Raw genomic sequence first — 115,343 nt, 5'->3', positions numbered from 1 at the left:
CATTCACATGGCCGGTCCAGCCGCGTTCCATATCTTCGGCAATCATATCAAGGCGAGCGGCCACACGATCAGCCGTTTCCTGCGCTTTTTCCTTTGTCGACAGAGCTTCCGGATTGAGAGCACCGGCAATTGCCGCCTGCTCGACAACGGTACGATTATATCTGGTATTTAAACCATGAAGCATATTTCTTATCACACGTGCATCTTCAACCAATTGGTGCAAATCCGCACCGGCGCGCATTTCACCATTGGCAAGTTCAAGCACACTGCCTTCAAGCCCTGCTTCGATCAACGATTCCTCAAACGCCGTTTCGTTCTTGATATATTGGGAAGATTTGCCACGCGTTACTTTGTAAAGCGGTGGCTGCGCGATATAGACATAACCGCGTTCAATCAATTCCGGCATTTGACGGAAAAAGAAAGTCAGTAACAGAGTACGAATATGCGCTCCATCGACATCCGCATCTGTCATAATAATGATTTTGTGGTAACGCAATTTATCGGGATTGAATTCATCCTTGCCGATTGACGTGCCAAGTGCGGTAATCAACGTACCGATCATATCCGAAGACAACATCCGGTCAAAACGGGCACGTTCAACATTCAAAATCTTGCCGCGTAAAGGCAAAATAGCCTGATTTTGGCGCGCTCTTCCGCTTTTGGCCGAACCACCGGCGGAATCACCTTCCACGATAAAAATCTCCGACTTTGCCGGATCGCGTTCCTGACAATCGGCGAGTTTACCCGGAAGTGACGAAATATCCAGAGCACCTTTACGGCGGGTCAATTCACGTGCTTTACGTGCAGCTTCACGTGCAGCAGCAGCTTCAACAACTTTGCCGATCAGAATTTTTGCTTCAGCGGGATGTTCTTCAAGCCAGTTGGAAAGCCCTTCATTAACAAGATTTTCAACCACCGGCCGCACTTCGGACGAAACAAGTTTGTCCTTGGTTTGTGATGAAAATTTCGGATCTGGCACTTTTACCGACAAAATTGCCGTTAAACCCTCACGACAATCATCCCCTGTCAAAGTGACTTTTTCTTTTTTGGCAATTCCGGATGTTTCCGCATAACCGTTGACCTGACGTGTCAATGCACCACGGAAACCGGCCAAATGCGTGCCGCCATCGCGTTGAGGTATGTTATTGGTAAAGCACAAAACTTTTTCATGGTAGGAATCATTCCACCACATTGCCACTTCGACATTCATGCCGTCTTTTTCGCCGTTAATATAGATAGGTTCGGCAATGAGCGGCTTTTTTGACTGGTCGATATATTTGACAAATTCGACAAGCCCGCCTTCATAATGCAATGTCTCTTCACGCACATCGGCATGTCTGCGATCTGTCAAACGGATGCGCACACCCGAATTCAGAAAAGCGAGTTCCCGAAGACGCCGCTCCAATGTATCAAAATCGAACTCGACCATCGTAAAGGTTTCGGTACTTGGAAGAAATGTAACTTCAGTACCGGTTTCATCACCACATTCGCCAACAACCTTAAGCGGCGCATCTGCTTCACCATGGGTGAAGCTCATTTCGTGGATTTTACCTTTACGTTTGATACGTAATTTCAACCAGACCGACAGCGCGTTGACAACCGAAACGCCAACCCCGTGAAGACCACCGGAAACTTTATAAGAATTCTGGTCGAACTTACCGCCGGCATGAAGCTGTGTCATGATGACTTCTGCGGCCGACACCCCTTCTGTCGGGTGAATTTCTGTCGGAATGCCGCGTCCATTATCAGTGACAGTGCAGGAGCCGTCGGCATTCAGTGTGACTGTGATAAGGGTTGCATAACCGGCCAGCGCTTCATCAATCGCATTGTCGACGACCTCATAGACCATATGGTGCAAACCTGAACCGTCATCGGTATCACCAATATACATACCCGGACGTTTGCGCACGGCATCAAGGCCTTTAAGAACCTTAATGGATTCGGCATCATAATCGCCTTCGTGATGCTGCGTTGTTTGGTCACTCATAAGTCAGTCCATTTCTGCTTTAAAAACATCGTGTTAAACCGCCTTACGAATCAAGGCGGACAAGCTCGTTATTTATACGCCATGAGCCTTTATTTACCAAGTTTTTTCAGTATCTTTCCCGTGGATAGTGGGCGGTCAAACCCTTTACCGAAGCGGTTTTTAAAGCCCGTTCGGCAGTATCCCGAAATATGAACGTTTTTGAAAAAATGAAAAATTAACCGGTTATCCAACTTCAAAAACTGAACAAACGACTTGTTCACTCTTCAAATTATGCCACTCTACGTAAAACGATATGAATGTCACAATCGAAATTAAACAAAATCATCCCTTTGACCTGCTACTGCGCGTTTATACGCGCAGCCCATTTGTTGAAACGGGATCATCCCGTTTCAATATTTTCAGGCGGTTTTTTCCAGTTTTCTTTAACGAAATGATGAAACCGCCGGTTATCAAATTTCGGGAGCCGACACATTAGAGAGCGGCTGTTACAATGATTTCTACCCGATAAAGAGGAGAGGCGAGCTGCGCTTCACAAGTTGCACGTGCGGGAGCTGAATCTTTTTCAAGCCACGCTTCCCAAACCTCGTTCATAACGTCAAAATCAACCATATCGGCAAGCCAGATTGTTGCTGATAAAATGCGCGATTTATCGGTTCCTGCCTGTTTCAAGAGGTGATCGATTGCAGCAAGTGCTTCTACTGTTTGTTCTTTGGTGGTTTTTCCGGGGCTGCCAACTTGCCCTGAAAGAAAAACCATACCATTATAAATAACGGCTTCACTCATCCGTTTATTGGCATCAATACGTTTTATTGTCATATTATTTTCCCTTGATTAATCCTGCATTGCCAGGCTGTTTATTTATTGGCATTTGACGGGCGAAAGTCTATTTCTTTTGCGTGCCATAAAGATGTTCCAATAGTTATTCACAAAGCCTGTATGAACCAAGACCAACAAAATCTTCCTGTTAACGAAGCACTTCCTGCGCTCGATCAAGCGCTTCAAAACAATAATAAAGCCATTCTTGTTGCCCCTCCGGGTGCCGGAAAAACCACGCTTGTGCCGCTCCATTTGCTAAAACAGGATTGGTGCAGGGATAAAAAAATCATTCTGCTCGAACCGAGGCGCCTTGCGGCTCGTGCGGCTGCCCGCCAAATGGCAACGCGACTTGGAGAAAAAGTCGGCGAGACTGTCGGCTATATCATGCGCTTTGATAAAAAAATTTCCAAAAGCACGCGCATTGTTGTGGTGACCGAGGGGGTTTATTCGCGCATGGTTCTTGACGATCCCGAATTATCGGAGGTAGCAGCAGTTTTATTCGACGAATTTCATGAACGCAGTCTTGATGCCGATTTCGGCTTGGCACTGACGCTTGATATTCAGGATGGTTTAAGGCCCGATTTGAGAATTCTTGTGATGTCGGCAACACTAGACGGGGCGAGAATTTCCAAAATTCTTCAATCGGCTCCTTTGATAGAATCCAAGGGGCGGAGCTTTCCTGTCGACATCGTCTACCAACCCCGAAAGGTCGGGGACAATCTCGAAGAATCTATGGCAAAAACCATCTATCACTGGTTGTCGTCACAACCGGAAAATATTCTGGCCTTTTTGCCCGGACAAAGGGAAATAAACAAAACTGCACGTTTGCTTGCCGATATGGTTGATAAAAATACCATTATTGCTCCTCTTTACGGTGCAATGGATAGTAAAGAACAGGATTTGGCAATCAAACCGGCGGAACGGGGCAAACGTAAAATTGTTCTTGCAACCTCCATTGCCGAAAGCTCGCTGACAATCGAGGGCGTCGGCGTTGTTATTGATAGCGGGCTTTCACGGGTTCCGCTTTTTGAGCCTGCAACCGGAATAACAAGGCTGGAAACGGTTCGGGCTTCGCGTGCGTCCGTTGACCAGCGCGCCGGCCGCGCCGGAAGAACTTCGCATGGCATTGCCGTGCGTCTTTGGCATGAGGGGCAAACATCTTCACTTCCCGATTATCAAACTCCTGAAATATTAACCGCCGATCTTTCCGGCCTTTTGCTTGATAGCGCAGCCTTTGGCATCACCGATATATCGCAACTTGTTTTTCTTGACCCGCCGTCAAAACCGCAATTGAATGAAGCACGCGAACTGTTAAAAAAACTCGATGCCATTGATGAAAATGGACGCATCACCGCCATAGGCGAAAAAATGCGCAAAACCGCCTTGCCGGTACGTTTATCCGCCATGCTTATCAAAACAAAAACCATTGAAGAAATGCATTTGGCAAGCGAAATTGCAGTTATATTGACAGAGCGCGGACTTGGCGGCAACGACGATGATATTGAACGCAGAATTGAAAAATTCCGTATAGACAAATCGGACAGAGCAAAAAAAGCACGTTTGCTGGTCAAGCGTCTTGTCAAACAACAATATCCTGATAGCAGCGATGATATTGATAATTTACCCCTCCTTTCCGCCGACCAGGCGGGGCGGCTTCTGCTTTTTGCTTGGCCTGACCGTGTTGCCAAAGCAAGAGGCAATAACGGGCGTTTTTTAACAGCCAATGGAAGAGGCGTTGTCGCCGATGAATTATCGCCGTTTTTCAAAACAGATTATCTCGTGGTTGCCGATATGATGGGAAAAGCCGAAGAGGCGCGTATCATTACAGCCGCAAAAATCGACGAAGAAACAATCCGCACTGTTTTGAACGCCAAGATAGAAGGCCGCACAGAAATTTCTTTTGACGCGCAATCGCATTCCTTGCGTGCGCGAGAAATTCAAAAAATCGGGGCGGTTGTTCTTGGTGAAAAAACACTTCCGCTGCCAAAAGGTGAAAAAGCCGATCAGGCTGTTATGATGGCTATCCGGCGTTATGGACTGAACATTCTCCCGTGGACAAAAAAGACCATTGCTTTAAGACAACGGCTTCAGTGGTTGCATCAAGGGCTTGGAGAACCGTGGCCCGATATGTCGGATAAAGAACTTTTAGAGAAGCTCGATGACTGGCTTTTACCCTTCCTGACAGGTGAACCGCAGCTTGATAGAATAAGAGAGAATAGCATTTATAACGGTCTTGTTTCGCTTGTGCCTTATCAACTGCAAAATGAAATAGATAAAAAAGCGCCAACGCATTTTACAGTACCGACCGGCTCAGATATTGCGATCAATTATGAAGGAGAGGCTCCCCTTCTTTCGGTACGTGTTCAGGAACTGTTCGGACTCGACCGGCATCCCGCCATTGCCGACGGGCATATACCGCTTGTTCTGGAACTTCTTTCCCCCTCGCACCGGCCAATACAGATCACGCGTGATTTGCCGGGCTTCTGGCGCGGTTCATGGGCTGATGTAAGAGCCGACATGCGCGGGCGCTACCCCAAACACCCCTGGCCGGAAGACCCGCTTTCCGCACTCCCGACGCGACGGGCAAAACCTCGAACCGGTTGAAATCCGGACAATAATCGGCTTTAAACACATCATACGGGATTAGCCCGTCGAACTTCCCTTGAATAAAAAGCGGGTAACGTCGCAAAGGTAAAATGATGGAAAAGGAATTTTTTCAACGCACCTCCACCTATTCGCGTCGTTTGCGTTCGACGACACTTGTGCGTATCCGTTGGCTTGCGATTTTCAGCCAGACAATTACAATTGCTTTTGTTTCTGTTTATCTCGGATTTAAGTTTCCCATCATTCCATGCACAATATTGATTGCCGCATCCATCTGGCTCAATATTTTTCTGACCTTTTTTTATTCCATCAATGACCGCTTGTCATCCAATGTTGCAACTACAATACTGGGCGTCGATATTCTGCAATATGCGGCTTTGCTTTATTTGACAGGCGGTTTACAAAATCCGTTTTCGGTTTTGTTAATTGCACCCGCCGTAATATCTGCAACGTCTCTTCCGCGCAAACATATCATTTTTCTCAATCTTCTGGTTATCATTTTTGCCAGCATTCTTTCAACCTATTCGGAACCTTTGCCCTGGTATCCGGGGCGGACAATCGAGACACCACGGCTTCTTGTCGACGGTATATGGACGGCAATTGTTTCGTTCCTCATCTTCACGACAGCCTATGGTTACAGAGTGGCGGAAGAAACCAGAAGTCTGGCCGATGCGCTCAGTGCCACAGAACTCATCATGCAGCATGAAAAACACCTGTCCGAACTCGATGGTCTTGCTGCCGCCGCAGCGCATGAACTTGGAACACCGCTTGCAACAATCCAGCTTGTTGTCAAAGAAATGTACAACGGATTGAAGGATGATCCTGCAATCGGCGACGATTTAAGCCTTCTTTTAAGCCAGACAGAACGTTGCAGAAACATATTGAAACGTTTGACGACACTTTCAAGCCAGGGTGAAGACCATCTTTCACATTTGAGCCTTCTGGAGCTTCTTCAGGAAGTTTCCGAACCGTTACGTGAATTCGGTATCGACATTATTATCGAAAAGGGCGAAACGGTCGGTGACGAACCGGTTTTTCCGCGCAATCCCGGTATTTTGTATGGTCTCGGCAATCTTTTGGAAAATGCAGTCGATTTTGCGCGCAGCAAAATCATTATCCAGTATAAATGGAATGAAAAATATGTTGCCTTGACTATTATTGATGATGGCCATGGTTATGACCCGTCAATTCTTGATCGCATCGGCGAGCCTTATACGACAAGCCGCCATGCCGACAGTCAGGGCGGGGGATTGGGACTTGGATTGTTTATTGCCAAAACACTTCTCGAAAGATCCGGTGCGCTTTTGCGTTTCAGGAATAGTCCGAAAAAAGAATATGGTGCAGAAGTTTATCTGGCATGGAGTCGAAAGAGCCTGACCAAGACCAAGACGATTTGACATTTTGTCGCAGTCAAGGCTAATGTTGACAGCCAAACGATACATTTGGACCTACCGGATAAAGGACAATGCATGACTGATACTGCACATAATCAGGACGCGATTGGAGCCGATACTTCATTGCTTCTGGTTGACGATGACAAGCCGTTTCTCCACCGTCTCGCACGTGCCATGGAAGCACGTGGCTTCAGTGTGACCATGGCCGAATCAGTGCAGGACGGAATCGCCAATGTGCGTCATAATCCACCCGCTTATGCGGTGGTAGATCTCAAATTGGGTGATGGCAACGGACTTGATGTCATCGAGGAAATTCGTAAATGCCGTTCCGATACCCATATGATTGTATTGACCGGTTATGGCAATATTGCTTCGGCGGTTAATGCTGTAAAGCTCGGTGCAATCGATTATCTCTCGAAACCTGCCGATGCCGACGATATATTCGGTGCTCTTACCCGCCACGCTGGCGAAAAAGCTCCGGTTCCGGAAAACCCCATGTCGGCTGATCGTGTACGCTGGGAACACATCCAGCGCGTTTATGAAATGTGTGATCGTAACGTTTCAGAAACTGCCCGCAGATTGAACATGCACCGGCGCACCTTGCAACGCATTCTGGCAAAACGCGCGCCAAGGTGAAATGATATTCTTCCGGCCGGAATAAAAGCGACGCGAACGAAAGTGACAAGAGCAACAATCCGGACATAGCAAGCCGTTAAATAATAACATATTCTGAAGTAGCGCTCGCTCGAAATTGCTCATTGGCAGCCAAAAGTAAAACGCGAAAAGCTTGCCCTTTCCGGTTTATTGTCAAATGCGCAATCAATCGGATTTTTCATCGCTATCAACAGCAAGATCAAATCCATCAAGCTCGGCTTTTGTCAGTCTTCTTGCTGCAACCCTTGAAAAACGCAACATGACCGATTTACGGGTTGCTGCCGACATACGGTGTTCGGGGGCGTCGCGCATGATATAGCCGTCAAACCCGTCAGCCAGAATAAACCCGCAACTTTCCGGAAACAGTTCCATTGGGACTTCGGCGTGGCTTGCGAAATAAAGTCTGTCACAATGGGCGCGATAATCCTGCCATTTATGATCTGCCTTCAAATCTCCGATTGATGATTTGATCTCGACAATAATCACTTCACCCTTGCGCCCTATTCCAACGAGATCGGCGCGCCTTCCGTCGGCAAGTGGCAACTCGCTTAAAACCGGAATGCCAAGCCGCAAAAAAAGCCTTTGTACGCCATGACGCACCATTAAAGCTTTTTCGGATTGTCGCCCGTCGTCAAGAGGATGTTCTTTATGGAGATTGATAATCGGCATAACAGGATATTCGGATTTTTCCTTTCAAATCCCGTATAACGGGAATTGGTTTTATTTACTGACTTTTTATCGACACGGTTCCAGAACGGATGGTCGCAATAAACGTGATCGGCAAAAATTGAACGCCACCCGCTTATTGGTGGTTTACTCCTAATCCGTTCAACGTTTTTTCAATCATCGGCAACATTTTTTCAACAATAACAGTAACGCCTTTATCGTTTGGATGTTTCCCGTCATCAAGCTGCAAATCCTGATGCCCTGCTACGCCTTCCAAAAAGAAAGGATAGAAAGCCGTATGATATTTGTCGGCAAGGCGCGGGTAAATGGCTTCAAATTGTCCGGCTTTGTCCTTGCCATAATTGGGGGCACTTTTCATGCCGACCAGTATGACGGGGATTTTGCGATCTTTCAGCCGCGACAACATAAAATCGAGATTATCCTCGGTTACCTTGGGGTCGATGCCGCGCAACATATCATTGGCACCGAGTTCTAAAATGACGAGGCCGGTCTGATCCGGCACCGACCAGTCGATGCGCTCCCTGCCACCGGTTGTTGTATCACCTGAAACGCCGGCATTGATTACCGATATGTTGTAATTTTTCGCCTGCAATGCAGCTTCAAGGACAGCAGTAAACGACTTGTCGACGGGGAGCCTGTAACCTGCCATCAGGCTATCGCCGAAACCGACAATCTGGAAAGGGCGTGGCGGGGCCAAATCATCATCGAGTACCGGTGTTTCACTGTCTTCCCGCGCCGGTTCTTCAATTTGACCGGTTTGTTGGGCGGATGCAGGAAAAACCGCAATGCTGCCTAGAAAAAGCCCGATGAATGCACAAATAAAAGGCCGCAACATTTTTTACCCCTCGGCGTGAAGTATCGTTATAATCCTAGATCAGTTTGTGACATAAGAACAGGAGTTATTTGTGGCAAGAGCTTTGGTTGAACTCAAAAATATTGATCTTACTCTTGGTGAAGGTAGTTCTCGCGTTCACGTTTTAAAGAATCTGTCACTTGAGATACATCGCGGTGAAACTGTCGGTATTGTTGGCCCATCCGGTTCCGGCAAGTCAACATTGCTTATGGTTCTTGCAGGGCTAGAGAAAATTGACAGTGGCGAAATATTCATTGCCGATACGCGTATTGACAAGATGAATGAAGATGAAGCAGCGCTTTTTCGCGGGCAGAATATCGGCATTGTTTTTCAATCATTCCAGCTTATTCCAAATATGACAGCTTGGGAAAACGCCGCTGTTCCGCTTGAACTTTCGGGAAATGCCGACGCTTTCGATATTGCAAAACAGGAACTTGAACATGTGGGACTTGGCGAACGTCTCGATCATTACCCCGCGACATTATCGGGTGGCGAGCAGCAGCGCGTCGCCATTGCACGTGCACTCTCGCCCAATCCCCGCATATTGATTGCCGACGAACCCACCGGCAATCTCGACACCGATACCGGTAAAACCATAGCAGATCTCATTTTCAAACGTGCCGCAGAGCATGGATTGACAACCGTTCTTGTTACCCATGACAGAAGCCTTGCCGCGCGATGCGGGCGTCAGATTTATGTACGAAACGGTTTGATCGAAAAAGACAGTGGAGCGGCAGTATGAGCCTGTTTCAGGAACTTCGCCTCGCTTGGCGGTTTTGTTTGCGAGAAATGCGCAGTGGCTTGAACGGGTTTTATATTTTTCTGTGTCTTATTATATTGGGTGTTGCAGCCATTGGTGGTGTCGACGGTGTTTCGCGAAATATTTCCCGCGAAATTAACGATCAGGGGCAGCTTATCCTTGCCGGTGATATACGTTTCGGCCTGACCCAGCGCGAAGCAAACGAACAGGAATTGGCATTTTTCAAAGCCAATGGCAAAGTATCCGAAAGCATTCTTATGCGTTCCATGGCGCGGCGCGCCGATACAAGTGACAGCACATTGGTCGAAATAAAGGCTGTCGACAGCTTCTATCCGCTTTATGGTACGTTAAAGACCCTGCCACCGGCGGGAAACGAAGATCTGTTCAAAAAAGACGATCAGGGGTTTGGTGTTGTTGCCCAGAAACTTCTCATGGAGCGGCTTCAACTTCATATCGGCGACAAAATTAAAATTGGCGATCGTGATTTTACAATTCGCGCTGTTCTTGACGAAGAACCCGATCTTTTGTCGGAAGGTTTCCAGCTTGGCCCACGGCTTTTCATGTCGATTGATGCCTTACGTGAAACGGGATTGCTGGTTCCGGGAAGCTTGCGCAATTTTGTCTATAAAATTGCGCTCGACAATAGCTCCGACAGATTCTTGCACGACCTCCAACACAATCATGAAAAACAGTTTTCGGATAATGGTTGGTCTATCCGCAGTCGCGTTGATGCCGCTCCGGTTTTGCAAAAAAACATTGAACGTTTTACCAGTTTTCTTACTCTCATAGGACTGACAGCACTCATTGTCGGCGGCGTAGGAATTGCAAATTCTGTCAACGCCTATATGGACAAAAAACGCAAGGTTATTGCCATATTCAAAGCCCTTGGTGCACGTTCGCGTTTGATTATCGAAATCTATTTTTCACAAATTATGCTCATCGCGCTGATCGGAATTATAATAGGACTTGTTTTTGCGACGATCATTCCCTTTGCGGCAAGCCTTATCATCCGCCAATATCTACCTTTTTTCGGAGAAGCGCATTTTTCACCGATCAGTCTGGTACTTGCAATTATCTTTGCATTGTTGACGACAGCAGCTTTTGCCATTTTGCCTCTATCGCGTTCGCGCTTTAGGTCCGTAACAACGCTCCTTCATCCTTTTGGCGGGGAAGAGCTTAAAAAATCCGACAAATCCGGATGGTTGTTGACCGCAATATTATTGCTTGTAACAGCTACTCTCGCAATTTTAACCGCTTCTGACAAACGATTGGCCTTTATCTTCATCATCGCTGTCATCGTCGTCTTCCTCGTATTGAGAGGCGTTGCTTCGGCCATTACTTTTGCTGCACGCAAATGTGCCCATATGCGCTCAACGATCTTGCGCGTTGCTATCGGCAATATTTATCGCCCGCGCTCCATTACACCTTCGGTTGTTCTGGCACTTGGTCTTGGTCTGACATTGCTTGTTACGCTTTCGACAATCGATAATAATTTAAGAGCCGAACTTTCGGGCTCCGTTCCTGAAAAAGCGCCCGATTTCTTTTTCATGGATATTCTGAAAAGCGATGCCGAGGATTTTTCAAATTTTCTGAAACAATATGATCCTTCCGGAACCTTCAGGATGATGCCGACATTGCGCGCCCGTATTACAAAAATAAACGGTGAACCGGTAAAGAACAGAAAAGTAAAAGAAGAGAGTGAATGGGTCTTACGCGGTGACCGCAATATAACCTATTCTGAAACCATGCCCGAAAACACCGTTCTTTCCGAAGGCCAATGGTGGAAAAATGACAGTAACAAAGCCATAGAAGTATCGGTTTCCGATCGGGAAGCAAAAGGGCTTTTTCTGAAACTTGACGATACAATAACTGTCAATATATCGGGGCGGGAAATAACCGCCCGAATCACCAGTCTTCGTCGTGTTGACTGGGACTCGTTTGCTATGAATTTTGTCATGATTTTTTCGCCGGAAGCCTTGAAAGGTGCGCCACATGTTTTTCTCGCAACTTTCAAAGAAGGGGGCAATCATCCGGTTGACGAAGCCGGACTAATGCGTGAAATTGCCAACCGTTTTCCTTCAATTACGGTGGTTCCGGTTCATCAGGTACTTGATGACGCAAGAAAAATAGTTGATGAAATCGGCATAGCTATTCGTGCATCCTCGACAATAGCCATTATGGCTGCAATCCTTGTCCTGATCGGCATACTTTCTTCGACCAACCAGTCGCGCATTCATGATGCCGTTATCTTGAAAACTTTAGGAGCAACCCGCAAAATGCTCTTTAAAGCCTATTTTGCAGAATATGCAATTGTCGGCTTGGCAACAGCAATATTTGCGTTTGTTGCCGGAACGGTTGCCGGCTCCTTGATTGGCCGATACAAAATGGAAATAATCAACATCCATTTTTCATTCACTTCCGGTATTGCCGTCATTTGCACGGCACTTATTCTGACCATCGGCTTCGGCCTTATCGGAACCTGGCATATATTGAGTGAAAAACCGTCACGTTTTCTAAAAGAATTGTAATCTATTCCGGATGATGCGAGACTTGTATTTTTTCAAATTAATGCCCATAATATCAGCTAGGCATGCTGGGGTTCCGCCAGCGGCGCCCGGGATTGGAATGGGGGAATCACTTTTTTTGAACCATTTTGCCCGACACCGTCCGGAACACAAGCTAAAGGATTATTTATATGGCTGATTTTAGAAACTTTCGCCCGACAAGCGCAACTCAGGCCGATGCTTCCATCGACATGGGACTGCGCAGTTATATGCTTGGCGTTTACAATGCAATGGCAATCGGGCTTGTTATTACGGGTATTGCAGCATTTGTTATCGCTTCACTTGCAACATCGAGTGACCCGACACCTTACATGTTGCCAAACGGCGTTTATCTGACATCATTCGGTGTTACTTTCTATACTTCACCGTTTGCTTATGTTGTGATGTTTGCTCCGCTCATTGCAGTGTTCTTTTTGAGCTTCAAAATTGAGTCGTTGAGCACAAGCTCGGCACGTATGCTGTTTTTTGTTTATGCAGCACTCGTAGGATTGTCGCTTTCATCCATTATTCTGCGCTACACACCTGCAAGCATTACACAAACATTCTTCATTTCAGCGGCCGCTTTCGGTTCCCTGTCGCTTTACGGTTATACGACAAAGCGTGATCTGACAGGTATGGGGTCGTTCCTGTTTATGGGATTGATCGGCCTTCTGTTGGCCATGGTTGTCAATCTTTTTCTGGGGTCGAATGCACTGCAATTTGCCATCTCGATTATCGGTGTTCTCATTTTTGCCGGTCTTACCGCTTATGACACCCAGACAATCAAAGTTATGTATTATGAAGGTGATGAAGCCGAAACACGTGGCCGCAAGGTTGTGATGGGTGCTTTGACACTCTATCTCGATTTCATCAATATGTTTGTCTTCCTGTTGCAATTCCTCGGACAGAATCGCAATTCATAAAGAATTCAAACAAAACCGTTCTTTAAACCCCGTCTTTCGAGACGGGGTTTTCTTTTTAACGATTTTTCTTTTTCTTGAATTCTTATTCGTCTCTTCAAAAAAGTTCTTGTTCGCCTGTTTAAAAATTAGCAAACATCAGTGCTGCTTTCCGCAACAACACCTTCAATGACAAGCTCAGACAATTTTGAAGAGCTTCTTGTCAAAAACTTTCAGAACATTGCGGAGTTCCTTGCCGCGCTTCAGGATCAATCCGCTTGCTGCAATGACACTGTAAGCACCTTGACGGTTCGCCAATTTCGGGTTTTTCTCGACACGATAAAGCGGTATTTCAGCGGTTCGGCGAAAAATGGAAAACACCGCTTTGTCATCCAGATGGTCAATCGCGTAATCGCGCCATTCGCCGGCAGCCACCATTTGTCCATAGACACGTAATATCGCATTCAATTCGATACGGTTAAAGGCAACAGGGCCGGAATGTTTTTTGAAACTGTTTTGTGAAAAAGCTTCGATTATAATTGCTTGATCGTCGCTCATATCAACCATGGTGTTTATCTTCCATTTTTTGCAGGCGTTGGTGTCCCATTTTAAATGGTTATGCAACCTGTCTCGCGGCAATTATATCTTTTATCATATTTTGGTGAAAAAATAGGTGGTAATAGTCTTCAATTTCAAGCGACAAAGCTTGTAGTTTTATAGCTGTCACTTCATATAATAATCAAAGCTTTCGAGCGGGGCAAATCTGCTTTCAGAAAAAATCATGGACATCCTTAAAAATAAAAAGTTCCATTGGCCAAGCCAATTAAGTCAAAAAGCCCTCCAGACAAGATTATTGCAGGCTGTCCGCAATCGTCATGGACACCGTCCGAAAGATGCCGATCGTGACACTTACGATATGGTCGTCGGCTCATACAATATTCATAAATGTGTCGGTGTCGACAATGTGTTCGATCCGGAGAGGATTGTGCATGTCGTTGCCGAACTCAATCCCGATATTATGGCTTTTCAGGAGGCTGACAAGCGTTTCGGCGAAAGAATAGGTTTGCTTGATCCGGAACTTCTGAAATCGGAAACCGGTTTGGAGCGTGTACCAATCAATACGATGTCCCCACGCGGATTAGGCTGGCATGGCAATGCGCTTTTCATGCGCAATGGGAAAGTCAAAGATATTGTCCAACTGAAACTGCCCGGCGTTGAACCGCGTGGTGCGCTCATCGTCGAACTCGATATGCCGGTCGGGCTTATCCGCATTGTTGCCGCCCATTTCGGTCTCTTGCACCATTCAAGGATTCAACAGGCAAAGCTTATTTTGTCTATTCTGAAAAAACGTGACATCATGCCGACAATCATGATCGGCGATTTGAACGAATGGCGATTGGGCAGAACATCGTCTCTCAAAAGCCTTGCTCCGTTTTTTGATTTACGTTTGGGAACATTGCCGAGTTTTCCTTCGCGCTTTCCTGTTTTGGCGCTTGACCGTGTTTTTGCCTATCCGCATGAACTCGTTTCCAATATAGAAATCCATAACTCGCCGCTTGCACGGCTTGCTTCCGACCATTTGCCTATCAAAGCGGAAATCGACCTTGAGGGAGCAACCAAACTGCTCAAGGAACGGGCGAAACGTGAAACAGAAACATTTACGGAATAATTCCGTTTATAACGCCGGAAAAACAGGTTGAAGCCGGAAAACGATTGTTTAAACGGCGCTCCCCTGTTTCGAGAGGCTCGAAACACATCGAGCCTATCAGTTTCAGGCACTCGGTTTTCGTCAATAGAGGCCGTTTTTCCGGTAGATAAAGAACTTTTATAACGGCAATAGCCCCATGTCGCGACAGCGCAATCGACAGCTTGGGAAAATATCAGAGATAGGGCGAACCTAGCCAGATAACCCTGTCAATCAAACGCGAAAGAAATGGCCGATTTACAAGATCTTCCATTCTGACTTCACGCGCATCTTCCTGCTCATGCTGTATTTTTTCCGAAAGATAGCGGGCAAGTGTTTCGTCGAATATTTCCATATCGATCTCGAAATTCAATCTTAATGAACGCGAGTCAAGATTGGATGAACCGACATAGCTCCAGCGATCGTCGATCTCCATGAGTTTTGAATGATTGAAAGGCCCTTTTGCACGCCATATACGGCACCCGTCACGCAAAAGCTGATCGAATTGGGCACGCATAGCCCGGTCGACAAGTTTCAAATTGTTATTTCCCGGCACGATAATATCAACGTCGACACCGCGACGGGCGGCTGTTACCAGCGCGCTAATCAATTCCCTGTCGGGTAAAAGATAGGGTGTCATGATACGAATATGCTTTTCGGCAAGCGAGAATGCACCGATTAACATGCGTTGGTTTGTTTCGATCAAACGGTCGGGACCGGTTGGTACAACGCGGACGCAGACACCTTCATCGGATTTTTCCTTGATTGCCGGAATAGCCCAGATTTTGGTGTCGAGATTTTCCCCTTTGGCAAAAGCCCAATCATTGGCTGCGACCGAAAAAATATCGGCAACAGCCGGCCCTTCCACGCGAAAATGGGTATCATCGGCGGTTTTTTCACCGCTGAATGTCTGTGAAAAACCGGCACGGATATTCATACCGCCAGTAAAAGCAACACTCCCGTCGACAACCAGAATTTTTCTGTGCGTGCGCAAATTGGCATAAGGCAGACGTAAACCGATAATAATATTGCCGTTAAAAACCGCGACGGGGACTTTTTCACGCCGTAAATCACGAACAATCGAAGGGATCGAATAGCGCGCACCAACCGCATCAATAAGAACACGCACCTCGACACCGCGGCGAACAGCAGCAGACAAAGCTTCAACAAAAAGCTCCCCCATACCGTCGCGGTCAAAAATGTAACATTCGAGAATCAAACAACGCTTGGCCGCACCGATTGCGCTTAACATAGCACTATAAGCTTCATCGCCATTATCAAGAACTGTTAAATGATTGCCGCGCGTCATCCGGCCAAGGCTTACATGATCGCCAAGTTTTTTCATGGGCGCGGCAAGCCGTCCGAACCGGTTCAGAATATAACTATCCGAACAATCATACTTATCGGCACGCGCATGACCTTTGCTGCCGGCATGCCGGTGCCGTTTATAAACAACATTGTTATGAATGCGGTTGATACCGAAAATACCATAGATGACAGCACCCAAAACGGGCGAAAGCATAATGACACCAACCCACCCGATAGCGGTGCGAACCTCCTGCTTTGTCATAGTGGCATGGATTGCAGCACCAAGCCCCAGAAAAAACGACAATAAGGCTAGGATATGCGGCCAATAATTTTCAATAAACACATGCATTGGTTACTTTACTTTCATTGGTCTTCATAAAGGTCGATAACCGCGATAATGATGAACCTGCTTTTTTTCTATGTTATTTCTTTTTATATTCTATGATAACGGTAACGCGAAAATGGTATTGCCCATGTCAAATAGCAATGCCATAAAACGCATTCTTCTGAAACAGTCATTTTGAAAAGGAAAAACCGTCGTGAGTTCAAATAATTGGAATCCCCTGGATGGTGCAAGCGAGCTATCGGCGAAATGGGGGTGGTTTTTGGTTCTTGGAATTATCCTGCTGCTTGTCGGCATTGTTGCAGCATTTACTTTGCCATTCGCAACAGAAGCTGTCGCTATCTATATCGGACTTATGATGCTGGTGGGTGGTATTGTGCAGCTCATTCATGCATTCGGCGTTAAAAGCTGGGGACGTTTTTTCTACTGGCTGCTCGCAGGTATTCTTTATACGTTCGGTGGCATTGTCTGCCTTATCCAGCCAATTCTGGCGGCTGCGGTGTTTACATTCCTGCTCGGCTTCCTGCTTGTTGTAGCCGGTGTTATCCGTGTTGTTATCGGTTTCCAGAGCCGCGAACTCAAAGGCCATGGATGGATTATTGCAGCCGGTATTATTACCGCTATTGCCGGTCTCGTTATCACAACCGGTTGGCCTGCCAACACACTTTGGGTTCTCGGCCTGTTCCTGTCGATCGATCTTATCTTTCAGGGATGGGGCTGGATCGGTTTTGCAATCGGCTTGCGGTCACTCAAAAATTTTGGCAAATAATATGCCAAAATAAAAAGGGGAAGACAGTGCTTCCCCTTTTTCTCTATTGCTTTCAGCTTAACCGTTCATAACAAACATTGGTTAACCCGTTTTGGACAAAACCGAGTTGATTGGCTGCCCCTTTGGACAAATCCAGAATCCGACCGGCAATAAATGGGCCGCGATCATTGATACGCACAATAATCGATTTTCCATTGAACTTGTTGGTCACTCTGATTTTGCTTCCAAGCGGCAATGTCTTATGCGCGGCTGTCATAGCGAAGGGATTCATCTTTTCGCCTGAAGCTGTTTTGGAATGCAATGCATACCAGGATGCACCACCGCATTGCCCACCATGATTGATATGACCATGACTAAGCGCCGCGTTACCAAAACTGGAAAAACAGACAACAAAAATTGCTGTCAGGAACGATAGAAGTCTTTTTTTATCGGTCAAAAAACACATATCCTGCTAACTGGTTAGAGTTTCGGGGGATTAAGCGAATGAGGTTTCTTAACCGATGGTTGTGTTGTTCACATGGCTGTGAAAAGGCATTTTTGCCATTATTATCAATTATTTGCCCTATTTTTGGACAAATTATTGTACAACTATGAGTTTTTAAAAAGTGTAGATATCAGACGATGAAAGAGTTCAATACTCCTGCACCATTGCGTATAGTTTATCTGGTTATAGGCTGTCTTATGGTCGTTCTGGGCATTATCGGAGCTGTTTTGCCCATTATGCCGACGGTGCCATTTTTGCTTGTCGCATCCTGGTGTTTCGCAAGGTCATCTCCGCGTTTTCACAATTGGCTTCATCATCATAAAATTTTCGGCCCCCCTATCAAGCAATGGGAAGAACGCGGGGTCATATCGCCTTTTATCAAATTTCTGGCCGTCGGAGGGATGGTTATAGGATTTTGCTCGTTTATGTTGATAGCACAGCCGGTTCTATGGCTGGCGCTCGCAACAATTTGCATTTTGATTGTGATTTCGATTTATATCCTGACGCGGCCGTCGCGTTAAAGAGCGTGCCGCCCCTGACGATTGAAAACAATTCGACCATTGCTTGAGCGGAATATATGAATGACCGGAATAACTGAATGACCCGAATATGCCGTTGAGACCGGCATTTAGCGAAAGAATTGAGCGGATTTTATCTGTCTTTTCTGTTGCATCGACTTGAAAAACCCGACAAGTGATAAAAGTCGGGAACTTCCCTTTCTTGAACAAGCCAAAAATAATGCAGCCGGAAAATAATATTGAAAAATAAAAAGCGCGGAAAAAATCCGCGCTTCAATAAAGGGGAAAACTTTGTTCCCTATTTAACGAGCGTAACCCCGATTATTTTACGATAACCCCCGATTATTTTACGATAACCTTTGCGCCGACTTCCGCGCGATTATAAAGATCTATAATATCCTGATTGATAAGGCGGATGCATCCGGATGAAACATTGGTACCAATCGTCCACCATTCAGGCGTGCCATGCAGTCTGAACATGCTGTCCTTGCCATCTTTATAAAGATAGAGCGCACGCGCACCAAGCGGGTTTTGCAAGCCCGGTTTCATTCCACCGGCAAATTCTTTCAATTCCGGCTGGCGTACCAACATACGCTGTGGCGGAACCCAGGCTGGCCATTCCGCCTTGCGTCCGATTGTTGCATTCCCCGTCCAACGGAATCCGTCACGCCCCACGCCAATGCCATAACGCATGGCCTTGCCATCCGGCATGATGTAATAAAGGTGCTTGTTGGCAGTATCAATAATAATTGTTCCCGGCTTTTCATCTGTCGGATAGGCTACAATCTGCCGGCGAAATTCCGGTTTGATCTCGTTTGCCTTGATTGCGGGAATAATAAATCCGCCATCATTGACCTGAGAATAGGCCGCAAGCGTCGATGACGAGCCTCCCGTGGTTGTACAACCGGCAAGTGTTGCACTAGCCAAAAGGCTGGCAGCAACCAGAATAGTTTTTACGCGCATATTCCCCTCTTCATTGTTTCAATCGAGATTGTTTCAATCAAGGCAGTTAAAACGAATCAGCTTCGTGTAACCCAATTAAATACGTGATAATTAACAGAATGTTACCCTTATACAGTTTCCGTGATTTCGATTAAAAAACTTTTTACATCAAAATTCCAGCCGGAAAATACCCGCATAGAAATCGCAGCCGGTTTTTCCCGATAAACGTCTTTAACGGAACAGGCTTTTTGAAATTCTATAATAACTCGACTAATCTCAGAAACCTGAAAAGAAATCCCGTATGAATTGGCTGTTCACCGAACTATAGGCACGTTCACGGGCTATAAGTTACTTTAAAAAGCAATGAAAAGATAAATCACCGGTTGAGAACTTCAAAGTCGACAATTCCCCATATTCAATTCAGGATTTAAATTGTTGTTTTCGGCATAAGGAATTTTTTATTGCTGATCTCGTATTTGTGATTCAACAAAACTTGTTTTTATTAGGAGAAAACGCCTTTAGACCTTAACATCCTTATCAGCATATTGATGGAAATTGTTGCGAAGGTTCCAGATTGCCATTTCGGCTCTTGGTTATCATTAAGCCAAATGATGAATTTTCATCCGGCAAAATGATGAACGATCAGGCGGTTGATGAATATGAAATAGCGGGCGTTGTAATCAGGTGGCAAGAATTGGAGATTGCCAGATATTTTTCAAGAAAAGAAAAAGGCCGCGCGGGAGGAGATGCGCAGCCTTTGATTCCGAATGCAGCTATGGGAGGAGGAGGTGCTGCATTCAACTTGCTGGATTTGGGAGGAGGAGTAATCCAGCAAGAGGAAAGATATTGCATGAGACCCCAAACAACAACCCACAATTATGCATAGCTGATATGCATTTAAAAAACCTTTGTTTTCAAAAAGTTACGATTAGCGAAACGGGACAATGCCCCAATAAAAGCCGCGAAATGTTTTCAAAAACCAGGGTTTCACGTACCGTTTTTTTAAACGATTTAACTCACGCTGTATTCTTTGCGAGATCGGGCGCTTCACTCGTTTAACAGATTTGACCCTCTTTCGATCTGCAAGAATCGTGCTGGAAAGCCCGATCTGGATAGCGATAGCCGGAAACATCTGCTCGATATTGAGGGAACGGCAAACGCCGCATTCCGGATTATACATGATTTCATCAATCGGTGCCGTGACAAATTTGATTTCGTCATATAGCCGTCTGGCGCAAGCTTTTGACATGATGTAACCACCGGAACAATAATGTTTGCTAACAAGTCGTCCCAGTTTGTAATGGCAGGCAAGTTCGGTGTCGAATTTTTTTAAAACACAAACGATTCGTGCGGTATCAAGTTTAACAATGTCACACCCTTCAGGCACCCAATCATAATTTTTCAAAAACAAATGGGCATGGGGCGAGAGTTTTATATCATCTTCGAACACGGCTCCATAGAGATCATCTCCTTCGGCAATCAACCGCCAGCATTCAAGATGACTGAGAAAACAGCCGACTTCCGCTCTTGCCAGTTTTTTAGGCCAATTACGAACGCGTGTCAGCTCCTCGAATTGCTCATCAGACAAAGAACGGCCATCAACAGCTTTGACGCGGATAAAATCGAGGCCTTCTTTGGTAAATACGCTTCTTATATGGGTTAACCTCTCTTCAGAGCGATCAAGATTAATCACATAGCATTTCATAGAGCTTAGGCCTCGGTGACAAATTACGCCTCAGCTTCTATCATTAAACGGGGTCAACACTCAAGTTGCTGATGAACGGATATGTGCTGCAATTGATATAAAGCCGAACGCAACGATAAAAAGAACGGTCATTATCAATACAATTGTCGATGCCGCATCAGAACCGATAAACGCGCTTGAATAAACGCCGAGAAAGCTGCTTATAACCGCAATGGCGATCGCGATAACAATCATCAATGAGAAACGTTTTGTTACAAGATAGGCAATGGCACCAGGCGCAATGAGCAATGAAATAGCCAATATTATCCCGACGGCTTTCAATGCCGCAACGATTGTCAGCGAAATCATTGTCAATAAAGCATAATGCAAAAACCGTTCATTGAGCCCTACAGCTTTTGCCTGAATGGGATCAAACGTAAAAAGCAGAAAATCCCGCCATTTTGCACCAAGGGTAACGGCCACCAAAACCGAGATGAAGAGAGTTTCAAAAATATCAATCCGGTTTACGCCCAACAAATGGCCAAACAGAATGTGATTGAGATGAAGTTCGCTTTCTATACTGGTTGCCAGAACAAGTCCCAAACCGAACATTGAAGAAAACACAACCCCCATGACCGTGTCTTGCTTGATGCGGCTATTTGCCCCCAAAAAACCGGTGAGAACCGCACATACCATGCCAGCCAGAAATGCACCGAAGGCCATCATTGCCATGGTCACATCGGACCGGTTGATTGCCTCGGCACCGATAAAGGGGATAAGCCCCAAAACAAATAGTGCTGCCGGTGTCATCATATAACCGGCGACGACACCCGGAAAAACGGCGTGCGAGATTGCATCCCCCAAAAGCGACCAGCCTTTCAAAATCAAAAAACAGGATAGCATTGCCATCGGCACGCCAACAATCATTGTAATCAGCATTCCCCGGATCATGAAAGGAAATTGGAAGGGAAACAAAAGCGTATCTATCATGATTGTACTTTCCGTGCACGCAGCCGTGCCGCAATGAAACCGTGTTTGGGCGCAAAGATAAAACTCAAAGCAAATAATAGTGCTTGCAACAATACAATCACGCCGCCGGTCTGGGCGTGGATCAGATAACTTAAATAAACGCCGACTACACTTGTGAGAATGCCGATCAGAACCGAAAGAACAATCAAACGCTGGAAACGATCGGTTATCAGATAAGCGGTTGCACCCGGTGTGACGACAAGACTGATAACCAGAAAAGCACCCACTGTCTGCATGGCCGCCACTGTTGAAGCCGCAAGCAGCGCAAAAAACAGAATTTTCAATCCCTTGGTGTTTATTCCGATTGAACGGGCATGATTTTCGTCAAAGAAAGTCACCATCATATCTTTCCATTTAATGAAAAGTATAACGAGCGAGACAACGCCGATCAGAGCAAGCTGGAAAATATCTGCGGGGCTCACCGCCAGAATATTGCCAAGTACAATCGTGTCGATGCTGACAGCCATCGGCCTCAATGATTTCATAAACAATCCGAGCGCAAAAAAGGACGAAAAAATAAGGCCTATGATGGTGTCTTCTTTCAATTTCGTCCGCTCGTTGAAAAACAACATGGCGGTGGCGGCGAGGCCTCCCGAAAAAAAAGCGCCTAACGAAAAAGGCAGTCCCAACATATAGGCTCCCGCAACACCGGGCACAATCGAATGGGAAAGCGCATCGCCGATCAGCGACCAGCCTTTGAGCATCAAAAATGCCGACAGGAATGCGCAAACACAACCAACCAATGCGGAAACCCACATTGCATTTATCATGAAATCATAAGAAAACGGTTCGACAAGCCAGTCCATCATCACAGTCACTTTTTCTGTCGGGGATAAAGAATAAGCGGGCTTTCATCATCGCTGACAACGTCTGCGCCATTGGTCATATCCGAAGGTTTAACCATATGGTGACGCAACGCACCGCCAAAGGTCTCGGTGAGGTTTTCTTCGGTGAAAATTTCGGATGTCGGCCCATAGCCCAGAACCGTCCCTTTTATCAAAACAGTGCGGTCGCAAAATTCGGGTACAGAACCAAGATTATGTGTGGAAACCAGCATAACCGCACCACTTTTGCGCATTTCTTTAAGCAATACGATAATTTGGTCTTCGGTTTTGACATCTACTCCGGTAAACGGTTCATCAAGCAAAATGACCTTTGCTTCCTGCGCTATCGCGCGCGCAAGAAAAACGCGCTTTTTTTGCCCACCGGACAATTCACCGATCTGGCGCTTGCGAAAGGAAAGCATATTTACCCGCTGTAATGCATCTGTCACGGCGGCATAATCGATATCTTTGGGCTGACGCAAAAAGTTCATGTGGCCATAACGGCCCATCATGACAACATCTTCGACAAGAACCGGGAAATTCCAATCGACATCTTCCGATTGCGGCACATAAGCGACAAGATTTTTCTTTAATGCATTGCGCACCGGCATATTGAAAATAGTAATGCTGCCGCGAGACAAACGCACAAATCCCATAATGGCTTTGAAAAGCGTCGATTTGCCGGAACCGTTGATACCGACCAATGCCGTAATAGAACCGGTCGGCGTCTCAAAACTCGAATCGCGAAGGGCCGTATGGCCGTTACGGTAGGTCACTGTAATGTGCGACGCCGAAATCCCCACTGTGTTCATTTGGCTAGTCCTTTGGCAATGGTGGAGCTTGTGACTTTCAGAAGATCAATGTAAGTGGGAACAACGCCGTCAGCTTCGGACAACGAGTCAACATAAAGCACACCGCCATATCTGGCGCCGGTTTCGCGGGCTACCTGTTTTGCCGGTGCATCCGAAATTGTGCTTTCCGAGAAAACAACCGGAATGTTATATTTGTTCACGGCATCAATAACATGCTTGACCTGTTGGGGTGTGCCTTGCTGATCGGCATTGATCGGCCATAGATAAAGTTCTTTCAAATTGAAATCGCGGGCAAGATAGCTGAAGGCTCCTTCACTTGTGACCAACCAGCGCCGCTCTTCCGGCAAGCCTGAAAGTTCTTCCTTGATCGGATCAATCGTTGCTCTGATCTTGGCTTTGTAAATTTCTGCATTTTGCTTGTAGGTTTCCGCATTCTGTGGATCATATTTGACAAATGCATCGCGGATATTGTCAACATAGATCAAAGCAGATGTGGGCGACATCCATGCATGGGGGTTCGGTTTACCGTTATACGGCCCTTCATTGATGCTCATAGGTTCGACGCCGGTTGAAACAACAACACCGGGAACATCGTGAATATTATCGAAAAATTTCTCGAACCATAATTCCAGATTCAATCCGTTCCACAAAATGAGATTGGCTCCTTGTGCCCGCATCAAATCTTGCGGTGTCGGCTGATATTCATGAATTTCTGCCCCCGGCTTGGTTATTGACTGAACCTCGGCTGCGTCACCGGCAACATTTTGTGCCATATCGGCAATAACCGTAAATGTCGTTACCGCCTTGAATTTTTGAGCAGCATGACCATCCACAATCGAAAAGAAACTCAAAGCCAGAACTGCGATTGCGGCTATGAATGTTTTGAGACCGACCTGTTGCAAAAAAGCAGGCTTCATTTCCAAAAATCCTCTCACTTGTTTTTTCTTATTGCAAATCATTTGCAATTTCTTTATTGCGTAACAGACCTTCTTAATAATTGCAACTGCAAACTATTTGCAAAAACGAGAAATGGATTTGTTCATTTTCAAGCCGACATTTTGGCGATAAGGAGCGTTTATGTTGGATTACACACGACACATCCGACCGGTGGTCGAGAAGACGAAAAATAAAAGTCCAGTGCGTGACATCGTTTATGACATATTGGAAAATTGCGGACTTCGTGTAACGCGCCAAAGATTGATTGTCGCGAAATATATTCTCGATAGAAAAACAAACCTGATAGATGCCAACAAGCTTCATCAAGATATTGTTTGTGCCGGTAATGATATTTCACTGGCAACAATCTACAATACCCTGCATCATTTTACCAAAGCCGGACTGGTAAGGCCTGTTGCGTCTTCGGGGCAAAAATCTTTCTTTATGGCAAATTGCCGTAACAGCAGTTATTTTCACTATGAAAGCGGTGAAGTCATTGCGCTTTATGGTCACGATCCGGATGTGCAAAAGCTCCCTCTTCCACCCGAAGGTTATGAAGTAAGCCATATTGATATTGCCATCCATCTCGTCAAAAAAACCGGTATCCCGAACACGTCCGTAATACCGGTTACAAAATCCGACACTATTCACGCACGATAATCAATGGTCGATTTTTTGGCGCGTTATATTGCCCTGACGATCTATATAAAGCTTGAGGCGTTGATTGTTTTTGTCGATAACTTCCGCTTTCCAGCCTTCATGCTTTTCATCAAGTTCGTGAATTTTATAGCCGCTTTGCTCCAGTTTTGTGGTCAATGCCGACCAACTGATGCGTGCATTTTGTTCTGCAAAAGCAGAGCTTGCAAAACCGGAAAGGGCAATCGTCGCGGTAGCTGCTGCCAGTGCAATCATGCGCACAGTCTTCAATATCATCTCGTAATCCTCCATTTGTATTGTTGATCTGCCAAGCCACGAGAACCGTCAAAGTTTCTGTTACCCGTTTAATGCATATGGTTTTTATTATATTCGATACAAGAGCGACATCCGCTTCCGTTGCAAAGGTCCGGTTTTTCGGACGGCCAATCCGTCAAAATGCAATTTTTAATCAATGAACATTGCAAACATCTGCCGGTTTTAGCGCAAATTTGTCTGTTCAAAACACCGCATGACCTTAACCGCGTTTAAAACCAAGGGAAAGGAAAACGGCCAATCGCTTTCCCTCCCTTTCATCCACACTTCATAAATCCTTAAAAAACAAGCCCGAAAAATGGACGTTGGCCGGTCAACTTTTATTTGTCAGCCTTTGTTTCAAGCCCCGCAAAACTGCCGATTACAAAATGGTCGATAACAAAACGGCCAATGACGAATGCCCAATCCGGTTTTATAGGAGAAGGTCGGTCACCTGGCTTTGCACCCCCCATAAATTTGCCTCAAAAATTTCAAAGCAGAAAAACCGGAAAAGGCGAAAGATAATTCAATCATGACAACCAGTTAGAGAACATAAAACAAGCAATTATTCTGCTCTATCCATGTTCCGGACACGCCGTTTTTTTAACTCATCCGCCCGAATTGTTAAAATTTTATGCGTTATTATTTTGTGCCAAACATACGGTCGCCTGCATCGCCCAAGCCGGGAAGAATGTAGGATGCCGGATCAAGCGCACGATCGACCGAGGCTGTAAAAATATCAACATCGGGATGGGCGGTTTGCAACTGTTTGATACCCTGTTCAACACTTAATATGCACACAAACCGTATCTGTTTGGCACCGTGTTTTTTCAATTGGTCTATGGCTTTGACAGCAGAATTTCCTGTTGCGAGCATCGGATCGACCACAATAACCAGACGCTCGGAAATATCTTCGGGAGCTTTGAAATAATATTCGACAGCTTCAAGTGTATTATGATCGCGGTAAAGGCCGATATGACAAACGCGCGCAGAAGGCAAAAGATCAAGCATACCGAAAAGCAACCCCTCGCCTGCTCTCAAAATCGAGGCAAGAACGAGTTTCTTGCCCTTGAGCATCGGGGCTTCCATCTCTTCCATCGGCGTTTCAATGTGAACGGTTTCAAGCTCCAGATCGCGCGTGACTTCATAGCCGAGCAAAAATGCTGTTTCCCGCACAAGCTGGCGAAACTCGGCAGTCGATGTTTCTTTGCGGCGCATCATTGTCAATTTGTGTTGGACAAGAGGGTGGGAAACAATTGTTAAACCCATAGACTTTTCTCCTCATTACAGCATTCTATATGTCGTATAAAACCATTCATGTGGAATGAAAAGGGTGAAGCGCCCCCGGCTCTACTTTTTCGTCAGAACCCATTCCCTAAACGGATAAGTTAGGTTAGAAAAAAGTCGGAATAAATTTGAAAGGTCACAAATATGACTGCTGAGACAGAGCGCGTCGGCGCAAAAGGCGGGATGGAAGAAACATTCGGTTTCAAGAAAGTCGACGAATCGGAAAAACAGTCGATGGTCAACGGAGTTTTCCATTCTGTGGCCAAAAAATATGACATTATGAATGATGTCATGTCGGTAGGTATGCACCGTTTGTGGAAAGATGCATTTGTTGCATGGCTTCACCCTTCGCATCTCGACGGGTATAAAGTTCTCGATGTGGCCGGTGGTACAGGCGACATTGCGTTTCGTATTGTCGAAGCTTCCGGTCGCCATGCCCATGCAACGGTTCTTGACATCAACAGTTCCATGCTGGAAGTAGGCCGCGAAAGAGCAAAGAAAAACGGCCTTCTCCCTTATCTCGATTTTGTCGAGGCGAACGCCGAAAAACTCCCCTTTGAAGATAATACATTCGATGCTTATACAATTGCATTCGGTATCCGTAATGTTCCCCACATTGCCAAAGCACTGTCGGAAGCTTACCGCGTTTTGAAGCCGGGCGGGCGTTTTATGTGTCTGGAATTTTCGGAAGTACAAATGCCGATTCTTGACAAGCTTTACGACATCTGGTCGTTCCAGGGCATACCGCGCGTTGGACAAATGATTGCCGGTGACAAAGAATCTTATCGTTATCTTATCGAATCTATCCGCAAATTTCCCAAGCAGGAAGATTTTGCTGCAATGATACGGGCAGCCGGTTTTTCACATGTCAGCTACCGCAATCTGACCGGTGGCATTGCCGCAATGCACTCTGGCTGGAAGATCTGAATGTCGAAACTTACCGCATCCTTCCGTCTTATGCGTGTCGGATTCATTCTGGCACGTGAAGGTGTGTTAAGCGCACTTCCAAGCGATGGATTACCTGCTACACTTGCATTTTTCCATCGTTTCGCCGGCTGGTTTGCCAGAAAAAGAAGTAAAAAAACCAACCGCTCCGAAAATATGTCGCGGGCAATGAACAAGCTTGGCCCATCCTATATCAAGCTCGGCCAATTTCTTGCAACACGCCCTGATATTGTCGGATCGGAAGTTGCAAAAGACCTGTCGAGCCTTCAGGATCATGTCGATACCTTTCCGCATGAACAGGCTGTGGCACAAATCGAAGGTTCACTCGGCCGCAAGATAGATGATCTTTTTGTCGAATTCGGTCCGGCAATTGCGGCCGCCTCGATGGCGCAAGTTCACCCCGCAACCGTGCGCAATCCTGACGGAAGTCTGCGTAAGGTCGCAGTCAAGGTTATCCGCCCCGGCGTGAGACGAAGATTCGCAAAAGATCTTGAGGGGTTTTATCTGGCTGCGGAAATGCAGGAACGCTATGTTCCGGCGACACGACGGTTAAAACCGGTCAGCGTTGTCGACACGCTTGCACAAACCACTAAAATTGAAATGGATTTACGCCTTGAGGCGGCGGCACTCTCTGAAATTGCCGAAAATACCAGAAATGATAAAGGTTTTCGTGTTCCCGCAGTCGATTGGGAGCGCACAGGACGTGATGTTCTGACCATGGAATGGATTGACGGCATCAAAATGTCGGATATTGACGGGCTTAAAGCCGCCGGTTTCGATCTCGATGCACTTGCTGTCACGCTCATGCAATCCTTCCTGAAACACACATTGCGAGACGGTTTTTTCCACGCGGATATGCATCCGGGAAATCTCTTTGTCGATAAAGACGGTTGTATTGTCGCTGTCGATTTGGGCATTACCGGAAGGCTCGGCAAACAGGAAAAACGTTTTCTTGCCGAAATTTTATATGGCTTTATTACCCGCGATTACCGGCGTGTCGCCAATGTGCACTTTGAAGCCGGTTATGTGCCTCCCCATCAAAATATGGAAAGCTTTGCACAGGCCAATCGCGCCATAGGCGAACCGATCCACGGTCAATCGGCTGAAACAATTTCGATGGCCAAATTGTTGACCCTGCTTTTTGAAGTGACCGAACTTTTCGACATGCAAACACGGCCGGAACTCTTGCTGTTACAAAAAACCATGGTGGTTGTAGAAGGTGTTTCCCGTTCGCTTAATCCGCATTTCAACATGTGGAAGGCTGCGGAACCGGTTGTAAAAGAATGGATTACAAAAAATTTGGGGCCTATCGGCATGGCGAAAGACTTGACCGAGGGGGCGCAATCGCTCCTTACTTTTGCCCGCAGAACGCCAGAACTTGTCAGAAGCGTCGAACGCATCCAGAAAGGTGCTGATAAAATGGCGCAGAATGGCCTTCATCTTGATGATGATACACTGAAGAGATTTGCCCTGATGCAGGCAAAACAAAACCGTTTTGGCCGCTATGCTATGGTTTTGATCGCTGTTTGTATGGTGATTATCACTTATAAGCTCGTCATTTGATGATACAAAATCTGGTCAACCCGACAAGTTTGTTATGTGGCTTTAAACCGTATTGCGAGTGGCGGCTTCCCGCTTGGTCCGAAATAACGGGCGCCCCGTCATGGCACAGACCAGAAACTCCCGCAATTCGACATGACAAGCTCCCGCTTGATCCTGAATATTGTTGATCGCGGTTAAAGTGGTACAAGGCAAGCGCTATAAAAGTTCAAAGCTGCCTCTCTTTTGAGGCAGCTTTGTGCTTTTTCACGAGATCAATAAAACAGAGTCCCAACTTAACCCGAAATTGTCATTTTACGCCGAGTTCAACGCCTTTTTTTGCCCTTGGCGTTCCCATACGATCTTTGAGCCAGCATTGCTTTCTTCTGGGGATGAACGAAAAAGCAATACACCGCTGGTCGGAAACACATCCTATGAAGCAGGTAAAATAATCGGTTTGTTCTATATAGGAGTAATCGCCACCGGTAATATCGACATTACTCATCGCCATAAAATCGGTTATTTTAACGCTATTCCTTTTGCTTGAGATAAAGGATGCAGCGGCGTCTTTATTGCGAATAAGGGCAACAACATCATATTTCAACATACAGGCATGAAGACGTTTGTGGTAGGTAAGTGCCTGACAACGCCCGTCATTTTCGCACATTTGCAAGCAATTATCGAAACTCACATGTTTTACAGAACGGTAATCAAACCCGATGGCATCGTAATTATTTTGATTAATGAACGTTACGGTAGGCTGATTAACGGGTGGTAGGTTAACATTGCCCTGAACGCCGGTAGGCGGATTGGAGGGAGGCAATGGCTGCTTTAATGTCTGATTGGCCTCGATGGTCGGCGTCGCGGCGTAACACAAAATTTTAAAAACCGAAGGCGTTGCTTTTTCGGTAATATCGGCAGTGGATGGAACAGGTGCCCCCTTATCATCATCTGCATAAGAGACTTTAAAACCTTGTGCTTCCATAAACAGTGCCGCAACGCCTGCTCTGATTGCGAAGTTGACATTTTGTGCAATAAATCCGTTTTGATCGGCATAGTTTTTCGATAACACAGCAGTGGTTATACCGATAACATGACCATATCTGTCGATCACCGGACCACCAGAATTTCCCGGTTGAACCGGCGTCGAGATTTGTAAGTAACGCGCATCATTTTCAAGCCCCGAAAGGGCGTTGACATTGCCGGTCGTCATTTTGATCGAATCCGATAAAATCCCGTTTAGCGGAAATCCGAGCGCAATAATATCTTCACCCAACCGGATAACATCATGCCTTAATGCCAATGGCCGTGTTTGCACACCAGCCGATGCTTTTATCAGCGCAAGATCATCATGGGAATCCATGCGAAGGTCAACTGCTTCCCCCGTATTGCCGATTTCGACGCGTTGGCATCCTCTAACAACGTGTGCATTGGTCAAAATCCAGCCATCATCGGTAACAGCAAAACCGCTCCCGCTCGAAGACGGCTCTTCAGCCCATGTTGCTCCGCCAAAAATATCCAATAACAATAAAAATGAAAGCAAACATGGAAAGAAAAAACGCATATATTTTCTCCACATAGCCGATTTCTTCTATGATACTATTATAAGAGGTGAATTTTTATATCAAGAATTAGACCGCATTCAAAAATTTAAAAAAATATTTATAATTTATAGTGAATGAACTTTCGTTCGCCTATTGAAACCTTTTCGCCCGTGACAGACAGAGAAAAGTGATAAATTTGTTTGACCGGCTTGCCGTGATGGTTTGAAAAAGATAAACCGGATTATATTTTGATTGCATTGATTGCTTATTTTGATTGTTCGGGAGGTTTTCCATGGCCAGTATTACAATTCGCAATTTACCGGATGAAGCGAAGGAAAAACTTCGTCTCAACGCTGCAAAAAATAAACGGTCTATGGAAGAAGAAGCGCGGCTCTTGTTGATGTCCGGCAACAATTCCGAAATATTTCCGGAAAAAGCCAGCGCCAAAGAAATGCAATCATTGAAATCAAACTCGATACTTTTGATTATAACCGGCGGAGTTGCGGCGTATAAAGCGCTTGATCTCATTCGCCGATTACAAGAGCGGGGAGCAAATGTTACTGTGGTGATGACCAAAGCTGCGACAGAATTTGTAACGCCGCTTGCTGCGGGCAGCCTTTCAGGCGGCCATGTTTTTACCGATCTTTTTCAACGCCAGGATGAACATGATATTGGACATATCAGGCTCGCCCGATCAGCCGATCTGATTGTTGTAGCCCCTGCAACAGCCGACCGGATTGCAAAAATGGCAAACGGCATTGCCGATGATCTTGCGGGAGCTATTCTTCTTGCGGCCAATTCACCGATTCTTATTGCGCCGGCGATGAATCCGGCAATGTGGAAACATCCGGCAACACAACGCAATATCAGCACTCTCATGACGGATGGTGTCAGAATGATCGGGCCGGAAATCGGCGAAATGGCCGAACGTGGCGAGGCAGGACGCGGTCGTATGAGTGAACCGCTCGCGATTGTTGCGGCAGTCGAATCCATGCTTGATTGTGGAGAAAAACCCCTCTCCGGCAAACATATCATTGTTACGTCGGGGCCGACCCATGAGCCGATAGATCCCGTGCGTTATCTTGCCAACCGCTCTTCAGGCAAACAGGGACATGCAATTGCCGCTGCACTTCACCATTTTGGCGCCCGTGTTACGCTCGTTTCAGGCCCCGTCAGCATTCCGGATCCGGATGGTGTTGAAACAATCCATGTCGAAACGGCAATAGAAATGCTCGATGCGGTCAAACACGCCTTGCCTGCCGATGCTGCTATATTTGTTGCGGCTGTTGCCGATTGGCGCAGCGCCGAAAGTGCCACGCAAAAAATCAAGAAACAATCAGGCCAATCTGCCCCGACATTGGAAATGGTCGAAAATCCCGATATTCTTGCCACTATCGGCCATGCCCCGAACCGGCCGAAACTCGTTATCGGCTTTGCCGCCGAGACCAACGACCTTATCGAAAATGCCCGCAAGAAACTTGATAAAAAGGGCGCCGATTTCATTTTGGCTAATGATGTTGCCATTGCCAAAGATGGTACAAGTATTATGGGTGGCGACTATAACCGGATTTCATGTGTGAGCCGGGAAAATGTCGAAACATGGCCGAAAATGAGCAAGGATGAAGTTGCACAACATATTGCTAAAAAAATCGCAACCTTTTTTGGCAAATAAACCGCCTTTTAATCTTTCAGCGCCGATAAATTTATATTTGAAATTCACATAACGACTTAATTCCGATTATTATATCATTAAGTCCTTAAGAGTATTAGGGTATTTAAAACTTGAATATTTCATAGACTATTGGATCAAGGATGTTGAAATCGATGAATATAAAATTATTTGGCTTGAGCATTATATTGGCGGGATTAAGTGCAATTCCAAACACTTATGCCAACTCCCCGTGCGGCGTGCCGGAGTTGACACAATGTCCTACACCGATTGATGAAACATTACCCGATGTCAAAGACATGTTAAAATGGAATTCGAGGGATCGGATTATCGGCTTTCGTAATAGCTACCGCTCTTATCCGGCTGATGTTTTCAAACATGGGACGCCACGTCCTCTCACGCGCCAGATACACGATATGTCGAGCGTCAGCTATACGGTTGACGGTCATTCTTACAATTTGCAGGAATATGTAGAGCGCAACAAGGTCGTTGCGCTGATGGCGATAAAAAATGGTGTTGTCGTGCTGGAGTTTTACTCTCACGGCAATACGCCCCAAACCCTGTGGACTTCGCGTTCGGTTGGAAAATCTGTTGTTTCCACTCTTGTTGGCGTAGCGATCAAAGAAGGAAAAATCAAATCACTCGATGATAAAATTATCCGCTACAACCCCGATGTCAAAGGCACGGTGTGGGCAAATGTGACCTTGAGGGAACTGTTGCAACATACATCGGGTGTCGAATGGGATGAAAATTATGAGGATGATAATTCCGACTTTTCCAAACTCACCCAATGCGAAGCATTGGAAGAATCCTATTCTTGTGTTCATGATCTCGTCATCAACAAAAAACGTGGAATAAAGACAACACCGGGAAAAGTTTGGGCATATTCATCAGGTGGTGCATGGCTTCTCGGAGATACGTTGGAAAAGGCTGTAAAAATGCCTATCTCGAAATATTTGGAGGAGAAAATCTGGAAACCGTATGGCATGGTTAGCGATGGCGTATGGCAGAGCTATGTAAAAGGTAAACACGATACCGGCGCCCATGGTTTTAATGCGACGTTAGAAGATTGGGGAAAATTCGGCCAGTTTGTTCTTTATAACGGTTTTGTTCCTGATGGCAAAACCATCCTGCCCGATCATTGGGTTGTTGACGCCCGCACATGGAGCAAAGCCAAAAATTCGGTCAATGAAAGGCATCCGGATGGAAGTTACGGCTATGCATGGTGGAACAATGCTGTGCCGGATTCTGCCAACAATGTTTCACCCAAACTTGGCCTGAGCAATTCCGAAACAATGTGGGGTATGGGAATTTTCGGGCAGATGCTGGTTGTCAACCAACAAGAGAATATGGTGTTTGTCCAGTGGTCATCGTGGGATAAAGCCACACCATCTCCTTTGGCAGAACCCCTTGAAACATCACTCATGTTCAATGCAATTACCAACCGGCTTAAGGAATAGACGTTCACAAAAGCCGATAACACCAAGGCAACATGTGTTCCAGCCTGAAGCGGATGTTTCAGGCTGAACCGGAACCTTTGTTGCCAATCCGTTTTGGCGGTTTATAGATTTGAAACTATCCTTTGCGGTCATCAATAAGTAAGGCTGATCGAACACAATTGGTTTCCGGAATGAACAATTGTCGAAATGAACAATTGCCTAAAACAATTCGAGGCGGGCAAAAGCTCGATTAGATTGTGCTTTATACCCGCTTCCGTTCACCTGACGGCGTGCCGGTCAATAAAAGTCGATATAGTTGTTATCCGGATACTTATTATCCGGCCTGAATCAGTCCGGCCTGTGTTGCAAAATCTCTGAGTGAAAATTGTGCACGCGGGCCGGTTTGCTGGATAATGGCACTGGCACAAAGTGCGCCAAGACGTGCGCTATCCATAAACGACATATCATTGGTATAACCATAGAGAAAACCGGCAGCGTAAACGTCGCCGGCGCCTGTCTGGTCGACAACCCGTTCAACCGGATAGATACCGGCCGTAAATGTTTCTTGCCGTGATGTAATGATAGAGCCTTTGGCATTGCGTGTGACGCAGGCAAAGCCGCGAACGTCGTTACGAATAGCGGTAATTGCCATATCGAATGACGATGTTTCATAAAGTGAAAGCAGTTCCGATTCGTTTGAAAAGACAATATCGACCGTGCCTGTGCGGATAAGTTCGAGAAATTCATCCCGATAACGGTCTACACAGAAAGAATCAGAAAGTGTGATCGCCATCTGTCTTCCGTTTTCATGGGCTATTTTTGCAGCCAGTCGCATAGCCTGTTTTGCTCGTGGCGGGTCCCACAGATAACCTTCAAAATAAATCACTTTGGAATTGGCAACTTTCGTTGCTTCGACATCTTCAGGTCCGAATTCGACACAAGCGCCAAGATAGGTATTCATGGAGCGTTCGCCGTCGGGTGTATTGAAAATCATGCAACGTGCGGTCGACGCACGACCTTCCAGAGGCCGCGTATCATAAACAACACCTTGGCCACGCAGATCATGGGCAAAAACCTGCCCCAAATGATCGGCGGCAACTTTACCCATAAAAGCGGCCTTTCCACCGAGATTTGCAAGTGCCGCGGCCGTATTGCTCGCACTGCCGCCCGATGTTTCGATAGCTTGCCCCATACGTGAATAGAGAAGTTCGGCACGTTTTGCATCAATCAAATTCATCGCCCCTTTGATGATACCGTTATTGACCAGAAAATCTTCGTCCGTCCGGGCAATTACGTCGACAATTGCATTACCAATCGTCAAAACATCATATTGTGCCATCTCATTCTCCGTATTTTATTATCCTCCGCTCATTACCAGTTCAGAGCACAAAAGGCAGGAAAGCTAAAGTCCCTCTTGTTTCTTTTCGACCGCTTTCTATTTATATCCCCATGATTTTTGATGCAGCCTATCGCGCTTTTTCGCGCCTATTTACCCCGCCCTTCCGTTCCATGCTATGGAAAGCATTGGGCGTCACATTGCTTTTATTGGCAATTTTATGGTTCAGCTTGCGCGAATTATTCCTTTATTATGTTTGGCCGTGGCTGCAACAATATATGCCCGATTTTCCCGATTGGGCTGGCTGGCTCGGATTTGTTGCCGTCATTGTTTTTTCGGTGGGGCTTGCTCTGCTAATGGCACTGTTAATTGCGCCAATCACTTCTCTGATCGGCGGTTATTTTATGGATGATGCAGCAGAAATCATCGAAAAAACAGATTATCCCGACGATCCGGCGGGGCATGCAATGTCGCTCGGCCGTTCGCTTGTCATATCGCTGAAATTTCTGGCTTTGAGCATTGTCGGCAATATCATTGCCTTGATTCTCTATTTCTTCCCCGGCGTCAATCTCGTCGCTTTTTATGCAATCAACGGCTATCTGTTCGGGCGCGAATATTTTGAATTTGCCGCCTGCCGCCATCGCACAGAACTCGACGCCCGCCAATTCTATAAACAGAATGCGCTTTACGTATTTTGTGGCGGCCTTATCATTGCACTTTTTGTTTCTGTGCCGGTGCTGAACCTGTTGACGCCGCTGTTTGCTGCGGCACTGATGACCTATCTTCATAAAAGCCTGTCGATAAAAAAGAAGTCTTTGTCACAATAGATCAGGGACAATTTCAACATGTTCTCGACTTTATCCGACTTTTGTGACAACAAGAGATCATGAAGCCTCTTGTAAAAATATGCGGGTTGAAAACACCTGAAGCAATTAAAGCTGCCATCGACAACGGTGCGCATTATATCGGCTTTATCTTTTTTGCCAAAAGCCCGCGTCATCTTTCAATTGAAGAGGCAGAGCTATTGCGCCCGCTTGTCAAAAAGCCGGTCAAGCTTGTTGCCGTTACTGTCGATGCCGATGATGACCTGATTTCAAACATTGTTGCTCATGTCAAACCGGATATTCTCCAGCTTCATGGTCACGAAACACCCGAACGCGTGAGACAGCTTGCAACCACTTATGGATTGCCGGTTATCAAAGCTTTTTCTATCCGTGAGCAATCGGATTTCGATCAGGTTTCTGCCTATCGTGGTATAGCCGATATGTTTTTATTTGACGCCAAAGCTCCAAAAGGCTCACAATTGCCGGGAGGTAATGGTGTGTCTTTTGACTGGTCGCTGTTAAAGTCGCTTGACGAAGATAGTCAAACCGTGCTTTCCGGTGGGTTGAATGCGCAAAATGTGGAAGAAGCGATAAGGATTGCTTCTCCCGACATTCTTGATGTTTCAAGTGGCGTTGAAAGTGCCCCCGGTGTTAAGGACACAAAATTGATTGAAGGTTTTTTTGATTCTGTCAAAAAAGCCGTTGAAAATTAAGGAGACTGACGTGGAAAAGTCGGCTGAAATCAATTCCTTCAAGACAGGCCCCGATGAAGCGGGGATGTTTGGTATTTATGGCGGGCGTTTTGTTGCCGAAACATTGATGCCGCTTATTCTGGAATTGGAGAAAGCATATAACGAGGCCAAGGATGACCCGGCTTTCAACATCGAACTGAAAAATCTTTCCACCAATTATGCGGGCCGTCCGTCAAAACTCTATTATGCCGAGCGTTTGAGCAAGCATCTTGGCGGTGCAAAAATTTATTTGAAACGGGAAGATCTGAACCACACCGGCAGCCACAAAATCAACAATTGTCTGGGACAAATTCTACTTGCGCGCCGCATGGGCAAAACCCGTATCATTGCCGAAACCGGCGCCGGACAACATGGCGTTGCAGCAGCCACCGTATGCGCGCGTTTCGGCCTGCCTTGTGTTGTCTATATGGGCGCCACCGATGTCGAGCGGCAAAAACCCAATGTTTTCCGCATGGAACTTCTAGGTGCCAAGGTCAATCCGATCAAAGCCGGAAATGGCACATTGAAAGACGCCATGAATGAAGCTTTGCGCGATTGGGTGAGCAATGTCCGCGACACCTATTATCTTATCGGCACGGCTGCAGGCCCGCACCCCTATCCGGAAATGGTTCGGGATTTCCAATCTGTCATCGGCAAAGAAGCAAGAGAGCAAATCCTCGAGCGCGAAGGCCGCCTTCCCGATCTGCTGATTGCTGCCGTTGGCGGCGGTTCAAATTCGATCGGCCTGTTTTATCCCTTCCTTGACGATAAAACTGTCAGAATTATCGGCGTTGAAGCCGGCGGCCGTGGCCTTAAAGGCAACGAGCACTGCGCTTCGATGACTGCCGGAAGTCCGGGGGTTTTGCACGGCAATCGTACCTATCTTATCCAGAATGACGATGGCCAAATTCTGGAAGGCCATTCGATTTCGGCAGGCCTTGATTATCCGGGCGTGGGGCCGGAACATTCATGGCTCAAAGACAAAGGCCGCGTTGAATATGTGCCGATTCTTGATACAGAAGCACTGGAAGCCTTCCAGCTTTTGACGCGCCTTGAAGGCATCATACCGGCACTTGAATCTTCGCACGCGGTTGCACAAGCCATCAAGGAAGCGCCGAAGATGGATAAAGAACAGATTATCATTGTCAATCTTTCCGGCCGTGGTGACAAGGATGTTCACACAGTCGGAACACTTCTTGGCATGAATATGTGAGTTTGAGAGAACGGCTATGACAACACGTATCAAAGAAACATTTCAAAAAGCCAAGAATAACAATCGTCCGGCTCTTGTAACCTATATGATGGCGGGTGATCCTGATTTTGACACGTCACTTGAAATTATGAAAGCACTTCCGAAAGCCGGTAGCAATATTATCGAGCTTGGAATGCCCTTTTCCGACCCGATGGCGGATGGCCCGACGATTCAAGCCGCGGGTATCCGCGCTTTGAAGGCCGGACAGACACTCAATAAAACTTTAAAACTCGTTAGTGAATTCCGCAAAACCGACCAGACCACGCCGATTGTGCTGATGGGATATTATAACCCGATCTATGTGCATGGAGTGGATCAATTTCTGGTCGACGCCAAAAAAGCCGATCTTGACGGTTTGATTGTTGTTGATTTGCCACCGGAAATGGATAATGAACTTTGCTTGCCAGCCGTCAAAGCGGGCATCAATTTCATTCGTCTGGCAACGCCGACAACCGATGATAAACGGCTGCCGAAAGTACTGGAAAACACTTCCGGTTTTGTCTATTATGTCTCGATGACGGGCATTACCGGTCAAGCCTTGCCCGACACCGATATTGTAGCGAAAGCGGTGGAAAATATTAAGAAACACACGTCTTTGCCGATTGCTGTCGGTTTCGGTATCAAAACCGGAGAACAGGCAGCAAAAATCGGTCGCGCTGCTGATGGTGTTGTGGTCGGAAGTGCAATTGTCAATGCCATTGCTTCTACTCTTGATGAAAATGGCCACCCGAAGGGTGATGCGGCAAAAGCGGCAAGCGACCTTGTAAAGCAATTGAGTGCAGGTGTATCGGAAGCCAGAAAAGGCTGAATTGAAGCTTTGCCAACAAACAGGATAAGGTGACATAGATGAACTGGATTACCAATTATGTTCGTCCGAAGATCAACTCGATGTTTGGTCGTCGTGAGATGCCAGAAAATTTATGGGTCAAAGACCCCGCTAGCGGTGAAATGGTATTTCATAAAGATCTCGAAAAAAACCAATATGTCGTTCCGAATTCGGGCTACCATATGCGTATGCCTGCAAAAGCCCGTCTGGAAAGCTTTTTCGACGATGGCGCCTATGAACTTTTAGAAAATCCGAAAGTTGTCATCGATCCGCTAAAATTCCGCGATGAAAAGCGCTATATTGACCGTTTGAAAGATTATCGTTCAAAACTCGGTGTTGACGACGATATTCTGAATGCACGTGGCACCATTGAAGGCCTCCCTATTATAGCCACTGTGCAGGATTTTGCCTTTATGGGTGGTTCTCTCGGTATGGCGGCAGGTGAAGCCATTATCAAGGCATTTGAAACAGCCATTCAGGAAAAACGGCCTTTGGTGCTGTTTGTGGCCTCTGGCGGCGCCCGTATGCAGGAAGGCACACTTTCACTCATGCAAATGCCGCGCACCACTGTTGCGGTTGAAATGATGAAGGATGCAAAGCTTCCTTATATTGTTGTTTTAACCAATCCGACGACAGGTGGTGTTACCGCTTCTTATGCCATGCTGGGCGATGTTCATATAGCCGAACCCGGCGCGATGATCGGTTTTGCCGGTCCTCGCGTGATTGAACAAACCATTCGCGAAAAGCTGCCGGAAGGATTCCAGAGCGCCGAATATCTCCTCAAACATGGTATGGTTGATATGGTGGTCTCACGACTTGAACTGAAGTCCACCATTGCAAAGCTTTTGCGCTTGATGATGAAATTGCCGGCTCCTGAACATCATGCGGGCAAACATCACGGTAATAAAGCCGCTTGAAATGAAATAAAATGACCGAAAATCGGGTAGACACGCTTATCAATAGCCTTCTCAAGCGCTATCCGAAAGGGTTTGACCTTTCGCTCGAACGCATCTCGCGGCTCTTGGAAAATCTCGGCAATCCGCATTTGAAATTGCCTCCGATAATCCATATTGCGGGCACCAATGGAAAAGGGTCGGCAGCAGCAACTTGCCGTGCGCTTCTTGAAAGTGCCGGATATAGTGTTCATGTCCATACATCTCCCCATCTTGTTCATTGGAACGAGCGCTACCGGATAGGTCGAAAAGGTGGTGGCAAATTTGTCGATAATGACACTCTTGCCGATGCAATAGAACGGGTAACAAAAGCCAATCATGATGAACCGATTACGGTTTTCGAGTTATTGACGGCTGTTGCCTTTCTGCTTTTTTCCGAACATCCGGCCGATGCTGTCATTCTTGAAGTGGGGCTGGGTGGGCGTTTTGACGCAACCAACGTCATTAAAAAGCCCGCCGTTTCTCTCATTATGCCCATATCGCTCGATCATGTTGCTTTACTCGGTAATACGGTTGAAAAAATCGCTTTTGAAAAAGGCGGCATTATCAAAGAAGGGGTCCCGCTTGTCATCGGCAAGCAGGAAAGCGATGGTGCTATCGACGTTTTGACAACCATCGCGCAAGAACGCCACGCACCGTTTGTTGTTTATGGTCAGGATTTCCAAGCCTATAATGACCATGGGCATATGGTTTTCCAAAATGAAAACGGTTTGATAGAGCTTCCGCACCCCTCGCTTCTCGGAGATCATCAAATTAGCAATGCAGCGAGTGCCATTGAAGCTGTTCTCCATGCCGGTTTTAAATTGACCGATCAGCATATTGCCAAAGCTATGCAAAATATTGTCTGGCCTGCACGAATGCAGCGCATCAGGCACGGCAAACTGATTGATTCTTTACCGGAAACGATGACAGTTTTTCTTGATGGCGGGCATAATCCGGCAGGTGCGAAAGTCATTGCACAAGAAATCAGGCACTGGAAAGAAAAAGGAGCGGGACCGGTGACGATGGTGGCCGGTATGATTAATACGAAGGATTCTTTCCACTATTTCAAAGAACTGAACGGGCTTGTCGACCAAGTTTATACTGTGCCGGTACTGTCGAGCGATAGTGGTGTAGCGCCTGAAGAATTGGCTAAAGTTGTCCTTTCAGCCGGTTTGAAAGCACAAACCACCACATCTATTGAAGACGCTTTCCAAAAAATTGCAGGCACAACCCCTCGAAGAACTGTTCTTGTTGCGGGTTCACTTTATATGGCCGGTGATTTTTTGAAGAAAAATGGCACACCGCCTCAATAAAATTCCGTGAATCCGTTCAACATTTAAAGAGAATAGTTCTAAAGACTTGCGTTCAGGACAAAACAAGTTAAACCATACAAAGGCAGAGATTGACGATTTTTGAGGAGTGCACCCTATGACGCTCAGTACCGAACTTTACCAACATCCCAAGCTTATTACCGTTTTTGGTGGTTCAGGTTTCGTTGGTCGCCATGTGGTCGAGACATTGACAAAACGTGGCTATCGCGTTCGTATTGCCGTGCGTCGGCCTGAAGTGGCTTATTATATGTTGCAAATTGGTGAAGTCGGTCAAACCCAGATGCTCAAGACCAATGTACGCAATCGTGAATCTGTCGCACGTGCTTTAATTGATGCCGATGCAGCCGTGTTTCTACCCGGCCTTCTTTATGCGCAAGGCAAAAACAATTACAAAAATGTGCAGGTTGAAGGTGCAAAAAATGTTGCCGAACTTGCAGCAAGTGCCGGTATTCCTCTCATTCATATGTCGGCTTTGAATGCCGATATCAATTCCAACCTTTCCTATCCGAAAACCAAAGCGCTTGGCGAACAGGCTGTTCAGAAAGCTCATAAGAGTGCCATTATTATGCGCCCTTCGGTTATTTTCGGTCAGGAAGATTCTTTCTTTAACAAACTCGCCGATATGTCACGCTTCACATGGATGTTGCCGATGTTTGGCGGTGGCGAGACAAAGCTTCAACCGGTTTATGTCGGCGATATTGCCGATTTTGTTGTTGCTTCTATCGAAGGACATGTTCCGACGGGCAAGATTTATGAACTGGGCGGCAAAGAAGTACTCACCTATCGTCACGCTATCGAGGAAATGCTTAAAGTTATCATGCGTAAAAAAGCGCTGGTTTCTGTACCCTTCGGAATTGGAAGCCTTATCGGCGGAATTTTCGGGCTCCTCGGAAAAATACCGATGATCCCGACTGTGACAACCTCCGAGCAGATCAAAATGCTCAAAAAAGATTGCATTGTTTCGGAAGAAGCAAAGCTTGAAGGGCGGACATTGGAAGGTGTCGGTATTTCACCAAGAGCAATGGAGGCAGTATTGCCTTCCTATTTGTGGCGCTTCCGCCCCCATGGGCAATTTGCCAAAAATACAAAGAATTACAAAAAAGATGTAAAAATCTGAAGACGGAATTTATCTCTTTGAAATTCGCAAATAAAACGGGCGCTGCTGAAATAGCGCCCTTTATTTTGCATTCTCTATTCGCGTAAGCTCTGAAGATTGCTCGCAATCTGTCATCCTGAATTATTTCGTTTCAATGACGGGATTTCGGTCGTTCCAATAATACTTGTTCTGTCGTTTCAATAATACCGGTTCTGTCGTTTCAATAATACCGGTTCTGTCGTTTCAATAATACGCGTTCTGTCGTTTCAATAATACGCGTTCTGTTGTTTCAATAATACGCGTTCTGTTGTTTCAACAAACTGCTCTTCTTAATGAATATTTTGACGCCATTCATTGCACTGTTAAGCTACAAAGCCTGACACCATTCTTAAAAATTCCTCACAAAGGAAATATCTTTTTCCTCACAAAGAAAATATTTTTAAACTTAAGGTTGTTTTTATTATTATAGTTGCAAAATTTGTTCGCCAATTTTTTTGTATTTCTCTCCTCGTCGCTCTCCAATAGTCGCATCTGTTGCATATCTGCAATGAAAACAACGATTTTTAATAGACTATTAACTATTTTTAGAGCGGCGCGATTTAGACTGTGCTATATAGACACACATTGAGGGTTTTGGAGTTAAACCATGAAAAAATTGTGTTCTTTATTCATCGTTTTGATGTTTGCTTTTTCAACTGTAGCTTGTACTCAGAACGAAAAGACAGTTGCGAAATGGGGCGCTGGTGGTGCTGCACTCGGTGCTTTGGGTGGTGCTGCATTCGGTAAAGGTGGCAAGGCTGTTGCCGCTGGTGCTGCTATTGGTGCTGTTGCCGGTGGCTTGATCGGCTATTCACGCACCAAGAATCACGTTCGTTACTGCCATTATCGTGATCGTAACGGCAAGGTATTTGAAGCACGCTGCAGATAATTTAGACTTTGTATAACTTTGGAAGGCACGTAATTATGTTACGTGCCTTTCTTTTTATAATTTTATTTAATGTGTTTATAATTTTTCTATTATATATAAAATATTTCTGGCAATTAATTCTACTCGTTATCCGACAAGTGTAATTAAAACGAATTTTTTATAATTAACTCGTGAGCCGTAACATCTTAACCCACTCCGGACAATACGAATTGCCAGAACAATAATTCTTAAGAGCGACAATTTTCGGAAAATCTGAAGCCGATTCAAGTTTGAAATTTTGTATCGCTATCAAAGTGAAGTCGCTATCAGAGAAAAGCCAAGGCTGCCCCGAATGTAAGGTAAGGTTGAAGTAAAACTATCACTGTCCCGAGCGCTCAAAACTTGTAGAGAATTTGTAAAAATATCCCTGCCGGAATTATCTGAAATTTTATCTCCGGTGCGAAATAGGACATGGCTTTCTAACTGCAATACACTGTTTTCAAATCGTTACTTCAAACAGGTTATAAAAGTACGAGCATCCTGAAAGGCCTATTTTCAGCAATTGGCAACGCGAAACGCTTAGCGATTTGTCACTTGATCGAAATTACAAGTTTTCATCTTTCTTTGTCGTAAACGTGTAAAGCGACAACAGCCGATTAATCCGGTTTTACAGTATCTTTTCCAAATGGATAATTGAAAGGCACATAAACTCTCTATGTGCCTTCCATTTTTATGTGTTCGGGTTCTTTAAAAAGCTTTTTAGACTAGCCTTGTTTGTTGCTTGCGGCTTTCATTCAAAAACCGAATCCCATGAACATGCCCGCTCGACAGCTTTTCGCCAGCCGGCATAACGTTTTTCTTGTTTTGCCACATCTTTGGAAGGTTTGAACACCCGTTCAACAGTTGCAACTTTACGCAATTCATCAAGACTCGACCAATAGCCGACCGCAAGACCGGCAAGATAAGCCGAGCCGAACGCTGTCACTTCCAATATATGCGGGCGTTCAACCGGCTTTTGCAAAATGTCGGATTGGAACTGCATAAGAAAGTTGTTGGCGACAGCACCGCCATCAACACGCAATGTTTTCAGGTCTGTCTGTGCATCTGCCAACATAGCAGTGAGAACATCTTTGGTTTGATAAGCAATTGATTCGAGCGTTGCACGGGTAATATGATTACGGTTCACGCCCCGTGTCAGTCCCAAAATCGCGCCACGGGCAAACGGATCCCAATAAGGAGCGCCGAGGCCGGTAAATGCCGGTACGACATAAACTCCGTTGGCCGTACCTACTTTTTCTGCAAAATATTCTGAATCTTCTGAATCAGTGAAAAACTTCAGTTCATCACGAAGCCACTGGATGGCAGCACCTGCCACAAAAATAGATCCTTCCAAAGCATAAGCCGGTTTTCCTTGAGCATCGCAGCTTAATGTTGTGACCAGACCATGGGTTGATTTGACGGCTTTTTTGCCGGTGTTCATCAACATAAAACAACCGGTTCCGTAGGTGTTTTTGGCCTGCCCCTCTTCTACACAGATATGACCGAACAATGCCGCCTGCTGGTCACCGGCGGCTCCGGCAATCGGAATGCGTGTGCCCCCACGCCCGCCAATATTGGTTTGTCCGTAGATTTCGGAAGATGCTTTGACTTCCGGCAGCATGGAACGGGGAATATTCAATGCTTTCAACATTGTTTCGTCCCAGTCCAGTTTATGGATATTGAAGAGCATGGTACGCGAGGCATTGGTATATTCGGTAACGTGAACGCGCCCTTGCGTCATATTCCATATAAGCCAGGTATCAATCGTGCCAAAAAGCAATTCGCCTTTGTCGGCTTTCTGCCTTGCACCTTCTACATTTTCCAATATCCAGGCGATTTTTGTTCCTGAAAAATAAGGGTCAATAACAAGACCGGTATTTTCCTTGATATAATCCTCAAGCCCTTCTTTTTTAAGTCTCGCACAAATATCGGTGGTGCGCCGACACTGCCAGACAATGGCATTATAAACCGGTTTGCCGGTGGCTTTTTCCCAAACCACCGTTGTTTCACGCTGATTGGTAATTCCGATTGCTGCAATCTCGTCCGAACTGATACCCGATTTTGCCAGAGCTTCTGTCAAAGTCGAACTTTGCGTTGCCCATATCTCGCGTGCGTCATGTTCGACCCAGCCGGGGCGAGGGTAAATCTGGGTAAATTCCCGTTGGGCGACACTGACGATGTTGGCATCATGGTCAAGAACCAATGTGCGCGAACTTGTTGTGCCCTGATCCAATGCGACGATATATTTTTTTTCGGCCATGAAAGCCTCCCTGTTCTATGGAAAAATGGCCAATTATCTTGCCAATTGTCCTGCCCGTTATCTTGCCAATTATCTTGCCAATTATCTTGCCAATTATCTCGATTGTCTGCGGGCAAGAGGTTCGCCGATCAACTTTGTATAGAAAGCAGCCCCTAAACATCCCCCGATAACCGGTGCAATAAGCGGAACGAGAAAATAGGGTATATCTTTATTTCCCGTCATGACGCTCGTGTCCCAACCGGCGAAATAAGCAAAGAGTCGCGGGCCGAAATCACGAGCAGCGTTCATTGCAAACCCCGTCAGGGGGCCGAAAGCGCCTCCAATGACGGCAACCAGAACCCCGACAAGAAACGCAACCAGCGCACCGCGAGGTAAACCGTTGCCATCGTCACTTAATCCCAAAATCACCGCGACCAGAACAGCAGTGATAAAAAGTTCGGTCATAAAGGCTTGAAAGAGACTGATGTGAGGATTTGGAAAAGTGGTAAAAACACCGGCTGTATCAAGTGTTTTTGCTGTAAAGAGATTATAGTAAAGTCCATAGACAACGGCAGCAGCAACAAATGCCCCCAGAAATTGCGAAATGACATAAGGCAATATTTTTTGTTTTGGAAATTTTGCAAAGAAAGCCAATGCAAAAGTGACCGAAGGATTGAGGTGGGCCCCCGAAACACCTCCGGTCAGATAGGCTGCAAGTGCAACAGCCAACCCCCAAATAATGCTGATTTCCCATTGTCCGTAAGCGGCACCGGCCAGTTTTAATCCTGCCACACATCCCATTCCGATAGCCAGAAATAAAAATGTGCCGGTAAATTCCGCAACGCATTCATCACGTAAAGTATTCATATCAGACATGTTTTCTCCCCTGGTTTGCAGTCTGACGAGCTTTACTTCAATAGACGGCGAACCTTTTAGATGGTTTTATGTTTTTCAAGGTATTGTCTTAAAGCTTCTTTTTCTTTGTCATCAAAATAAAGGCCAAGTTTCGAGCGACGCCACAAGACATCGTCAACATCCTTTGCCCATTCTTCACGCATCATCCATTGAACCTCGGCCTCGTAAAGGCCATGACCAAAATGTTGCCCTTTGTCCTTTTTGCCATTGTCAAAAATTTCCAGAGCTTCGGTGCCATAATTTCTTGCCAGACGACGATGGGTTTTTGCATCGAGATCGGGAAGAATGCTGGCAACTCTCGCTTCCATAACGGAAAGCGAATCATGCGGGAAATCGCCACCCGGCAGGCTGACTTCGGCAGTCCATGCAGGTTTGCGCTTACCCAAAGCTTTTTCGATAAAGACGAGAGCGTCTTCCGACAATTTACGGAAAGTGGTGATTTTGCCGCCAAATGCATTCAGCATGATCGGACCATCATTTTCCCGCATTTCTTTCAAAACATAGTCACGCGTTGCTTCCTGTGCTTTTGAAGCACCATCGTCATAAAGCGGGCGAACACCCGAATATGCCCAGACAATAGAGTCGCGCACAACCGGCTTGGTGAAATATTCGCTTGCAGCCGAACAGATATAATCAATCTCTTCATCGCTGATATGAACCTTTGCCGGATCGCCTTTATAATCGCAATCGGTTGTTCCGATCAGCGTGAAATCTTCCTGATAGGGAATAGCAAAAACAATGCGGCCATCCTTGTTCTGGAAAATAAAAGCGCGGTCATGTTGATAAAGTTTTGGAACAACAATGTGCGACCCTTTAACCAGACGAACCGGCGGGTGACCTTTAAAGCCCAAAGCATCCTGCAAGACGTGATTGATCCATGGCCCCGCCATATTTGCAAGATAGTCGGCAGAGACTGTCCACTCTTCACCATTCAATTTGTTTTTAAGGCCGATTTTCCATTTCTTGCCATCGGCTTTAAGCGAGACAACTTCGGTGCGCACCATAATATCCGCACCAAGTCTTGCCGCATGACGGGCATTGGCAACAACCAGACGTGCATCGTCAACGCGGGCATCGGAATACTCGAACCCTTTGACAAAACCCGGCTTCAGGGATTCGCTATAGTCTTTGGTCAGATCAAGCACCTTGGTGCGCCAAAGCTCCTGATGACGACTTCCCAGATGATCGTAAATGAATAAGCCCAAACGCAGCATCCATGCAGGACGCAACCCTTTATTATAAGGCAATATAAAGCGCAAAGGACGAACAAGATGAGGTGCCATATGCCAGATCACCTCGCGTTCCATCAATGCTTCTCTGACAAGACGGAAGGCATATTGTTCAAGGTATCGCAAGCCACCGTGAATAAGCTTGGTAGAAGCACTGGATGTGCCCGACGCAAGGTCATTCATTTCTGCCAGACCGACGGAATAGCCACGGCCAACAGCATCGCGGGCGACACCACAACCGTTGACGCCACCACCTATAACAAAAAGATCATAGTGTTTTTCGTTTTTCATTTAATCGACTTTCGACAAGGATGGTTTTCGTTCCTTAAAGGATAGAATATGGAAGAAATCAAATGTCAACTGCAAAGCGAAAAAAAACACCCTCTGTCGAGAGTTTTCGGGAAACCGGTTTCTGATTGAAAATAAAAAACAAAATATAATACCGGAGATACGCTATTTATCGGATATTGATTTTTGCCAAGGCTTTTCTGAAATCAAAAACATAAGAACGGGAACATCGAACGGCTTTCGCGTGTCGTAAAGAACGGATAAACAAGCAGGGCTTTAAAAAAGGCATAAAAATACCATCATTTTTCGCCAGCTAACGCTTTATCCCGCTTAATGCTCTTCGTCACATGTGGTCAAAATAAAGCCGGAGTCTCACTGGATTTCATGCCCGATCTGCTTTTAACAAATTCGCAAATACGCCCTTATTTTTCAAACCCAAGCTTTTTCCGGCGAGTTTCACCCGATTTCCTGAGGCGGCAAAGATCATTATCAATCACGTGATTTTTCGTTTTTTGCGTGCCGCCATGAAAGTCAAACAAGTCGAAAAACCGCAAATCTTCAATCAATCCGCACCAACCGGAGCGTTGTTGCAGTTACATTTTTTTCCTGTTTTCCATCAAAAATCCGGAATCATTTAGAAAAAAACATCCGCCGATAGTTTGGTAAAATAAAACTTGCGACAACTTTTTATAGCTGAAAGGCCATTCAAGACAAAAATAGCGGCTTTATCCTGCCAGATCTGCTTTGCGGATAAAAAGAACGGAAATAAAATAAAGGGGCAAATCCACTTTGCCCCCTCAATCGTTTTACAAAATTCTTCTCCCGACCCTTGAGATCAGGAAAGACTATTGGCGCAATGTTGCTCCGGTCGATTTTGCGACATTCTCGATAATCTTGTTTGCCAGAGCTTCAATATCCTGATCTGTCAACGTACGTTCATGCGGCTGGATTGCCACTTCGATCGCAATCGACTTTTTGTCTTCACCAAGGCTTGCTCCCTCGAAGACATCGAACACTTCGACAGATTGGATAAGCTTTTTATCGGCTCCGCTTGCCGCGCGAATGACCGTGGCAGCGTTCACCGATTTATCCATAACAAAAGCGAAATCGCGCCGTATCATCTGATATGGCGACAGTACCAAAGGCGGGCGTGTTTTGGTTGCCTTCTTGCGTGGTTCGGGAATACGGTCAATATAGACTTCAAAACCGCACAATGGTCCTGTTACATCGAGCTCCTCAAGCGTATCGGGATGAAATTCGCCAAAGGTTCCAAGAATGATCTTCGGTCCCAATTTGATAACGCCCGAACGTCCCGGATGATACCATTCCGGCGCGCCTTTCTCTATCTGCACCTTTGAAGCATCAAGCCCGCAAGCGTCAAGCACACAAAGTGCATCGGCCTTGGCATCAAAAACATCGACCGGTTTGGCAGAACCGGCCCAAAAACGGCCGGAACCATCAAGCTTGTAAGTACCACGGCGGATACCACCGGCGACACGTCTTTGTGTTTCGGGCGTATTGCCTTCAAAGGTTGCCGAGATTTCAAATAGGCCGAGATCGGGAAAACCGCGATCGGCATTGCGCTGGGCAGCTGCAATCAAACCCGGAAGCAGTGAAGGACGCATATCCGACATATCGGCAGCAATCGGGTTCAATAGCTTCAATTCCGGCTTGCCGCCGCCAAATGCCTTGGCCTGTTTTTCCGAAATGAAAGACCATGTGATTGCTTCCATCAAGCCCCGACAAGCCAGAGCACGACGTGCGGAACGCTGCCTGATCTGTATTGTGGTGAGAATTTGCCCGCTTACAGAAGACGGCCTTTCCAATGGTTCCGGCTTGATATTGTTCAGCCCATGGATACGCATAACCTCTTCGACGAGATCGGCCTTGCCATCAATATCGGGTCGCCATGTTGGTACTTTTACCGTGACAACATCACCTTTGCCTTCCACAACAAAGCCGAGGTGCTGCAATATGGTTGTTGCCGCTTCATGGCTTAATTCCAGACCGGTCAAACGCTTGATTTCGGCAAACGGGAAGCGGATAATTTTTTGTTCAATGCTCTTTGCCCCGATTGTATGGGCTTTTGAAGGCTTGCCACCACAAAGTTTCATGGCCATTTCGGTGGCAAAGGCAAGTCCCGGTTCCATAAATTCCGGATCGACACCGCGTTCAAAACGATAACGCGCATCCGAAACTATGCCGAGAGAGCGCCCCGTTGCCGCAACATTGCGCGGATCCCACAAAGCGGATTCAATGATAACATTTTTCGTGTTCTCATCGCATCCTGTTGCTTCGCCGCCCATTATGCCACCAATGGATTCGACGCCATTATCATCGGCAATAACGCAATTATCCGGCCCCAAATCATATTCTTTGCCGTTAAGGGCGAGGAGTTTATCTCCCTTTTGCCCACGACGGACAGTGAGTTTTCCTTTTACCTTGTCGGCATCGAAAACATGAAGCGGACGGCCGAGATCGACCGTGATGTAATTGGTCATGTCGACAAGCGCATTGATTGGACGCAGCCCGATAGCAGTGAGACGGCGTTGCATCCATTTGGGCGACTGGACATTGTTAACATCACGAATTTCCCGCCATGAAAAGCCGAGACACAAAGGTGCTGTATCACCAAAATCGAGCGACACGGTTACCGACGGTTCTCCTTCTCCGGAAATAGAAGGAACTTCAAGCGGCTTCAATTTGCCAATGCCACTTGCTGCAAGATCACGGGCAATGCCATAAACACCCGTACAATCCGGCCGGTTCGGTGTGAGGCCGACATCAATAAGCGGATCGTTGAGACCATAATAGGCCGCAAATGCTTTGCCGACCGGTGCATCGGAGCCGAGTTCGATAATACCGTTATGTTCATTTGAAAGTTCAAGCTCGCGTTCCGAACACATCATGCCGAAACTTTCAACACCGCGAATTTTTCCAACCGACAATGTGACATCAAGCCCCGGAATATAAGCTCCCGGAGGGGCAAAAACCCCGATCAATCCGGCCTTTGCATTCGGTGCACCACAAACCACCTGAAGTGGCTTATCCTGACCCGTGTCGACAGTCAAAATCTGTAAATGATCTGAATCGGGATGTTTTTTGGCTGTCAAAACTTTGGCAATTACAAAAACATCAAAGCTTTTGCGGTCATCGACGCTATCAACCTCAAGGCCTATATCGGTAAGCCGGTCACAAATCTCGCCGAGCGATGCGTCTGTCTCCAGATGATCTTTCAACCAGGACAAAGTAAATTTCATTGTTCAAAACCTCTTTTCAAAACGCAAGACGCGGGTGTGAGTTTATGAATTGCTGAGACCGCCAAAAAGCGTCGGCACATCAAGCGGACGGAAACCGTAATGTTGGATCCAGCGTATATCGGCATCAAAAAATGCCCGCAAATCCGGCATGCCATATTTCAACATGGCGATACGGTCGATTCCCATTCCCCAGGCAAAGCCCTGATATTCATCAGGATCGAAACCGACATTTTTCAACACATTCGGGTGCACCATGCCGCAGCCCAATATTTCGAGCCAGTCATTGCCCTCGCCGAATTTTACTTCTGTACCGGAGCGGTCACATTGAATATCGACTTCCATAGAAGGTTCAGTGAATGGAAAGAACGACGGGCGAAAACGCATCTTCAACGAAGGCACTTCAAAAAACGCCTTACAAAATTCTTCATGCACCCACATAATATTGGCAATGGTCGACTTTTTATCGACAACCAGCCCTTCTACCTGATGGAACATCGGCGAATGGGTGGCGTCCGAATCCATACGATAGGTTTTCCCCGGAATGATAATGCGGATTGGCGGTTTTTGCTTTTCCATCGTACGAACCTGAACAGGCGATGTATGCGTGCGCAAAAGCCGCTTTTCGCCTTTCCCGTCGGGATTGAAAAAGAAGGTATCATGCATTTCGCGGGCGGGATGGCCTTCCGGAAAATTGAGTGCGGTAAAGTTATAATAATCGGTCTCGATGTCCGGCCCTTCGGCAATAGAAAAGCCCATATCGGCGTAAATTGCGGTGATCTCGTCAATCACCTGCGAAATAGGATGGATACGACCACGCGCTTCAGGTGAAAGGCGAACCGGCAATGTAACATCGACTGTTTCGTTTTTAAGCCGCGCCTCCGTTGCTGCACGCTTCAGTGCCGTGCGTTTTTCACCCAGAAGCTCTAAAACCCGATTTTTCAAACCGTTTATCACCGGTCCGGCTTTCTGGCGCTCTTCTGCGCTCATACCACCAAGGCTTTTAAGTTTTTCCGAAACACTACCCTTTTTACCGAGTGCACCGACACGCACTGCTTCCAGTGCCTGCTCGTCTTGTGCAGCGTCGATTGCCGCACAGATTTCTTTTTCCAGACTATCAATATCGTTCATGTCTTTGCCTGTTCTTTAAAGTGGATGTCTGTTTTTCAAATTGGAAGAAAGAAACTCCATAGCGCTTAACATACGTTTGCCATCGCCACCAAGATAAATAAACCTGGCCAACTTTAACGGAGTAATAAAAATAGAAAAAAACCGGACAATTTTTTCAAGTTGTTTCAAGGTTTCAGGAGAAACCTGTTTTTTCCACGCCTCGAAAGCCGCATTATCGGTTTTGTTTTTTTCAAGTGATTGTGCCGACACTTGAAAAAATAACAACCACGCGTCACGCGCCTGAGCTGCGGGAATTGGCATCACTGCTTCCGGCTCTTCCTCGAAATCAAAAAACCCCAACTCGTTTCCTGCCATAAACATATCACGCGGATGCGGCCTGCCGTGGACAAGTCCGGCGTGATGTACTTTGCCCAAAGCTTCACCACATTGAACCAATAATTTTTCGTGTGCGTCAACGTCGTTCTTTTTCAAAAAATCAAGGCGTTTTTGCACCGTTTGGCCGACATCGGAAATCATTAAAGCAGGTCCGTCGACAGCAAGAATTTCGGGAACCGCGATACCTGCCTTCCTGAACTTTTCAATTTTGCGTATTTCCTGCCCATTCATGGCAAGCGGATCACGCAAAGGCGAAGATTTCATAAAAGCTGCCGGTAATAAAAACGATAAACCGCTATGAAGCCGCTTGCCCCACGGGCGCTTTTCGATTCCCTGCCGTTTGATCCAGACCTTTTTGCCCTCACGCATGACGCTGGCAATGCGCTTACCCTCACAAGATTGAAAAAGCTTCTTGTCAGAATCGCTCAGTGGCTTGGATATCAAAGGATTTATCTCGCTCATAACGCCTCGAAAACAAAAACCCGCAACCGGTTTTAACCAGTGCGGGTTCCGAAAGAATGTTCTGTTTTTTAAAGGAACGCGACCGGCTTACTTGACGGCGCCTTCAAAAGCATTCGGTGTGGTTTTCTTCAAATATTCCAATGCCTTTTTTGCCGAAGCAACAAGCTTGGAGAATGTTGCAGGCTCATGAATAGCAATATCTGAAAGAACCTTGCGGTCGATCTCGATTCCTGCCTTGGCAAGACCGTCAATGAAACGGCCATAGGTCAAGCCCTCAAGACGGACAGCGGCATTGATACGCTGGATCCACAATGCGCGGAAACTGCGCTTGCGATTTTTGCGATCGCGATAGGCGTATTGCCGTGAACGGTCGACAGCAGCTTTGGCTGTACGGATTGTATTTTTACGACGTCCGTAAAAACCTTCAGCAAGTTTGATAACTTTTTTGTGTTTGGCGTGTGCAGTTACGCCGCGTTTTACGCGTGCCATGTCATAATCTCCTTAAGAGCTAACTTTCAAAGGCCGTTCGGCAAATAGTTTTTGATGATTTTCTTGGCGTCGGGTGCACCAAGAACCATGGTGCCACGTGCATCACGCAAAAACTGGTTGGAACGTTTGATCATGCCATGCTGCTTGCCTGCGGCAGCCGCCTTGATTTTGCCTGTAGCGGTAATTTTGAACCGCTTTTTGGCAGCCGATTTGGTCTTCATTTTGGGCATTTTGCTTCTCCATTGTTGTGATTGATGTTCGCACTGACCAAAGTGCGAACAAGCATAAAAGTCGTCACGGCATGCCCTGCCGGACGGCTTGAACTGCGTTCTCTTAAAACACGGCCTCAAAAATAGCAAGCAGACTTTTATGCAAAATACTTTTTTTCATGGCGTAAAAGCCAGTCTTTGCGCCATAAACCCCCAGCATAACCGGTAAGCGTACCATCCGCCCCGATCACCCGATGACAGGGGATAATAATGGCAATCTGGTTTTGCCCGTTAGCCCGTGCCACCGCCCGCACTGCGGTAGGTCTATCCAATGCGCGCGCCAATTCACTGTAAGAGCGTGTTTCTCCTGCCGGTATTTGACGCAAAGCCTCCCACACAAGGGGGGCAAAACCACCTGCAACTTTGGCAAGCGGTGTTTCAAAATGGCAGCTTTTTCCCTGATAATAATCGCCCAATTCGGCTTCTACCTTGTCGATGACAGTGGTTCTTTCAAAACTGATGGAAGAGCGGGTCACTGCCTGCAATTTTTTAAGTTCGGTCAACAGCCCCTTGCGGTCGAAAAACTCCAAGAGATGCAAGACATGTTGATCACTGACGGCAAGCATTTCACCGATCGGCGTTTCAATCCATGCCGCTTTTAAAAGAGTGCGGTTTTGTATGGCTTTTGGTGGATGACCGATGAGCTTGAGAATTGCCTCGCGAAAACCGCTGCCGGAATCGTAACCGGCGGAAAGTTGTGCTTCAATCACCGGTTGACCGTGGGAAAGCAGCTCTGCACCACGGCTTGCTCTTTTCAAGCGTGCCAATTCCAGAAATGTCATGCCTATACGTCGCTTGAAAATGCGCCGCACAGTGGAAGGGTCAAATCCCAATCGTACAATATCGTCTTCCGACCATATGTGATCGGGATTTTCATCAAGTCTTGCCATCAAATGACGAAAAAGCGGATCAACGTGGCCGCCTGCTTCCAGCGGGTGGCATTTCTGGCAAGGCCGATAGCCTTCTTCGAGACATGCAGCCGCACTGTCACAGAAAAAAACATTTCCCCGCTTGGGCTTTCGCGCCGGACACGACAGCCGACAAAAAATACCTGTCGTTGTCACGCAGACAAAAACATGCCCGTCATAGGAGCGATCGCGGTTTATCAGAGCTTCATAAAGCTGGTCTGTATTATTGGTTAGAAGTGTCATGGCCATTTATATAAGCCCAAAAAAAACAATTGTGCGCCGAAAATCGGGCACACATTTTTATAAAAGTTACCCCCCCATAGCCGATCAGGGCTGTCTATCATTTCACTAGACTTTCCAACAATGCCGATCCTGCTATTCCGACAAAGTATAATTTTTGTCTTTCATTTCATTGGCTATCCGGATTTCCGCAAACCGGATTAACCTTTTTCCGTTAAAGGGGAACCGGAGCACCATTGCCTTTCACTTCAACAAGCGATGCGGGAATAGAACTTGTCTTAATGGCTGCCTTGCAAATATCGGCAATAATACAATGCACACAATCCGGTTTACGGGCTTTACAGATGTAACGACCATGTAAAATCAGCCAATGATGGGCGTGAGCCATATATTTTTCGGGTATTATTTTGACAAGTTTCTTTTCTACCTCTTCGGGCGTTTTTCCCGGTGCCAGTTCTGTCCGGTTACAAAACCGGAAAATATGGGTGTCGACGGCCATTGTCGGCTGGTTGAAAGCAACATTAAGGACAACATTTGCCGTTTTGCGTCCGACACCTGGAAGTGCCATCAGCGCTTCTCTGGTATCAGGCACTTTACCGTCGTATTTTTCGTTCAATATTTTTGAAAGCGCATAGACATTTTTGGCTTTTGCCCGCCATAGACCGATCGTGCGAATATAGCGGGCGATGCCGTCTTCTCCGAGAGACTCCATCTTTTCTGCTGTATCGGCAACAGCAAAAAGCGGCTTTGTTGCCTTGTTTACGCTTGCGTCTGTTGCTTGTGCAGACAAAACCACTGCCACAAGCAAAGTGAACGGGCTTTCATAGATAAGATCGCTTCTGGGATTTGGTCGCTGAACCGAAAACCGGCGAAAAATTTCTTCGATTTCTTCGTCCGTATAGGCGCTTCCCTTTACTGTTTCTGCTTTCCGGTTTCTAGCCCTTGCGCCCGTCATAACCTTTTAAAGCCCCTATCTTGAAGTTCGTTGTTCGACTTTCCATATAATAGCTAATGACAGAAAATGCCAAAACGGGTTTTCTGTTTAATAGTCGCTTCAAAGAGGGCTACCTTATGACACGCATGACACCATTTTCCAACCCGTTGCTGTTAGGCTTTGAAACAATGGAAAAAACGCTCGACCGTTTAAGCAAGTCGGGCGAGGGTTATCCTCCTTTTAACATTGTGCGTTTGTCCGGTGAGGAACCAAACGAACGGCTGCGAATTACATTGGCAGTTGCCGGTTTTACGCCGGAAGACCTTGATGTAACAGTAGAAGATAATCAATTGATTATCCGCGGGCGGCAAACCGACGATGAGGATTTTGAATATCTGCATAGGGGTATTGCTTCACGTCAATTCCAGCGGGCGTTTGTGCTGGCGGATGGTATAAAGGTGGGAGCCGCAGAGCTTAAAAATGGTCTACTTTCAATAGATCTTGAACGACCAGCCCCCGAGAAGCGCGTCAAACGCATTACGATCAGTGCCATTGAAGACGAGTAATGCGACAGGAGAACAAAATGAAAAACGAAAAATCTTTGTCTATGCAAGAATTTGCCTTACTCGGAGAAGGCGAGATCGCTTATCTGCGCAAAATCCGGACCGATGAATTAAGCAAAAAATTTCCGAATATGCCGCCAATGACACCGGGAATTTCTCTTTGGGGACTGTTCGGTGCCGGCGGTGAACCCATTATTCTTTCCGATGTTCGCGCCAAAGCCCTTGAAGGCGCTAACGATCAGGAATTGAAAACCGTTACATTACAATAATCATAATGCTTCGCATGAGGATATGATACTTGTCCTATGCGGAGCTAATCCCTTTTCCGGAGCCACCGGATAAAAGGGGTATTTGCCATTCCCCGAACGGGCGCGGGTGTTATTCAACAGCGTTGACGAGTTAAAATCGCCTTCTCTTCGGGGTCGGTGAGCAGCCGTTTTCATTTTCCTTTTCGTGTTCCTTTTCGTGAGGAAATTTTAAAAAGATAAGCTGCCACCTCAAGTAAACCGATATATCCGGTATTTGATACACGTTTCCAATTATATATTATTTAAAAGACCCGCTTGTTTTTAAATGCGCGCATAAAAATGCCGGTAACTGCATTATCAGTCTCACCTGCCGATTTTAAATTATTAATAATATGTTTATATTTTTTAAAAATTTATGCCTTCTATTTTCAAACTTAATAATGAATGTTTTTGGAAAATTTTATATCTCGTAAATTCAATAACTATAAATTTTTCGCTATCGTTCAAAATTTAAAATTTAGGTTTCAAGAATTATATTTATAACCGGTTTGCCAATAAATATTTAAATTTACGTTATCTATTTCTTTTTAACTTTAAATATCTAATTAAATAGTTTAAATTTAAAAAAATTAAGAGTTTTGACGTTAACTGATAGATTTATTGTAAAAAATTACGAAAGCATAATCGTTGTTAACAACTTTTAATATATTACTCGTTTATGTTCATAAGAAAGGTACTTTATGAGCATCACATATGCGAGCAGGGGGATCGGTCTTGCGCAGTCAGGCAATTAAAGCTTTTCTTATTTTTTCGCTCGTCGGGGGTATAGGATTATTCGTTTGTCGCTATTTGACAAATTATTTTCTATATTCACGGTTTTTCAATGATCGTTTCATCCTTGCGATGATGGAAAATTTCAACGGTGTTGTGGCGTTCGCTCTGTTCTTTGCCGAAAATCTATTGTTTGCCGCTGTTTTTTCAATTTTTCCGGCAGTCTATCTTTACCAGTTGAAAAAGCTGCCGCTCGTTTTTGTTCTGTCCTATTCCGTGGCAATTTATTTGGTGGGTGCTATTTCGATTGCATTTTATCTTAATCTTGCACGTGTTACGTTGCCGCTCGGCTCTATTCTTGTCTATGTGTTGCTCACACCATTCCTCTATATAATTTTGCCGATCTTTTTTGCTTATCTTGTCTATTGTATTTATTGGCTTGCACACACCGGAACGAGACCTTAAAAGTCATTTATCAAAGCAATGACTTGTGAACGTTATGACAGATCGTAATAAATCAACTCTTTATAGCTACCCTATGCGTGGGTTTGGCATTATTACAATTTTTCTGGTGCTGGGACCGGCCGTTCAAACAATAGTAGGAACTTATCTTCTTCATCCTTGGGTAGGCGGTTCAAATTTGCTTGTCGAAATTTTCGATGTTTTTAGTGATGATGCCTGCCCGAAACTTTTGGCCGGATATTCCTATTATATGCCGTCGGTGTTTTTAAGTGGTGTATTTTGTTCTCTCCCGCCTTCACGGGGATTAGGTCTTTCTCTTTCGTCTGCTATCTGGCGTACAATTCTGGTCAGTCTTTGCGTTGAAATATTCTACATTATTATGTCCCGCCCCTATATGCAGCATATGACGAGTGAAAATATTCTTCGCAACCTTTCTTATGGCTTTATCCAATGGATCTTTGTCGGCTGGGTTTGCTGGATTCTTGCAACCGGTTTCAGACTTGATAAACCTGTTGTTGATTGATTTGAGCCAACCGGCCCATACTTTATAAGAAACCCGTTATTGATTTATAATAGCCCCACATATCGACAGTGACAAAAGTGACACACTAATATTTGGAACACCGGAGGCTCCGGAAACCGCGTAAAAACCGTTTTCCTGTTACCTTGCCAAAAAGAAAACTCGAATGGGTAGAAAAACTTGTGCCATCTCTGATAACGGGAAGAAGAAAAAAGGATATTTATCTTGATTGGTAAGAAAGCCGACATAAAATTCCATTCCGTCGGTTTTTTGCAAGCCCGCATTCTCCAGTCTTTGCTTGTGGCTGTTGCGGCCATTATTATTTTACCTACAGCATGGTCGTTTTTTTTCCTGCTTTTTGGTGGCTGGTTTAAAACATTCGGGTTCTCATTAACCGTAGCTTTTTTCAGGCCTTACCAAATTTATCTTCCAAGTTTTATGACCGCTTGTATGATTGCTGTCATCCTTGCTTTGAGAAGCGCAAGCTGGGGAAGTATTTCTCTGCGTTTTTCTTTAATCACTTCGATAATCATGGCGCTTGTTTTCGACGGTTCCATTCGCGCCATGAAGACATTTTTCCCCGAACTTCTCGCCAATGTCGGCATTTCCAATGAATCCTTTTTCTATTGGGTGATAGCCTGGTTTTTCGCCGGTCTAGTATTCTGGCTCATCCTGAATTCGAGTGGCCTTAACCGTCGCTATAAGGAAATGGAACGTCCGCGCCTTGTCGATGCGGTGAAACTTGCAATTGTTTATGCCATTTATGGCCCCGTACTTTATATCATCATTACATTATGGATTATGGCGGGTGACAGTTTGAGCTATCTTGGAGCACGCGGGTCGGTTTCGGGCGAAATCAATACGGCCGGACTCATGCTCGTAAGCCTTACTGTCTTTTGCGGCGTGCGCAGATTACGCCTTCAAGGCTCGCTCACATGGCGTTGGCTTTTTATTGTAACAATCGCCATTTCTTTGATTTTCTGGATTACCGACAGTATTTTCGTGACAAAATCCGATTGGCAGGAAACCGGATTTTATGTTTTGGCAGTTTATCTTATAACGGCTATCAGTCTCACGATCATTGGCGGCGGACTTTTATATTTGCTGGGCGTACCATTTAACGGAAAACGCTATCAGACAATCGTTCGACCTTCACCGCGTTTCCATCACGGTAGCCGAAGCTTTTTTGCTATATTCGTATTCTTCATCTTTTTTGTCTGTGCCCCGCCGGTATGGCAATCGGGAACAATTTTATGGCGCGCATTGCTCTTTTCACTTCCACCGGTTTCGTTTTTTACCGCAAGCCTTCCGCTTGCCTACATCAATGCAGGTTTGGTGTTTTCCGGCTGTGTCGGTGCGATCGCTTTCATCTCGCAACAAATCAACTTCACTTCGGTATTTTTTGCAGCTTTCATCTGTGCTCTTTGCAGCCTGTTTTTGCCGATTAGTTATCTTGGCGTCAATTTCGGCATTATTTTTAACTTTATCGACTGGTCCATGCTCCTTCTCGCGCCGTGTTCGGCCTTCGGATTTTACGTTTTGAGCCTCTGCAAACAGATTGTAACCACGTCGGGAAATCGTTAGAAACTTGCACCGGTTTAAAACCGGCAACAAAGAAAATCCCGTCTCGTCATTAGATCCTTATCTTCAAATCTTGTCAGATAAATGCCACCGTCAGCCTGACTTGATTCAAATGGTTGGGGAAATTGACTGATTGGTCAAATTGACCGGTTAAGACACAGAAATGGGAATGAATGGCTGTTTAACTTCATAATTGGTGATAATTCCGGTTATTCAGCGATGAAGCTTGCGTCTCATCCTTGCTGCACATTGCAGAACACGGTCGCCGGTGGTACAAATTATCAAGTTATTCATCAAGATTATTAAAATTGCCGGGCGGAGTGGTGTTTATGAAACCTATTGTGGCTGCGTTCATTTTTTGTCTTCCCTTTTGCTCGCTCGCCAATGGGCAGGCAGTTCCCGACAATGACCAGCCGACAAACTCGCGCACCGAAAGCACAACCGAAGCAATAAACAGCGAGAATAACCAAAAGAACGGGAACGACCAAAAGAGCGAAAATAATCAGAAGGACGAGAATAATCAGGCAACTGAAAATCAATCTGCGACACAAAATACAATGACCGAGCCGCCGGGAAAGCCCATGGCTTTTACACTTCACAAAATTGCTGATGGTCAATGTCCGACATGTCGCTGGATCAGTGCCGAAGGGAACATCGTTCCCGATACGCCTGCACTTTTTAACCGTTTTCTTGACGATAACGGTCTTGGCGATCCTCTTTCATCTCCAGATGATTTGCTAGTTTCCTTTCATTCCGATGGTGGGGATATTCTGGCGGCAATCGCTTTGGGAAGAGAGATTAGAAAACATCATTTCGATACAACAATCGGCGAAACGATTGTAAAACCGGTTGAGGATAAAGCCGCCGAAAACCACAGTGGGGATGGTACCGCCAATGCGGGAAACAACGAGAACAATAACAACAATGCCGCTAAAGAAAACAGCGAAAATAAAACAACCTCGGAACGCGTTGAAGGAATTTGCCGTGAAGCTTGCGTTTGGGCCTTTCTCGGCGGGCGGGCACGAAATGTAGGCAATGGAAAATTGGAATTGCGCACCTATCGCCCGCCACTTGACGGTGCTGGTACATCTTCGGGTCAGGAAGTCAGTGTGCGCCAACAACAACTGGCCGACATTGCCTATATTGCAGATTATTCCCAGGAAATGGGATTTAACCCGTTGATCGCATTTTTGAATTGGGACAATGCCAATCCCCATGCTTTTTCAAGCGATGAAATACAAAACTATAATATTGATTTTTCACCGGACATTATCGGACAATGGCAACTCGTCCCGACAAATAACGCGCTCGTTGCGATTGCATCAAGCAATGACAAAAAAACTTCGGCACGGCTTTATTGTGACAGTCATAAAACGATGTTTTTGGAAATAAGTGCACCAACACGCTACAGCGCTCAAAATTACGAGACATATCAGCAGACTGTCTCGACATTGAATGTCTGGGGAATGCCGGTAAATATCAGCAATCTACAAGCCAATTTATCCGATGGACGCGTGGTTTACACGGTCGAACTTCCTAAAAATCCGTTGCAAGATTGGCATGTCGACGCACCATTTCTGAGAGGAGATAATGCACCGGATGCTTTGAACGGCATTTTCAAAATCGAGTTTTCCGATATGCCGGGGCTTAAACAATCTGCCCGTTTTGTTATGGCCAACTGTCCTTCAGCATCACATTGACAAAATTCCTATTTTTCCAATTTGAAAAAAAGTTCAAGAATTGCAAACGGTACAAAAACACCTAAAAGAAAAAATATGATTGCGACTGGCAATCTACCCAGTATTTCACTCACCCATCCGGTTTCATTGACCGGTCCTTGTGTAAGCATGAACATCTCGGCCATTGTTGTCAGATGGAAAACTCCGGTTTTGATAAAAACAATCAAATCGGACAAACCGTAGAGTCCCGCAATCATGAAAAGTGGTACGCAAAAAGCGAGTGCCGTTAAACAAGCGGCGTTTTCTTTCTTTTCACGATGAATAGCGGAAGAATCCGCATCGTCATAAATAATCGGGTTTCCAAAATTATCATTTTCATAAAGATCAAGTTTGACCATCTTTATCTACCTCGCAGCATTTATAATGCTCTTTTAAACGGCAAAACTTGTGCGAGGATGGATCATAAAAAAGACGGCCGGTGAAGTTCACCGGCCGAATCGAAATCAAAAGCTGAAAAATCTTTAAAAAATGAAAGAAAATTCACATTCTAAAGCGTGAAATAGCCTTTCCTGCGTTGCACCTATATTGTTATCGCTTCGCAATTCGCAAGGCTTTCACCTCTATCAGCGGTTTTTGTGATGAGCATTTGCCTTTTTGTGATGAACATTGGCCTTCTTATGATGGGCAACTGCTTTCTTGTGGTGATAAACTGCATGCTGCGCTGTATAGGCAGGAGCCAGCGACAATTTCGATACGCCAAGAGCAAGGTTCAACCCTTCATGTGCATCAACACTTAATGGCTGGAGCGTAAGTCCGTTGGCAGGACCAAAGCCGAGAAGCTGGCTGCCGGCACCTGCTGCCAGACTGATGCTTGAACCGACGCCACCATAATTTCCTGCTAAAGAACCATTGGAATGGGCATTGGGAGAAGTTGCAAGAACCCACCAGGTCATTTTCGTGCGGCCTGTTACGCCAAGATCAAGACCGTAATTTTCAATACGACCGACATAATGATCGTTGATCGAATGGCCACTAATCGGGATAAATTCGCAATTAAGCTCTTTTGAAGAGCTTACAAACTGCCCGATTCCGCCTTTGCTATCGCAAGTGAGTGTGCCCGAAACGAGACCTGTTGCACCGGCTTGTGTTTGCAAAGATAAAAGCGCTGTAGCTGCAAATGCCAAGGATGCCAAGAGTGTTTTCTGATGTTTCATCATTTACGTTCCTTCCTAAAACGCTAAATCCGTTCAACAACGAAAGTTACAAAACGTAGTTTCGACTGAAATATAGGGCATCACGCGCCGAAACTGAAATGTTTTAATAAATTATTACAAAGGTGTGAACTTAAATAAACGTTTTTCTGGAAAATCAAGGATGAGAGAGCACGAGCAAAAAGAAAAACCCCGACCTTGCGAGCGGGGTTTCTGAACTCTTCAATCTTTGTGACTAAAATCTGTTTAGCCCATTTATCAAGGATGCGGCTCTGCCGGAGGTTCCGGTGCATCCGGCCCCTTCGGACCTTCCGGACCTTCTTTCGGACCCGGATGAGGCAAAGCATAACGTTCCAGTTTCTGTAATTGGTCAGCATCCAGAACTTTACGCAATTCACCTGCGGCAGCTTTGAATTTCTTGGCTTTTTCAGCGCGATCAAGTGTTCTGTCTGCAATCGGTTCGCCAAAAATCGGTTTTACAGCATCGGGATCCGGTTTTGCATCGGGTGCGGGTGGCGGCGGGGGAGTGACATCTACAAGATCAACCAGACTTGATGTGTATTTGCGCCAAGCATCCAACTGGTTTGAACGAATGCCGACAGCCGTTTCCATAGCGGAAAGCTTTTCTGCCATATGCATGCCTGCATGTGGTCCTTTAAAATGCCCCGGCCCTTTTTCAGGTCCTTTTGGCCCTTTATCATCTGGCCCCTTCGGATGATGGGGCGGTTTAGGATTATGTTGGCCATGTGGAGGTGGTGGTGTCGGTTCTGCCAAAGCAGAAGAAACGACAGCAGGTGCAAGCAATGACGAAGCAACTACTGAAGCAAGCAGTAATTTTTTCATTTTACACTCCCTTTTATAGAACAAGTAATAGAATTACCGTTATTAAACATATTGCTTAACCAATAATCTGGCCACACAAAAAGGCAAAATTACGGTAAAAATCGAGCAACTCTACGATCTTTCATTAATTCTTGGCAATGTTGGAAAAACTTCCCGTTTCATTGCCAAACCATAAAGGTGGTTCACTGTTTGATTCGGGCAATATCTTCTTTCGGTATTTTATGATCGACCACCTGCTTGCGATGGAAAATAAACAGCCCCGCAACAATGATAATAGCTGCTCCGATGATAATATAGCGATCCGGATAATTGTTGAAAAACATAATCCCGAAGATAATGCCCCAAAGCAAAAGTGTGTATTGCAACGGAGCCAATACGGAAGCCGGAGCAAGCTTCAACGACCTTGCTATTAAAAGATGGCCACAGCAGGAAACTATACCGAGGAGCGCCATAGCACCCCATTGCAACATTGTCGGTTCCCTCCAGTGGGCGATCGTCAGAACCAGACCGACGATAAGGGCTCCTATTGTTTGCCAGGTAACAAGCACCGTATCGGAAATATCTTTTAACACGCGGCTGAAAACAATGACCATCGAAAAACCGAAACTGCCGAGAAGCGCAAAAATTGACGGCCATGAAAGCATGGCTGACGATGGACGAAGAGCGATAATAACCCCGATAAAACCGACAAAAATCGCAAGACAACGCCGCCATCCAATGCGCTCGTTCAGGAAAAAGTGCGAAACCGCCGCCACATAAATGGGTCCTGCCATATAAAACGTAACAACGTCTGCCAACGGCAAATAAGCCACGGCTGCGTAAAACAGCCCTGTATCCATTGTTGCGAAAATTACACGCAGAAAAATAAGAAAAGGTTTTTTTGGTTTGAACAAATCGTTCGTCGAGACGGTCGTAAGCATCGGCCCTAAAATCAGAAATGCGCCAATCGAGCGTAATAAAAGAACTTGTCCCACCGAAAATGTTGCCACCAGCCACTTGCCCATGGCATCATTGGCAGCAAACATGAAGTCGCCCAACAACATCAATAATATGCCGACAAGCACAATGTGATCGGACATTTTCACCGCTTTGAACCAATTCATAGGATTGTCTCACGCATTATAAGTCATTCAAGGAATCACAGATCGGAAAGCAGAATTGACAGATAAGTAAAATTTTGTCCATTGCATTTTCTCCGCTTACAATAAGCAGGCAGACTATAAACCGGTAATGTCGGAAACTTGTTTAACAGCGCTTCCTGACCAAAATAAATCTTCATAAATCACGGTAGACCTGATGACATTTTTTCAAAACAGATAACAATGTCAAAAGGTGAAACGTCTGAAATCTATATAGTGCTTAAATCGGAAATTTATACGTCCTGCTATCGTTTATGATGAATTCCGGAAGACACGGCCGGATAATCAATCACCCCAGCCTATAAAATTATAGTAAATAATGACAGATCGCTTTATAAACTTATGCTCATCGTCGTATAAAATGATAAAGCAACATTTCATTTAACGTCCACCAATGATCGCATCATTTTCAGCTTCAAGATCGGGAGAAAAAAATGGCCGATAAAAAACTCGAAGAAACCCATCTTATAAGCGATGTCAAACTTCCCAACGATGAAAAAAGCCTGAAAGCCATCATCAATGAGGCAAATAGTCAAATACCCGTATGGGAAGGTGGTGTATTCATACCGCTTGCTTTTCTTGTTCTGGGAATAGCCCTGATCGGCACCGCCTACCAGAATTTTCAAATAGGCAAAATGATGACAATGGTCATTCTGGGAGCTTTGGCAATTTTATTATTTATCATTCTCATCCGGACAATGATACGCCGGCGCATACCCTATATGGTGCTGACACCAGAGGGTTTGGAAACCACAGTCTTCAAAACTCCTGTTCCGTGGCGTGGTATAACAGATTTCCAGATCAACTCCTCAAAAAGCAATTCGATGAATATTGCGGTCGGCATGGAATTTTTGATCGACGATAAATTTTTGCCCGAAGAAAACGCGAAATGTCGCGGCGGTTCGTATTATGATAAAGTGAAAAAGAAATTGATGATTTCCGGCTTCAATTTCCGGCTTGAAACCAATCGCGATAAATTAATTAACGAACTTGATAAATATCGCAATGCTGCAATTGCCCGCCATAAACTGGAAATGAAAAAATATAAATAAATCTCTGAAGTCTTTTTCTCTCTCCTTTATGCCAAAAGGCGCATGATTGTGATGAATCATGCGCCATATTTTTTAAAGCCGTTTACCAAGATCGGTCTTATTATATAAGAAGTGGTTTCAGCGACGGCCACACCGGCGCAATTGCTGGTCATAACGACGTGCCATCTGGTCGGTTCGCTCTGCCGCCGACAAAATAGCTCCGCTTGCCCGACCACCGGTCCGCGCATAAGCACTATGTCCCATATAATAATTGAGATAGAGTGCATAAGCATTGTTAGGGTTGATGCCGTTAAGTCTTACACTTTGACTATGATACCAGCCGATAAAATCGGCAGCATCGGCAAAATTGGTGCGCTTTGCTCCACGATTGCCCGTCGCACGGATATAATGCTCCCATGTTCCGTCAAGAGCTTGTGAATATCCATAGGCTGAAGACCGACGCTTCCATGGAATAAAGCCGAACAGTTTTTTGCGCGGCGGACGGGCATTATGTTTGTAGCCGGATTCGGTATTCATCGTTGCCATGATAATCGGCATCGGTATACCGTAACGGCTTTCTGCCTTTTTGGCCGATTTTTCCCAATTATTGAAAAAACCGTCCTTTTGGTCAAAAACGGCGCAAACATTACTTGTGTGCGTGGGAACTTTTGATGCGCAACCACCCAACACCGTTACGAGCGCCACGAGAAACACTATGCGCTTCATGATAAATACCTCTGTTTTAACTAACGAGGATATAGTGGTCGTCTTAACAGATTGTTAAGATGTTTGTTAACTATAATTCCAGATTTCTCGCCGTTAACGAGCATCACCGACACCCATTGCAACTATTTATTTAGACTTGAAAATGAGAATTGTCCCAAAATTCTACTCAATTTAAGGACATTTCTCATGAAGTGCTTCAATCTGAAAGTTCACACGAATGGTTTGGGGGCTACGGCACTCGCAGGAACTTTGGGAATTAGCATTCTTTCCCTGACAGCTATTCAACCTGTTATGGCACAATCGGTTTATCTTTCCGGTGGTGGCGGTGGTGGCGGGTCGCTAACGGGACTTGGTGGCAATGGTGCGGGTGGTCTAAACCTGACGTTCCAAATTACGGTAGTTCCGGAACCGAACCAAACGGCGGCAAAGGCGGATTAGGCGGCTCTGACAGCATATCTGGGAAAAACGGTCTGACTTCGGAAGAGGCGGACACGCTAGGCGTTTCAGTATCCCCTTCTATAACAGGTTTTGAAGATGAAAAACGTGATGGTTCAGGCGGACAAGGCGGCAAAATCAGCGCCGAATTAACAAAAGATATAACAGTTGAAAGTATTATTCTTGAAGCCGGTAACGGTGGCGAACCAGGACGAGATCAAGACAACACAACAGGTGCTTTGGGTATCGGCGGAGACGGCGGCGACGCGACGCTAACCGGTGACAATAGAAAAATTACTATCAATAATACTATAAGCCTGACGAGTGGCCGTGCCGGTGGTTCCGATAATCAAAAAAGCAAGGGGGGTAATGTCGGTTTTACGACGGATAAAATTATCGTAGGTGCGGACAAAGAAGCGACGATACATCTTGAACGCAATGATGGACAACTTTTATTCAGAACCGGTGAATTTGACGCGACAAAAGGCGATGCGATTATCAATCTGGCTAATACCAAAACTTGGACCAGCAATAATAACGATGGTGTCAAATTAGGCAATCTGAAAATCGGCATGGGACGCAAAGTAACTATCACCGGAAATGGCGACTATTTTATTTCGTCATTGACAATCGGAAATAAAGTAGAGGGCCCAAGCACCGAAGGTGAAGACGACAGCGCTGTTATTCAACCTGCAAAATTTTGGATTAACAAAGATCTGATTTTAGATTCAAAACCAAAAGATCCAAATTCAAAAGATCCGAACCCAGACGATTCAGCTCCTAAATTAATTTTCTATCTCCCTGAAAACATTCAAAATGGCGATTCTTTGTTGAAGATGACAGGCGATGGCAAAGTTTCAATCAATAATGCCGCGGTCGCGCTCAGACTTGCCGGCACCGATTTGCGCCGTTTGAACCCTGGTGACCAGATCAGATTGATTGATGGTGACGTTATTGGAAATTCGTCAACGACAAAACAGACAGTTTCAAATGGTGCAAAAAATTGGAACTTTGATATTGCCACACAGAGAGAAAATCTGATTGCCTCGCTGAAAGGGCCGACATCTCCTACAAATACCGGTGACGAAACGGGTAAGGGGGATAATTCGGGACTAAGTGACCAATCCGGAAACAATAGTGATTCGGGTAAAGATAATAATTCCGGAAAAGAAAATGATACCGATAAGCACACCGATAGCGGTTCCGGCAACAACGGTTCAAATAACGAAAACTCGAATAACCAAAATACCAAACCTGATAGCAACAATCCGAACGATGGAAAAGGCAACAATGACCCCCGTCCGAGTCTTATCGGAAAAGATGATGGCAAAGGTAATATTTATACCGATGACTATGGTGCGGTAACAATTAACCGCGCTAAAGCAAACGCCTATTTCCAGAGCAACGCGGCAGCACTCAACGCTCTAAACTATGGTGCTGACCAGATTGCTTCGATTGACGATTATGTTCTGCCGATGGATGTCAAAAAATTCGGCCAGACTGTTGAAGGCGTTGTTTTCCTGCAAGGCAGCGGTTTCAAGCAAAAAGTCGAAACAGGAAGTCATATCAAGAATGAAGGTTATCATTTGATGGGTGGCGGCGGCATCCGTTACCATGAAGATCAAGGCAATCTTCTTGCAACTGTCTTTATCGAACACGGCGATGGCGATTTTGACACCTACCATCAAAAAATTCATGGCAAAGGCGATTTCAGTTATACCGGTGGTGGCCTTTATGCCAAACAGACGTGGGATAATGGCTGGTTTATCGACGGTTCGGGACGCGCAGGACGTGTCAAACGGGATTTCAAGAGCGGTGACATCGTGAATGGCGGCTTTGATGATAAAAGTTCCAACTATTACGGCTTCCATATCGGTGGCGGTAAAGAGCTTGAAATTTCGACCGATAATAAACTGACTTTGAATGGTCGTTTGTTGTGGACCGAAATAGAGGATTTCTCTACTGTATCAAAAGCTCATGAACATCTCGGCTTCGACAGTGCCCGCTCTGTCCGCACACATCTGGGGGCGAGAGTTGACCATAGTGTTACCCAACAGGCAAAACTTTATGCCGGTGCGGCATGGGAACAGGAACTTGATGGCGAGATCGAAGGCAAACTCGACAGTTATCGCGTTGACAAGCCCGACTTCAGCGGTGCAAGTGCCGTCTTTGAAGTCGGTGGCAAATACGAGCAAAATCAGGGAATGCAAGGCTGGGTTGCCAATGCCGGTGTCAAAGGCGTTGCCGGCAAACGTGATGAAATTTCCGGTAAAGTCGGTGTTGGCTATCGTTGGTAACACTGATAACCGGTGTTCGTGAATAAAATACAAGGTTGCGGCACAGAATAATCACTGTCTATGCCGCAACTTCTGAATGCGACCTCTTGATATTGCCGCTATACGCGTCACTGGCGATATGTCACTGCCGATATGTCACTGGCGATATGTCACTGCCGATATGTCAGTGCCGATATGTCAGTGCCGAACAGGGCGAAATCTCTCTATATTGATTTTTTTAAACTCTGGCAGTTTTGTCGATAGAGTTCTAACCGCTTGCCTCGCTAGATTGCCGTGAAAGATAAAGCTATTTTTGAATATCCAACCCCAGTTGCGGAGCCGGCTCTGCTGATGGCATATCGGTTTTATCCGGCTCTTTCAAATCGAGTTGTGCAATCCGGTCTCCACGAGTTTTGATTTTTCCGGTTGTCGTGAGAATATCCTCGACATCTTTGCAAGCGTTTTTAAAGTGACCTTGCAATTTGGTGACCCGATCATCGAGCCGCACAACCTCTTCCATCAAGCTCCCGACTTGTTTTTGTATCAAATGCGCTTGTTCACGCATACGGGCATCTTTCATAATGGCTTGTACCACCTGAATCGATAACATCAGAAGAGATGGTGAAACAATAATGACATGCGCACGATTGGCCTTTTGTACGATTCCTTCAAAATCTTCATGAATTGTTGCAAAGATTGATTCCGAAGGCACAAACATGAAGGCTGTATCCTGCGTTTCTCCGGAAATAAGATATTTTCCGGAAATAGCCTTTATATGCGTATCCATATCGGTCTGGAACTGGCGTTCGGCAGCCTGTTTTTCCTGAGGAGTCGGCGCCTCGCGCATATTGTTCCACGCTTCCAGCGGAAATTTTGCGTCAATAACCAATGACGGGGCATGATTTGGCATAAAAACCAGACAATCCGGCCGTGTGCCATTGGAAAGCGTTGCTTGAAAAGCATAGGCATTGGGGGGCAAAGCATCGGAAATAATGGCTTCCATCCTGCCCTGACCGAATGCTCCGCGGGTTTGTTTGTTACTCAAAATCGCCTGCAACTGCACAACCTGACCGGCAAGCGACTGGATGTTGTTTTGCGCCGTATCAATAACGGCCAATCTTTCCTGTAATCTGGCAAGATTTTCGTGTGTCGATTTTGTCTGGGCATTGATTGTCTGGCCGAGATTATTGCTCATGCCGGTCAACTGTTCACGAATCGACTGGTTGAGTTCGGCCTGACGGCGGCCGAATATTTCGGCCATTGTTTGCATGCGTCCTTGCATTTCGGCTTGTGTTTTCAACAGTTCGTTCATGTGGATTTCGGCGTCTCTTGCCCGTTCTGCAACCTGTGTATCAAGAACCGATCGCCGCCTGTTAGCGCCAATAATTGTAATAACCAGAATAACGAGGATGGCAGCAAGGATCACAAGCAGGCAATCCATCAGATTAAAAGCAAAACCTGCAATTGTGAGCAAAGGTTGTGAAGTCGAATCAAACATTTTTCAAGATTAGCGGTTTTCCGGTCACAAAGCGATCAAAAGGCTGAGAAAATCAACAATATCACATTGACGTATGAAATGTGATTGATTACCTCTTCTTTATGTCGATAAAACCTTTAGTTATTCTCCCTGATCCTATTTTGCGCAAGGTTTCCAAACCGGTCGAGCGCGTCGATAAGCCATTGCAAAAATTGGCCGATGATATGTTGGAAACAATGTATGAAGCGCCCGGCATCGGATTGGCAGCAATCCAGATTGGTGAACCGTTACGTTTATTGGTGATTGATGTTGCCGGTAAAGATGAACCCAAGGCACCACAAGTCTTCATAAATCCGGAAATTTTGTGGCGGTCGGATGAACCGAATGTTTATGAGGAAGGGTGTCTTTCCATTCCGGATTATTACGCAGAAGTGGAACGGCCGAAACGTGTGCGCGTAAGCTATCTTGATCGCGAGGGTCAAGAGAATGAAATCGAGGCGGACGGATTGCTCGCAACCTGTTTGCAGCACGAAATTGACCACCTCAACGGCGTTCTCTTTATCGACCATATATCCAGATTGAAACGTGATATGGTCATTCGCAAATTTAAAAAACTGGCCAAAGAAAAGGCACAAAGCGGAGCGCGATTGTAATGTCTTTGCGGCTTGCCTTTATGGGAACGCCGGAATTTTCGGTTCCTGTCCTTGAAGCTCTTCATAAAGCAGGCCACGAGATTGTGGCTGTCTATAGTCAGCCGCCGCGTCCGGCAGGCCGACGCGGATTGGAGCTTACCCCTACACCGGTTGCCTCTGCTGCCGAAAAACTCGGCATTGAGGTTCTCACTCCCAAAAGTTTGAAAGACCGGCAAGAACAGGAACGTTTTTCGTCATTCAAGCTGGATGCAGCAATTGTTGTGGCTTATGGACTTTTATTGCCAAAAGCCATTCTTGAAGCGCCGCGCTTTGGCTGTTTTAACGGACATGCTTCACTTTTGCCACGTTGGCGTGGTGCTGCTCCCATCCAGCGCGCAATTATGGCCGGTGATAAAAAAACCGGTATGATGATTATGAAAATGGATGAAGGCCTTGATACCGGCCCTATCGCACTTTCCAAATCAATCAACATTGCCCCCGATATGACTGCAGGCGAACTCTATGACGAGTTGGAAAAAATTGCCGCTCCTCTCATGGTTGAAGCCATGGACAAACTGGAACAAGGTGATCTCGCATTGACCCCCCAGAAATCGGATGGCGCGACTTATGCCAAAAAAATCACCAAGGATGAAACCCGCATTGACTGGTCAAAACCGGCAAAAGAGCTGCAAAAACGTATATGCGGGCTTTCGCCTTTTCCGGGAAGCTGGTGCGAAATGGAATTTTCCGGCAAAAAGGAACGCGTCAAGTTATTAAAAGCTAAACTTGTTGATGGTTCTTCTCTTGGTGTCGGCCATGTCGACCCTGAAACCTTGACAATCCATTGTGGCGAGGGACGTTTACAAATTACACGCTTGCAAAAATCCGGCGGAAAAGCCATGGATGCCGGTACTTTCTTGCATGGCTTTCATGTCACTCAAGTTTATTGATATGGCGCGCTACAAATTAACAATCGAATATGATGGAACCAATTATTGCGGGTGGCAAAGACAGGATGGCTTAAGAACTGTTCAAGCCGCCATTGAAGAGGCTGTCTTTGCTTTTTCCGGAGAAAAGGTAACCGTTTTTGGAGCCGGACGCACCGATGCGGGCGTTCATGCAACCGGTCAGGTTGCCCATGTCGATCTTGAAAAAGATTTGAGACCCGACAGGGTGCGGGATGCCATCAATGCACATTTGACGCTAAACAAGGAAAATGTCGCGATTTTGAAATCGGAAAGCGCAAGTCAGAATTTCGATGCACGTTTTTCTGCCCGAAAACGCCATTATCATTTCATCATTTTGAACCGGCGCGCACCCGCAGTTCTTGAAGCAAACCGCGTCTGGTGGTTTCCTAAAAAACTGGATGCGGAAAAAATGGACGAAGCGGCAAAACGGCTTCTGGGACTTCACGACTTCACCACATTCCGTTCAAGCGAATGTCAGGCCAAGAGTCCGGTCAAAACGCTGGATCAGCTTGATGTCAAACGCAGTGGCGATGAAATCCATATTTATGCAAGCGCACGTTCATTCCTTCATAACCAGATACGATCTTTTGCCGGAAGTTTGATGGAAGTGGGCGTTGGCCGTTGGACGGCAGATGACCTTGAAGATGCATTGAATGCCAAAGATCGCAGCCGCTGCGGCATGGTTGCTCCACCTTCCGGCCTTTATCTGACAAAAGTGGATTATTGATTGCAACAGAAGGCAGTTTTTACAAGATTGCCAGATAATCATATGTGTTTTTAAAAAATCAAATCCGGTAAAATTTTCCGTTTGTTCAACAGAAATACCTGTCACAATATTTTTTTAAAAAAGAGCCTCCCGTTTTCAGGCGAAAAACTCTTTTTATGAGCGAAAATGGCGGCCTCGAAAATTTGGTTTCCCGAAATTATCATATGTCGGTGCTGATCTTTTAACTGTCGGTGCCGATCGTTCATTGACCGGAACGCTTGCCAAAAATAGTTTTCTTCAAATAGCCGCCTCACCCACATAGCATTCAATCGACGATAGCCGATTATTTTGAAGCAATTTTGAAAAAAACAGCCACTTCTTCCAAGAAAATAACATAACATTTCCAGTATAGTTTTTACCTCCTCAGGCGACTTTAACCGCAATCTGTGAAAACAGTCTATATTTTTCAACAAAAAGACCAAAAGGCATTTTCTTTTTTGAATATGAAGTTTTATAGTCCTTCCATTGGGTGTTTTTTTGTGCCCGGCACATTTCGCTCAGAGGGATTTTTATTTTGTACAAGGCTTCCAACCGGTTTCAATAATTGTTTTTCAACTTTCTGTTCGGAAACGGTTGTCTATTAATAAGGGAATTATTGTGGCTCAGAAATCGAAAAAAACAGACCAGTCAAAACACGAAAAAGATGATGCGGGCATCAAATTAACAGTTGCGGGAAAAAAGCGCGTCTTCGATGTTAACGAACCGAAGCTTCCCGAATGGATTGAAAAAAATGCTTTGACATCAGGCAACTATCCTTACGACAAAAAAATGCCCCGTAAGGAATATGAAGAAACACTGCAAGCTTTACAAATCGAACTTGTCAAATTGCAGTCCTGGCTTCTTGAAACCGGCGAGCGGGTGGTTGCTCTGTTTGAAGGGCGTGATGCTGCCGGTAAAGGCGGTACAATTTTTACACTCCGCCAATATATGAACCCCCGTACTGCGCGCAACGTTGCTTTGCCAAAACCCGACGAAACCGAAAGTGGTCAGTGGTATTTCCAGCGTTACGTACGTCATTTTCCGACACACGGAGAATTCGTCACATTCGACCGTTCATGGTATAACCGCGCCGGTGTCGAATCGGTGATGAAATTTGCCAGCCCCGCCCAGGTTGAAACATTTCTTGCCGAAGCACCGACCTTTGAAAAATTGATTGTTTCGGACGGTATAAGATTTTTCAAAATCTGGCTCGACATCGGGCAGGAAATGCAATTGAAACGTTTCCATGAACGCCGCCATAGCCCGCTAAAGCACTGGAAGTTCTCGAAAATGGATGAAGCGGGGATTACGCTTTGGGATGAATACGGAAAAGCTGCCGACCGCATGATAGAACGTACCCATTCAGCCATGGCTCCTTGGACAATTGTCAAATCCAACGATAAAAGACGTGCACGCCTTGCGGTGATCCGCCGTGTTCTTCTCTCTATCCCTTATGCTGATCGTAATATTTCGGCAATCGGTCCGGAGGATGAAAAAATTATCGGCGTCGGTCCGGATTTTTTGCGCCACGCCAGTGAAAATCTCATCTGAAGAATGAAACAGAATAGGCATTGACGGCAACAATGCCTATTTTTTCATATTGATGCCGGAATATTTATGTTATGCGGATAATCACTATGCTGCATCATAAAAAGTCATTATCCGCAATGTTCGGTTTTTTGTGTCTCGTTGTGTTTTCGACAACGGGGGAAGCTGCCGATAGCGTGGCCTTGCCACATTTTTTTGATGCTCAGGAACGGCTCAATCACCCTGATCTTGGCACACTTCCGCGCCTTAGATTTCTTACAACTGTCGATTTTCCGCCGTTCAATTTTGTTGATAAAACGGGGCGACTCTCCGGATATAATATTGATCTTTTTCGTGCCATTTGCACGGAATTGAAGCTCGAACAGGTTTGCGAAGTAGAGGCTGTGCCTTGGGACGAACTTATCCCCCATATCAATAACAATGGGGGGGAAGCCATTATCGCCGGCATGAACGAAACACCTGAAACAGCCAAAAGCCTGATTTTTACCCAAAGTTATTTGCGTTTTCCTGCCCGTTTTATTGGCTCCGGAAATGTAAGTCTTACCGAACCGGTAGGAAAAAGCTTAAAAAAATACAAAATCGGCATCGTGGAAAAGAGCGCTCACGAAGCACTTTTTGCTGCCTATTTTCCCGGAGTTAAATGGCAAAAATTCGTAAATAATGAAAGCCTGCAAGCTGCTTTGAAAGCCAAAAGCATTGATCTTGCATTCGGTGACGGTATGGCATTCTCGCAATGGTTGAATGACCCTCAATCGGAAAATTGCTGCCAATTTGTTGGAGGCGCTTATATTGCTCCGCAATTTTTACAAAGCGGCCTTAGAATTGCGGTTCAAAAAAACAATCCGCAACTTGCCGAAGCGTTGAATTATGCGTTGAAATCACTGGAGCGCAAAGGAAAACTCACCGAACTTTATCTGCGTTATTTCCCGATCGGTTTCTATTGAAGGCTCTTCAAAAGGATTTTGAAAAGTCCCCGAATAATGGTGCTATCTGGCAGCACCATTATCAAGCTTCCAGCACCACTATAAGCGGATGATGACTTTACCGAAATTTTTACCCTGAAGAAGGCCGATAAATGCTTCCGGTGCGTTTTCCAAACCTTCAGTAATATCTTCACGATATTTAAGGTGACCCTTTTTCAACCATTCTTGTGCCTGAACAATGAATTCAGGTCTTTGCTGCTCGAATTCCCGCTCGATAAAACCGCGAACAAGCAAACTTTTTATAAGAATCGTTCTCATCAATTCCGGTAAGCGATCAACTTCATTGCCCGCATTCTTGACGCCGTTATATTGGGCAATCAAACCGCAAACAGGTATACGGGCAAAAGGATTTAAAAGGGGAAATACTGCGTCCCACACCTTTCCACCGACATTTTCATAATAAACGTCAATGCCTTCCGGGCAGGCCTTGGCGAGGCGTTCGGCAAAATCGCTGCTTTTGTGGTCGAGCATGACATCAAAACCCAACACATCACGGCCAAAAGCACATTTTTCCGGACCACCGGCAATGCCGACTGCCTTGGCACCAGCGATTTTCGCGAGTTGCCCGACCATGGACCCGACAGTTCCGGTTGCTGCGGCAACAACCACCGTCTCGCCCTTTTTCGGTTTACCGATGTTGCGCATTCCGGCATAGGCTGTAAAACCCGGCATACCAAGAATACCCAAAGCGGTTGATAGTGGCGCGTCAAAATTGTCGAGTTTTTTTAAGTTTTCACCTTTTTCTATGCTGTAACTCTGCCAGCCGCTTGCCGAGAGAACCTTGTCGCCTTTCTTGAAATCTTTGTGGTTGGAAATGACAACTTCCCCCACAGTACCACCGATCATGACATCACCGATAGCAACCGGCTTATCATAGGAAGGCTCATCCGACATACGTTGGCGCATATAAGGATCCAGTGAAAGATAAATGATCTTTATCAACACTTCGCCACTCTTCGGTTCCGGAAGCTTGACTGTTTCAAAAGCAAAATTGTCTTTAACAGGGAGTCCGTGCGGACGGGACGAGAGCACAATGCGTGTTGAACGGATTTCTTCCATTACTGATTTTCCTTTCGTATTTTCCAATCAAAAGATGGACTTCGGAAAGTCGGCTGTCAACAAACGTCAAGTTGGAATCTGTCCACGACATGCGGTCTATTTCGGGCGATTTGGCGTTTTCAATGTAATCGGTGGAAGATTGATCTGATAATGCATTGATATGATGCGGATAAAGGTACAAACCGCAATTGCTGCCCATATGGCAATGGTTGGCGATATAAGCCTTGCCGACCCTAAAAGAACAATAGCCGAGCCGACAATCGCGGCACTTGCATAAATTTCCTTGCTAAAAATTATCGGTGTGCGACCGGTCAAAATATCGCGTACGCACCCCCCTCCTACAGCACTCGCACATCCGAGAATGATTGCTATCTGGATATTGCCGGTTATCTGATAGGCTTTGTCCGAACCGAATGCGGCAAAAAAACCGAGACCCAAAGCATCAAGCCAGAGAGTCGGTTTTTCCATACGCATAATCAGTTCCTGACAAAAAATACCGAGCAATACTGCACCGATAATGGCGAGCAGATATTCGACATCGGTCAGTCCGACAGGTGGTGTTGCCCCCAGACACAAATCGCGCATGATTCCACCACCGCAAGCGGTAGCCATTGCAACGACAAAAACACCAAAAAAATCAAAACCGCGCCGGATACCGGCACTGGTACCACTCAACGCAAAAACAAAAGTGCCGATAACATCAATTGAATGAAGGAGCATCCGTCAACCTTTTAAAAATCGCATTGCTGTTTTAAGTTATCTTATAACGATTTCCATTTAATGCACATTCGCCTGATTGGTAGCAATTTCCCCGCCTTTTCTATTTCATGCAAGAGGCCGCATGATTGGTAATCAACGCTTCAAACGAAGGTCATGACCCCGAAAATTCTTACCCCTTCTGTTGCCCGCACCTGCCAACAAGAGTTGGAGAATTTTCTGCCCAAGTCTGCCAAACGGTCACCCGTTTATCACGACTGTGTTCCGGTAAACCCGAATACATCCTGAAAGATAAATTCTCTTCCCCCAACATGGAAATTGGAGATCGGGGCGTCATGAAAATTTCACAAAGAACCAGCCACGACCGGAGCAGAATAGAAATGTCGAAGTAGTTTTTATGAAATGAATGTTTTTACGTGAATGTTTTGATCTACCAGAAAATAAAATCAGGAAACAAAATATATAAGCATTCGGCCCGATTTATATAAGCAAGCGAACTGGTTAAAAGATTTTTACCGCCTCGATATTTCCATTCGCCGGATTTTACATCAATGATCCGATTTCCAAACGTTGAACCAAAATTTTCAGCTCTCTTCGCCGAATTTGTCATTCACGAGTTTTTCAAGTGCATCAAGCACTTCGACGGCTTCCTTACCATGGGTTGTAACGTCAATATGACTGCCTTGAGAAGCAGCCAACATCATTAACCCCATGATCGAATTGCCGCCGACTGTCTGCCCATCTTTTTCGACTTCCACAACAGCATCAAATGCATCGACGGTCTGGACAAACTTTGCCGATGCACGCGCATGAAGCCCGCGTTTGTTAGAAATAACCAATTGTCTTTTGAAAGAAATGTCCATTTTTCCCGCACAGAACTGTTTATCTATTCGTCCGATAACAACATGCTTGGAACATTGATATATTTTCTTCCGGCATCCTGAGCGGCTTTCAATGCGTCGATCAATTCAATATCATTACATTGGCGCACTGATGTGAGTTTGATAAGCATTGGCAAATTGACACCGGCAATCACTTCAATCTTGCCTTCCTGCATGATTGAAATAGCAAGATTGGAAGGCGTTCCACCAAACATATCAGTCAGAATGATGACACCTTGTCCACCATCGACCGAGGCGACAGCTTCAACAATATCATTTCGACGTTGATCCATATCATCATCAGGGCCAATACACACGGTGGCAAATTTCTCCTGAGGACCTACAACATGCTCGACCGCATGTAAAAATTCTTCAGCCAATCTGCCGTGCGTTACAAGCACGAGTCCGATCATTCACAATGCTCCTGTCACCAGCGCCCCAACTGTTTTGTCACTTGGAAATCAACAGTAAGTTCTTTATTGTGGCAGGGGTTTTCTTCCCTGCCAAGAAAAATCTTTATCCACGCAAGAAAAATATTGTTTTTCAACATGATTTAACTGGCTAAATTCATTTCTTCCAAGCTGTTTTGAAACAAAATGCTTCAATCGCCTGACAAATGGTGATCGCATCTGCACGATCGAAAGTCGGAAGAGTATAAAGCGGGCGTTCTATACCACAATAGGTTATTGTCTTACCCGAAGGATAGCGCTCGCCATCATTTGATAATAAAACTATGAAGTCAATTGCCGTTTCTCTGCGGAAAGGCATTTGATAAAGACCGGCTCCCCTGATTTCTATGCCACCGGCAAGTTCTTCCGGCACTTGTCCGTAAAGCTTTCCGTCCTGCGGGAATAATCGCGTATAATCATCACTGACAAGACAGCCATTATGCCCCGCCCATGAGGCGCGTTCAATCAAAGCCAGAGTAAGTGCCGATTTACCGGATGCGGAAGCTCCAGTAAGTAAAACACCTTTCTCCCCAAGGATAAGACAATTTGCATGAAGTGTGAGGGGATGTTCAGCGCTTTCGGACACAATCTGTTCCTTGTTTTAAAAGGGAAATATTATTTTTCGAGTGGCAAGACGATAATAAAACGTGCACCCAGTTTTTTATCAGGGTCTTTGTCGGAATAGATATTTTCCGCTGTCAAAGTCCCATTATGCGCTTCAATAATCTGGCGACTTATCGAAAGTCCAAGCCCCGAATTTTTACCGAATGACTCGGCACCCGGACGATCTGTATAAAAGCGTTCAAAAATCCGGTCGATTTTTTCGGCACGAATTCCCGGACCATTATCTTCCACCGTCAAAACCAGTTTTGAACCTTCGGCATGCATAGCAAGTTTTATTTTTCCGTTTTCGGGAGGAATGAAAGAACGTGCATTTTCAATCAGATTGGATACCACCTGCCCCAAACGGAGATCATGGCCTGCGACGATATATTTTTTGCCTCCATTACGCGGCTTTATTTCGAGTTCGATGGTTGCCGAAACCTTGTTGCGACGCACTTCTCTCGATGCTCTTACAATATTATCAAGCAAAGCAACCATATCCACTTTGTCGGATGTCTCACGTGCAAGTTCCGCATCAAGCCGCGAAGCATCGGAAATATCGGTAATGAGACGATCAAGACGGCGCACATCCTGCTGGATAATATCGAACAACCGTTCGCGCGCCTCATGCGTTTTTGCAAGTGGCAAGGTTTCCACTGCACTTCTGAGCGACGTGAGCGGATTTTTCAATTCGTGGCTGACATCGGCTGCAAATTGTTCGATTGCCTCGATACGAGTGTAGAGCGCATCGGTCATATCGCGGATTGATGTCGACAGGTGCCCGACTTCATCTTGCCTGTCGGAAAAATCCGGAATTTCAACACGTTTGTTGGTGCCATGGCGGACACGGTCAGCCGCCGCCGACAATTTGCGCAAGGGATTTGCAATCGTATATGCAAGAAACAGCGAGAGAACGAGAAGCACAGCCGCAACAACCGCAAAAACTTTGAAAATTGCAAGCCGTTCCGCCGTTACAATATTGTCAATATCGGATCCCGCTGTCGACAATAACAAGACACCGACCACCGAATGATAGCGTTGCACCGGTACGGCGACGGAAACAACCAGTTCACCTTGCGAGTTGCGCCGTTGTGCGGTTGCCAGAATTCCGTTCATTGCTTTGACAACTTCCGGATAGACCGCGCCATTTCCACCCAACTGATCTTTATCGACAACAATATCGTTTCCATAAATCGTATTGGTGAGCCAATTTCTGAACCGCTCCAGAATACCGGGTTTGTCTTCTGCAATGGGAGGAAGATTATAACTTAAAACCTGACCGCTCGAATAGAGCACCATTGAATCAAGAAGCAGGTTGGCATCTCTATCATAAATGCGGGCACGCGTTGTCTCTGGCGAAATGACATTGCGCAATAATGGCGCAACACGTTCCGGATTGATCGGAAAATCCCAATTTTCTGTCGATTCCGCTTTCGGCGTTATACTTTCGCCTGCCTGCAACTCCATCAGCTTTTCCGGATCAATCAGAATAGAATTGGTGTCAACCGTTGCCGAAGCGGCAATGGCACCGGCAATAATTTTCCCTTGTGTGCGTAAGGATTCTATTTTTGCATCAATCAAACCATCACGGAATTGATTAAGATACATAATGCCGACAACAAGCACACAAAGTGCTGCAAGGTTGAGAATAACGATACGACGTGTCAGACTTGAAAAGAGAAGTTGCTCGAAAAGATAATGGCCACGCCTGCGCAAGCGCCCGAAACGGGAGGTCTTGTGAGAACGCTTTACCTGTTCTGCCTTTTCGTCTTTACCCGCTGTTGCTTCCTCGGAAACCATCCGGTCGCCCGCACCTTTCAGAGCAAAGGCATATGCCGGAACATATGCTTTTGCCGACTGTTAAAAACCGTAACGATCCCGCCAGTCACCAAATAAACCGGTTTTGATCGGCGGGACAATCGTTATATCTCATTACCGGCTTTATACCTCGCGAAACCGGTAGCCAACTCCGTAAAGAGTTTCAATCATTTCAAAATCGTTATCAACCTGCTTGAACTTTTTGCGCAGCCTTTTGATATGGCTGTCAATGGTGCGATCATCAACATAGACCTGATCATCATAAGCAGCATCCATCAGCGAATCACGACTTTTGACAACACCGGGGCGCTGGGCAAGCGCTTGCAAAATAAGAAACTCGGTCACTGTCAGAATAACCGGTTCGCCTTTCCATGTGCACGTGTGGCGCTCCTGATCCATAACAAGGTCGCCGCGTTCAATCGAAGTAGCGGCCTGGGTATTGGCCTTGACCGGTTCGCCGCGAGCCGCCGCACGTCTTAGAACCGCCTTGACACGTTCGACGAGGAGGCGTTGGGAAAACGGCTTTGTAATAAAATCGTCCGCCCCCATTTTCAGGCCGAAAAGCTCGTCGATCTCGTCATCCTTCGAGGTGAGAAAAATAACCGGCAGATCGGACTTCTGGCGCAAGCGCCGCAACAGCTCCATACCGTCCATCCGGGGCATCTTGATATCGAAGATTGCAAGGTTGGGTGGCCTTGCTGTCAAACCTTCAAGGGCTGAAGCACCATCCGTGTAGGTCTCTACGCGGTAGCCCTCCGATTCGAGGGCTATCGACACCGATGTCAGAATGTTGCGATCGTCATCGACAAGTGCAATTGTCTGTGTCGTGGTTGCAATATCTTTCATAGTTTTCCGACTCTTTCTTGCGGTTTTATTTTTGCTGCAACATTCCATTCAATGTTTGAAACGTCGCTGTTTATTTTTACACATATGTTTTCTTTATATGGGTGTCTTGAACGCTTTTGCAAAACAAATGTGGTACAAATTGTGGCAGAGATCATGAAAGTCTTTGATTCAATAACGAAAAATGCCTTTCTTTGTTACGTCAGGATAAACGCGGGTCACATGGTGAAGTTTCATTAACTGCATCTTTTAAAAAAATTAAATTTTTTTAAATCGATTAAATATTTGATATTTAATATTTTTTCTGATTTTAGGAGGAAACACTCACAATCGTGTGGGCCATTTGTTGCTTTTAAGGGCAATAGCGGAGGTACTATGAAAGAGACTGGCATATTCAATCCAAAGGCTTCACTCAAAAGCTTCGGTTTTAAAGATTTGGGCAATGTTTACTACAATTTGAAACCGCCTTTTCTTTATGAAGAAGCAATTCGTCGCAACGAAGCGAAGTTGACAGCCGAAGGAGCGCTTGTTGCCTATACAGGCCAATTTACCGGCCGTTCAGCAAAAGACAAGTTCATCGTTCGCACAAAAGAAACCGAACCCAATATCTGGTGGGACAACAACAAACCGATGAGTCAGGAACATTTTGACCAGTTGTTTGCCGATTTTGTCGAACATGCCAAGGGGCGCGACCTGTTTGTTGAAGATCTTATCGGCGGTGCGGATCATGAAAACTCGATCAGAGCACGCGTTGCCTCCGAATATGCCTGGCACGCCGTTTTCATCCGTAACCTCCTCATCCGTCCGGATGAAAAAGCACTTGAATCATACGTTCCGCAGATGACGATTATCAATCTGCCGTCTTTCCGTGCCGATCCGAAGCGTCATGGAACACGCTCCGAGACAGTCATTGCCTGTGATCTTACACGGCTTATCGTTCTGATTGGCGGCACATCCTATGCCGGCGAAATGAAAAAGTCGGTCTTCACCGCATTGAACTATATTCTGCCGGAAAAAGGCGTTATGCCGATGCACTCTTCAGCCAATGAAGGGCCAAAAGGCGATACCGCTGTTTTCTTCGGGCTTTCGGGAACCGGTAAAACAACACTTTCTGCCGATGCAAGCCGCACATTGATCGGCGATGACGAACATGGTTGGGGCAATGATGGCGTCTTCAACTTTGAAGGCGGTTGTTATGCCAAGGTCATCCGTCTATCGGCTGAAGCGGAACCGGTTATCTATTCCACAACCCAGCGTTTCGGAACTATTCTTGAAAACGTCGTTCTCGACAAAGATCGCGAGCCGGATTTCAATGACGGTTCTCTGACTGAAAATACACGTGCCGCCTATCCGATCTATTTTGTCGATAATGCAAGTAAAACCGGCAAGGGTGGACAGCCGAAAAACATCATCATGCTGACAGCCGATGCTTTTGGCGTTATCCCGCCGATTGCCAAACTCACACCGGCACAAGCCATGTACCACTTCCTGTCCGGCTATACAGCCAAGGTTGCAGGGACCGAAAAAGGTGTCACCGAACCGGAAGCAACGTTCTCGACATGCTTTGGTGCACCATTCATGCCGCGTCATCCTTCTGTCTATGGCAATCTGTTACGCAAGAAAATTGCTGAACACCATGTTGATTGCTGGCTCATCAACACCGGTTGGACTGGTGGTCCTTACGGCGTTGGTAGCCGTATGCCAATCAAGGCAACCCGCGCATTGCTGAATGCTGCATTGGACGGTTCGCTTAAAAATGTCGAATTCCGCAAAGATGAAAATTTCGGTTTTATGGTACCGAAAGCAGTTGCCGGAGTTGATTCAGCAATTCTTGATCCCCGTTCGACATGGAAAGACAAAGCCGCCTATGACGAACAGGTCAAGAAGCTTGCGGGCATGTTCATCAAAAACTTCGAGAAATTCATTCCGCATGTTGATGATGATGTGAAAAACGCAGCCCCCAAGGCCTGAGTTCAAAAATAAATAAATAATCAAATGAAAGCCCGGTTACTTTTACCGGGCTTTTTTATTGGCGTTTCGACGTTATAATCGCACAAATGAAAAGCGATACAGGTGAACTTTTTATCAGTGCGAAAATCCGCATACGCGAAAGCGATATTGCGGAAAGTTTTATTCGTGCTTCGGGACCTGGAGGACAAAATGTCAACAAGGTTGCCACGGCTGTACAATTACGCTTTTTCGCCTATCGGGCCGGTCTGCCCCACGATATATTTACCCGCCTCATAAAACTTGCGGGTCAAAAGGCGACGAAAGACGGCGAAATCCTCATCGAAGCATCACGTTTCCGTTTACAGGAAAAAAACCGGCAAGATGCGCGAGAAAGACTGGTTTCACTCGTCAAAAAAGCGGCTGAACCACCGCCGCCAAAGCGACGTAAAACAAAACCGACCAAAGGTTCGATCGAGCGAAGATTGAAAGCCAAAAGCATTCGTTCGGAAGTGAAAAAGGCTCGTTCAAAAGTAACCAAGGATTGAAATCTAAATTCCTGCTCTATGTCTTTTGAATGAAAGCCGGAACACACGCTTCCGCTCTAACGATGTGTCGCTCCGCCTCAAAAGGGCAAGACGCGCATTTTCTTGAAAGGAGAATGCAATGGGACTTTTTAATTTTGTAAAATCGGTTGGCGAAAAACTTGGCCTCGGGGAACAAGCCCCTGACGCACAAAGCATTAAAACAGCTTTGGATGGCCTTAATCTTGGAACAGAGAATGTGAAAGTCGCAGTCGAGAACGGCAAAGCAATTCTGACCGGCGCTGTCAAAGATCAGGCAACACTTGAAAAGGCCATTCTTGCCGTTGGCAACCTTCACAGCATTGAATCGGTCAATACCGATAATCTCAAAGTAGAAAACGGCCAAAAACCGGCAAGCAATCAAACGACACAAGCGGGTACTTCGCAAACATCTTCAGCCTCTGCTGCCACACAATCGTCAGGTTCACAATCGGCAGAACCGCATTTTTATGAAGTGAAAAAGGGTGACACTTTGTGGAAGATTGCTGAAGAAGTTTATGGAAAAGGTCATGGCGACAAAAATAAGATTATTTTCGAGGCAAACAAGCCTATGTTGAAATCGCCTGAAAAAATCTTCCCCGGCCAAAAGCTGCGCATCCCCGACCTCAATCAGGCCTGATTATTTTATTACACCGCATACCCCGCGCATCCCGAAAAGTGTGAAACGGTTTTCGGACAAGATGCGCGGGCACTCAAAAACCTATCCCGAAAAGTGTGAAGCGGTTTTCGGACAAGATGCGCGGGCACTCAAAACCCATCCCGAAAAGTGTGAAACGGTTTTCGGACAAGATGCGCGGGCACTTAAAACTCATCCCGAAAAGTGTGAAACGGTTTTCGGATAAGATGCGCGGGCACTCAAAACCCAGCCCGAAAAGTGTGAAACGGTTTTCGGACAAGATGCGCCGGTAACCAAAACCCATCCCGAAAAGTGTGAAGCGGTTTTCGGGATGACATCTATGAAGTTTGGCCGAACTATCGCTGAAAAACAAGAACAGCCATTCCAGACCGGTTTTCCCGACAGGACTTAATGTTTGCCTGTCAAAAATACAGATTGATAAATCTGTTTCTCTGACAGAGTGACCCGATCCCGGCCACCATTTTCTGCCGGCAAATTTCCCTGACAAAACGTCACTATATAAGCCTTTATCCGCTACAATTTTTCTGTTTTTTAAAAAATTCCACTCAACTGCAATCATTCACAAAAGCGGAAAAGCCAAGCTGATACATCAAATTCCATAGCATTATATAGGGGCTTGAAGGAACGTGATCTTTTCGGCGCTTGAGCACGGCGAATGATGTTCAGCATCTTGAAGAGCTGTCAGAGTCTGTTTATTTTCAAAGGATGGATTTTTACGGCTTTGATTATTTTCCGAACTATTTCAATCGCACCGATCAGGAAAATCTGGTTGATGAGGTGAGGGAAATCGTCCGGCAAGCGCCATTATTTGTTCCCAGAATGCCAAAAACCGGAAAGCCGATGAGTGTCCGGCAAACCAATTGCGGAAAACTCGGCTGGGTTACCGACAAAGATCGCGGCTATCGCTATCAGGAAACACATCCTCAAACGCAAAAACCTTGGCCGGAAATTCCCCGACAACTGCAAGAGTTATGGCAAAAATTATCGGGATTTTCCGCTCCGCCGGAAGCCTGCCTCATCAATTTTTATTCGCCGGATGCACGCATGGGAATGCATCAGGATAAGGATGAAGGTGAACTTGCCGCTCCGGTCATTTCAGTATCCTTGGGCGATACATGTCTCTTTCGTGTCGGAACGCCAGTCAAAGGCGGAAAAACCCATTCCTTACGGTTGAATAGCGGTGATGTTATTATATTCGGCGGCGATATGCGTCTTGCGTTTCATGGTGTTGACCGGATTTATCCGGAAACTTCTACACTTTTGAAAGTTCCCGGCCGTATCAACCTGACTTTGCGACGTATTACACCTGTCGGGTAAAATGGAAATCTCGTCATTGAAGCTTACTCTATGAAGGCAGCCGCCCGATTATAATGGAAGCGTTTCACGTGAAAACTTTTCGCGGCAATGGCTTTAAAGGAAGTCAATCAAAAAGCTTAATAAACAAAATGCGTGACAAAATTCCGCCACGCATTTTATTTTTTCGCAAAAACTTTAATTCTAAAAGCAGTTTTTAATGCTGATGTTCTTCATGATTGGCATGCATTGAATCCGGTGCTTGGGCACCAATGCCTGAAACAGTAAAGACCACATCGACAGTGCCGGCTTTTTCAAAAACCATTTTTGCCTTGAACTCGTCACCCTTGTTCAAAGTTTTGTCGAGATCCATAAACATAACATGGAAGCTACCCGGTTTGAATTCGACTGTTCCACCGGCCGGAATGACCACACCATCCGCCTGATGGCGCATTTTCATGACACCATCATCCATTTCCATGGAATGGATTTGTGCTTTATCGGACAATTCCGACGATAGAGACACCAGCCTATCAGCTTCTTTACCATGATTGACGATGGTGAAAAAACCACCGGCAACTTTCGCACCATTGGGAGTTGCACGTGCCCAGACATTGGTAATTTCGATATTGCCGATTTTAAACGCGTCGGCAAAAGCACAATTGAAAGAACTCAAAAAAATGTAACAAACAGAGGCCGCTATCAAAGCAATGCCTGCCTTGAATGAATTTGAAGATTTTTGAAAAGTGTATGACATAAATAACTCCTGATATTCGGAATAACATTCGATTACTAAAAATTTCCGGATGACCGCTACACGTCAAGTTTTGTATGTGGACCAAAAAGTAACGATCGAGGGACATAAAATCTGTTCAGGAAAATCTATGCGGTGGCGAGCGTGCATCATATAGGCAAAAATTATATTGCCCAAGAAGTGACAATGCCAATAAAATGCCAATCGGCTCACTTGACCGCTCCGATATTTCAAGGAAGTTATCATCAGGTTCGGCTATTTGCAGTGCCGCAGAAAGAATGCACCCGCCGACACAACAAGCCGGCATTGGCGCATGTCCTGTTGGCAAGCTTTTTCTAGCGCCTGATGCCGAGCAAATTATGCCGCCATAGGATTTTCCGGCAGCATTGAAGCCGATTAAAGCAGCCTGCGCCATCACGACTGATTGAACAGTAATCGCAAAAACCAGCACAAACCGCGAAAGATGAAGTTTTACCGACCGCATAAGCTGCTCCGGCTCTACCTGACCATTCTCCGTTTAATCCGGATTTAGAATGCAGTAAATGTCAATGTTGTCAAAGATCGCGTGATACCGGGTATATCAAGAATGTTGTCATTGATGAATTTACCGATATCCTTGCCCTCTTCGATATAGATCTTTGCCAGAAGCTCGAATTCGCCACTTGTGGAATAGAGTTCCGAAACGATCTCGCGCTCATAAAGTATATCGGCAACGTCGTAAGCTGTACCCGGTGCACATTGCAACTGGATGAATATTGGCTTCATGTTCATTCTCCTTTAGCCAAACAAACACATGAAACCGACAAGAAATCAACATACTTTCTTCGTTTGGAACTTGAAAACATGTTTATCACGCAAGCCTTGCCGACAACATGCAGGGGCACATTTTCCTTTGTGCAGACCGGCTGAAATATTTTTGTCCATGATTTTAACAGGGAAAAGCGCAATGATGTCAGCCGATTTATCAAATTCAGAGATTTTCTCTCATAAAACACGATAAATAATATTCAATATTATCAATTAAAAGTTTAAAAAATATCTTTACCCCTAAAATCCATTATATGTTTTTTAAATATTCTATCCTTTTAAATATATGTATTTAAATGAAAAATATTATAATTTTTGACTTTAAATTATACCAATAAAATTAAACTTTAAAACAATTGCACGCTTTCCTACAATCGTTTATCTTTTATTTTTCAACGCCGGAAAGGGATTTGCCATGATTCCACCCATTCCTGTGCAAACTTATGTTACTGTAGCAGCGGCTACAGAGCTTACAAACCGTCGTGCAAAGAATCTTGATGGTGATTCAAGTTCCGACACTCTTGCAGAAACATTCAATGCCGTAACGCCGAGCACCTCTTCGCAGGCCGAAAATGGCGCACGTCAGGTTGCCAATCGCTTCAAACCTTTGGATAACCGGAAAAGTGCCGAAGAAATCGAGGATGAAGAAGAAAAGCTCCTCTATTTGCTTTCCGAAAAATTCGGCCTTGAAAAACCGCATGGCTTGCCAATTCAGGAAGCAGCAGCCTATCTGAAAGAAATTCTATATTCTCCCCGAAATACTTATGATCTTCGGGTCGTTGAAAAAGACCTCGGATTTGACCTCATCGGTATTTCATTAAAGGATTTTCTTGACGCGATGATTGATAGCAATAGCGAAGCAGCCACACGTGTGAGCATTGCTTTGAAAAACTTTCTCGACGATCAGGAATTGCAGTTCAGACAAGCTGCCCTTGACGAGGATATAGCTACCAATCCGGAAGACGATCAGGACCCCGGAATTTACTCCCCATACGAGAAGTAATTCTCCAATACTTCACATCAATAGACAGCCCTTTAACAAACAGGATTTTGACTGGACTGTCAGAATGTCATGTTCAAACATGAATTTTATATTTATATAGTTTTGAACGATTGACCGAATGCATTCCATCGCAGTTCAAAAACACTGTCTCAAGCTTTTCTGAACCGGATACGCGCCGAACGTTCAATCGCTGCAACAGTCAAATCTTCAAGCTCGAAATGCTCGCGCAAAATTTGTAAGAACATGAGCTCTTCCTGCCTGACATCAAGATCGCTCGCCGCAACTTCAACAGCCAAGGCATAAGCTGTGTCACGCAATCTGGCGGAAAGAGCCGCACCGGCCATTTCAAGTATTCTTTCAAGTCCATCGTCAAGTCCGAGATAAGAACAACATTCGGCCGCCAAAGCATCAAGCCGCTCCTCGTCGAATCCACTAAATACCGGAAGACGCGCAACAATTTCGCTAATCAATTTCAGTTCATTGTCGCTCACCGCTGCGTCAGCAGCAGAAGTAGTGACCATAATGTATATTAATGCTTCTTGCGCAGTCAATATTTCCATAATCTTCCCCCTGATCGTATTCTTTCGAGGTTTTTTCCGGTTTTTTTCTTCCGATGATTGACGAAAAGCCGTTTGAGCCATAGAGCTTTCTTAAACGATTCAAATTCAGGATAAAACCCCATGTCAACAGACAATTTCATGGCAGAAAATCTTAATCAGGATGTCATTGATGCGGCAGCCCAATCCAGAGCATGGCCTTTCGAGGAGGCACGCAAAATTGTCAAACGTTACGAAAAAAAAGGCTACCCTGATACAGTGATGTTCGAGACCGGTTACGGGCCGTCCGGTTTGCCGCATATCGGTACCTTCGGTGAAGTTGCGCGCACGACAATGGTACGTCATGCTTTTCACGTTTTAACGGAAAACAAAGTCAAAACCAAATTGTTATGTTTTTCCGACGATATGGACGGATTGCGCAAAGTGCCGGAAAATGTCCCCAATCGTGCATTGATGGAGACCTATGTTGGTAAACCTTTAACGCAGGTTCCCGACCCGTTTACGAAAGATTATCCCTCTTTCGGCGCCGCCAATAATGCGCGGCTTCGCGCTTTTCTTGACCGTTTCGGCTTCAATTACGAATTTGCCAGCGCAACCGATTATTATACTTCGGGACGTTTTGATGAAACGCTCCTCAAAATGCTTGCCAATTACGATAAGATCATGGCTGTCATTATTCCCACATTGGGTGAAGAGCGGCGCGCGACCTATTCGCCATTCTTGCCGATCTCTCCTGTTTCGGGAAAAGTTTTGCAGGTCCCGATGATCGCCCATGACGCGAAAAAAGGCACGATCACCTATATCGAACCGGAGACCGGCGAAAAAATTGAAACCGAAATCACCGGTGGCAAGGTCAAATGCCAATGGAAAGCCGATTGGGCCATGCGCTGGACGGCTTTGGGCATCGATTATGAAATGGCCGGTAAAGATCTGATTGATTCTGTGGCTTTGTCTTCAAAAATTTGTCGTATTCTTGGCGGGACACCGCCGGAAGGCTTTAATTACGAACTATTTCTGGATGACAAAGGACAGAAGATTTCAAAATCGAAAGGCAATGGCCTGACAATCGACGAGTGGCTCACTTATGCGCCCACTGCAAGCCTTGGCCTTTACATGTACCAGAAGCCGAAAACTGCCAAGCGGCTTTATTTTGATGTGATCCCGAAGGCTGTTGACGAATATTACAGTTTTCTTTCTGCCTATCCGAAGCAAAGCTGGAAAGACCGGCTGAACAATCCTGTCTGGCATATGCATAACGGCAACCCGCCGGAAGTGGATTTACCCGTACCCTTTGCCATGTTGCTCAATCTGGTCAGTGCATCCAATGCCGAGAATGCCGATGTCTTATGGGGCTTTATTTCGCGTTACGCCAAGGGTGCTACACCGGAAAACCAGCCTGAACTTGACAGCCTCGTCGGTTTTGCCATCCGCTATTTCAATGATTTCGTCAAACCGACCAAAAAATTCCGTGCACCGGATGCTGTCGAACGCGAAACTTTGGAAAAAATTGACCAAACCCTTGCACACTTGCCAGCAGATGCCGATGCCCACACAATCCAGAATGCACTGCTCGACATTGGCCGCGTGACAGAGCGTTATCAGGACCACAACAAAAAAAGCCCTGACGGGGGGCCCGGTGTTTCTGTTTCATTTTTCCAAATGCTTTATGAAGTTCTGATTGGTCAGGAACGGGGACCGCGTTTCGGCTCTTTCATTGCTCTTTATGGCATTGATGAAACGCGAGCCTTGATTGCTGACGCGCTCGCCGGAAAACTTGTCAACGAATAGATGAACACGGCAATCATCTTGAAAGGGGGCTTTTCACCCCTTTCAAGATGATTTTGAAGCAATCCGGTACAATTCTTGAAGACAAGCTTTAAGCTTGCCGCCAATTTATTGAAAATTTTCAGATAGAGGACACAAATTCCTCACTCTTTTTTAAAAAAAGAGGTAAAAGAAGCCGAATTTTATTATCGACCGGCCGATTATCAAAACAAACAGGTCGTGCAGGTAACGAAGTAACAGGAGTGAGTTATGAACGAGGCACAAGAGGTCGCGCGGCGCCGCACATTTGCTATTATCGCGCACCCTGATGCCGGTAAGACAACCTTGACCGAAAAATTGTTATTGTTCGGTGGTGCTATCCAGCTTGCAGGTGAAGTCAAGGCCAAGAAAGACCGTATCCAGACCCGTTCCGACTGGATGAAAATCGAACGCGAGCGCGGCATTTCGGTTGTCACCTCGGTTATGACATTCGAATATGAAGATCATATATTCAATCTGCTTGATACACCGGGGCACGAAGACTTTGCCGATGATACCTACCGTACACTGACGGCTGTCGATAGCGCTGTCATGGTTCTTGACGGAGCGCGCGGTATTGAACCCAGAACATTGAAACTTTTTGAAGTCTGCCGCATGCGCGACATTCCGATTGTGACATTCGTTAACAAAATGGATCGGGAGGCACTGGATCCATTGGAGATATTGGACGAAATAGAAGACAAGCTTGCACTTGATACCGCACCGGTAACATGGCCAATCGGATCGGGCAAAAATTTTGCAGGAAGTTTTGACCTTCATAACAATCTTGTACGCCAGAAAGACGAAGAAAAAACTCCGCGCCCTGTCAGCGGGCCTGAAGAAGCAGCTCTATTGCTGCCCGAACATGATCGTGCGGCATTTGTTGAAGGCGTTGTTCTTGCGCGTGACGCATGTAAAAGATTTGACTTGAAATCGTTCCGTGAAGGCCAAATGACACCGGTCTATTTCGGTTCTGCTTTGAAGAATTATGGTGTGCGTGATCTTATCGACGCTCTTGTTGCCTATGGTCCAAGTCCGCGTGCACAAGTTGCCGATACTCGCATTGTCGAGGCGACAGAGCCGAAAATGACCGGTTTTGTTTTCAAAATACAAGCCAATATGGACCCTAATCACCGTGATCGCATTGCGTTTTTGCGCGTTTGTTCGGGAATTCTATCCCGCGGCATGAAAGCAAAACTCGTGCGTACCGGAAAACCCATGACTCTATCGGCACCGCAATTTTTCTTTGCCCGCTCCCGCCAGATTGCCGATGAAGCCTATGCCGGTGACGTTGTGGGAATCCCCAATCATGGAACGTTACGAATTGGCGATACGCTGACAGAAGGCGAAGACATTCTTTTCAAAGGCGTTCCGAATTTTGCTCCGGAAATTTTGCGCCGTGTCCGTCTCGGTGACCCGATGAAGGCAAAGAAGCTTAAAGAAGCTTTGCAACAAATGGCTGAAGAAGGTGTTGTGCAACTCTTTATGCCCGATGACGGTTCGCCGTCGATTGTCGGTGTTATCGGCGCTTTACAAATTGATGTTCTGACCGAGCGTCTCAAAGTGGAATATTCTCTTCCCGTCGGTTTTGAACCGGCACGCTTTACTGTATGCCGCTGGATTTCGGCTGATGACAAAGCCGATCTTAACAAATTCATAGCCACACATAGGGATGCTATTGCATCCGATCTTGATGGAGATCCGGTATTTCTCGCTGAAAATAATTTTTCGCTCAATTATGAAGCGGAACGAGCACCAAAAATCAAGTTTTATACAATCAAAGATTATCAGACACGAAACATCCAGACTGCATAAAAGGAATTTTCCGGCTGTTTTTCAATCCGGTACTCCGGATTGTTGTACCATGAGAGACATTATCATCCGGTGACATAAACAAGTTATATAACGCTCTTCTCCGGTTTCCGGCCTGTTCAAATATCAAAAACAGGCTAAAAACCGGATTCAATCGAGATAAGCACAGAATCGCTCTTGAATTCCGGCAATCGGTGTTAATTGCAATTGCGCATCTCTTTTATAAATTCTTCATAATTTATATCCAGAAAATCAAGAAGCGTCATAAGCCGTGAAACGGCAATGCGATCCGATCCTTTTTCATATTTTTGAATTTGCTGTGGTGTAATACCTGCAACAGCCGCCAGCTCCATTTGTGTTACGCCATTTTTTTTACGAAAATGACGCAGTATTCCACCAATCTTCTGGTCACTTCGTGTTTCATTCCGCTTCAATGTTTGAACGTCTTCAGAGGAAATGTTACCGCCATTTTCCATATGATTCATCATTAACCCATCCCAATAAAAATATACCTTTGATCGATTGTCGCGGTTCATCGCGAAAATATGCAAAGCCCATTTTCTATTGATATTTCATCGAAAACGCCGCCTTGAATAACCGCCCCCCCAAGATTGACCGTTACCGTCCTTTCTGGGTTAAACAGAAAAAGTCTGTCGTTTCCCTGGACAGATCTATCGTCATGGCAGAATAACGCCAATCTAGCAAGTAGGACATATTCTAAAATTGAGAAATATTACATTTTTTTTGCAATATGTATCAAATATGCTTGATCCAATCATGATGATTGCAACAATTCTAAAAAATCGGTACCGGATTTATATCACCTGTTTATCAAAGAAAAACTTACAAAACGGACTATACAGAGTTTTATATCAAGTTGAATTTCAATCAGGTCGGGAAACCGTTAAACCGGAATTTCAAGTGTTATTATTGATAGCTATTCCCGACAATTACACTTTGAAAAAACAGTTTTTCTCTACGTTTTGTCTCACTGGATAAATTCTATCGGCTATTTTCCGGAATTTTGAGTTTTCCGGAAAGTTTCCGATGATGCATCAGAAATTATGCACCGGACGCCGGATCGAAAATTGATAAACCGAACAAATAAAAACGACGCCATTCAAGAATAGCGTCGTTTAAAAATATAAAATATCGAAAAATTAGCGGATACCGTCTTTGATCCAGTCTGACAAACGGCTTTTGGGAGCAGCACCCACCATATTGGAGACGATTTCCCCATTATTGAACAATAATAATGTCGGTATGGAACGGACACCGAATTGCGTTGCAAGTTCGGGATTTTCGTCAATATTGATTTTTGCAACTTTGACCTTACCCTGTAACTCGGTAGCAATTTCTTCAAGCGAGGGCGCTATCATTTTACATGGACCGCACCATTCTGCCCAGAAGTCTACAACAACAGGTTCTGCCGACTTTAGCACGTCATTTTCAAAATTGCTTGTATCGACTTTTACAGTGCTCATTGATCTTTCCTTTGTGATTCCAATTTGTCTAAATTTGGCGTGCCAGACCGATTCCGTCAAGAGCAAGCTTTTTCAACCATTATTCTGCGGATAAATTACTTTTTTCTTTATTCATCAAGAAATCAAGTTTTTTGCCGTCGAGTTCAAAAACTTTCGGCCCGTCACTATAGATCAGCAATGTTCTGACGGTCTTATTCGGGTGAATGCTCATCAATAATGTTCGGTAAAGTGCCATTTGCAACATGTAACTGTCAGGAATTTGCTGCTCGCGTTTGGGCGCACGACCGGTTTTGAAATCGCCCAGAACAATTGTGTCTACGCCATCGTTCAGGCGGTCTATTTGGCCGGAAACGACGTATTTCTTGCCCCTTATTGTGACAGTTCCCATCAAAGTCACTTCGGCACGCGCTTCTTTGGTAAACAAAGGGCGCAGTGCTTCACTATCCATGACCTTGAAGGTCTGTTCAAAAGCATCCTTTCTTTGTTCCTCGCTCCATTCAGGTGCGGCTTTTTCAAGATAGGCACGGGCTAACCTTTGCCTGTCTTCCTCCTTTATTTGCGGCAAATACTGCAAAAGCCGGTGAATGATTGTCCCGCGTTCGATAGCAAATGAAGAATTTGCCGGTTTTTCTCCCAGAACCGGTGAAATCGTAACATTATTTTTTGCCGCTGGTGCATTCTCGTCAATATCGAGTGAAGCACCTGAAGGGGTGAGGGGCTTAGGCAAATCGGTTTCCGGCTCCATGCGGCTATGGAAATAGGAAGGAAGCGGAAAAGCGGGAACCGCTCTTTCTTCTTGAGCGGTTTTTGTTTCGACACTTGCGCGTTTGTCATCCACGCAATAACGCCACGCCTTGATGTCGGGTGAAGGGCCGGCAATTTCTTCAGAAACCGGTATCAACGCTTCGCTGACAAGTTCACTCCACGTGCCGCCAACAACATTCTTTCCCCTATAACCACAAATAATAAGGCGGTCTTCTGCCCGTGTCATACCAACATAAAGAAGACGCCTGTATTCTTCCTCGGCTTTTAATTTTAACGTATTGATATAATTGTCACCGAATGATGTTTTGAACTCCTTGGCGGGCTGCCACAAAAAGCTCTTCTTGCCATGACTGTCAATCTCGATGAATTTCGGTTCATGTTGTGCATTCCAGATACGCGAACCGGAATCGACCAGAAAGACAATGGCACTTTCAAGCCCCTTTGCCGCATGAACAGTCATAATACGGACTTCTTCACGGTTCTGGTCGAGTTCGCGTTTGATTTCCGGATCGGAAAGTTTGATTGTTTCCAGAAAAGCCTGCAACCCCGGCAAACCGGTTTTCTGGATAGATAAGGTATAATCCATGAACGCATCAAGGACATCGCTTGCTTCCGAACCCAATCGGGCAAGAATTTTTGCCCGCCCCTGATCTTCGCTCAATATATGACTATAAAATTCATAGACAGGCGTTTTATCGGCAAGGTTTCTATATTTTTTGAGTAAAGCCAGAACAGATGCAAATTCCGGCTTCTCTTCACTATGGGCTTCAAGGCTATTAAACAGGCTTCCTTCGCGGTTTATAGCAATCCGATAAAGATCATCTTCATCAAGTCCGAAAAGCGGACTTTTCAAAACAGATGCAAGAGAAAGGTCGTCCTGCGGTTGCAGAACAAATCGGGCAAGCGCCGTTAAATCACGCACCGCAATATGGCTTGCCAGACGCAAGCGGTCGGCACCGGCAACCGGAACATTGCGGTTTTTCAATGCGCGCGCCAAAGCCGGAACAAACTGGTCGCGTTTTCTCACCAGCACCATAATATCACTGGCTTTGACTTCTCTTCCCTGACCAGAAAGCATTTCATGATGATGAAGCCAATGGCTGATCGTCGTTGCTATCTCTTCGGCAAGGCGAACAGCCGGTGCGTGAAGCTGGTCGACAGGTTTGCGCCAATCTTCCGGTTCTTCCACATCTATTGGCGCAATATTGTCCCAGATCACCACTTCACCGGGGTCATTGCGACGAACCGGCTCATGCACGGTTTTGATATTTTCGGCTGAAAGACCTTTATAATTTTCCGGTTTTTCAAATACCCGATCAACACTTTTTAAAACATCGGCTGTCGAACGGAAGGAATAATTCAAACGTATGTGGCCGAAAGATTTGCCAACGGCTTCGGCTTTTCTTTCGATAATGCGACCATTCGTTGCGAAATCTTCCGGCACAGCCCCTTGGAAAGAATAGATCGACTGTTTTTCATCACCAACTGCAAAGACAGTGCGGTTAACCTCTCTTTGTCCTTCCCCGACAAAAAATTCCTGTGCAAGAAGCTGGATTATCTGCCACTGGGAAGGGCTTGTATCCTGTGCTTCGTCAACCAGAATATGGTCAATGCCCCGATCCAGTTTATATTGTACCCATTGGCCTGCACCATCGCGTTTTAACAGATTAAGCGCCCGCTCGATCAAATCATCAAAATCAAGCAAACCTTCTGCTTTCTTCAAACTTTCATAACGCGCCAAAAGCCGGTAACAGAGCTGAAAGGCAGCCAAATTGAGCGGTACCAGTCGTACACGTCGTAACTTGTCGAGATAGAGAACGAGCTTTTCCTGACGCATTAACAAATCGTCTTCGAGCCATGGCAAAGCTGCAAGAAGTTTTTTTGACGCCAGATTGCTTATTTTGCGCGGATTTCCACTGGTAAAATAGGCAAGTTCGATGAATTTTATGCTCTCGCTATTATCCGCATTTTCTACAAGCTCCAATTTTTCAACGAAATTCTGGCTGTAAGAGTGGCCAAGACTTTTGAATGCTTTAATAGTCTCCTCCGAATGAAGCGCCGTTTTACGGATTTCATCAGTGAGATTTTCTTCCGTATCATCCGGAGATATTTGTAACGCTTTTTCCAGAATATGCTTGCCATCCGGTCCACTCACACGAGCGAGAAACGGACTTAAAGCCTGCCGTTTTTCGATTGCTTCGTCTAACAGCGTAAAAAGTCCGCTTTCGCCCACAGTTTTCAAAACCAGCATCAAAGCGTCATGAAGAGAACCATTTTTTTGCAAATAAGCTTTTTCAAGCAGGTCACGACGCGCATTTTTTAAAAACTCGTCACGTTTGAGGTCGTCCATCATCTCGAAATGGCCGGCAATATTGGCTTCCAAAGGAAATTGGTGAAGGAGACCTTCACAAAAAGCATGGATAGTCTGGATTTTTAACCCGCCCGGTGTTTCAAGAGCGCGGGCAAAAAGTCTGCGCGCTTCATCAAGCCTTTTTGAATCGGGTTTTCTGCCCTCAAGCGCGACCAACACCTCTGTCAATTCGTCATCATCAAGCTCTGTCCAACCGGAAAGAGTCTGGAAAATGCGCGTTTGCATGACAGCAGCCGCCGCTTTGGTATAAGTGAGGCATAAAATCCTCGCCGGTTCGGTACCATTCAATAAAAGTCTGATAACCCGAAAAGTCAAAACATGGGTTTTGCCGGAACCGGCATTGGCAGACACCCACGCACTGCTTTGCGGATTTGAAGCAGCCGTCTGATTTTTAATGGCATCTTCTGGAATTTCACGTTTGGTCATTCTTCACCTGCCGTGTCAGAACCGGCCGACCATTCGAGAACCCGCGCCAAATGGTCATAATCACCTTCATAGGTGGTCAAAGGTGGCATTGCTCGCGACAAATAGCCATGGGCGGGATTTTGATAATATTCCACCAGTTCACCCAATCTTGCCCATGCTTCTTCGGAAAGTTCGATTGCGGTTTTTTTGGCAGATAAAGAGATGCGCTCTTCTTTTACTTCTCCGTGGGCATTCAAACGGATATAGGCAAGTTCGGACGGTTTGATATTTTTAAGCGGAACAAAAGCATTGCGCGACAAAAGAGCTGCTTCCAACGCCAATTGCGGTGCCATAAGTGTTGCCGCCTGTTTCACGGAAGGAGTCGAGCCTGTTTTGAAATCAAGAATTTCGGCAAAATGTCCATTCATCACATCAATGCGGTCGGCACGTCCTGAAAGGGTTGCACCCTCCGGCACAATATGAACCGGACGAGCCGAAATTTCGACACATCTCTCACGCGGAGAAAGTCCTTTTTCCCACGCGATAATTGATGGCGCAAGAATTTCAAAACGCGGCCACCAAATAGCTTCAACATCAAGTGGAAGCTGCATCCGGTCAAATTCGGCACGCGCAATTTCAAGAAATTTTTGCAGTGCATCCGGTTTTTCCGGATCAATTTTCAGCAATGAAAAGCCCGCAACAATTGCATGATAAAGCGTGCCACGCTCGGCAACTGACGGGTCGTGGATAAGGTCGTCAAGCGGCTTCAGGCGCAAAACCTTTTTGGCATAGATTGCATAAGGGTCGCGGCGTAATGTTTCGATTTCGGTAACAGAAAAATGTTTCGGACGTTGTTTCAATGGCGGGGTGGGGCATGGGCGCGCAATAAAATCGACATTTTTGCGACGATCGAGTTCCCGCGCCCAGTGGACAAAAACTCCGCCATGAGTGCGCATATCGGCGCTCGCTTTAGCGCCCACAACTGTTTCCAGTCTTTGTAACCAGCGCGACGGCACAGAAGGGGCATTATCCACTCTCAATGCTCTGCTCATAATGACTTTATCCATGCCCATAGCCATCTGGAAATCATGGGCAGCCAAACCGATCCGTCGCTCTGGAGGGTCAAGTGTCAATGTCATTTTCATCGGCCGCGACATGAACGGGTCATTGCGAGCTGTCGCCGGCCACGAGCCTTCATTCAAGCCACCAATGACCATTGTATCAACCGTTTGCAAACGCGATTCCAGTGCACCCCAGATAAAAAGACGGGGATGACCACCGGCAGAGGGGCTAACCGAGCGTGCAGCCATTAAAGCTTCAAGAATGGCCGGCCATTCGGAAATGTCGAACGTAAGGCCGGATTGATCGGCAACAAGATCACGCAGCAAAGATATAATGGCTTTTCCTGCCTCTCCTGCATAAAGCGCGTGAAACGAGCCTTGCTCGTTTGCCCCGAAATTTTCCAAAACTTCAGTCGTGGCACGGGCAACCTCGTTCACCGACAGCGGTTCGCTTTCTGCCATCAATGTCACCAATGGCTGAACGGCTTTCACCAGTGAAGACGCAAGTTTTCTTGCTTCCTCGATCATATCGGTATCAATATCATTCATCCCGTTTTCATCTGTTGTGAGAGCAAGAAGACGCTCTTCAACAAACTGCTCACAGGTTGCAATATTGATTCTTCCGGTTCCCCCCCTTAATGCAAAAAGCTCGAAACGTTCGGCAATTTTTCGTAAAACCCCCCGTTCATATCCAAGCGATGTCAATGGGTGTTTGAGAATAGACAGGAAAGCCACCGGATCGCCGGGTTGAAACAAAGTTTGTAAAATAAGCCGCAACAAAGTTGCCGGTAAAACTTCACTTAAAGGAACGCCACCGGAATCATTGGCTTCAATGCCAAAACGTTTGAGTTCGGCAACAACACGGCGGGCAAGATTTCTGTCCCCTGTCACAAGTGCGGCCGTTTTCTTTTTGTCTTCAATCGCCTGCCTTAGCGCAACCGCGACCGCCAAAGCCTCTTCACGTTCATTGGCAGCCTCGATCAAAGAGACATCGGCGAAAATTTCATCAAAACTATTGCGTTTCAATTGTGACCATGTGTCGGTGGTCACAGCCGGTCGCAATGCTTCGGATAAAATTGCCGCGCGTTTTTTCTTGTTTTCCGAAGGCGCCCCGATCTCGTCAACGACATTTCTCGTTAGTTTCATGCGGTCGAACAATTTTTTGAAGCTATATTGCGGATGGCCGAAAATGGAGGGGTCGTCACGGGTTTCATCAAGCGCCGCCCATTGGGCATCATCCATTGCAAGGTCAAGGCCGGGCAAGACAACAGCACCATTTTCCAATCCGCTTACCACTTTCAGCAAATCGGCAATGGCCGGAATCGAGCCATTGGAACCGGCCACAATAACGGGATCACGCGGTTTGTTACGCAAAAGCCTTTCAGTTTCCGCACGAATGGCCCGATTGCGCCATTCTGCCGGATTTATTTTCTGCCGCTCGGCAAGAATACCAGGCCAGGTTTTTGTTACAATTTCCAGAAAATCAAGTGTCACCTGCCACCATTCGGCGACCATATCGGGGGCGATATCTTCAAGTTTTGCCCAATCGGCGGACTCTGTCTCGACCTCGTCCATCAGACGGGCGAGATCTTCGGCAAGCCAGATCGCATCGGCGGTATTGGCCGGTATGATAATATCTTCACTACCGAAGAGCGAGCGCACATGGGCAGGCAAATTCTCCCGCCACGGACGGATGAGACGCGCCAATAACAAGAGCCGCTCGACATCGCCAATTTTCGGATTGAGCGACAAAGCTGCCGCTCCATTATCAAGGAAAAAAGCCGTATCTTCATCAACATCGCCCAAAGGGCGAATTGTCGGCAGGAAGCTTGAATGTGTCTTGCTCATTTCCACAAAGCAGGAGCGCAGCGTACGCGCGGCACGCCGTGTCGGAACATAGATAAGAGTATCTGCCAAAGCTTTCTGGATATTGCCGCCTTTGCCGAAATCTTTAATCAGGCGTCCCGAAAGAAGTGCATCAACAAAAGTTGGCAAAAACGGCGCACCGCTCGAAATCGAAAACAGCTTCGGCTTGTCTTTCACGCTATTTCCCCCCTTTGGCGCATCAGCTCCTCAACCTTGCTAATCATTGCAATTGTCCCGACAGTATACCAATTGCCATCCAATGGAAAACCGTAAAGGCGACCACGGGCAATGGCCTCGTCAAAATAGAGGTTGAGCGATTGTGGTTCGATTTTTGCAAATGCAAATATTTTCGGATTTACAATAAGTGCACCACCATAGATAACCGCTTCCGGTGCATTTGCGGGTGCACGAACAAGTTTTTGCCCTTCACCAATCAGGAAATCGCCTTTTTCAGGCCCTGCTGCCTGCGTGCGTTTGACTGTCATAAGCAGCATATCCATTCTATCAGGGTCAAAACGATTTGCCATTGCTTCAAGAGTTGGTGTGCCATGGTCGACCCAGAATGTATCGGCGTTAAGAACGAAAAACGGATTTTCTCCCAAAAGCGGCAAAGCTTTCACCACGCCTCCGGCCGAATCGAGAAGTTCCGCACGCTCATCCGAAATGGTTACATGCGGTTTTTTACGGCTTTCGACATGACTTTCGATGGAATCGGCAAGATAATGGACATTAACCACCGCTTCCTCGACACCGGCTTGTTCAAGGGCATCGAGAGCGCGGTTCAAAAGACTTCGACCGGCAATTTTTACCAGTGGTTTCGGTGTTTTGAAAGTCAATGGCCGCATGCGGGTGCCAAGCCCCGCAGCAAGCACCATAGCATGTGTTATTTTCATTTTTTCACTCTTCAACCAGTTTCGAGGCAATATAGAATTGACGCAATGATGAAAGAGCCGGATGTTCAAGATTGCGTTTCAAATAATCGCGGCAGTGCGGCAAATGTTTCAAATAAGCGGGCTTGCCATCACGCTTGTCAAGACGAACAAAAATACCGAGAATTTTGGAAACGCGTTGCGCACCGGCAATAGCATAGATGAGTTTGAACTGTTCTTCATCAAAGATACGAGCACCCTTTTTGCGTTCATCGCAATAAGCTTTGATGATACGCTCCTCAAGCGGGCGGCTAATAGCAACACGCGCATCTTGGGCGAGTGATACAACATCATAGGCTGTCGGGCCAATTTGCCCATCCTGAAAATCAATGAGGCCTATTTTTTTCAAACCCTGTTCATTCTCCCGCCAGATAATATTGGGCGAATGATAATCGCGCATGACAAAACTTTGTTCTGCCTTTTCAAAAATTTCAAAAAGCGGCTCCCATAGCCGATAGAATTCTTGCTTTAGAGACTTACTTACCTCTGTTCCGGTAAGGTACGGGAAATACCAATCAAGAAGAAGGGAAACTTCTGCCCGTAAAACACCCCGATCATAAACCGGTATATCAAGTGTCAGATCACCGAATTTTTGATGTTTGGGCCACTCTTTCTGGTGAAATAAAGAAAGCAATTTTCCCGATTCGATATAGCGGTTTTCAATTGGCTTCCTCTCTTCATCAAGCACGCCGTCCCGCCCAAGATCATCGGTAATGAGCAAGCCGTTTTCCAAATCTTGCGCTAGAATTTCTGGCGCTACAAAACCATTTTTCAAAATTAGCCGATCAATGCCGACAAACTGGCTGACCGATGTCGCAAGATGGGCAATTTTTCCATAAGACTGGCCATTTTGTTCGGGCATTTCCATTGCCGGTGCATTCATCAATATCTCATGACAGTCCTTGCCATAAATAATCTCGTAGGAACGCGCCGAAGCATCACCGGTAAAATAGCGACGTTTGAAATTTCCCCGTTGATTGGATTTCAAAAACGCTCTTATTTCCAGCGAACGTTCAAGCCTTTCGGCAGCACGGCCTTCCGCCTCAATCGTTATTTTTCGACCATTTCCCTGATGCTCAAGAAAAATGGCAAAATCTGCTTTTCCCAATTCTCCTACGGCTTTTTCCGGCCATTCGACAAGAACAACTCCGGCCTCTCGCGCCTCTTCAAAGCCAAGCTCGTCAATTTCTTCCGGTTCGTTAATGCGATAAAGATCGGCGTGGGTGAGGCTAAATTTTGGCAAATCATAAACTTGAACAAGTGTGAAGGTAGGACTTGGAACATCCATCTCTTCATTATCGGCAAGGGTGCGAACAATAGAACGGGAAAGCGATGTTTTCCCTGTTCCGAGATCCCCTTCAAGCGTAACAAGATTACCCTTCTCAAGAGCTAGTGCAAAATCCTCGCCAAAGCGTTCAGTTGCTTTTTCATTTTCAAGAAATAAACTGAAAATCATTCTGTTTCCTCTGATTGAAGCAACGTTGCGGGCGAACGACGTTTGGCTGGAAAACGGCAAAAAACGGTTGTTCCTTTTGCATTTCCGGTTTCTATCGCGACACTGCCACCATGAAGCTCGACAAAGCTTTTAACGATCGAAAGACCAAGACCCGCTCCGGCACGTGAACCATGATGGGCATGGGATGAAAACCGCTTGAAAACAGTATCAAGAATTTCTTCCGGAATTCCTGCTCCGTCATCGTGAACAGAAAAGACAATGTCATTTCCATCCTTTTTGGCAGAAAAGGTAATAACACTATTGTCGGGAGCAAAATTGGCGGCATTGCTCAATACATTGACAAAAATCTGGCGTAGCCTTGCCTGATCTGCCGGAATCGTCGTGAGGCCATCTTCAATTTTTTCTTCAATTTGTACCGGACGAGTACCAAGACGCTCTTTTGTGCGTTCTGTTGCAAAAGCCATTGAAGCGGCAATATCGACATCTTTAATATCAAGTTCCATAATGCCGGCATCAAGTTTAGCAAGGTCGAGAATATCATTGACGATATCAAGAAGCGCACCCGATTCGGAAGCGATATGTTCGAGATATTCTTGCTGGCGGGAGTTGAGCGGTCCGAATAACTGGTTCTGTAAAATATCCGAAAAGCCGATAATATTGGTAAGGGGGGTACGCAATTCATAAGACACATGACGAACAAATTCGCTGCGCAATGCGTCGGCACTGCGCAATGCATCATTCTTTTCTTGCAATGCACGGGTGATATTGACCGTATCTGTTACATTGACAAAGGTCATCATGGTCTGTGCATTTGGCAAGGGCACCAAAGCATAATCGAGAATAACGCCACTTGTTAAATCCATACGCCCCGAAATGGCATCCCGATTTTCACTAAAACCGGTGATAAATGCACCGAATGTATCCCATGCATTGCTCGTTGTCTTTTGCGCGCATTCGGCCTGAAGTTTTGAAATATGCGTTCCTTCAACGGTCAATTCGGCGGGTAAAGACCATAATTTGGCCAATGCCGGATTGGAAAGGCGCACACGCCCGTCCGGACCGAACAAGGCGACACCTTCGGAAAGATGGTCCAGCGTTTCGCCTTGCATTTCAATGAGGCTGTTATAACGCCTTTCAAGATCTATTTTTTCAGTAAGATTTTCAAAAAGCCATGTCACGCCACCTTGCGGATGAGGACTTGCCAAAACCCTGAGCGTGCGACCATCCGGCAAATTCCAGATTTGCTGGCTTGGCTCACCCGAACGATAGGCGGAAAAAAGCTCTTCCTTCCACCCCCTCCAATCGGGCTTTTCAGCAATAATGCCTTCTTCCCGCAAACGATCAAGAAGAAGAGTATGACTGGGTTCGCTTTCCAGAAAAACCGTATCCAACGGCCAGAGCGTTGCGAAAGCCTGATTGGCAAACTTCAATTTTTGGTCGGGACCAAAAATGGCAACGGCCGTTGAAATCTGGTCAAGCGTTTCGGAATGTCCGCGCGCCATGCGCTTCATTTCTTCCGACATTTCTTCCATGGCGCTAATATCATGAGCAAAGGTCGCTACACCATCATCGGACGTCACTTGTGTGACTTCTAGGAGCCTGCGATCGCCTTCGACAATGGCATAGGCGGGGCCTTTGAAAAGCGGTTTATTTTCAAGAAGTTTCTTACGTGTCGCCTCATTAAACAATGAAGCTTCCTCAGCTTTTTCGGGATCGTAACCGCTGGCCTTCTCAAATGCACGATTGGCATAAATAATTCTTTTATCGTTATTGACGAGCCAAACAGGTTCATCAAGTGCTTCAAGAAGAATATTACGCATTGCAAGCATCGTCTTCGTAAAAGCGGCATCCTTTTCAAGCTTGGCAAGCTGTTCCTGTTGGCCGGAAAGATCCTGAAAACGTAAAACCGCAGCAGTTCCTGCAATAAGACCGGTTGCTTCAACCAATGTTTTTTGTTTCGTTGTCAAATAAAGAGTAAACGGTTGTGCCTCCTGCCGCAAACGGGTCAAGGCATCATCTAAAGCGCGCAGTTCGTTTTCATCAAGCCATTGGCCGAACCTTAATATGTCCTGAGAATTTATCCCCGCTTTATCCAGTGCAACCATGTGGCCGATTATTTTCGGGGGGGCAACCGGCGTTTTCCAGATAACTGCACATTGTCCGCTATGTGTAAGCAAGAATTCATAATTATCAATTTCTTGCAAATAGTCGGTTTTGTCGTTTTTCTCGTCATTGGGCTTTTCAGAAGAAAGCCTGATAAAAATGCCGAGGCAGATAATGACTGCGGCAACAATAATTCCACCGAAAACAACCATTTGAAGGCTTGAACTGCCAAAATCGGAAAGTGCGTCGAAACCGGCAGCGTGACTTGCAACAGACGTTGCCGGAAAACAGAATAAAGCAGCCAAAGCCGGCGAAATCCCCGCTAATAATTTGCTCTTATATCCACCTTTTGCCTGCAAAGTTGATTTCTCGATCATATCTAGCCGAATCAGCCTTAACCATACATGTCTATGCTTTTCAGGTGAAGTATCTTCAAAAAAACAAAGGCCGGGCATTTTTGCCCGACCTTTAAAATCAATATAGATGAACGACGTTCTGCAATAGCTATTTTAGTAGCGATAACGATCAGGCTTGAACGGACCTTCAACCGAAACGCCGATATAGGCTGCCTGCTCTTCCGAGAGCGTTGTCAGTTTGACGCCAAGACGATCGAGATGCAAACGGGCAACTTTCTCATCAAGATGTTTCGGCAGAACATAGACCTGATTTTTATAATTCTCGCCACGTGTGAACAATTCGATCTGGGCCAATGTCTGGTTTGTGAAAGACGCCGACATAACAAAAGAAGGATGGCCTGTTGCATTGCCAAGATTAAGCAGACGCCCTTCCGAAAGAAGGATAATGCGTTTTCCATCCGGAAATGTAATCATGTCGACTTGCGGCTTGATATTTGTCCATTTCAGGTTTTTCAGTGACGCAACCTGAATTTCATTATCAAAATGCCCGATATTGCCGATAATGCACATATCCTTGACTGCGCGCATATGTTCAAGGCGAACAATGTCGCGGTTTCCTGTTGCCGTAATGATAATGTCGGCGGTCGGAGCGGCTTCTTCAAGTGTTACAACCTCATAGCCGTCCATAGCTGCCTGCAAGGCGCAAATCGGGTCAACTTCGGTGACTTTGACGCGTGCACCCGCACCCGAAAGGGAAGCCGCACAGCCTTTGCCAACATCGCCATAGCCGCAAACAATAGCCACTTTGCCAGCCATCATTACATCGGTACCACGGCGGATACCGTCAACCAGCGATTCTTTACAGCCATAACGGTTGTCGAATTTCGATTTTGTCACGCTGTCATTAACGTTGATTGCCGGGAACGGAAGGAGTCCTTGTTCCTGCAAATGGTAAAGACGATGAACACCTGTCGTTGTTTCTTCGGTCACACCTTTAATGGCATCACGTTGACGGGTGAAGAAACCGGGCGTTTCTTTCATGCGTTTCTTGATTTGGGCAAAGAAGATTTCCTCTTCTTCTGATTCCGGCTTTGAAAGCACATCCTCGCCATCTTCGGCGCGGGCGCCGGTCAGGATATAAGCTGTTGCATCGCCGCCATCATCAAGAATCATATTTGAAGGCTTGCCATCCGGCCATTGGAAAATAGCATCGGTATAGCTCCAATATTGTTCAAGTGTTTCGCCCTTGACCGCAAAAACAGGTGTACCACCTGCGGCAATTGCTGCGGCAGCATGATCCTGCGTTGAAAAAATATTGCATGAAGCCCAGCGCAAATCTGCACCGATCATTTTTAAAGTTTCAATAAGAACGGCTGTCTGGATTGTCATGTGCAGCGAACCGGAAATGCGGGCGCCACGCAACGGTTGAGAGGAGCCGAATTCCTCGCGGCAGGCCATTAGACCCGGCATTTCAGTTTCGGCAATATCGAGTTCTCTGCGACCATAGTCGGCAAGGCCGATATCCTTGATAATATATTCTTTGGCAGCCATTATGCACTCCTTGAAGATTTTTAGCTTCGGGTGATTTAGCAGATGTCGAAACGCAGCGCAACCGCGATATAAAGATTGCTTTATATCACTAGTCAAAAATACCCATACGTTTTATAATTCATTCAAAGTGCTTTAAATATATTACATGTTTATCAAATAAAAATAATATTAATTCGTTATTTTCAGTAAATTATAATAACACTTATATCATTAATATATATTATCTATGATGTTTATTTACATATCGAATTTATGAAACAGGATATTTAATTAACGATCATGTTTTTTATAAACGAGTTATCAAATTGAATAGCGATAAAAATCAGGATACATAATAAAATTGAATAAACCGATGAAATACTCGAAATTTTATCGTTCCGATTTTACTTTTTCTTAAAAAACAGGTTTTCGCCCTTCATCGGAAGTTCATCAAAGCGACCTTTCAATGCTTTACGCACCACCGCTTCCGAATTCGGTTTGAAGCGATCATGTGTTTCAATAATAACGAGACCAACTTTATCAATCCAGTCTTCATAATTTTTCTCGAAAAGCTCGTATTCAGCGCCTTCTATATCGACTTTCAATATATCAATAAAATCCATATCATATTGTTTCATGATGGTAGGAATACTGATTGCCTTAACAGAAAGCGCGGAATTGTCCTTTGAAGCCTCGGTGCGATACCCCCAGGCTCCCAGAGACGCGTGATCGTCATCTTCTTCAACCAATGAAACTTCGCCATCTGTGGGCCAGATTGCAGCTTGCAAAAGAGAAACAGATTTGGAAAACTTTTCGAGATTTTTCTCCATAATCGAAAAGTTGACAGCATCGGGTTCAACCGCAACGATGCGCGCATCCGGAAATTTCTTTATGAAAAAAAACACGGAGAGGCCAATATTGGCTCCCAAATCGATAATCGTTTTTGCAGTCTCGGGAAGATTTAAACTGTCATATTCGTTATCCACGAATATCTGCTTGAACACACGAATATCCGAATCGTCGATTCGAAGCGATAAATCGGCTCCTTCAAACTCCATATTTAATACAATATGGCGGGCACGTTCATCTTTAATAAGGTTTTTTATAATCTCCACTCTGTCATCATTGATGACATATTCTTTTTTATTTACATCATTATCAAGAGACGATATTTTATTGAATATTTTATCAAGTTTTTGATTTATATCAGTTTCAGCATAATCTATTTCACCAGCTACGCCCGTTAATTTTTTGCTCAGAACACCATTATTTTCCAAAATCGAAACAATAATATCATCAGCTTTTTTTCTGTCAGTTTTACTTTCAGTTTGAATTTGATTTATTACTTCCTGTTCCAATTTTCTATCCAACGATTTTATCCTGGATAATATTTGGTTTATTTTTAAATAGCGCCGTAATCCCATAAGATGTCCTTGAATCAAAAGCTTTAAAATAGATAAGAAACGAATAAATTTACGTTATAGATTTTTACAGCAAAAAACGCAAATTGGATATTCTCGAAAATTTGGTCGCTTCCCAGAACGGAGCCCGATTAATTAATTTAATATTATTAAATATATATAAAACGATTTATGGTAATTTTATATTTTGTGTTATAAATTTTTTAACTTTTTATATATTGTAACATATTAATAATAACTTATTTAATAACAATATTAAACTATTACTAATAATAATATGATTGTTAAATTAAATATAAAAATTTATATTTTCTATAAATGCAAAATAAAGATTTATATAAAAAATATATTTACACATGGCAGAAATGTTCGATCGAATGTTACATTGATGACTCATGTCACATTGATAGAAGGTGTACTCTGGCGTTTCATATATTCGTGGTTTTACGTAAGAAATAGGAACGGAGCAAAGTGTCCCTCTCCCTTTATCAAGATACATAAATTTTTCATAATAACGTTTCTGCAACTATAACGCGCTACCCGCTTCACGACGGGCAATGACAGCACCTGTGACATTTCCGATTTCCGGAAATTTTTTCAGAGCTTAAAGCGGAATATTGATATCCGTTTTGTCAGTGAATACAAAATCATCGTCGCACAAAAGTGCGAATTTGGTTTTTACGGCCTTTATACACTCATTGCGTGCATAGACGACACCACAATCAAAAAGCAATCGAAGACATTGGACTTTATTTTTTCGTAAAAAGACGCCAGTTTTTTTGACCTCGACTTTGATCCCCAATAATAATTTTAATATATTTTTAACCTTTTTTAATCGGATTAATAAAATACACGACAAAAACTGATAGTTATATTTTAAAATAAATAATTAAAAATATCTATAACATCAAAAATACTTAAAATTTGCATAATTTCTTTTCCATACATCGCTATTCAATTCGTCTTTGTCTGGTTATAGAAATTTGTGTCGACAGATTATTTACCATTTTATATTTGATAAAACGAAAAATTCACTAGTATTTTTGACGATTGCCGATTCGATATAAATTTTATATTATTGTATATTGGTAAGCAATCAACTGGTGATTGGACATGAGATGGATAATTTTGGTTTCATAACAAAATACTACTTAGGGTTGCAGACTTAATCGTAATTGTTTAGAAGTATTTCACGATAACTGATGTTAATGATTCGTAAGCGTTTCGGCACGGCGATGGGAATAAACCAATAATATATAGCATGACAGATGATGGACTCTAATTTTTGCTACATTTACGCCAATATGTTTACATATGATGTTTATTCGAGATAACAGCTCTGATAACGCATATCTTCTTGCGCGGCACTTAAGGAATTAATAAGAAAAATGGTAAAAGTTTCTGTCATAGTACCGGTTTTCAACGTTGAAAATTTCATTGAAAAAACACTTGCGTCAATTTGTAATCAGACTTTTTCCGATTTGGAAATTATCTTAATTGATGACGGAAGTAAGGATCGGTCTGGTGAAATTTGTGACCGATATGCTAAAAAAGATTCACGCATCCGCGTTTTTCATCAAAAAAATCAAGGCATAACAAAAACCAGAAATACCGGCATTAGACTGGCAACGGGAGATTATCTCTGTTTTGTGGATTCTGATGATTGGATTTCTGAAAAATTTATAGACGTCCTTGTTGCTGCAAGCGACAGAAACAACGCCGATATTGCTTTTACCAATCATTCAATTGTCCATCATGACAAGTGTTCCTATAGAGAAGACTATCACCAATCTCTTTACACTGAACCTGTTGAAAAAAACGAACTGTTATGCCAGATATTTTTTCCCGCAGTTCATGGGAAAATCTACAGACGTTCTTCGTTGATGAACCGTGAAATCTCATTTCTTGAGCAGAAAGGTTATAACGGATTTGCCGAAGACATTCTTTTCAATTTCGAGGCGCTAAACGGAGCCGAAAAGTTGGTTTTTGTTCCCGATGAATATTATTTTTACAATCGCGATAATCCGAATTCGGTTTGTGCTCTTCCTGCCAAACAGAAAGCCAACAATGATGACCGGATGACCGTATTGGCAAAAATTTTTGCGATCGCATCCAAACTGCCTTATCGCCTTGATATATCCCCGACATTGAAAAAAATTGCCGAACAACATATTAGATGGGGAAAAGAAGATATGGCTCGCAAATTTATAAAATCGCCATTTGTTGGCTTGAACGAATCCGAGAAAAACTATCTTTTGGAAATAGCTGCTGACATATCGGGTCAAAAAACCAACTTCGCCAAACGTATAATCAATTTTTTCCGTCGATAAGTAAGGTTCATGATGAAAAAAACATCACAATTGCCCAAGCGTCTTTTTTACGTCTGGTTTGGTGATGATATGCCGGCCGATGTCCATGCCTGTATCCAGACCTGGAAACTTGCCATGCCCGATTATGAGATCATCAAAATCGGTGAAGAAAAATCCGAGTGGTTTGATTTTAAAGCAACACTTGAACAATGCCAATGGTTGAAAGCCGTATATGACCGCAAATTATGGGCCTATGTCTCGGATTATGTGCGTCTCAAAGTTTTGCATGATTATGGTGGCATTTATCTTGACACCGATGTCACTGCGTCAAAAAGTTTCGATCCCCTGTTATCTGCGTCCCTTTTTGTGGGGTTTCAATCTCCTACAGAAGTAAATGGTGCCATTATAGGAGGTGTGAAACACCACCCTTTTCTAAAATCTATGCTTGATTATTACGAAAAGAACGAGATCTTCAAGGGACCGCGGCATCTGTTACCAGAGATAATGACATATATCCTGAAGAGGGATTATAACTTTGCTCCATTCGATAGTCGTCGCGTTTCCAAAATAACCCGATTATTGGATATAATCATATACCCGGAAGAAACATTTTACCCGTTCCGCTACGGCGAAAAATTCAGCGACAATTGCCTTACAAAAAATAATTTCAGTATTCATTGGTGGAAAGCGAGTTGGCGTAATGAAGAAGATATGGAATGGCTGAAAACCGGGCGCCTGACTTATTTGGAGAAGCTGAAGCAGGGAAATCTTCCTCCACAAGAAAACATTCCCCAACAAGTGACATCATCCTGTCCCAAATGGTTATATCGCGTTAAAAGGAAAAGTTTTGGTGTGAAATATTATATCTTCGGCTTGCCTCTTATTGTCGTGAGAAAACCACGCCACAGAGAATATGTTTATCTTTTTAATACAATTCCTCTTTACGGCAAATAAGAATGGCTCCAGCTATATCAGTTATTATACCGGTTTATAACGTTGCTCCATGGTTGCGTGAATGCCTTGACAGCGTTGTCTCACAGTCCTTCACAGACTTGGAAATTATTATTGTTGACGACGGCAGTACTGATGAAAGTCCTCAGATCATTGCCGAATATGCATCCCGCGATAAAAGAATTACCGCTATCCGGAAGCAAAATGGTGGTTTGGGTGCGGCAAGAAACACAGCAATCCCGTTAGCAACAGGTGATTACATTGCTTTTCTTGACTCGGACGACAAAATTCGTCGGGATGCATATGAAAAGCTGTATGAACCGGCAAAAAAATACGATTGCGATATTGTATATTGTCAAACAGCCTATCTTGATGACCAAACCGGCAATATCACCGAGGAAGACAACCAGACCGCACTTCCATTGTTCAAAAAGTTCAGAGGAACACATCATTCCTTTTCTCTTGAGGATATCGAGCCTGAAAAAATCTTTTCCTATGATTCATTTGTTGTCGCATGGAACAAGATCACCAAACGCTCACTCATCGAAAAAATAAACGCACGTTTTCCTGAAGGTCTTATTTTCGAGGATATGCCGTTTTATTTCAACACGCTATTGAACGCGAAAACGCTTTCTGTGGTCTGGGAACGATTGATATATTATCGTATCAACCGGAAAAATTCGATTATGAATGCCAGCAACAGACAAGGTGAGATTGTCGAGATTTTGCAGACAATTGCGCGTGAATTGCAAGCGACAAAATCCCGCACAGGATATGATTACAAAAACGCATTGAGCCCCTTTGCCTATCAGGAACTCTGTTACAAATTCAAACAGATCGACAGGAATAAACTTGGAAAACAGATTCTCGATCAAATCTTGACGGTTGACGACAGAAAACGCTTTGAACAGGAAATGCTTCGTAAAACATCATTTGTTTCAAAATTGATGTCGAAACTGTCAAGGCACAAAAAGTAGGAACTTGCCACTCAAGGCCGACATTCGCGCGTCGATCTTGTTTATAAACCGCAATGCCGTTCCGGTTTCAGATTCAGATTCAGTTTCGGTTTCTGTTCCGGTTCCGGTTCCGGTTCCGATAAATTATAAAATTTCTTCATTCAAAAGAGGAAGGCTGTCGGTCGAGCTGCCAATGCTCTTCAACAATATAAGGCCCGCCGCCAATTGACTCATGTGAAGACATCATCACAAAGCGGTTAACCGGAAAATACCCCGTTTCAAAATGGCCATGTGAAGAAAGATAGGGCAATAAATCATCAAGCTTCACCTGTTTGAGGCGAGCAACTGTCACGTGAGGAATATATTTTCCTTTATCCGATTTGAGCCCAAGTCTTTTGGCAATACGATCAATGTCGCTTTGTAAAAGCAAGAGTTCCTCACATGGTTCTACACTTGCATAAATCGAATGCGGTGTTTTTGAACCGAAAACATCAATGCCTTTGAGGCGAAGGCTGAATGGCTTTCTTTTAATATGATCGAGTTTTTCTAAAAGTTCATCAGCCATCTGATTGCTCATGTCACCAAAGAAGCGCAGGGTGATATGATAATCCTCGACTTCGATGAAACGCGCACCAGGTAAACCGCCTCGCAACAGTGACAAGGACAATGCGGCATCATGCGGCACTTCCAATGCGGCAAAAAGTCGGGGCATTATGATTCCTTACGCGTTGTGAGTGACGATGAAACGAACGCCGGAAGGCCATTTCCGGCAAAAACAATATTCCTCGTTTTAATAATCTTTTTCATAGAAAACACCAACACTTGAATCGCCTTGTGCACCAAGTGCGCCTTTGGCTTTCAAGTTTTTGGAAATATCCAGATTGACTGTGCCTTTAGTGTTGCCACCCGAACCGGCTTCGACACCGAGATAGATATTATCGCGAATATAGCGACCCGCTTTAACACCGGTATTCCCCTGTTTATCTGTCACAACATCAAGATCATCAAGACCGGTAGTCGACCGTAAGGAACCGAGAAGCGACGTGTTGGTAACACCGGCAAGTTCAGCAGCAGCAGAAGCGAGCTGCGCAATCTGGAAGGGTGACAGTTCGCTGATCGAACGATTGAAAATCAAACGGGCGAGAACTTCGTCCTGAGGCAATACCGGAACCGAAGTGAAGGAAACATTGAGTGCATTGATTGTACCGCTAACGGTTACCGTCACCGTAATGTCACTTCCTTGCGTGGTCGCAACAAAATTGACTTCAGGATTGAGATTGCCAACGAGTGTCACCGTTCCTTCTGTGAAGGTGAGGCGTTGTGAAAGAATTTCAAACCGGCCTCGCAACATCTGGAAACCGCCGACAGGATGAATATCATTGACCGGACCGAACAGGCCGATTTCACCACCCAATTCGACATCAAGCCCCATACCGCGAACAAAAATCTGGTTCGGTGCACGGATATGCAATTTCAACTGGACAACGGAAGGTTTTGCGGGCGCGGTTGCAACTTTCTGTCTTCCGGTATCAATTTTTGCGCGCTCAAGCGTTGTTTCAATATCTTTTGTAAGATGTTTATGTTTGACATCAATCAGAGCTGCTCCGCCGAAACGATCCGGAACGGTAATTTCAGCCTTTTCGATTGTAAGATCACCGCCAATCACCGGATTATTTAAAAGCCCACCCGTCACTGTTAAAGTGCCATCAACGGTGGCAACAACCATTTCCCCATCGCTATAGCGTGTGTGATTGAGGCGAACGGTCATATCAGCGGGCATACCGGCAGAAAAATCTGTCGAGATGGAACCATTGGCAGAAATTGTCCCGCCAGCAGATGATGAAGCGTTGGCGCGGTTGAGCACAATGCGCTCACCACTCAAACCGGCATCAACCACAATATTGTTCAGGCGCAAATTGCTTTGCGGATCAATAAAAGTACCATTTGCAAGAGAAAAACGACCATTCAATTCCGGTTTTGAAAAGGAACCTCTGACTGTCGCATCAACATTTGCCGAGCCGGAAAGTTGCGTTCCACGTTCGGCAAGGAATTGATTGGCAA

At 45.4% G+C, this 115,343-nt stretch carries 100 protein-coding genes and 2 pseudogenes (2 of these 102 running past the window's edge); 47 read left to right on the top strand and 55 right to left on the bottom strand.

What is annotated here, in order from left to right; all coding sequences use genetic code 11:
- On the bottom strand, positions 1 to 1,987 hold the 5' portion of the coding sequence (gyrB, locus tag GQS64_RS02470; RefSeq protein WP_077990516.1) for a DNA topoisomerase (ATP-hydrolyzing) subunit B. The gene continues 443 nt to the left of window position 1, outside the view; only the first 1,987 of its 2,430 coding nucleotides appear in the window; its start codon is at positions 1,985 to 1,987; its stop codon lies beyond the left edge, outside the window.
- Between the two features lie 471 nt (positions 1,988 to 2,458).
- Positions 2,459 to 2,803, bottom strand: a complete 345-nt coding sequence (locus GQS64_RS02465; RefSeq protein ID WP_198230514.1) for a RidA family protein — start codon at positions 2,801 to 2,803, stop codon at positions 2,459 to 2,461.
- A gap of 120 nt (positions 2,804 to 2,923) precedes the next feature.
- Here GQS64_RS02465 and hrpB point away from each other — a divergent pair, with 120 nt between their 5' ends.
- The 3 genes from hrpB to GQS64_RS02450 all read left to right on the top strand — a co-directional run bounded on the left by hrpB (position 2,924) and on the right by GQS64_RS02450 (position 7,437).
- Positions 2,924 to 5,407: an ATP-dependent helicase HrpB gene (gene hrpB, locus GQS64_RS02460; RefSeq protein WP_198230513.1), complete on the top strand. Its 2,484-nt coding sequence runs from the start codon at positions 2,924 to 2,926 to the stop codon at positions 5,405 to 5,407.
- Between the two features lie 95 nt (positions 5,408 to 5,502).
- Positions 5,503 to 6,804: an ActS/PrrB/RegB family redox-sensitive histidine kinase gene (locus GQS64_RS02455; protein ID WP_077990510.1), complete on the top strand. Its 1,302-nt coding sequence runs from the start codon at positions 5,503 to 5,505 to the stop codon at positions 6,802 to 6,804.
- A 72-nt stretch (positions 6,805 to 6,876) separates the two neighbouring features.
- Complete coding sequence (locus tag GQS64_RS02450) at positions 6,877 to 7,437, top strand: ActR/PrrA/RegA family redox response regulator transcription factor (RefSeq protein WP_077990508.1); 561 nt, start codon at positions 6,877 to 6,879, stop codon at positions 7,435 to 7,437.
- Between the two features lie 183 nt (positions 7,438 to 7,620).
- Here GQS64_RS02450 and GQS64_RS02445 read toward each other — a convergent pair whose 3' ends face one another.
- Positions 7,621 to 8,124, bottom strand: a complete 504-nt coding sequence (locus tag GQS64_RS02445) for an MmcB family DNA repair protein (RefSeq protein ID WP_077990507.1) — start codon at positions 8,122 to 8,124, stop codon at positions 7,621 to 7,623.
- 133 nt (positions 8,125 to 8,257) lie between these two features.
- Entirely contained in the window at positions 8,258 to 8,977 is a 720-nt protein-coding gene (locus GQS64_RS02440; protein WP_198230512.1) for an arylesterase, read from the bottom strand.
- Positions 8,978 to 9,047: 70 nt separating this feature from the next.
- Here GQS64_RS02440 and GQS64_RS02435 point away from each other — a divergent pair, with 70 nt between their 5' ends.
- The 3 genes from GQS64_RS02435 to GQS64_RS02425 all read left to right on the top strand — a co-directional run bounded on the left by GQS64_RS02435 (position 9,048) and on the right by GQS64_RS02425 (position 13,221).
- A complete protein-coding gene (locus GQS64_RS02435; protein ID WP_077990504.1) occupies positions 9,048 to 9,737 on the top strand; it encodes an ABC transporter ATP-binding protein in 690 nt (229 codons plus the stop codon).
- Complete coding sequence (locus GQS64_RS02430; protein WP_198230511.1) at positions 9,734 to 12,283, top strand: ABC transporter permease; 2,550 nt, start codon at positions 9,734 to 9,736, stop codon at positions 12,281 to 12,283. The genes GQS64_RS02435 and GQS64_RS02430 overlap by 4 nt, the downstream gene beginning before the upstream one ends.
- 167 nt (positions 12,284 to 12,450) lie before the next feature.
- Positions 12,451 to 13,221, top strand: a complete 771-nt coding sequence (locus GQS64_RS02425) for a Bax inhibitor-1/YccA family protein (RefSeq protein WP_198230510.1) — start codon at positions 12,451 to 12,453, stop codon at positions 13,219 to 13,221.
- A gap of 174 nt (positions 13,222 to 13,395) precedes the next feature.
- On the opposite strand, the pseudogene GQS64_RS02420 reads toward GQS64_RS02425, so the two are convergent.
- A pseudogene (locus GQS64_RS02420) lies at positions 13,396 to 13,686 on the bottom strand (DUF2794 domain-containing protein); the annotation flags it as partial.
- A 292-nt stretch (positions 13,687 to 13,978) separates the two neighbouring features.
- Between GQS64_RS02420 and GQS64_RS02415 the strand changes: the two are divergent.
- Positions 13,979 to 14,866: an endonuclease/exonuclease/phosphatase family protein gene (locus tag GQS64_RS02415; protein WP_198230509.1), complete on the top strand. Its 888-nt coding sequence runs from the start codon at positions 13,979 to 13,981 to the stop codon at positions 14,864 to 14,866.
- A gap of 211 nt (positions 14,867 to 15,077) precedes the next feature.
- Here the strand turns inward: GQS64_RS02415 and GQS64_RS02410 are convergent, their stop codons facing one another.
- Complete coding sequence (locus GQS64_RS02410) at positions 15,078 to 16,538, bottom strand: phospholipase D-like domain-containing protein (RefSeq protein ID WP_198230508.1); 1,461 nt, start codon at positions 16,536 to 16,538, stop codon at positions 15,078 to 15,080.
- 190 nt (positions 16,539 to 16,728) lie between these two features.
- Here GQS64_RS02410 and GQS64_RS02405 point away from each other — a divergent pair, with 190 nt between their 5' ends.
- Complete coding sequence (locus GQS64_RS02405) at positions 16,729 to 17,301, top strand: HdeD family acid-resistance protein (protein ID WP_077990497.1); 573 nt, start codon at positions 16,729 to 16,731, stop codon at positions 17,299 to 17,301.
- 52 nt (positions 17,302 to 17,353) lie between these two features.
- Here GQS64_RS02405 and GQS64_RS02400 read toward each other — a convergent pair.
- Positions 17,354 to 17,629: pseudogene (locus GQS64_RS02400) on the bottom strand (septal ring lytic transglycosylase RlpA family protein); the annotation flags it as partial.
- A gap of 293 nt (positions 17,630 to 17,922) precedes the next feature.
- On the opposite strand from GQS64_RS02400, the gene GQS64_RS02395 reads away from it, so the two are divergent.
- Entirely contained in the window at positions 17,923 to 18,306 is a 384-nt protein-coding gene (locus GQS64_RS02395) for a YbaN family protein (RefSeq protein WP_198230507.1), read from the top strand.
- Positions 18,307 to 18,645: 339 nt separating this feature from the next.
- Here the strand turns inward: GQS64_RS02395 and GQS64_RS02390 are convergent, their stop codons facing one another.
- Positions 18,646 to 19,266, bottom strand: a complete 621-nt coding sequence (locus GQS64_RS02390) for a L,D-transpeptidase (RefSeq protein WP_077990492.1) — start codon at positions 19,264 to 19,266, stop codon at positions 18,646 to 18,648.
- A gap of 610 nt (positions 19,267 to 19,876) precedes the next feature.
- On the opposite strand from GQS64_RS02390, the gene GQS64_RS02385 reads away from it, so the two are divergent.
- A complete protein-coding gene (locus tag GQS64_RS02385) occupies positions 19,877 to 20,131 on the top strand; it encodes a hypothetical protein (RefSeq protein ID WP_198230506.1) in 255 nt (84 codons plus the stop codon).
- Between the two features lie 42 nt (positions 20,132 to 20,173).
- Here GQS64_RS02385 and GQS64_RS02380 read toward each other — a convergent pair whose 3' ends face one another.
- From GQS64_RS02380 to GQS64_RS02360, 5 genes are read right to left on the bottom strand one after another with little or no spacing between them, the layout of a single operon-like run.
- Positions 20,174 to 20,950, bottom strand: a complete 777-nt coding sequence (locus tag GQS64_RS02380) for a glycosyltransferase family 25 protein (RefSeq protein ID WP_198230505.1) — start codon at positions 20,948 to 20,950, stop codon at positions 20,174 to 20,176.
- Positions 20,951 to 21,010: 60 nt separating this feature from the next.
- Complete coding sequence (locus GQS64_RS02375) at positions 21,011 to 21,919, bottom strand: metal ABC transporter permease (protein ID WP_077990487.1); 909 nt, start codon at positions 21,917 to 21,919, stop codon at positions 21,011 to 21,013.
- The gene (locus GQS64_RS02370; protein ID WP_305852086.1) at positions 21,916 to 22,767 is read right to left on the bottom strand and encodes a metal ABC transporter permease; all 852 of its coding nucleotides are present in this window, start codon (positions 22,765 to 22,767) and stop codon (positions 21,916 to 21,918) included. The genes GQS64_RS02375 and GQS64_RS02370 overlap by 4 nt, the downstream gene beginning before the upstream one ends.
- A gap of 5 nt (positions 22,768 to 22,772) precedes the next feature.
- The gene (locus GQS64_RS02365; protein WP_198230504.1) at positions 22,773 to 23,594 is read right to left on the bottom strand and encodes a manganese/iron ABC transporter ATP-binding protein; all 822 of its coding nucleotides are present in this window, start codon (positions 23,592 to 23,594) and stop codon (positions 22,773 to 22,775) included.
- Positions 23,591 to 24,511 carry a metal ABC transporter substrate-binding protein gene (locus GQS64_RS02360; protein WP_198230503.1) on the bottom strand — a complete coding sequence of 307 codons (921 nt, stop codon included), beginning with the start codon at positions 24,509 to 24,511 and terminating at the stop codon, positions 23,591 to 23,593. Before GQS64_RS02360 ends, GQS64_RS02365 begins: the two co-directional genes overlap by 4 nt.
- A gap of 160 nt (positions 24,512 to 24,671) precedes the next feature.
- Here GQS64_RS02360 and GQS64_RS02355 point away from each other — a divergent pair, with 160 nt between their 5' ends.
- Positions 24,672 to 25,190, top strand: coding sequence for a Fur family transcriptional regulator (locus tag GQS64_RS02355; RefSeq protein ID WP_198230502.1), 519 nt, complete (start codon positions 24,672 to 24,674; stop codon positions 25,188 to 25,190).
- Here the strand turns inward: GQS64_RS02355 and GQS64_RS02350 are convergent, their stop codons facing one another.
- The gene (locus GQS64_RS02350; RefSeq protein ID WP_077990480.1) at positions 25,191 to 25,463 is read right to left on the bottom strand and encodes a PepSY domain-containing protein; all 273 of its coding nucleotides are present in this window, start codon (positions 25,461 to 25,463) and stop codon (positions 25,191 to 25,193) included.
- Positions 25,464 to 26,120: 657 nt separating this feature from the next.
- Positions 26,121 to 26,747: a uracil phosphoribosyltransferase gene (upp, locus tag GQS64_RS02345; RefSeq protein ID WP_198230501.1), complete on the bottom strand. Its 627-nt coding sequence runs from the start codon at positions 26,745 to 26,747 to the stop codon at positions 26,121 to 26,123.
- A 162-nt stretch (positions 26,748 to 26,909) separates the two neighbouring features.
- On the opposite strand from upp, the gene ubiE reads away from it, so the two are divergent.
- Both ubiE and ubiB read left to right on the top strand, forming a co-directional pair.
- Positions 26,910 to 27,692, top strand: a complete 783-nt coding sequence (gene ubiE / locus GQS64_RS02340; protein ID WP_077990478.1) for a bifunctional demethylmenaquinone methyltransferase/2-methoxy-6-polyprenyl-1,4-benzoquinol methylase UbiE — start codon at positions 26,910 to 26,912, stop codon at positions 27,690 to 27,692.
- Positions 27,693 to 29,273, top strand: a complete 1,581-nt coding sequence (gene ubiB / locus GQS64_RS02335) for a 2-polyprenylphenol 6-hydroxylase (RefSeq protein ID WP_198230500.1) — start codon at positions 27,693 to 27,695, stop codon at positions 29,271 to 29,273.
- A gap of 286 nt (positions 29,274 to 29,559) precedes the next feature.
- Here ubiB and GQS64_RS02330 read toward each other — a convergent pair whose 3' ends face one another.
- The gene (locus GQS64_RS02330; RefSeq protein ID WP_198230499.1) at positions 29,560 to 30,813 is read right to left on the bottom strand and encodes a trypsin-like peptidase domain-containing protein; all 1,254 of its coding nucleotides are present in this window, start codon (positions 30,811 to 30,813) and stop codon (positions 29,560 to 29,562) included.
- Positions 30,814 to 31,085: 272 nt separating this feature from the next.
- Between GQS64_RS02330 and coaBC the strand changes: the two genes are divergently transcribed.
- Both coaBC and GQS64_RS02320 read left to right on the top strand, forming a co-directional pair.
- Entirely contained in the window at positions 31,086 to 32,465 is a 1,380-nt protein-coding gene (gene coaBC / locus GQS64_RS02325; RefSeq protein WP_198230498.1) for a bifunctional phosphopantothenoylcysteine decarboxylase/phosphopantothenate--cysteine ligase CoaBC, read from the top strand.
- Between the two features lie 152 nt (positions 32,466 to 32,617).
- Complete coding sequence (locus tag GQS64_RS02320; protein WP_198230497.1) at positions 32,618 to 33,922, top strand: serine hydrolase domain-containing protein; 1,305 nt, start codon at positions 32,618 to 32,620, stop codon at positions 33,920 to 33,922.
- 313 nt (positions 33,923 to 34,235) lie between these two features.
- Here the strand turns inward: GQS64_RS02320 and GQS64_RS02315 are convergent, their stop codons facing one another.
- Positions 34,236 to 35,240, bottom strand: a complete 1,005-nt coding sequence (locus GQS64_RS02315) for an adenosine kinase (RefSeq protein ID WP_077990468.1) — start codon at positions 35,238 to 35,240, stop codon at positions 34,236 to 34,238.
- 110 nt (positions 35,241 to 35,350) lie between these two features.
- Here GQS64_RS02315 and GQS64_RS02310 point away from each other — a divergent pair, with 110 nt between their 5' ends.
- From GQS64_RS02310 to GQS64_RS02275, 8 genes are all read left to right on the top strand, one after another.
- The gene (locus GQS64_RS02310) at positions 35,351 to 36,064 is read left to right on the top strand and encodes a sulfate transporter family protein (RefSeq protein ID WP_198230496.1); all 714 of its coding nucleotides are present in this window, start codon (positions 35,351 to 35,353) and stop codon (positions 36,062 to 36,064) included.
- Between the two features lie 59 nt (positions 36,065 to 36,123).
- The gene (locus GQS64_RS02305; RefSeq protein WP_198230495.1) at positions 36,124 to 36,774 is read left to right on the top strand and encodes a phosphoribosylanthranilate isomerase; all 651 of its coding nucleotides are present in this window, start codon (positions 36,124 to 36,126) and stop codon (positions 36,772 to 36,774) included.
- A gap of 64 nt (positions 36,775 to 36,838) precedes the next feature.
- Positions 36,839 to 38,005: a tryptophan synthase subunit beta gene (trpB, locus tag GQS64_RS02300; RefSeq protein WP_077994388.1), complete on the top strand. Its 1,167-nt coding sequence runs from the start codon at positions 36,839 to 36,841 to the stop codon at positions 38,003 to 38,005.
- 16 nt (positions 38,006 to 38,021) lie between these two features.
- Positions 38,022 to 38,852: a tryptophan synthase subunit alpha gene (trpA, locus tag GQS64_RS02295; RefSeq protein ID WP_198230494.1), complete on the top strand. Its 831-nt coding sequence runs from the start codon at positions 38,022 to 38,024 to the stop codon at positions 38,850 to 38,852.
- A 38-nt stretch (positions 38,853 to 38,890) separates the two neighbouring features.
- Positions 38,891 to 39,787 carry an acetyl-CoA carboxylase, carboxyltransferase subunit beta gene (accD, locus tag GQS64_RS02290; RefSeq protein WP_077990462.1) on the top strand — a complete coding sequence of 299 codons (897 nt, stop codon included), beginning with the start codon at positions 38,891 to 38,893 and terminating at the stop codon, positions 39,785 to 39,787.
- 11 nt (positions 39,788 to 39,798) lie between these two features.
- Positions 39,799 to 41,118, top strand: coding sequence for a bifunctional folylpolyglutamate synthase/dihydrofolate synthase (locus GQS64_RS02285; RefSeq protein ID WP_198230493.1), 1,320 nt, complete (start codon positions 39,799 to 39,801; stop codon positions 41,116 to 41,118).
- A gap of 115 nt (positions 41,119 to 41,233) precedes the next feature.
- Entirely contained in the window at positions 41,234 to 42,253 is a 1,020-nt protein-coding gene (locus GQS64_RS02280; RefSeq protein WP_198230492.1) for a complex I NDUFA9 subunit family protein, read from the top strand.
- Positions 42,254 to 42,878: 625 nt separating this feature from the next.
- Positions 42,879 to 43,160, top strand: coding sequence for a hypothetical protein (locus GQS64_RS02275; RefSeq protein WP_077990459.1), 282 nt, complete (start codon positions 42,879 to 42,881; stop codon positions 43,158 to 43,160).
- Positions 43,161 to 43,929: 769 nt separating this feature from the next.
- Here GQS64_RS02275 and glpK read toward each other — a convergent pair.
- The 10 genes from glpK to nth all read right to left on the bottom strand — a co-directional run bounded on the left by glpK (position 43,930) and on the right by nth (position 55,935).
- Positions 43,930 to 45,438: a glycerol kinase GlpK gene (gene glpK, locus GQS64_RS02270; protein ID WP_198230491.1), complete on the bottom strand. Its 1,509-nt coding sequence runs from the start codon at positions 45,436 to 45,438 to the stop codon at positions 43,930 to 43,932.
- A gap of 93 nt (positions 45,439 to 45,531) precedes the next feature.
- The gene (locus tag GQS64_RS02265; RefSeq protein ID WP_198230490.1) at positions 45,532 to 46,293 is read right to left on the bottom strand and encodes an MIP/aquaporin family protein; all 762 of its coding nucleotides are present in this window, start codon (positions 46,291 to 46,293) and stop codon (positions 45,532 to 45,534) included.
- A 56-nt stretch (positions 46,294 to 46,349) separates the two neighbouring features.
- Positions 46,350 to 47,852 (bottom strand): glycerol-3-phosphate dehydrogenase, encoded by a 1,503-nt coding sequence (glpD, locus tag GQS64_RS02260; RefSeq protein WP_077990456.1) that lies wholly within the window; start codon positions 47,850 to 47,852, stop codon positions 46,350 to 46,352.
- 842 nt (positions 47,853 to 48,694) lie between these two features.
- Positions 48,695 to 51,109, bottom strand: a complete 2,415-nt coding sequence (pheT, locus tag GQS64_RS02255) for a phenylalanine--tRNA ligase subunit beta (RefSeq protein ID WP_198230489.1) — start codon at positions 51,107 to 51,109, stop codon at positions 48,695 to 48,697.
- A 42-nt stretch (positions 51,110 to 51,151) separates the two neighbouring features.
- On the bottom strand, positions 51,152 to 52,237 hold the full coding sequence (gene pheS / locus GQS64_RS02250; RefSeq protein WP_198230488.1) for a phenylalanine--tRNA ligase subunit alpha: 1,086 nt from the start codon (positions 52,235 to 52,237) through the stop codon (positions 51,152 to 51,154).
- 15 nt (positions 52,238 to 52,252) lie between these two features.
- Complete coding sequence (locus GQS64_RS02245; protein ID WP_198230487.1) at positions 52,253 to 53,074, bottom strand: serine/threonine protein phosphatase; 822 nt, start codon at positions 53,072 to 53,074, stop codon at positions 52,253 to 52,255.
- Between the two features lie 87 nt (positions 53,075 to 53,161).
- A complete protein-coding gene (rplT, locus tag GQS64_RS02240; protein ID WP_075869652.1) occupies positions 53,162 to 53,563 on the bottom strand; it encodes a 50S ribosomal protein L20 in 402 nt (133 codons plus the stop codon).
- A gap of 26 nt (positions 53,564 to 53,589) precedes the next feature.
- Complete coding sequence (gene rpmI, locus GQS64_RS02235; RefSeq protein WP_075869939.1) at positions 53,590 to 53,793, bottom strand: 50S ribosomal protein L35; 204 nt, start codon at positions 53,791 to 53,793, stop codon at positions 53,590 to 53,592.
- 137 nt (positions 53,794 to 53,930) lie between these two features.
- On the bottom strand, positions 53,931 to 54,983 hold the full coding sequence (locus GQS64_RS02230) for a bifunctional transcriptional activator/DNA repair enzyme AdaA (protein ID WP_198230874.1): 1,053 nt from the start codon (positions 54,981 to 54,983) through the stop codon (positions 53,931 to 53,933).
- Positions 54,984 to 55,194: 211 nt separating this feature from the next.
- A complete protein-coding gene (nth, locus tag GQS64_RS02225; protein ID WP_198230486.1) occupies positions 55,195 to 55,935 on the bottom strand; it encodes an endonuclease III in 741 nt (246 codons plus the stop codon).
- Between the two features lie 116 nt (positions 55,936 to 56,051).
- On the opposite strand from nth, the gene GQS64_RS02220 reads away from it, so the two are divergent.
- The 6 genes from GQS64_RS02220 (at position 56,052) to GQS64_RS02195 (ending at position 61,759) form a co-directional block, all read left to right on the top strand.
- Entirely contained in the window at positions 56,052 to 56,480 is a 429-nt protein-coding gene (locus GQS64_RS02220) for an Hsp20 family protein (protein ID WP_198230485.1), read from the top strand.
- A 17-nt stretch (positions 56,481 to 56,497) separates the two neighbouring features.
- Complete coding sequence (locus tag GQS64_RS02215; RefSeq protein WP_077990449.1) at positions 56,498 to 56,746, top strand: DUF1150 family protein; 249 nt, start codon at positions 56,498 to 56,500, stop codon at positions 56,744 to 56,746.
- Between the two features lie 753 nt (positions 56,747 to 57,499).
- The gene (locus tag GQS64_RS02210; RefSeq protein ID WP_077990448.1) at positions 57,500 to 57,961 is read left to right on the top strand and encodes a hypothetical protein; all 462 of its coding nucleotides are present in this window, start codon (positions 57,500 to 57,502) and stop codon (positions 57,959 to 57,961) included.
- Between the two features lie 34 nt (positions 57,962 to 57,995).
- Positions 57,996 to 58,481, top strand: a complete 486-nt coding sequence (locus GQS64_RS02205) for a hypothetical protein (protein WP_077990446.1) — start codon at positions 57,996 to 57,998, stop codon at positions 58,479 to 58,481.
- 222 nt (positions 58,482 to 58,703) lie between these two features.
- Positions 58,704 to 60,062, top strand: coding sequence for a hypothetical protein (locus GQS64_RS02200; protein ID WP_198230484.1), 1,359 nt, complete (start codon positions 58,704 to 58,706; stop codon positions 60,060 to 60,062).
- A 326-nt stretch (positions 60,063 to 60,388) separates the two neighbouring features.
- Entirely contained in the window at positions 60,389 to 61,759 is a 1,371-nt protein-coding gene (locus GQS64_RS02195) for a hypothetical protein (RefSeq protein ID WP_198230483.1), read from the top strand.
- An 8-nt stretch (positions 61,760 to 61,767) separates the two neighbouring features.
- Here the strand turns inward: GQS64_RS02195 and GQS64_RS02190 are convergent, their stop codons facing one another.
- The 4 genes from GQS64_RS02190 to GQS64_RS02175 all read right to left on the bottom strand — a co-directional run bounded on the left by GQS64_RS02190 (position 61,768) and on the right by GQS64_RS02175 (position 64,895).
- Positions 61,768 to 62,136 (bottom strand): hypothetical protein, encoded by a 369-nt coding sequence (locus tag GQS64_RS02190; RefSeq protein WP_198230482.1) that lies wholly within the window; start codon positions 62,134 to 62,136, stop codon positions 61,768 to 61,770.
- A gap of 225 nt (positions 62,137 to 62,361) precedes the next feature.
- Positions 62,362 to 62,955, bottom strand: a complete 594-nt coding sequence (locus tag GQS64_RS02185; RefSeq protein ID WP_225868131.1) for a DUF992 domain-containing protein — start codon at positions 62,953 to 62,955, stop codon at positions 62,362 to 62,364.
- Between the two features lie 252 nt (positions 62,956 to 63,207).
- Positions 63,208 to 63,792, bottom strand: coding sequence for a hypothetical protein (locus GQS64_RS02180; RefSeq protein ID WP_077990439.1), 585 nt, complete (start codon positions 63,790 to 63,792; stop codon positions 63,208 to 63,210).
- 182 nt (positions 63,793 to 63,974) lie between these two features.
- Positions 63,975 to 64,895, bottom strand: a complete 921-nt coding sequence (locus GQS64_RS02175) for a DMT family transporter (RefSeq protein WP_077990437.1) — start codon at positions 64,893 to 64,895, stop codon at positions 63,975 to 63,977.
- A 470-nt stretch (positions 64,896 to 65,365) separates the two neighbouring features.
- Between GQS64_RS02175 and GQS64_RS02170 the strand changes: the two genes are divergently transcribed.
- Entirely contained in the window at positions 65,366 to 65,983 is a 618-nt protein-coding gene (locus GQS64_RS02170) for a hypothetical protein (protein ID WP_198230481.1), read from the top strand.
- Positions 65,984 to 66,100: 117 nt separating this feature from the next.
- On the opposite strand, the gene GQS64_RS02165 is transcribed toward GQS64_RS02170, so the two are convergent.
- Positions 66,101 to 66,688, bottom strand: coding sequence for a hypothetical protein (locus GQS64_RS02165; protein ID WP_077990434.1), 588 nt, complete (start codon positions 66,686 to 66,688; stop codon positions 66,101 to 66,103).
- Between the two features lie 186 nt (positions 66,689 to 66,874).
- Between GQS64_RS02165 and GQS64_RS02160 the strand changes: the two genes are divergently transcribed.
- Positions 66,875 to 67,126: a hypothetical protein gene (locus GQS64_RS02160; RefSeq protein ID WP_198230480.1), complete on the top strand. Its 252-nt coding sequence runs from the start codon at positions 66,875 to 66,877 to the stop codon at positions 67,124 to 67,126.
- Between the two features lie 236 nt (positions 67,127 to 67,362).
- Positions 67,363 to 69,420 carry an autotransporter outer membrane beta-barrel domain-containing protein gene (locus tag GQS64_RS02155; RefSeq protein WP_198230479.1) on the top strand — a complete coding sequence of 686 codons (2,058 nt, stop codon included), beginning with the start codon at positions 67,363 to 67,365 and terminating at the stop codon, positions 69,418 to 69,420.
- A 286-nt stretch (positions 69,421 to 69,706) separates the two neighbouring features.
- Here the strand turns inward: GQS64_RS02155 and GQS64_RS02150 are convergent, their stop codons facing one another.
- On the bottom strand, positions 69,707 to 70,897 hold the full coding sequence (locus GQS64_RS02150; RefSeq protein WP_198230478.1) for a DNA recombination protein RmuC: 1,191 nt from the start codon (positions 70,895 to 70,897) through the stop codon (positions 69,707 to 69,709).
- Between the two features lie 101 nt (positions 70,898 to 70,998).
- Between GQS64_RS02150 and def the strand changes: the two genes are divergently transcribed.
- The 5 genes from def to GQS64_RS02125 all read left to right on the top strand — a co-directional run bounded on the left by def (position 70,999) and on the right by GQS64_RS02125 (position 75,713).
- Positions 70,999 to 71,529 carry a peptide deformylase gene (gene def, locus GQS64_RS02145; RefSeq protein WP_077990428.1) on the top strand — a complete coding sequence of 177 codons (531 nt, stop codon included), beginning with the start codon at positions 70,999 to 71,001 and terminating at the stop codon, positions 71,527 to 71,529.
- Positions 71,529 to 72,458, top strand: coding sequence for a methionyl-tRNA formyltransferase (gene fmt / locus GQS64_RS02140; protein ID WP_198230477.1), 930 nt, complete (start codon positions 71,529 to 71,531; stop codon positions 72,456 to 72,458). The genes def and fmt overlap by 1 nt, the downstream gene beginning before the upstream one ends.
- Before the next feature lies 1 nt (position 72,459).
- The gene (gene truA / locus GQS64_RS02135; RefSeq protein ID WP_198230873.1) at positions 72,460 to 73,203 is read left to right on the top strand and encodes a tRNA pseudouridine(38-40) synthase TruA; all 744 of its coding nucleotides are present in this window, start codon (positions 72,460 to 72,462) and stop codon (positions 73,201 to 73,203) included.
- A gap of 636 nt (positions 73,204 to 73,839) precedes the next feature.
- A complete protein-coding gene (gene ppk2 / locus GQS64_RS02130; protein ID WP_077990424.1) occupies positions 73,840 to 74,772 on the top strand; it encodes a polyphosphate kinase 2 in 933 nt (310 codons plus the stop codon).
- A gap of 71 nt (positions 74,773 to 74,843) precedes the next feature.
- Entirely contained in the window at positions 74,844 to 75,713 is an 870-nt protein-coding gene (locus tag GQS64_RS02125) for a transporter substrate-binding domain-containing protein (protein ID WP_198230476.1), read from the top strand.
- 78 nt (positions 75,714 to 75,791) lie between these two features.
- Here the strand turns inward: GQS64_RS02125 and GQS64_RS02120 are convergent, their stop codons facing one another.
- The 7 genes from GQS64_RS02120 to GQS64_RS02090 form a co-directional block, all read right to left on the bottom strand.
- On the bottom strand, positions 75,792 to 76,811 hold the full coding sequence (locus tag GQS64_RS02120; protein WP_198230475.1) for an NADP-dependent oxidoreductase: 1,020 nt from the start codon (positions 76,809 to 76,811) through the stop codon (positions 75,792 to 75,794).
- A 96-nt stretch (positions 76,812 to 76,907) separates the two neighbouring features.
- Positions 76,908 to 77,531: a trimeric intracellular cation channel family protein gene (locus GQS64_RS02115; RefSeq protein ID WP_198230474.1), complete on the bottom strand. Its 624-nt coding sequence runs from the start codon at positions 77,529 to 77,531 to the stop codon at positions 76,908 to 76,910.
- Positions 77,532 to 78,112: 581 nt separating this feature from the next.
- Positions 78,113 to 78,391 (bottom strand): HPr family phosphocarrier protein, encoded by a 279-nt coding sequence (locus GQS64_RS02110; RefSeq protein WP_077990415.1) that lies wholly within the window; start codon positions 78,389 to 78,391, stop codon positions 78,113 to 78,115.
- A gap of 23 nt (positions 78,392 to 78,414) precedes the next feature.
- Positions 78,415 to 78,822: a PTS sugar transporter subunit IIA gene (locus tag GQS64_RS02105; RefSeq protein WP_077990414.1), complete on the bottom strand. Its 408-nt coding sequence runs from the start codon at positions 78,820 to 78,822 to the stop codon at positions 78,415 to 78,417.
- A 154-nt stretch (positions 78,823 to 78,976) separates the two neighbouring features.
- Complete coding sequence (locus GQS64_RS02100; protein ID WP_198230473.1) at positions 78,977 to 79,444, bottom strand: HPr kinase/phosphorylase; 468 nt, start codon at positions 79,442 to 79,444, stop codon at positions 78,977 to 78,979.
- A gap of 29 nt (positions 79,445 to 79,473) precedes the next feature.
- On the bottom strand, positions 79,474 to 81,261 hold the full coding sequence (locus tag GQS64_RS02095; RefSeq protein WP_198230472.1) for a sensor histidine kinase: 1,788 nt from the start codon (positions 81,259 to 81,261) through the stop codon (positions 79,474 to 79,476).
- A 141-nt stretch (positions 81,262 to 81,402) separates the two neighbouring features.
- On the bottom strand, positions 81,403 to 82,125 hold the full coding sequence (locus tag GQS64_RS02090; protein ID WP_077990411.1) for a response regulator transcription factor: 723 nt from the start codon (positions 82,123 to 82,125) through the stop codon (positions 81,403 to 81,405).
- Positions 82,126 to 82,497: 372 nt separating this feature from the next.
- Here GQS64_RS02090 and GQS64_RS02085 point away from each other — a divergent pair, with 372 nt between their 5' ends.
- The 4 genes from GQS64_RS02085 (at position 82,498) to GQS64_RS02070 (ending at position 86,607) form a co-directional block, all read left to right on the top strand.
- Positions 82,498 to 84,093 (top strand): phosphoenolpyruvate carboxykinase, encoded by a 1,596-nt coding sequence (locus GQS64_RS02085; RefSeq protein WP_077990410.1) that lies wholly within the window; start codon positions 82,498 to 82,500, stop codon positions 84,091 to 84,093.
- An 86-nt stretch (positions 84,094 to 84,179) separates the two neighbouring features.
- Positions 84,180 to 84,617, top strand: coding sequence for an alternative ribosome rescue aminoacyl-tRNA hydrolase ArfB (gene arfB, locus GQS64_RS02080; RefSeq protein WP_198230471.1), 438 nt, complete (start codon positions 84,180 to 84,182; stop codon positions 84,615 to 84,617).
- 118 nt (positions 84,618 to 84,735) lie between these two features.
- Positions 84,736 to 85,272, top strand: coding sequence for a peptidoglycan-binding protein LysM (lysM, locus tag GQS64_RS02075; protein ID WP_198230470.1), 537 nt, complete (start codon positions 84,736 to 84,738; stop codon positions 85,270 to 85,272).
- Positions 85,273 to 85,995: 723 nt separating this feature from the next.
- Complete coding sequence (locus tag GQS64_RS02070; protein ID WP_198230872.1) at positions 85,996 to 86,607, top strand: alpha-ketoglutarate-dependent dioxygenase AlkB; 612 nt, start codon at positions 85,996 to 85,998, stop codon at positions 86,605 to 86,607.
- 193 nt (positions 86,608 to 86,800) lie between these two features.
- Here GQS64_RS02070 and GQS64_RS02065 read toward each other — a convergent pair whose 3' ends face one another.
- From GQS64_RS02065 to GQS64_RS02055, 3 genes are all read right to left on the bottom strand, one after another.
- Positions 86,801 to 87,340 (bottom strand): copper chaperone PCu(A)C, encoded by a 540-nt coding sequence (locus GQS64_RS02065; protein WP_198230469.1) that lies wholly within the window; start codon positions 87,338 to 87,340, stop codon positions 86,801 to 86,803.
- A gap of 115 nt (positions 87,341 to 87,455) precedes the next feature.
- A complete protein-coding gene (locus tag GQS64_RS02060; RefSeq protein ID WP_198230468.1) occupies positions 87,456 to 87,821 on the bottom strand; it encodes a hypothetical protein in 366 nt (121 codons plus the stop codon).
- 44 nt (positions 87,822 to 87,865) lie between these two features.
- Positions 87,866 to 88,102, bottom strand: coding sequence for an Lrp/AsnC ligand binding domain-containing protein (locus tag GQS64_RS02055; RefSeq protein ID WP_075869935.1), 237 nt, complete (start codon positions 88,100 to 88,102; stop codon positions 87,866 to 87,868).
- A gap of 457 nt (positions 88,103 to 88,559) precedes the next feature.
- On the opposite strand from GQS64_RS02055, the gene GQS64_RS02050 reads away from it, so the two are divergent.
- Positions 88,560 to 89,147, top strand: coding sequence for a hypothetical protein (locus GQS64_RS02050; protein WP_198230467.1), 588 nt, complete (start codon positions 88,560 to 88,562; stop codon positions 89,145 to 89,147).
- Positions 89,148 to 89,296: 149 nt separating this feature from the next.
- On the opposite strand, the gene GQS64_RS02045 is transcribed toward GQS64_RS02050, so the two are convergent.
- Entirely contained in the window at positions 89,297 to 89,707 is a 411-nt protein-coding gene (locus tag GQS64_RS02045) for a tellurite resistance TerB family protein (RefSeq protein WP_246798482.1), read from the bottom strand.
- A gap of 120 nt (positions 89,708 to 89,827) precedes the next feature.
- Between GQS64_RS02045 and GQS64_RS02040 the strand changes: the two genes are divergently transcribed.
- Positions 89,828 to 91,492, top strand: coding sequence for a lysine--tRNA ligase (locus GQS64_RS02040; protein ID WP_198230465.1), 1,665 nt, complete (start codon positions 89,828 to 89,830; stop codon positions 91,490 to 91,492).
- Positions 91,493 to 91,738: 246 nt separating this feature from the next.
- Entirely contained in the window at positions 91,739 to 93,322 is a 1,584-nt protein-coding gene (locus GQS64_RS02035) for a peptide chain release factor 3 (protein ID WP_198230464.1), read from the top strand.
- A gap of 194 nt (positions 93,323 to 93,516) precedes the next feature.
- Here GQS64_RS02035 and GQS64_RS02030 read toward each other — a convergent pair whose 3' ends face one another.
- From GQS64_RS02030 to GQS64_RS01990, 9 genes are all read right to left on the bottom strand, one after another.
- The gene (locus GQS64_RS02030; RefSeq protein WP_188318057.1) at positions 93,517 to 93,807 is read right to left on the bottom strand and encodes a helix-turn-helix domain-containing protein; all 291 of its coding nucleotides are present in this window, start codon (positions 93,805 to 93,807) and stop codon (positions 93,517 to 93,519) included.
- 672 nt (positions 93,808 to 94,479) lie between these two features.
- On the bottom strand, positions 94,480 to 94,803 hold the full coding sequence (gene trxA / locus GQS64_RS02025) for a thioredoxin (protein WP_077990394.1): 324 nt from the start codon (positions 94,801 to 94,803) through the stop codon (positions 94,480 to 94,482).
- Positions 94,804 to 94,882: 79 nt separating this feature from the next.
- Entirely contained in the window at positions 94,883 to 98,365 is a 3,483-nt protein-coding gene (gene addA / locus GQS64_RS02020) for a double-strand break repair helicase AddA (RefSeq protein WP_198230463.1), read from the bottom strand.
- Complete coding sequence (gene addB, locus GQS64_RS02015) at positions 98,362 to 101,448, bottom strand: double-strand break repair protein AddB (protein WP_198230462.1); 3,087 nt, start codon at positions 101,446 to 101,448, stop codon at positions 98,362 to 98,364. Before addB ends, addA begins: the two co-directional genes overlap by 4 nt.
- Positions 101,445 to 102,164, bottom strand: a complete 720-nt coding sequence (locus tag GQS64_RS02010) for a nucleotidyltransferase family protein (protein WP_198230461.1) — start codon at positions 102,162 to 102,164, stop codon at positions 101,445 to 101,447. Before GQS64_RS02010 ends, addB begins: the two co-directional genes overlap by 4 nt.
- Positions 102,165 to 102,168: 4 nt before the next feature.
- On the bottom strand, positions 102,169 to 103,656 hold the full coding sequence (tsaE, locus tag GQS64_RS02005; protein WP_198230460.1) for a tRNA (adenosine(37)-N6)-threonylcarbamoyltransferase complex ATPase subunit type 1 TsaE: 1,488 nt from the start codon (positions 103,654 to 103,656) through the stop codon (positions 102,169 to 102,171).
- Complete coding sequence (locus GQS64_RS02000; protein ID WP_198230459.1) at positions 103,653 to 106,136, bottom strand: ATP-binding protein; 2,484 nt, start codon at positions 106,134 to 106,136, stop codon at positions 103,653 to 103,655. Before GQS64_RS02000 ends, tsaE begins: the two co-directional genes overlap by 4 nt.
- A gap of 132 nt (positions 106,137 to 106,268) precedes the next feature.
- On the bottom strand, positions 106,269 to 107,666 hold the full coding sequence (gene ahcY / locus GQS64_RS01995; RefSeq protein ID WP_210327962.1) for an adenosylhomocysteinase: 1,398 nt from the start codon (positions 107,664 to 107,666) through the stop codon (positions 106,269 to 106,271).
- Between the two features lie 383 nt (positions 107,667 to 108,049).
- Entirely contained in the window at positions 108,050 to 109,015 is a 966-nt protein-coding gene (locus tag GQS64_RS01990) for an FkbM family methyltransferase (RefSeq protein WP_188318056.1), read from the bottom strand.
- 1,439 nt (positions 109,016 to 110,454) lie between these two features.
- Here GQS64_RS01990 and GQS64_RS01985 point away from each other — a divergent pair.
- From GQS64_RS01985 to GQS64_RS01975, 3 genes are read left to right on the top strand one after another with little or no spacing between them, the layout of a single operon-like run.
- The gene (locus GQS64_RS01985) at positions 110,455 to 111,396 is read left to right on the top strand and encodes a glycosyltransferase family 2 protein (protein ID WP_077990379.1); all 942 of its coding nucleotides are present in this window, start codon (positions 110,455 to 110,457) and stop codon (positions 111,394 to 111,396) included.
- Positions 111,397 to 111,405: 9 nt separating this feature from the next.
- Positions 111,406 to 112,329 carry a glycosyltransferase gene (locus GQS64_RS01980; RefSeq protein ID WP_077990377.1) on the top strand — a complete coding sequence of 308 codons (924 nt, stop codon included), beginning with the start codon at positions 111,406 to 111,408 and terminating at the stop codon, positions 112,327 to 112,329.
- A 2-nt stretch (positions 112,330 to 112,331) separates the two neighbouring features.
- Entirely contained in the window at positions 112,332 to 113,303 is a 972-nt protein-coding gene (locus GQS64_RS01975) for a glycosyltransferase (protein WP_077990375.1), read from the top strand.
- 136 nt (positions 113,304 to 113,439) lie between these two features.
- Here GQS64_RS01975 and thpR read toward each other — a convergent pair whose 3' ends face one another.
- Both thpR and GQS64_RS01965 read right to left on the bottom strand, forming a co-directional pair.
- Positions 113,440 to 113,994 (bottom strand): RNA 2',3'-cyclic phosphodiesterase, encoded by a 555-nt coding sequence (thpR, locus tag GQS64_RS01970; protein WP_077990373.1) that lies wholly within the window; start codon positions 113,992 to 113,994, stop codon positions 113,440 to 113,442.
- A gap of 78 nt (positions 113,995 to 114,072) precedes the next feature.
- Positions 114,073 to 115,343: the final stretch of a translocation/assembly module TamB domain-containing protein gene (locus GQS64_RS01965; RefSeq protein ID WP_077990371.1), read on the bottom strand. 3,424 nt of this gene lie beyond the right edge of the window; the window shows 1,271 of its 4,695 coding nt (coding positions 3,425-4,695); the start codon falls outside the window, past its right edge — the gene reads right to left on this strand; the stop codon is at positions 114,073 to 114,075.

Origin of the sequence: Bartonella sp. P0282, from assembly GCF_048452985.1 — a bacterium.
GTDB classification, from domain to species: domain Bacteria; phylum Pseudomonadota; class Alphaproteobacteria; order Rhizobiales; family Rhizobiaceae; genus Bartonella; species Bartonella choladocola.
This window is presented reverse-complemented; position numbering and strand designations above follow the sequence as displayed.

Coding starts and splice junctions, on each gene's coding strand:
- GQS64_RS02440 (WP_198230512.1), bottom strand. CDS start 8,977: ATGTTGCGGCCTTTTATTTGTGCATTCATCGGGCTTTTTCTAGGCAGC.
- GQS64_RS02045 (WP_246798482.1), bottom strand. CDS start 89,707: ATGGAAATATTGACTGCGCAAGAAGCATTAATATACATTATGGTCACT.
- trpA (WP_198230494.1), top strand. CDS start 38,022: ATGACAACACGTATCAAAGAAACATTTCAAAAAGCCAAGAATAACAAT.
- GQS64_RS02305 (WP_198230495.1), top strand. CDS start 36,124: ATGAAGCCTCTTGTAAAAATATGCGGGTTGAAAACACCTGAAGCAATT.
- GQS64_RS02310 (WP_198230496.1), top strand. CDS start 35,351: ATGATTTTTGATGCAGCCTATCGCGCTTTTTCGCGCCTATTTACCCCG.
- addA (WP_198230463.1), bottom strand. CDS start 98,365: ATGACCAAACGTGAAATTCCAGAAGATGCCATTAAAAATCAGACGGCT.
- GQS64_RS02365 (WP_198230504.1), bottom strand. CDS start 23,594: ATGAACACAGTGGGGATTTCGGCGTCGCACATTACAGTGACCTACCGT.
- GQS64_RS02410 (WP_198230508.1), bottom strand. CDS start 16,538: ATGCATGTGTTTATTGAAAATTATTGGCCGCATATCCTAGCCTTATTG.
- GQS64_RS02465 (WP_198230514.1), bottom strand. CDS start 2,803: ATGACAATAAAACGTATTGATGCCAATAAACGGATGAGTGAAGCCGTT.
- GQS64_RS02150 (WP_198230478.1), bottom strand. CDS start 70,897: ATGTTTGATTCGACTTCACAACCTTTGCTCACAATTGCAGGTTTTGCT.
- upp (WP_198230501.1), bottom strand. CDS start 26,747: ATGGGTTTAACAATTGTTTCCCACCCTCTTGTCCAACACAAATTGACA.
- fmt (WP_198230477.1), top strand. CDS start 71,529: ATGTCTTTGCGGCTTGCCTTTATGGGAACGCCGGAATTTTCGGTTCCT.
- GQS64_RS01980 (WP_077990377.1), top strand. CDS start 111,406: ATGATGAAAAAAACATCACAATTGCCCAAGCGTCTTTTTTACGTCTGG.
- GQS64_RS02190 (WP_198230482.1), bottom strand. CDS start 62,136: ATGGTCAAACTTGATCTTTATGAAAATGATAATTTTGGAAACCCGATT.
- GQS64_RS02445 (WP_077990507.1), bottom strand. CDS start 8,124: ATGCCGATTATCAATCTCCATAAAGAACATCCTCTTGACGACGGGCGA.
- GQS64_RS02085 (WP_077990410.1), top strand. CDS start 82,498: ATGAAAGAGACTGGCATATTCAATCCAAAGGCTTCACTCAAAAGCTTC.
- GQS64_RS02245 (WP_198230487.1), bottom strand. CDS start 53,074: ATGAGCGAGATAAATCCTTTGATATCCAAGCCACTGAGCGATTCTGAC.
- GQS64_RS02275 (WP_077990459.1), top strand. CDS start 42,879: ATGAAAAAATTGTGTTCTTTATTCATCGTTTTGATGTTTGCTTTTTCA.
- GQS64_RS02185 (WP_225868131.1), bottom strand. CDS start 62,955: ATGATGAAACATCAGAAAACACTCTTGGCATCCTTGGCATTTGCAGCT.
- accD (WP_077990462.1), top strand. CDS start 38,891: ATGAACTGGATTACCAATTATGTTCGTCCGAAGATCAACTCGATGTTT.
- GQS64_RS02175 (WP_077990437.1), bottom strand. CDS start 64,895: ATGAATTGGTTCAAAGCGGTGAAAATGTCCGATCACATTGTGCTTGTC.
- GQS64_RS02105 (WP_077990414.1), bottom strand. CDS start 78,822: ATGATCGGACTCGTGCTTGTAACGCACGGCAGATTGGCTGAAGAATTT.
- pheS (WP_198230488.1), bottom strand. CDS start 52,237: ATGAACGATATTGATAGTCTGGAAAAAGAAATCTGTGCGGCAATCGAC.
- truA (WP_198230873.1), top strand. CDS start 72,460: ATGGCGCGCTACAAATTAACAATCGAATATGATGGAACCAATTATTGC.
- GQS64_RS01975 (WP_077990375.1), top strand. CDS start 112,332: ATGGCTCCAGCTATATCAGTTATTATACCGGTTTATAACGTTGCTCCA.
- ubiB (WP_198230500.1), top strand. CDS start 27,693: ATGTCGAAACTTACCGCATCCTTCCGTCTTATGCGTGTCGGATTCATT.
- GQS64_RS01985 (WP_077990379.1), top strand. CDS start 110,455: ATGGTAAAAGTTTCTGTCATAGTACCGGTTTTCAACGTTGAAAATTTC.
- GQS64_RS02070 (WP_198230872.1), top strand. CDS start 85,996: ATGGATTTTTACGGCTTTGATTATTTTCCGAACTATTTCAATCGCACC.
- GQS64_RS02285 (WP_198230493.1), top strand. CDS start 39,799: ATGACCGAAAATCGGGTAGACACGCTTATCAATAGCCTTCTCAAGCGC.
- nth (WP_198230486.1), bottom strand. CDS start 55,935: ATGACGGGCGCAAGGGCTAGAAACCGGAAAGCAGAAACAGTAAAGGGA.
- coaBC (WP_198230498.1), top strand. CDS start 31,086: ATGGCCAGTATTACAATTCGCAATTTACCGGATGAAGCGAAGGAAAAA.
- GQS64_RS02350 (WP_077990480.1), bottom strand. CDS start 25,463: ATGATATTGAAGACTGTGCGCATGATTGCACTGGCAGCAGCTACCGCG.
- GQS64_RS02455 (WP_077990510.1), top strand. CDS start 5,503: ATGGAAAAGGAATTTTTTCAACGCACCTCCACCTATTCGCGTCGTTTG.
- GQS64_RS02230 (WP_198230874.1), bottom strand. CDS start 54,983: ATGACACTTCTAACCAATAATACAGACCAGCTTTATGAAGCTCTGATA.
- thpR (WP_077990373.1), bottom strand. CDS start 113,994: ATGCCCCGACTTTTTGCCGCATTGGAAGTGCCGCATGATGCCGCATTG.
- ubiE (WP_077990478.1), top strand. CDS start 26,910: ATGACTGCTGAGACAGAGCGCGTCGGCGCAAAAGGCGGGATGGAAGAA.
- lysM (WP_198230470.1), top strand. CDS start 84,736: ATGGGACTTTTTAATTTTGTAAAATCGGTTGGCGAAAAACTTGGCCTC.
- GQS64_RS02320 (WP_198230497.1), top strand. CDS start 32,618: ATGAATATAAAATTATTTGGCTTGAGCATTATATTGGCGGGATTAAGT.
- glpK (WP_198230491.1), bottom strand. CDS start 45,438: ATGGCCGAAAAAAAATATATCGTCGCATTGGATCAGGGCACAACAAGT.
- GQS64_RS02010 (WP_198230461.1), bottom strand. CDS start 102,164: ATGAAAATAACACATGCTATGGTGCTTGCTGCGGGGCTTGGCACCCGC.
- ahcY (WP_210327962.1), bottom strand. CDS start 107,666: ATGGCTGCCAAAGAATATATTATCAAGGATATCGGCCTTGCCGACTAT.
- GQS64_RS02330 (WP_198230499.1), bottom strand. CDS start 30,813: ATGCGTTTTTTCTTTCCATGTTTGCTTTCATTTTTATTGTTATTGGAT.
- GQS64_RS02120 (WP_198230475.1), bottom strand. CDS start 76,811: ATGGAAGAAATCCGTTCAACACGCATTGTGCTCTCGTCCCGTCCGCAC.
- trpB (WP_077994388.1), top strand. CDS start 36,839: ATGTTTGGTATTTATGGCGGGCGTTTTGTTGCCGAAACATTGATGCCG.
- GQS64_RS02035 (WP_198230464.1), top strand. CDS start 91,739: ATGAACGAGGCACAAGAGGTCGCGCGGCGCCGCACATTTGCTATTATC.
- GQS64_RS02125 (WP_198230476.1), top strand. CDS start 74,844: ATGCGGATAATCACTATGCTGCATCATAAAAAGTCATTATCCGCAATG.
- tsaE (WP_198230460.1), bottom strand. CDS start 103,656: ATGATTTTCAGTTTATTTCTTGAAAATGAAAAAGCAACTGAACGCTTT.
- GQS64_RS02170 (WP_198230481.1), top strand. CDS start 65,366: ATGGCCGATAAAAAACTCGAAGAAACCCATCTTATAAGCGATGTCAAA.
- GQS64_RS02360 (WP_198230503.1), bottom strand. CDS start 24,511: ATGAAGCCTGCTTTTTTGCAACAGGTCGGTCTCAAAACATTCATAGCC.
- def (WP_077990428.1), top strand. CDS start 70,999: ATGTCGATAAAACCTTTAGTTATTCTCCCTGATCCTATTTTGCGCAAG.
- glpD (WP_077990456.1), bottom strand. CDS start 47,852: ATGAAAAACGAAAAACACTATGATCTTTTTGTTATAGGTGGTGGCGTC.
- GQS64_RS02220 (WP_198230485.1), top strand. CDS start 56,052: ATGACACGCATGACACCATTTTCCAACCCGTTGCTGTTAGGCTTTGAA.
- GQS64_RS02395 (WP_198230507.1), top strand. CDS start 17,923: ATGAAAGAGTTCAATACTCCTGCACCATTGCGTATAGTTTATCTGGTT.
- GQS64_RS02195 (WP_198230483.1), top strand. CDS start 60,389: ATGAAACCTATTGTGGCTGCGTTCATTTTTTGTCTTCCCTTTTGCTCG.
- GQS64_RS02370 (WP_305852086.1), bottom strand. CDS start 22,767: ATGATGGACTGGCTTGTCGAACCGTTTTCTTATGATTTCATGATAAAT.
- GQS64_RS02415 (WP_198230509.1), top strand. CDS start 13,979: ATGGACATCCTTAAAAATAAAAAGTTCCATTGGCCAAGCCAATTAAGT.
- GQS64_RS02375 (WP_077990487.1), bottom strand. CDS start 21,919: ATGATAGATACGCTTTTGTTTCCCTTCCAATTTCCTTTCATGATCCGG.
- rplT (WP_075869652.1), bottom strand. CDS start 53,563: ATGGCACGCGTAAAACGCGGCGTAACTGCACACGCCAAACACAAAAAA.
- GQS64_RS02055 (WP_075869935.1), bottom strand. CDS start 88,102: ATGAAGCCAATATTCATCCAGTTGCAATGTGCACCGGGTACAGCTTAC.
- GQS64_RS02060 (WP_198230468.1), bottom strand. CDS start 87,821: ATGCGGTCGGTAAAACTTCATCTTTCGCGGTTTGTGCTGGTTTTTGCG.
- GQS64_RS02355 (WP_198230502.1), top strand. CDS start 24,672: ATGTTGGATTACACACGACACATCCGACCGGTGGTCGAGAAGACGAAA.
- rpmI (WP_075869939.1), bottom strand. CDS start 53,793: ATGCCCAAAATGAAGACCAAATCGGCTGCCAAAAAGCGGTTCAAAATT.
- GQS64_RS02040 (WP_198230465.1), top strand. CDS start 89,828: ATGTCAACAGACAATTTCATGGCAGAAAATCTTAATCAGGATGTCATT.
- GQS64_RS02425 (WP_198230510.1), top strand. CDS start 12,451: ATGGCTGATTTTAGAAACTTTCGCCCGACAAGCGCAACTCAGGCCGAT.
- GQS64_RS02050 (WP_198230467.1), top strand. CDS start 88,560: ATGATTCCACCCATTCCTGTGCAAACTTATGTTACTGTAGCAGCGGCT.
- GQS64_RS02430 (WP_198230511.1), top strand. CDS start 9,734: ATGAGCCTGTTTCAGGAACTTCGCCTCGCTTGGCGGTTTTGTTTGCGA.
- GQS64_RS02380 (WP_198230505.1), bottom strand. CDS start 20,950: ATGAAATGCTATGTGATTAATCTTGATCGCTCTGAAGAGAGGTTAACC.
- GQS64_RS02180 (WP_077990439.1), bottom strand. CDS start 63,792: ATGAAAAAATTACTGCTTGCTTCAGTAGTTGCTTCGTCATTGCTTGCA.
- GQS64_RS02115 (WP_198230474.1), bottom strand. CDS start 77,531: ATGCTCCTTCATTCAATTGATGTTATCGGCACTTTTGTTTTTGCGTTG.
- pheT (WP_198230489.1), bottom strand. CDS start 51,109: ATGAAATTTACTTTGTCCTGGTTGAAAGATCATCTGGAGACAGACGCA.
- GQS64_RS02030 (WP_188318057.1), bottom strand. CDS start 93,807: ATGATGAATCATATGGAAAATGGCGGTAACATTTCCTCTGAAGACGTT.
- hrpB (WP_198230513.1), top strand. CDS start 2,924: ATGAACCAAGACCAACAAAATCTTCCTGTTAACGAAGCACTTCCTGCG.
- GQS64_RS02390 (WP_077990492.1), bottom strand. CDS start 19,266: ATGCGCGTAAAAACTATTCTGGTTGCTGCCAGCCTTTTGGCTAGTGCA.
- GQS64_RS02110 (WP_077990415.1), bottom strand. CDS start 78,391: ATGGACATTTCTTTCAAAAGACAATTGGTTATTTCTAACAAACGCGGG.
- GQS64_RS02160 (WP_198230480.1), top strand. CDS start 66,875: ATGAAGTGCTTCAATCTGAAAGTTCACACGAATGGTTTGGGGGCTACG.
- GQS64_RS02265 (WP_198230490.1), bottom strand. CDS start 46,293: ATGTCTGATATGAATACTTTACGTGATGAATGCGTTGCGGAATTTACC.
- GQS64_RS02215 (WP_077990449.1), top strand. CDS start 56,498: ATGAAAAACGAAAAATCTTTGTCTATGCAAGAATTTGCCTTACTCGGA.
- GQS64_RS02450 (WP_077990508.1), top strand. CDS start 6,877: ATGACTGATACTGCACATAATCAGGACGCGATTGGAGCCGATACTTCA.
- GQS64_RS02065 (WP_198230469.1), bottom strand. CDS start 87,340: ATGTCATACACTTTTCAAAAATCTTCAAATTCATTCAAGGCAGGCATT.
- GQS64_RS02385 (WP_198230506.1), top strand. CDS start 19,877: ATGATGAACGATCAGGCGGTTGATGAATATGAAATAGCGGGCGTTGTA.
- GQS64_RS02000 (WP_198230459.1), bottom strand. CDS start 106,136: ATGATCGAGAAATCAACTTTGCAGGCAAAAGGTGGATATAAGAGCAAA.
- GQS64_RS02280 (WP_198230492.1), top strand. CDS start 41,234: ATGACGCTCAGTACCGAACTTTACCAACATCCCAAGCTTATTACCGTT.
- GQS64_RS02315 (WP_077990468.1), bottom strand. CDS start 35,240: ATGGCACAATATGATGTTTTGACGATTGGTAATGCAATTGTCGACGTA.
- GQS64_RS02205 (WP_077990446.1), top strand. CDS start 57,996: ATGACAGATCGTAATAAATCAACTCTTTATAGCTACCCTATGCGTGGG.
- arfB (WP_198230471.1), top strand. CDS start 84,180: ATGAAAAGCGATACAGGTGAACTTTTTATCAGTGCGAAAATCCGCATA.
- trxA (WP_077990394.1), bottom strand. CDS start 94,803: ATGAGCACTGTAAAAGTCGATACAAGCAATTTTGAAAATGACGTGCTA.
- GQS64_RS02095 (WP_198230472.1), bottom strand. CDS start 81,261: ATGGTTTCCGAGGAAGCAACAGCGGGTAAAGACGAAAAGGCAGAACAG.
- GQS64_RS02165 (WP_077990434.1), bottom strand. CDS start 66,688: ATGAAGCGCATAGTGTTTCTCGTGGCGCTCGTAACGGTGTTGGGTGGT.
- GQS64_RS02090 (WP_077990411.1), bottom strand. CDS start 82,125: ATGAAAGATATTGCAACCACGACACAGACAATTGCACTTGTCGATGAC.